84 protein-coding genes and 1 pseudogene (2 of these 85 running past the window's edge) are annotated in these 115,343 nt (G+C 72.4%); 41 read left to right on the forward strand and 44 right to left on the reverse strand.

From position 1 onward, the window contains the following. The 16 genes from ACFWGN_RS06870 to ACFWGN_RS06945 form a co-directional block, all read right to left on the reverse strand. Positions 1 to 352, reverse strand: the 5' end (the start) of a protein-coding gene (locus tag ACFWGN_RS06870) for an immunoglobulin-like domain-containing protein (RefSeq protein WP_377616224.1). It extends 2,441 nt beyond the left edge of the window; the window shows 352 of its 2,793 coding nt (coding positions 1-352); its start codon is at positions 350 to 352; its stop codon lies beyond the left edge, outside the window. 157 nt (positions 353 to 509) lie between these two features. Continuing rightward, positions 510 to 5,495 carry a family 43 glycosylhydrolase gene (locus ACFWGN_RS06875; protein ID WP_377616226.1) on the reverse strand — a complete coding sequence of 1,662 codons (4,986 nt, stop codon included), beginning with the start codon at positions 5,493 to 5,495 and terminating at the stop codon, positions 510 to 512. A 195-nt stretch (positions 5,496 to 5,690) separates the two neighbouring features. Further along, positions 5,691 to 9,587, reverse strand: coding sequence for an alpha-L-arabinofuranosidase C-terminal domain-containing protein (locus ACFWGN_RS06880; RefSeq protein ID WP_377616227.1), 3,897 nt, complete (start codon positions 9,585 to 9,587; stop codon positions 5,691 to 5,693). 261 nt (positions 9,588 to 9,848) lie between these two features. Beyond that, complete coding sequence (locus ACFWGN_RS06885) at positions 9,849 to 10,958, reverse strand: sugar ABC transporter permease YjfF (protein WP_318244568.1); 1,110 nt, start codon at positions 10,956 to 10,958, stop codon at positions 9,849 to 9,851. Further along, entirely contained in the window at positions 10,955 to 12,097 is a 1,143-nt protein-coding gene (locus ACFWGN_RS06890) for an ABC transporter permease (RefSeq protein WP_377616228.1), read from the reverse strand. Before ACFWGN_RS06890 ends, ACFWGN_RS06885 begins: the two co-directional genes overlap by 4 nt. Next, entirely contained in the window at positions 12,094 to 13,632 is a 1,539-nt protein-coding gene (locus ACFWGN_RS06895) for a sugar ABC transporter ATP-binding protein (protein ID WP_377616229.1), read from the reverse strand. The genes ACFWGN_RS06890 and ACFWGN_RS06895 overlap by 4 nt, the downstream gene beginning before the upstream one ends. A gap of 148 nt (positions 13,633 to 13,780) precedes the next feature. Beyond that, on the reverse strand, positions 13,781 to 14,770 hold the full coding sequence (locus tag ACFWGN_RS06900; RefSeq protein ID WP_191804503.1) for an ABC transporter substrate-binding protein: 990 nt from the start codon (positions 14,768 to 14,770) through the stop codon (positions 13,781 to 13,783). A gap of 545 nt (positions 14,771 to 15,315) precedes the next feature. Next, positions 15,316 to 16,824: an L-arabinose isomerase gene (gene araA, locus ACFWGN_RS06905; protein WP_191804501.1), complete on the reverse strand. Its 1,509-nt coding sequence runs from the start codon at positions 16,822 to 16,824 to the stop codon at positions 15,316 to 15,318. An 89-nt stretch (positions 16,825 to 16,913) separates the two neighbouring features. Then, positions 16,914 to 17,678 carry an L-ribulose-5-phosphate 4-epimerase gene (locus ACFWGN_RS06910; RefSeq protein WP_191804499.1) on the reverse strand — a complete coding sequence of 255 codons (765 nt, stop codon included), beginning with the start codon at positions 17,676 to 17,678 and terminating at the stop codon, positions 16,914 to 16,916. A 20-nt stretch (positions 17,679 to 17,698) separates the two neighbouring features. Beyond that, complete coding sequence (locus ACFWGN_RS06915) at positions 17,699 to 19,312, reverse strand: xylulokinase (protein ID WP_377616230.1); 1,614 nt, start codon at positions 19,310 to 19,312, stop codon at positions 17,699 to 17,701. 165 nt (positions 19,313 to 19,477) lie between these two features. Further along, complete coding sequence (locus ACFWGN_RS06920) at positions 19,478 to 20,548, reverse strand: LacI family DNA-binding transcriptional regulator (RefSeq protein WP_225220446.1); 1,071 nt, start codon at positions 20,546 to 20,548, stop codon at positions 19,478 to 19,480. After that, entirely contained in the window at positions 20,545 to 21,402 is an 858-nt protein-coding gene (gene proC, locus ACFWGN_RS06925) for a pyrroline-5-carboxylate reductase (protein ID WP_191804495.1), read from the reverse strand. Before proC ends, ACFWGN_RS06920 begins: the two co-directional genes overlap by 4 nt. Positions 21,403 to 21,526: 124 nt before the next feature. Beyond that, entirely contained in the window at positions 21,527 to 22,216 is a 690-nt protein-coding gene (locus tag ACFWGN_RS06930; RefSeq protein ID WP_191804493.1) for a hypothetical protein, read from the reverse strand. 126 nt (positions 22,217 to 22,342) lie between these two features. Then, complete coding sequence (locus ACFWGN_RS06935) at positions 22,343 to 25,588, reverse strand: OmpL47-type beta-barrel domain-containing protein (protein ID WP_377616231.1); 3,246 nt, start codon at positions 25,586 to 25,588, stop codon at positions 22,343 to 22,345. A gap of 192 nt (positions 25,589 to 25,780) precedes the next feature. Further along, on the reverse strand, positions 25,781 to 30,349 hold the full coding sequence (locus ACFWGN_RS06940; RefSeq protein ID WP_377616232.1) for an Ig-like domain-containing protein: 4,569 nt from the start codon (positions 30,347 to 30,349) through the stop codon (positions 25,781 to 25,783). Positions 30,350 to 30,592: 243 nt separating this feature from the next. Then, positions 30,593 to 31,156, reverse strand: coding sequence for a potassium channel family protein (locus tag ACFWGN_RS06945; RefSeq protein ID WP_191804491.1), 564 nt, complete (start codon positions 31,154 to 31,156; stop codon positions 30,593 to 30,595). A 151-nt stretch (positions 31,157 to 31,307) separates the two neighbouring features. Here ACFWGN_RS06945 and radA point away from each other — a divergent pair, with 151 nt between their 5' ends. After that, complete coding sequence (gene radA / locus ACFWGN_RS06950; RefSeq protein ID WP_191804489.1) at positions 31,308 to 32,804, forward strand: DNA repair protein RadA; 1,497 nt, start codon at positions 31,308 to 31,310, stop codon at positions 32,802 to 32,804. Between the two features lie 76 nt (positions 32,805 to 32,880). After that, positions 32,881 to 33,966: a DNA integrity scanning diadenylate cyclase DisA gene (gene disA, locus ACFWGN_RS06955; protein ID WP_191804487.1), complete on the forward strand. Its 1,086-nt coding sequence runs from the start codon at positions 32,881 to 32,883 to the stop codon at positions 33,964 to 33,966. A gap of 375 nt (positions 33,967 to 34,341) precedes the next feature. Here disA and ACFWGN_RS06960 read toward each other — a convergent pair whose 3' ends face one another. Then, entirely contained in the window at positions 34,342 to 35,190 is an 849-nt protein-coding gene (locus ACFWGN_RS06960) for a hypothetical protein (RefSeq protein WP_377616233.1), read from the reverse strand. 122 nt (positions 35,191 to 35,312) lie between these two features. Here ACFWGN_RS06960 and ACFWGN_RS06965 point away from each other — a divergent pair, with 122 nt between their 5' ends. Continuing rightward, the gene (locus ACFWGN_RS06965) at positions 35,313 to 36,269 is read left to right on the forward strand and encodes an A/G-specific adenine glycosylase (RefSeq protein ID WP_377616235.1); all 957 of its coding nucleotides are present in this window, start codon (positions 35,313 to 35,315) and stop codon (positions 36,267 to 36,269) included. 92 nt (positions 36,270 to 36,361) lie between these two features. Here the strand turns inward: ACFWGN_RS06965 and ACFWGN_RS06970 are convergent, their stop codons facing one another. Both ACFWGN_RS06970 and ACFWGN_RS06975 read right to left on the reverse strand, forming a co-directional pair. Next, positions 36,362 to 36,889 carry an amino-acid N-acetyltransferase gene (locus ACFWGN_RS06970; protein ID WP_377616236.1) on the reverse strand — a complete coding sequence of 176 codons (528 nt, stop codon included), beginning with the start codon at positions 36,887 to 36,889 and terminating at the stop codon, positions 36,362 to 36,364. Positions 36,890 to 36,926: 37 nt separating this feature from the next. After that, positions 36,927 to 37,931: a sugar-binding transcriptional regulator gene (locus ACFWGN_RS06975; RefSeq protein WP_377616237.1), complete on the reverse strand. Its 1,005-nt coding sequence runs from the start codon at positions 37,929 to 37,931 to the stop codon at positions 36,927 to 36,929. A gap of 240 nt (positions 37,932 to 38,171) precedes the next feature. On the opposite strand from ACFWGN_RS06975, the gene ACFWGN_RS06980 reads away from it, so the two are divergent. From ACFWGN_RS06980 to glpK, 3 genes are all read left to right on the forward strand, one after another. Continuing rightward, positions 38,172 to 39,920: an FAD-dependent oxidoreductase gene (locus ACFWGN_RS06980; RefSeq protein ID WP_377616238.1), complete on the forward strand. Its 1,749-nt coding sequence runs from the start codon at positions 38,172 to 38,174 to the stop codon at positions 39,918 to 39,920. Between the two features lie 212 nt (positions 39,921 to 40,132). After that, positions 40,133 to 40,894, forward strand: a complete 762-nt coding sequence (locus ACFWGN_RS06985) for an MIP/aquaporin family protein (RefSeq protein ID WP_377616240.1) — start codon at positions 40,133 to 40,135, stop codon at positions 40,892 to 40,894. 143 nt (positions 40,895 to 41,037) lie between these two features. Beyond that, positions 41,038 to 42,555: a glycerol kinase GlpK gene (gene glpK, locus ACFWGN_RS06990; RefSeq protein ID WP_377616241.1), complete on the forward strand. Its 1,518-nt coding sequence runs from the start codon at positions 41,038 to 41,040 to the stop codon at positions 42,553 to 42,555. Positions 42,556 to 42,639: 84 nt separating this feature from the next. On the opposite strand, the gene ACFWGN_RS06995 is transcribed toward glpK, so the two are convergent. Continuing rightward, complete coding sequence (locus ACFWGN_RS06995) at positions 42,640 to 43,032, reverse strand: hypothetical protein (RefSeq protein WP_377616242.1); 393 nt, start codon at positions 43,030 to 43,032, stop codon at positions 42,640 to 42,642. Between the two features lie 95 nt (positions 43,033 to 43,127). On the opposite strand from ACFWGN_RS06995, the gene ACFWGN_RS07000 reads away from it, so the two are divergent. Next, entirely contained in the window at positions 43,128 to 44,426 is a 1,299-nt protein-coding gene (locus ACFWGN_RS07000; RefSeq protein ID WP_377616244.1) for an alpha/beta fold hydrolase, read from the forward strand. 87 nt (positions 44,427 to 44,513) lie between these two features. Here the strand turns inward: ACFWGN_RS07000 and ACFWGN_RS07005 are convergent, their stop codons facing one another. Then, complete coding sequence (locus ACFWGN_RS07005) at positions 44,514 to 46,013, reverse strand: helix-turn-helix domain-containing protein (RefSeq protein WP_377616245.1); 1,500 nt, start codon at positions 46,011 to 46,013, stop codon at positions 44,514 to 44,516. A gap of 138 nt (positions 46,014 to 46,151) precedes the next feature. Between ACFWGN_RS07005 and ACFWGN_RS07010 the strand changes: the two genes are divergently transcribed. Then, a complete protein-coding gene (locus ACFWGN_RS07010) occupies positions 46,152 to 48,107 on the forward strand; it encodes a phosphoenolpyruvate carboxykinase (GTP) (RefSeq protein WP_377616246.1) in 1,956 nt (651 codons plus the stop codon). Between the two features lie 99 nt (positions 48,108 to 48,206). On the opposite strand, the gene trpS is transcribed toward ACFWGN_RS07010, so the two are convergent. After that, on the reverse strand, positions 48,207 to 49,343 hold the full coding sequence (trpS, locus tag ACFWGN_RS07015) for a tryptophan--tRNA ligase (RefSeq protein WP_377616247.1): 1,137 nt from the start codon (positions 49,341 to 49,343) through the stop codon (positions 48,207 to 48,209). 540 nt (positions 49,344 to 49,883) lie between these two features. On the opposite strand from trpS, the pseudogene ACFWGN_RS07020 reads away from it, so the two are divergent. Next, positions 49,884 to 50,159, forward strand: a pseudogene (locus tag ACFWGN_RS07020) (nitroreductase/quinone reductase family protein); the annotation flags it as partial. 262 nt (positions 50,160 to 50,421) lie between these two features. Further along, complete coding sequence (locus tag ACFWGN_RS07025; protein WP_377616248.1) at positions 50,422 to 51,291, forward strand: SMP-30/gluconolactonase/LRE family protein; 870 nt, start codon at positions 50,422 to 50,424, stop codon at positions 51,289 to 51,291. A gap of 110 nt (positions 51,292 to 51,401) precedes the next feature. On the opposite strand, the gene ACFWGN_RS07030 is transcribed toward ACFWGN_RS07025, so the two are convergent. Then, positions 51,402 to 52,259 carry a fumarylacetoacetate hydrolase family protein gene (locus ACFWGN_RS07030; RefSeq protein ID WP_377616322.1) on the reverse strand — a complete coding sequence of 286 codons (858 nt, stop codon included), beginning with the start codon at positions 52,257 to 52,259 and terminating at the stop codon, positions 51,402 to 51,404. A gap of 82 nt (positions 52,260 to 52,341) precedes the next feature. Continuing rightward, on the reverse strand, positions 52,342 to 53,346 hold the full coding sequence (locus ACFWGN_RS07035; RefSeq protein WP_377616249.1) for a C-terminal binding protein: 1,005 nt from the start codon (positions 53,344 to 53,346) through the stop codon (positions 52,342 to 52,344). A 91-nt stretch (positions 53,347 to 53,437) separates the two neighbouring features. Between ACFWGN_RS07035 and ACFWGN_RS07040 the strand changes: the two genes are divergently transcribed. The 5 genes from ACFWGN_RS07040 (at position 53,438) to ACFWGN_RS07060 (ending at position 57,345) form a co-directional block, all read left to right on the forward strand. Continuing rightward, complete coding sequence (locus ACFWGN_RS07040; protein ID WP_377616250.1) at positions 53,438 to 54,205, forward strand: SDR family NAD(P)-dependent oxidoreductase; 768 nt, start codon at positions 53,438 to 53,440, stop codon at positions 54,203 to 54,205. Between the two features lie 60 nt (positions 54,206 to 54,265). Beyond that, a complete protein-coding gene (locus ACFWGN_RS07045; protein ID WP_377616251.1) occupies positions 54,266 to 54,619 on the forward strand; it encodes a nuclear transport factor 2 family protein in 354 nt (117 codons plus the stop codon). Between the two features lie 200 nt (positions 54,620 to 54,819). After that, complete coding sequence (locus ACFWGN_RS07050) at positions 54,820 to 55,407, forward strand: hypothetical protein (RefSeq protein WP_377616252.1); 588 nt, start codon at positions 54,820 to 54,822, stop codon at positions 55,405 to 55,407. A 7-nt stretch (positions 55,408 to 55,414) separates the two neighbouring features. Further along, positions 55,415 to 56,680, forward strand: a complete 1,266-nt coding sequence (locus tag ACFWGN_RS07055; RefSeq protein ID WP_377616253.1) for a sensor histidine kinase — start codon at positions 55,415 to 55,417, stop codon at positions 56,678 to 56,680. Then, positions 56,677 to 57,345 (forward strand): response regulator, encoded by a 669-nt coding sequence (locus ACFWGN_RS07060; RefSeq protein WP_377616254.1) that lies wholly within the window; start codon positions 56,677 to 56,679, stop codon positions 57,343 to 57,345. The genes ACFWGN_RS07055 and ACFWGN_RS07060 overlap by 4 nt, the downstream gene beginning before the upstream one ends. 82 nt (positions 57,346 to 57,427) lie before the next feature. Here the strand turns inward: ACFWGN_RS07060 and ACFWGN_RS07065 are convergent, their stop codons facing one another. The 7 genes from ACFWGN_RS07065 to ACFWGN_RS07095 all read right to left on the reverse strand — a co-directional run bounded on the left by ACFWGN_RS07065 (position 57,428) and on the right by ACFWGN_RS07095 (position 64,010). Then, on the reverse strand, positions 57,428 to 57,925 hold the full coding sequence (locus ACFWGN_RS07065; protein WP_191804443.1) for a DUF1269 domain-containing protein: 498 nt from the start codon (positions 57,923 to 57,925) through the stop codon (positions 57,428 to 57,430). Positions 57,926 to 58,035: 110 nt separating this feature from the next. Beyond that, positions 58,036 to 58,809, reverse strand: coding sequence for a cation transporter (locus ACFWGN_RS07070; RefSeq protein ID WP_377616255.1), 774 nt, complete (start codon positions 58,807 to 58,809; stop codon positions 58,036 to 58,038). Beyond that, positions 58,806 to 59,138 (reverse strand): helix-turn-helix transcriptional regulator, encoded by a 333-nt coding sequence (locus tag ACFWGN_RS07075; protein WP_056649628.1) that lies wholly within the window; start codon positions 59,136 to 59,138, stop codon positions 58,806 to 58,808. Before ACFWGN_RS07075 ends, ACFWGN_RS07070 begins: the two co-directional genes overlap by 4 nt. Before the next feature lie 102 nt (positions 59,139 to 59,240). Further along, positions 59,241 to 60,164 carry an SDR family NAD(P)-dependent oxidoreductase gene (locus ACFWGN_RS07080; RefSeq protein ID WP_377616256.1) on the reverse strand — a complete coding sequence of 308 codons (924 nt, stop codon included), beginning with the start codon at positions 60,162 to 60,164 and terminating at the stop codon, positions 59,241 to 59,243. Next, positions 60,161 to 61,567: an enolase C-terminal domain-like protein gene (locus ACFWGN_RS07085; RefSeq protein WP_377616257.1), complete on the reverse strand. Its 1,407-nt coding sequence runs from the start codon at positions 61,565 to 61,567 to the stop codon at positions 60,161 to 60,163. The genes ACFWGN_RS07080 and ACFWGN_RS07085 overlap by 4 nt, the downstream gene beginning before the upstream one ends. Beyond that, complete coding sequence (locus ACFWGN_RS07090; protein ID WP_377616258.1) at positions 61,564 to 62,382, reverse strand: SDR family NAD(P)-dependent oxidoreductase; 819 nt, start codon at positions 62,380 to 62,382, stop codon at positions 61,564 to 61,566. Before ACFWGN_RS07090 ends, ACFWGN_RS07085 begins: the two co-directional genes overlap by 4 nt. After that, positions 62,379 to 64,010 (reverse strand): hypothetical protein, encoded by a 1,632-nt coding sequence (locus tag ACFWGN_RS07095; RefSeq protein WP_377616259.1) that lies wholly within the window; start codon positions 64,008 to 64,010, stop codon positions 62,379 to 62,381. The genes ACFWGN_RS07090 and ACFWGN_RS07095 overlap by 4 nt, the downstream gene beginning before the upstream one ends. A gap of 219 nt (positions 64,011 to 64,229) precedes the next feature. Between ACFWGN_RS07095 and ACFWGN_RS07100 the strand changes: the two genes are divergently transcribed. The 3 genes from ACFWGN_RS07100 (at position 64,230) to ACFWGN_RS07110 (ending at position 65,915) form a co-directional block, all read left to right on the forward strand. Further along, the gene (locus ACFWGN_RS07100) at positions 64,230 to 64,934 is read left to right on the forward strand and encodes a GntR family transcriptional regulator (protein ID WP_191804432.1); all 705 of its coding nucleotides are present in this window, start codon (positions 64,230 to 64,232) and stop codon (positions 64,932 to 64,934) included. A 212-nt stretch (positions 64,935 to 65,146) separates the two neighbouring features. Then, positions 65,147 to 65,701, forward strand: a complete 555-nt coding sequence (locus tag ACFWGN_RS07105) for a hypothetical protein (protein WP_377616260.1) — start codon at positions 65,147 to 65,149, stop codon at positions 65,699 to 65,701. Positions 65,702 to 65,741: 40 nt separating this feature from the next. Further along, a complete protein-coding gene (locus ACFWGN_RS07110; RefSeq protein ID WP_191804428.1) occupies positions 65,742 to 65,915 on the forward strand; it encodes a hypothetical protein in 174 nt (57 codons plus the stop codon). Here ACFWGN_RS07110 and ACFWGN_RS07115 read toward each other — a convergent pair. Then, on the reverse strand, positions 65,912 to 66,604 hold the full coding sequence (locus tag ACFWGN_RS07115) for an HAD family hydrolase (protein ID WP_377616262.1): 693 nt from the start codon (positions 66,602 to 66,604) through the stop codon (positions 65,912 to 65,914). The two genes, ACFWGN_RS07110 and ACFWGN_RS07115, sit on opposite strands and share 4 nt — an antisense overlap. Before the next feature lie 288 nt (positions 66,605 to 66,892). Here ACFWGN_RS07115 and ACFWGN_RS07120 point away from each other — a divergent pair, with 288 nt between their 5' ends. The 11 genes from ACFWGN_RS07120 to ACFWGN_RS07170 all read left to right on the forward strand — a co-directional run bounded on the left by ACFWGN_RS07120 (position 66,893) and on the right by ACFWGN_RS07170 (position 82,411). Next, entirely contained in the window at positions 66,893 to 67,972 is a 1,080-nt protein-coding gene (locus ACFWGN_RS07120) for a GNAT family N-acetyltransferase (RefSeq protein WP_377616263.1), read from the forward strand. 410 nt (positions 67,973 to 68,382) lie between these two features. Continuing rightward, positions 68,383 to 70,659 carry a peptidase C14 gene (locus ACFWGN_RS07125; RefSeq protein WP_377616264.1) on the forward strand — a complete coding sequence of 759 codons (2,277 nt, stop codon included), beginning with the start codon at positions 68,383 to 68,385 and terminating at the stop codon, positions 70,657 to 70,659. Between the two features lie 62 nt (positions 70,660 to 70,721). Beyond that, complete coding sequence (locus ACFWGN_RS07130) at positions 70,722 to 72,968, forward strand: peptidase C14 (protein ID WP_377616265.1); 2,247 nt, start codon at positions 70,722 to 70,724, stop codon at positions 72,966 to 72,968. A 729-nt stretch (positions 72,969 to 73,697) separates the two neighbouring features. Then, on the forward strand, positions 73,698 to 75,005 hold the full coding sequence (locus ACFWGN_RS07135; protein ID WP_377616266.1) for a Gfo/Idh/MocA family protein: 1,308 nt from the start codon (positions 73,698 to 73,700) through the stop codon (positions 75,003 to 75,005). Positions 75,006 to 75,162: 157 nt separating this feature from the next. Further along, a complete protein-coding gene (locus ACFWGN_RS07140) occupies positions 75,163 to 76,434 on the forward strand; it encodes a sugar ABC transporter substrate-binding protein (protein WP_354509394.1) in 1,272 nt (423 codons plus the stop codon). A gap of 78 nt (positions 76,435 to 76,512) precedes the next feature. Further along, positions 76,513 to 77,517 carry a carbohydrate ABC transporter permease gene (locus ACFWGN_RS07145; protein ID WP_225220737.1) on the forward strand — a complete coding sequence of 335 codons (1,005 nt, stop codon included), beginning with the start codon at positions 76,513 to 76,515 and terminating at the stop codon, positions 77,515 to 77,517. Then, positions 77,514 to 78,446, forward strand: coding sequence for a carbohydrate ABC transporter permease (locus ACFWGN_RS07150; protein ID WP_377616267.1), 933 nt, complete (start codon positions 77,514 to 77,516; stop codon positions 78,444 to 78,446). Before ACFWGN_RS07145 ends, ACFWGN_RS07150 begins: the two co-directional genes overlap by 4 nt. A gap of 5 nt (positions 78,447 to 78,451) precedes the next feature. After that, a complete protein-coding gene (locus ACFWGN_RS07155; protein ID WP_377616268.1) occupies positions 78,452 to 79,558 on the forward strand; it encodes an NAD-dependent epimerase/dehydratase family protein in 1,107 nt (368 codons plus the stop codon). Further along, positions 79,558 to 80,712, forward strand: a complete 1,155-nt coding sequence (locus ACFWGN_RS07160; protein WP_377616269.1) for a dihydrodipicolinate synthase family protein — start codon at positions 79,558 to 79,560, stop codon at positions 80,710 to 80,712. Before ACFWGN_RS07155 ends, ACFWGN_RS07160 begins: the two co-directional genes overlap by 1 nt. 7 nt (positions 80,713 to 80,719) lie before the next feature. Next, entirely contained in the window at positions 80,720 to 81,745 is a 1,026-nt protein-coding gene (locus tag ACFWGN_RS07165) for a hydroxyacid dehydrogenase (RefSeq protein WP_377616270.1), read from the forward strand. A gap of 90 nt (positions 81,746 to 81,835) precedes the next feature. Next, positions 81,836 to 82,411 (forward strand): tRNA (cytidine(34)-2'-O)-methyltransferase, encoded by a 576-nt coding sequence (locus tag ACFWGN_RS07170; protein WP_191806028.1) that lies wholly within the window; start codon positions 81,836 to 81,838, stop codon positions 82,409 to 82,411. Between the two features lie 46 nt (positions 82,412 to 82,457). Here ACFWGN_RS07170 and ACFWGN_RS07175 read toward each other — a convergent pair whose 3' ends face one another. Continuing rightward, positions 82,458 to 82,994, reverse strand: coding sequence for a hypothetical protein (locus ACFWGN_RS07175; protein ID WP_377616271.1), 537 nt, complete (start codon positions 82,992 to 82,994; stop codon positions 82,458 to 82,460). A gap of 237 nt (positions 82,995 to 83,231) precedes the next feature. On the opposite strand from ACFWGN_RS07175, the gene helR reads away from it, so the two are divergent. Next, positions 83,232 to 85,391 carry an RNA polymerase recycling motor ATPase HelR gene (helR, locus tag ACFWGN_RS07180; RefSeq protein WP_377616272.1) on the forward strand — a complete coding sequence of 720 codons (2,160 nt, stop codon included), beginning with the start codon at positions 83,232 to 83,234 and terminating at the stop codon, positions 85,389 to 85,391. 133 nt (positions 85,392 to 85,524) lie between these two features. Continuing rightward, positions 85,525 to 86,511, forward strand: coding sequence for an aldo/keto reductase (locus ACFWGN_RS07185; RefSeq protein ID WP_377616273.1), 987 nt, complete (start codon positions 85,525 to 85,527; stop codon positions 86,509 to 86,511). A 94-nt stretch (positions 86,512 to 86,605) separates the two neighbouring features. Here the strand turns inward: ACFWGN_RS07185 and ACFWGN_RS07190 are convergent, their stop codons facing one another. Both ACFWGN_RS07190 and xylA read right to left on the reverse strand, forming a co-directional pair. Next, positions 86,606 to 88,081, reverse strand: a complete 1,476-nt coding sequence (locus ACFWGN_RS07190) for a xylulokinase (RefSeq protein ID WP_377616274.1) — start codon at positions 88,079 to 88,081, stop codon at positions 86,606 to 86,608. Positions 88,082 to 88,127: 46 nt separating this feature from the next. Then, positions 88,128 to 89,309 (reverse strand): xylose isomerase, encoded by a 1,182-nt coding sequence (xylA, locus tag ACFWGN_RS07195; RefSeq protein WP_318244696.1) that lies wholly within the window; start codon positions 89,307 to 89,309, stop codon positions 88,128 to 88,130. A 97-nt stretch (positions 89,310 to 89,406) separates the two neighbouring features. Here xylA and ACFWGN_RS07200 point away from each other — a divergent pair, with 97 nt between their 5' ends. Next, positions 89,407 to 90,693: an ROK family protein gene (locus ACFWGN_RS07200; RefSeq protein ID WP_377616275.1), complete on the forward strand. Its 1,287-nt coding sequence runs from the start codon at positions 89,407 to 89,409 to the stop codon at positions 90,691 to 90,693. Between the two features lie 144 nt (positions 90,694 to 90,837). Beyond that, entirely contained in the window at positions 90,838 to 91,611 is a 774-nt protein-coding gene (locus ACFWGN_RS07205) for an ABC transporter ATP-binding protein (protein WP_377616276.1), read from the forward strand. 91 nt (positions 91,612 to 91,702) lie between these two features. Here the strand turns inward: ACFWGN_RS07205 and mgrA are convergent, their stop codons facing one another. Continuing rightward, positions 91,703 to 92,746 carry an L-glyceraldehyde 3-phosphate reductase gene (mgrA, locus tag ACFWGN_RS07210; protein WP_191806020.1) on the reverse strand — a complete coding sequence of 348 codons (1,044 nt, stop codon included), beginning with the start codon at positions 92,744 to 92,746 and terminating at the stop codon, positions 91,703 to 91,705. Between the two features lie 44 nt (positions 92,747 to 92,790). After that, positions 92,791 to 93,840, reverse strand: coding sequence for a LacI family DNA-binding transcriptional regulator (locus tag ACFWGN_RS07215; RefSeq protein WP_068623677.1), 1,050 nt, complete (start codon positions 93,838 to 93,840; stop codon positions 92,791 to 92,793). A 238-nt stretch (positions 93,841 to 94,078) separates the two neighbouring features. Between ACFWGN_RS07215 and ACFWGN_RS07220 the strand changes: the two genes are divergently transcribed. Continuing rightward, positions 94,079 to 97,081 (forward strand): discoidin domain-containing protein, encoded by a 3,003-nt coding sequence (locus ACFWGN_RS07220; RefSeq protein WP_377616277.1) that lies wholly within the window; start codon positions 94,079 to 94,081, stop codon positions 97,079 to 97,081. An 81-nt stretch (positions 97,082 to 97,162) separates the two neighbouring features. Here the strand turns inward: ACFWGN_RS07220 and ACFWGN_RS07225 are convergent, their stop codons facing one another. Next, positions 97,163 to 98,233: a LacI family DNA-binding transcriptional regulator gene (locus ACFWGN_RS07225; RefSeq protein ID WP_377616278.1), complete on the reverse strand. Its 1,071-nt coding sequence runs from the start codon at positions 98,231 to 98,233 to the stop codon at positions 97,163 to 97,165. Between the two features lie 295 nt (positions 98,234 to 98,528). On the opposite strand from ACFWGN_RS07225, the gene ACFWGN_RS07230 reads away from it, so the two are divergent. Next, positions 98,529 to 100,775: a discoidin domain-containing protein gene (locus ACFWGN_RS07230; protein ID WP_377616279.1), complete on the forward strand. Its 2,247-nt coding sequence runs from the start codon at positions 98,529 to 98,531 to the stop codon at positions 100,773 to 100,775. A 123-nt stretch (positions 100,776 to 100,898) separates the two neighbouring features. Continuing rightward, positions 100,899 to 102,329: a DUF1996 domain-containing protein gene (locus tag ACFWGN_RS07235; RefSeq protein WP_377616281.1), complete on the forward strand. Its 1,431-nt coding sequence runs from the start codon at positions 100,899 to 100,901 to the stop codon at positions 102,327 to 102,329. Positions 102,330 to 102,521: 192 nt separating this feature from the next. Here ACFWGN_RS07235 and ACFWGN_RS07240 read toward each other — a convergent pair whose 3' ends face one another. After that, on the reverse strand, positions 102,522 to 104,798 hold the full coding sequence (locus ACFWGN_RS07240) for an LLM class flavin-dependent oxidoreductase (protein WP_377616282.1): 2,277 nt from the start codon (positions 104,796 to 104,798) through the stop codon (positions 102,522 to 102,524). A gap of 116 nt (positions 104,799 to 104,914) precedes the next feature. Here ACFWGN_RS07240 and ACFWGN_RS07245 point away from each other — a divergent pair, with 116 nt between their 5' ends. Beyond that, positions 104,915 to 105,433: a MarR family winged helix-turn-helix transcriptional regulator gene (locus ACFWGN_RS07245; RefSeq protein WP_377616283.1), complete on the forward strand. Its 519-nt coding sequence runs from the start codon at positions 104,915 to 104,917 to the stop codon at positions 105,431 to 105,433. Between the two features lie 5 nt (positions 105,434 to 105,438). On the opposite strand, the gene ACFWGN_RS07250 is transcribed toward ACFWGN_RS07245, so the two are convergent. Both ACFWGN_RS07250 and ACFWGN_RS07255 read right to left on the reverse strand, forming a co-directional pair. Next, positions 105,439 to 106,089, reverse strand: a complete 651-nt coding sequence (locus ACFWGN_RS07250) for a hypothetical protein (RefSeq protein ID WP_377616284.1) — start codon at positions 106,087 to 106,089, stop codon at positions 105,439 to 105,441. A gap of 125 nt (positions 106,090 to 106,214) precedes the next feature. After that, positions 106,215 to 107,237, reverse strand: coding sequence for a beta-ketoacyl-ACP synthase III (locus ACFWGN_RS07255; RefSeq protein ID WP_377616286.1), 1,023 nt, complete (start codon positions 107,235 to 107,237; stop codon positions 106,215 to 106,217). A 250-nt stretch (positions 107,238 to 107,487) separates the two neighbouring features. Here ACFWGN_RS07255 and bsh point away from each other — a divergent pair, with 250 nt between their 5' ends. Then, complete coding sequence (gene bsh, locus ACFWGN_RS07260) at positions 107,488 to 108,435, forward strand: choloylglycine hydrolase (RefSeq protein WP_377616287.1); 948 nt, start codon at positions 107,488 to 107,490, stop codon at positions 108,433 to 108,435. A 109-nt stretch (positions 108,436 to 108,544) separates the two neighbouring features. Here bsh and ACFWGN_RS07265 read toward each other — a convergent pair whose 3' ends face one another. Continuing rightward, positions 108,545 to 109,441 carry an alpha/beta fold hydrolase gene (locus tag ACFWGN_RS07265; RefSeq protein ID WP_377616288.1) on the reverse strand — a complete coding sequence of 299 codons (897 nt, stop codon included), beginning with the start codon at positions 109,439 to 109,441 and terminating at the stop codon, positions 108,545 to 108,547. A gap of 38 nt (positions 109,442 to 109,479) precedes the next feature. After that, a complete protein-coding gene (locus tag ACFWGN_RS07270) occupies positions 109,480 to 110,949 on the reverse strand; it encodes a carboxylesterase/lipase family protein (protein WP_377616289.1) in 1,470 nt (489 codons plus the stop codon). A gap of 159 nt (positions 110,950 to 111,108) precedes the next feature. Here ACFWGN_RS07270 and ACFWGN_RS07275 point away from each other — a divergent pair, with 159 nt between their 5' ends. The 3 genes from ACFWGN_RS07275 to ACFWGN_RS07285 all read left to right on the forward strand — a co-directional run bounded on the left by ACFWGN_RS07275 (position 111,109) and on the right by ACFWGN_RS07285 (position 115,076). Beyond that, on the forward strand, positions 111,109 to 111,507 hold the full coding sequence (locus ACFWGN_RS07275; protein ID WP_377616290.1) for a hypothetical protein: 399 nt from the start codon (positions 111,109 to 111,111) through the stop codon (positions 111,505 to 111,507). Between the two features lie 205 nt (positions 111,508 to 111,712). Then, positions 111,713 to 113,305 carry a Na+/H+ antiporter gene (locus tag ACFWGN_RS07280; protein WP_377616291.1) on the forward strand — a complete coding sequence of 531 codons (1,593 nt, stop codon included), beginning with the start codon at positions 111,713 to 111,715 and terminating at the stop codon, positions 113,303 to 113,305. 136 nt (positions 113,306 to 113,441) lie between these two features. Then, positions 113,442 to 115,076 (forward strand): peptide chain release factor 3, encoded by a 1,635-nt coding sequence (locus ACFWGN_RS07285; protein ID WP_318244353.1) that lies wholly within the window; start codon positions 113,442 to 113,444, stop codon positions 115,074 to 115,076. Positions 115,077 to 115,177: 101 nt separating this feature from the next. Here the strand turns inward: ACFWGN_RS07285 and ACFWGN_RS07290 are convergent, their stop codons facing one another. Further along, positions 115,178 to 115,343, reverse strand: partial view of an MDR family MFS transporter gene (locus ACFWGN_RS07290; RefSeq protein ID WP_377616293.1) — the 3' end only. It continues 1,442 nt past the right edge of the window; 166 of the gene's 1,608 nt are visible here — the last part of the coding sequence; its start codon lies beyond the right edge, outside the window; the stop codon is at positions 115,178 to 115,180.

The raw sequence follows: 115,343 nt of genomic DNA on the forward strand, positions 1-115,343 counted from the left end.
CCCAGATGAAGTAGGGCGTGCCCTGGGCGGTGTCGACCAGGACGTCGAGGTCGACCGTGACCGAGGTCAGGTTCTTGAGCAGGCTGTCGGGGAGCCGGACGTAGTCGTCGGTCCCGTCGAGCGTGATGCCGCTCGCGCTGCGCGCGGCCCCGTTGACCGTGGCTGCCCCGAACGTCGAGCCCGGCGCCGAGTTCGCAGCCGACGTGCCGCTCGCCTCGTCGAGCTTGTACCAGGCGACGAGCCCGGCCTCGGGCAGGACCGGATCAGCGGCCGCCACGGCGGTGGTCGCCAGCCCGGTGCTCAGGGCGACGGCGACGCTCGCTGCAACGAGACGTCCCCTGGTTCTTCTCACGATGTGCTCCTTCGGTTCGTGGTGCGGGTGGTGCAGGGGGGTGCGGTGGTGCGGGCAGGACGGGCGCCGTCGGCACCCGGGCCTCGACGTGAGCAGATGCCCCAGATCGGCCCTCAGGAGGGGCATCTGCTCACGTCGAGGTGGCGGCCGGGCCGGGTCAGCCGCAGCTGGTCGCTGCGTAGGTGACGTCGTAGGCCGTGGTGACCGGTGCGCCGTCGAGCACGGCCTGAGCCGTGACCGTGACCTTCCCGGCCGCGAGCGTCACCGCACGGGCCGAGAACGTCTGGGACGCGAGCTTGCCCGGCGCGACCTGGAGGAAGGTCTTGGTCCCGAGCGGCGTGGCGACGACCACGTCGACGGGCACCTCCTCGGTGTTCCTCACGAGCACCGTGAGCGCGGCCTTCCCGGCCACGCACTTGGGCGCGACCGTGACGTCGACCTCGACCTGCGCGGGCTCGGTCACGTCGAGCGGCGGGACGCTCTCGAGGGTCGGGACGACCTTCTGGATGAGCCCGTCCTCACCGAACGTGAGGCGGTCGATGGTCGTCTCGCGGTGGTTCCCGTCACCGCCGGGGATCGCGAAGCGGTGGTAGGCGATGTACCACTCGTCGGTCCCGGGGACCTGGACGATCGAGCTGTGCCCGGTCCCGAGGATGCCCTGGGACACGTCCTTCTCGAGGATCACGCCGCGGTAGGTCCACGGTCCGTCGATGCTCGTCGACGTCGCGTACCCGACCCGGTAGTTCTCCGAGCCCGTGTCGTCGATCGAGTAGGTCAGGTGGTAGATCCCCTCGCGGTAGTTGAGGAACAGGCCCTCGCGGAAGTTCGTCAGACCACCGAACTTCGTGATGGTGTCCTGCTTGACCGAGACCATGTCGTCGTTCAGCTCGGCGTACAGCGGCGCGTTGCTGCCGTTGCCCCAGAACAGGTAGAACTTGCCGGTCTGCGGGTCCTCGAACGCCGCCGGGTCGATCGCCTGCCCCGTCGTGACGGCCTCCCCGTTGGTGATCATGGCCGTCGGCTGCGCGGTGAAGGGCCCCTCGGGGCTGTCTGCGACCGCGACACCGATCGTCTTGCGGTTGTAGGTCGGGTTGTGCCCCGAGAAGTAGAAGTAGTACTTCCCGTCGCGCTCGATGATGGTCGGCGCCCACGCGTTGCCCGTGGCCCACGGGACGTCGCCCGCTGCGCCGTCGAGCGTGAGGAACGGCTCGGCCGAGCGCTCCCAGCTCGCGAGGTCGGTCGACTTCCACACGTAGAAGTCCTTGCCGCCCCAGCCGGGGGTGCCGTCGGTGGTCGCGTAGATGTAGTACACGCCGTCGAAGACCGCGATGTTCGGGTCCGCGTACAGGCCCGGCAGGACCGGGCTGCGCATCTCCTTGGCCTGGACGGTCCACGTGCGCGCGACCCCGTCGGGGCCGGTCACGGTGTAGGTCACGGGCTGCGTGAGGTCCTGCACCGAGCCGTTGGCGGGCGTCACGGTCGCACGGTCGGACACGACCAGGCGAGGCGCGAGCGCGGAGCGGTCGGTGCCGGGCACCACGGGGAGCGTGACCGTGCTGGACCCGCCGTCGACGATCGCGGCGACCTTGAGCTCGGCGAGCTCGGCTCCCGTGACGGCCGAGTGGTCCTGACCGAGGTCCTTGACCTCGTCGGCGCTCAGGGCGTGGTCGTAGACGCGGAAGTCGCGGACGTCGCCCTTGAGGTACTTGTCGCCCGAGTAGAGCGACCGGCCGATGTAGTTCGCGACCGTGGTGCCGTTACCGATCGATCCGGGGGTCGTGGTCACGTTGGTGTTCCGCGCGACCTGGATCCCGTCCTCGTAGAGGGTGCCGGTGGTGCCCGACTGCGTGTACGTCAGGTGCTTCCACACGCCGCGGGCGAGGTTCGAGCCCTTGGTCGTGTTCTGCTCGGTCGTGTAGTTCCCCGAGGCGATGGCCGTGCGGTACGCGTCCCCCGTCGTGAAGAGGTAGCCGTTGCCGCTCGATCCGCTCGTGTTGCCCAGGCCGTAGATGAAGTAGGGCGTGGACTGGGCGGTGTCGATGCGCACGTCGAGCGAGACGGTGATCTCCGTCAGGCCCTTGAGCACGTCGTCGGGCAGCTTGACGTGGTCGTCGACCCCGTCGAGGCGCACGCCGTCCGTGCCGTTGCGGGCGGCCCCGCCCACGACGGTCGCGGGACCGACGGCGCTGCTCGGCGCCGAGTTCACGGCCTGCGTGCCGCTCGTCTCGTCCAGGCGGTACTGGACCACCAGGCCCGGGATCTCCTTCGTCACGTCGATCGCGACGGTCGCGGTGCGCGACCCGTCCGCGGTCGTGGCGGTCACGGTCGTGCTGCCCGCCGCGACGCCGCGCACGGTGCCTGCGGAGGGCCCGTTGGAGACGACGGTCGCGACCGACGGGTCGGCGCTCGTCCAGGTGATGGTGCGGGCCGTGGCGTTGGCGGGAGTCACGGTCGCGGTGAGCGAGCGTGCCGATCCGACCGTGACCTGCGTCGAGGTGGGCGAGACCACCAGGCCCGTGACGGGGACGTCGCCCTCGACCACGGTCACGACGGCCTTGGCGCGCACGCTCACGCCGGCGCCGAGCGAGCCCGTGACCTCGAAGGTCCCGGCCTGCGCGTAGCTCGCGGGGTCGATCGCGTCCCACGTGACCGCGGTCTGCGTGGTCGTGCCGGCTGCTGTGCGCGTGGCGACCGTGGCCGGCAGGACCGGTGCGTCACCGACGCTCACGACGGCCGTGACGTCCTCGGCCGACTCGACGAACGCGTCCGGCTGGTAGCCCTTGAGCAGCGCGTCGTACTCGGTCTGCGTCACGGGCAGGACCGTGCCGTGGCGCGGGCGCGAGGGCATCTCGTAGCCCGTCGACATCTTCCACTCGTCGGCGTTCAGGTCGGTCGTCTCGAAGGGCACGTAGCCGCGGCCGCCGAACTCGTCGATGAACAGGTACCACTTCTCCTCGGTGTTCGACTTGAAGATGGTCGGGCCCTCGCCCTGGTTGATGCCGCCGCCGAGCGAGTTGGCCTTGCCGATGCAGTCGGTGATGAAGTCGTAGCTCAGCGAGCGCAGCTCGTTCGCCTTCTCGCCCAGCACGAACTTGGAGCACGGCGTCGTGGACGTGTTGTTCCGCTCGTCCTTGGTGAAGCGGTAGAACTCGCCGTCGTGCTCGATCACGGTCGAGTCGATGACCGAGTAGCCCGGGTCGACCCACACCTGCGGCTCGGTGAACGTGTAGAAGTCGCGGGTCGTGGTGTACATCATGCGGTTGTACGTGTTGGCCGTGTGGCCCGGGTCGTCCTCCTCGTAGAGCTTGGAGGCCCAGAACACGACGTACGCGCCGATCGTCGCGTCGTAGTAGGCCTCGGGTGCCCAGGTGTTGCCCGCGGTCTCCGGGGAGACCTGGACGAGGCGCTGGTCGGTCCAGTTCACCAGGTCGGTCGACTCCCACACCATGATCGACTTGGAGCCCGTGCGCTGGGACGCGTCCCAGTTGCCGTTGCCGTGGATCTTGAGGTCGGTCGCGATCTGGTAGAACTTGTCGCCCTCGGGAGAACGGATGACGAACGGGTCGCGCAGGCCCGTCTCCCCCAGGCTCGACGTCAGCACGGGCTGGTTGTCGTTGAGGTTCCGGTACCTGAGCGGGTCGTTGCCCTTGCTCAGGCCGAAGTAGACCTGCTCGCCGGTCGCGTAGCCCTCACCGATGAAGTAGGAGAACAGGTAGCCCGCGTAGTCCTGCTGCTCGGGGAGCGCGGGGACCTTCGCGTCGAACGCGCGCGTGGCCGTGGACTGCCCCTTGCTCACGGTCGCGGTCAGCGTGACGGTCTGGTCGGCCTGGCCGTGCGCGGGTCGCGTGACCTCGCCCGACGGCGTGACGACCGTGGGTGCCGTGGTGGCCCACGTGACCGTGGTGCCCTCTGCTCCCGTGGTCGGCAGCGTGAGGTTGCCGCGCACGTCGTCGAGGTTCTTGACCTCGAGCGCGGCGGCAGCGGCGTCCACGACGCCCTGGTCGCCGGTGCCGGGGACCACGGTGACGTCGAACGTCCTGGTCGCGCTCTGGCCGCGCAGCGAGAGCGTCGCGGTCAGGGTCGCGGTGTGCGCCTGGCCGACGGGCTGGGTGATGACGCCCGACGACGTCACGACGCTCGCGTCCGACGTCGCCCAGGTGACGGTCGAGCCGCCCGTGCCCTTCCCGGGCAGCGTGAGGTTCTTGGCCACGGCGCTCGTGTCGCCGAGCGACAGGGCTCCGGCGTCGGCGGAGACCGACGCCGCCGCGTTCGCGGTGCTGACGTCCGCGACCTCGGCGGCCGTGAGCGCACGGTCGTAGAGCCGGAAGTCCTTGATGCGCCCCTTGAAGAGGTTGTCGGCCGCGTAGGCGGACTTGCCGAGGTAGTTGGCGGTCGTCTTCCCGTTGCCGATCGAGCCCGGCGTGTGGGTCACGGCCGTGTTGACCCCGACCTGCGCGCCGTCCTCGTAGAGGCGGCCGGTGCCGGCACCCTGCGTGTACGTCACGGTCTTCCAGACACCGCGCGCGAGGGCCGCGGAGGGCGACTTGGCCGTGTTCTGCTCGGCGCTCCACGCGGCGTTCGAGACCGACGCCCGGTAGTTCGCGTTGCCCGAGGAGAACAGGTAGCCGTTGCCGCTCTGGGGCGAGCCGACCGCGGTGTTGCCCAGGTTGTAGAAGAAGTAGTTGCCGCTCAGGGTCGTGTCGACCCACACGTCGGCGCTGACCGTCACGGCCGAGTACCCCGCGAGGAGGTCGTCGGGCAGGTCGACGTAGCTCGAGCCGCCGAACGTCAGGCCCTGCCCGTCGGTCCAGTCGCCGCCGCCGACGAGCGTGCCGTCGTGGCCCGAGCCCGAGGCGTCGTGGGCGACCGTGCCGCTCAGCTCGTCGAGCTTGTACCAGAGCTTCAGGCCGTCGGTCGTGGGGGTGGGGATCGCTGCGGCAGTCGTCTGCGTGGCGGCCGACGCCGCCGGGGCGAGCGCCGTCGGGCGTGCGGGCGCCGAGGTCAGGGCCGCTGCCGGGCCCGCCAGCGCCATCGGGGCGAGCAGAGCGACGCTCAGCGCTCCCCCGAGGGCGGCGCGAGCCCCGCGTGGGGCCCTCCGTCGGGCCGTGGGCGCGGTCTGCGCCGGGTCGTGTCGGGTGGTCATGTGGTTCGTGGCCTCCGCCGTCTCGTCGTTGAGCGCCCCCTGCTGGGGACCGTCGGGCTGGTCGTGCCGGCCCGCCGGTCCCCCGCGTCCTTGTGGTGCTGGTCGTGCTGGTCCTGTCACCGGCCCGTCTGGACCGGAGGGTTCACGCCGGGGCCGCGAGAGGACCTCGCGACCCCGGCGGAGCTGGTGCGGTCGTCAGCCGCAGGTCGTGGCCGGGTACTCGACGTCGAACGTCGTCGAGCGGGCCCCGGCCCCCGTGCCGATCGTGCCCACGACCGTCGCGGTCCCCGCGGGGACCGCAGCCGCACGGCTGTTGAACGACTTCGACGCGCTCTTGCCCGGCGCCACCGACGCGAACGTCTTGGTGCCGAACGGCGTCGTGAGCGCCACGCTCACGGCCACGTCCTCACCGTTGACCGCACGCACCGTGAGGTTCGCCCGCCCCGCGACGCACTGCGCCCTGGCCGTGACCGCGAGATCCACGGGCTCGACACCGGCACCGGCCGTCTGCAGGCGCAGGAACGTGACCGAGTAGGCCGGGAACGTGTAGTCGAACGCGTTGGACGCCCCGTCCCAGGTCCGCTCGACGGGCACGATCGCCCGCGGGTTCGCCTTGGTGTTGGTGTCCGTGGGCGCGCCGACCATCTCGGTGATCGTGGCCTGGGCCGCGATCTCCTGGCCTGCGACCGTCACGGCCGTGTCGGCCGCGGTCGCGGTCGGGTTGACGACCTTGACCACGAGGTCGCCCGACTCCTCGTCGCGCGTGACGACCTGGTAGAGCGACTTCGCGGAGGGCTGCTCGTACGAGATCTGGAGCTGGCCGTCCAGGTAGAGCTGGATCGTGCTGCCCTGGACGACGACCTTGACCTTGTAGCCCTGGCCCGTCTCGACGCGCTTGTTCTCGACCGCGGCGACCTCGGCGGCACTGCCGCCGTCGGCCCGCTGGAGGACCGAGCGGGTGTTGTTCCAGCCGCCGATGTTCCACCAGTAGTAGTCGTTCGGTCCGCCCGCGGCGAAGCCCACGAGGAAGCCCTCGGACCCGGCGATCTTGCGGGCGTCGAGCTCGAGCGTGTAGTTCTTCCAGTCCTTGGCGTACGCACCCGTGACGATCGAGCGCGCGTCGGTCACGGACGTCGAGGACTGCGTGTACACGCCGTCCTGCGCGGCCCACGTCCCGGTCACGGGCGACCACTGCGTGGCGTCGTCGAACCCGTCCTGGAACAGGACGTCGCCGCTCGCGTTGTCGGTGACCTTGACGTTGTCGTACGACGCGCTGGTCGACCACGTGGACAGGAAGACGCCTCCGTCCAACGCGGGCTCTGCGGAGGCGTCGGCACCGTGCACGGACGGGACGACCTCGTCGCCCACGTTGTTCGCGAACAGCTCCTGGACGTAGTAGTTGGGCGTGCCCCACGACTCGTCGTTGTCGAACCAGATCGCGTCGGGCGACCACTGCACGTACGACTCGTTGGAGAGCAGCGGCGCGTAGGACGCGAGCTCGACGACGTCGGAGTTGCGCTCGAGGCCCGTCATGAAGGCGGCCTCGGACAGCGCGTTGAAGAACGTGTTGCCGCGCGACGCGTACTCGCCGAGGAAGACGTGCGGGCCCTCGCGGTCGTAGTCGTCGTAGCGGTCGGCGTTCTCGAGGAACCAGCTCGGGTCGTTGTAGTAGTGCTCGTCGACCAGGTCGACCTCCTGCGCACGGTTGAACTCCCAGAGCTCGTCGAACCGCTGGCCCGTGTCGTCCGGACCCGAGTTCGAGATGATCTGGACGTCCGGGTACGCGGCGCGCACTGCGTCCTTGAACTTCGGGAAGTTCGCCTCGAACGTCTTGGTGTTCTCCTCGTTGCCGAGGCCCAGGTACTTCAGGCCGAACGGCTCGGGGTGGCCGAGCTCGGCGCGCATCGCGCCCCACTCGGTCGTGACGTCACCGTTGGCGAACTCGATGAGGTCGAGCGTGTCCTGGACCCAGCGCTGGATCCGGACGTCGTCCTTCATCTCGGGGATGGTGCTGCCGCAGCCGTTGGCCCCGACGGACAGGACGGGCAGAGGCGTCGCGCCGAGGTCCTCGGCGAACGTGAAGTACTCGTAGTACCCGATCCCGTACGACTGGTTGTAGCCCCAGAAGTTCCAGTTCGTGGCCCGCTCCTCGACCGGCCCGATGGTCTCCTTCCACTGGTACGTGCGCCGGCGGTCGGTGCCGTTGCTCTCGAGGTAGGTGTCGAACGTGCCCGCGTTGGTCACGCAGCCGCCCGGGAACCGCAGGAACTGCGGGTTCATGGCGTCGATCTTCTCGGCGAGGTCCGTGCGCAGGTGGGTCTTGCCGTTGACCGGCCCGACCCACGTGTCCTGCGGCATGAGCGAGACCATGTCGAGGCGCACGGTGCCCGCGGCGCCCGCGAGGACGGCGAGGCGCCCGGCCGAGGTCGTCTCGGTCGCGGTGAGGGTCACCGAGTACTTCTTCCAGGTGTCGGTGCCGGCGACGCTCACCTTCCCGGTCGCGTAGGTGGTGCCCGCCGCGGCGTTCTCGACCTGCACGGTCAGGTCCTGCCCGACGGCGGAGCGCGCCCACACCGAGAAGTCGTACTTCTGGCCCTTCTCGAGGAAGAGACCCGTGTTGAAGCCCGCGTTGCGCAGACCCGCGCCGGCCGCCGTCGCGTCGAGCTTGAGGTAGTAGCGGTTGCTGTCGTTGAGGCGCTGCGCGTCGGTCACGACCGTCGTGGTCGCGGTACCGCCGTCGCGGTTGACCCGCTCCCAGGCCGTGAGCCCCGTGAACGAGGAGTTGTCCGACGAGTTGAACTCGAACGAGCGGTTGCGCACGAGCTCGGCGTACAGCCCGCCGTCCGCGGCGTAGTTGATGTCCTCGTAGAAGATCCCGTACAGGTCGTCGCTCATCTCGACGGTCTCGCCCGCCGCGTCGATCGCGAGCGTGTGCTCGGCCGACGACAGCGCGGTGAGCGTGAGCTTGACGGCTGCGTCCTCGGCACCGAGCACCAGGGCTCCGTCCGCGGCACGCACTCCCGCGAACTCCCCGGCAGCGGCACCCGGCACGCGCAGCGCGAGCTTGCCGCCGCCCACGTCGGTCAGCCGGACCTGGGCCGGGGTCGCGTCCGCGGCCCCGAGCGTGAGGCGACCGTCGCCCGCGACGACCACCGGCAGACCGGTGCCCGCCTGCGCGAGGGTCGCGGCGCCGTCGGGCCCGCCTGCCACCGCCGTGGCCACCAGGCCCAGCGGCGACGCCGGACGCTGCGCGACGAACGACAGACCCGTGTCCGTCAGGACCAGGTGCTTGCTCTCCGCCGGGCCGACGAGCGAGAACGTACCCGTCGGGACGACGTCCTGGCCCTCGGCCGCGTCGACCGCGACGTAGTCGAACGTCGCGGTGTGCGTCGAGCCGTCCTGGGCCGCGAGGGCGTACAGGCCGACCTGCGTGACGTCGAACGTGACGGTCGTCGAGCCTGCGGGCTTCCAGTCGCCCGCAGCCGCGTCCCAGTAGGACACAGCGAGCGTGTCACCCGTGCGCTGCATGCGCAGCGTCTCGCCCGTCGAGCCCGCACGGTCGGTGAACGACGCGGCCGTGAACTTCCCGCCCGTCTCGTTGTCGAGCTCGATCGCGCGCGCCGAGGGCGACAGGCTGCCCACGTACGTCAGACCGGCGCGGACGTAGTTGTCCATGTCCTTCCACGCGATGAGGCCCGCGCCCTGGTAGACCTTGCCGACCGGGGCCGACACCTTGGTCACGACCGTGAAGTCGCCCACGGGGACGTCCACCATGAAGACGTTCTTCGCGGTGTTCGCCTCCTGGTAGGTGTCGCCCGTCTGGGACGTCAGGGTCAACGACCCGGGCGTCGTCGCGAGCGACCACGCCGACGGGACGGGGTTGACGACGTCCCACGCGGAGCCGAGCCGGCCCGAGTCGAACTGGTCGACCCAGGCACCCTCCGGAAGGACCGGCTCGGTGGCCGCGAAGGCCGCCGGGGTGACCGCGAGGGCGGTCGTCGCCGCCAGCGCGAGGACCGCGACGGAGGCCGCCCACGGTCGTGCCGTCCTGCCGCGGGATGTACCGCGGGCAGGGGAATCAGAGATGATCACAGTGCTCCAACCTTGCTGCAACGAGGAAAGGAGCGATGCCGGGTGCAGCCCGTGCGCTCCATTGCTGTACGGGTCAACCCGGCGGGTGCGCCCTCCCGGTCGTCCGAGCCGGCCCCGGGTACCAGCCGGGACCGGCTCGACCGGGAGGGTGCCACCTCCGGGCCGTTCTCGGTCCGTCTGCCTCGACGGACCGGGCTGTGGTGCCTCGCACGGGACCGGCTCCAGGGCCGACCCGCGCGAGGCAGTGGTGCTGGACGGGCGCTAGGTGGCGCTTCCGCGCCCCTGGCGGAACGTCATGGCCCGCTGCAGCAGGACGAACGCGAGCAGGACCACGCCGATGAAGACCTTGGTCCACCAGGAGTCCAGGCCCTCGCGGGCGATGAGCACCTGGATCAGGCCGTAGACGAGCACGCCCGCGACCGAGCCCAGGACGAACCCGCCGCCGCCGGTCAGGAGCGCGCCGCCGATCACGACCGCCGCGATCGCGTCGAGCTCCATGCCGATGCCCGTGAGGTTGAAGCCCGACTTGGTGTAGAAGGCGAACAGGATGCCTGCGATCCCGGCGCACGTGCCGCTGATCACGTAGACCCACACCTTGGTCGAGCTGCCCTTGAGGCCCATGAGGTTCACGGCCGCGCCGTTGTCGCCCGTGCCCAGCCCGTAGACCGTGCGGCCGAAGCGCGTGTAGTGGAGCAGGTAGATCGCGATCAGCAGGACCACGAACGCGATGACCATGCTGAGGTTGATGCTCCAGGCCTCACGGCCCTCGCCGAACTTGATCTTCCACGAGGCCAGGGCCGCGAAGCCCTCGTCCTTGATCGCGAGCGACTGGACGCTCACGACGTTGGCCAGGCCGCGCGCGAGGAACATCGCGGCGAGCGACGCGATGAAGGGTTGTATGTCGAAGTACTGGACCATCACGCCGATCAGCAGGCCGAACGTCGTGCCGATCAGCACGCCCAGGATCAGGACCACCGGCAGCGGTGCCCCGGCGATCAGGAGCTTGGCCACGACCAGGCCCACGAGCGCCACCACGGCGCCGACCGACAGGTCGATCCCGCCCGTGATGATCACGAAGGTCATGCCGATCGCGAGGACGATCAGGTACGAGTTGTCGACCAGCAGGTTGGAGAACAGCCGCATGCTCAGGAAGTCGCGGCGGTCGGTGCTGTAGCGCGCCTGGCCCACGATCAGGATGACCGCGAGGGCCACGAGCGTGCCCGTGACCGGCAGGAGCCGGCGGTCCGAGAGCTTGCGGACCACGGGGTTGGTCATGAGGCGCGCGACGAAGCCCGTGTCGTGACCGCCGCGCGGCGTCTTGCCCTGCTGGGAGCTCTTGGACGCACGGGGCGTCGTCTGGACGGTGCTCACGCTGCTGCCCCCTTCGCGGTCGTCGCCGCCGTGCCCGCGCCCAGGGTGGGGCGCTTCCTCGGTAGTCGCGACGCCAGGAGCGAGCGCAGGCGCTCGGAGGCCGCGATGCACACGACGATCAGCACGAGCGCCTTGAACAGCGGCGTGATCTGCGAGCTGATGTGGAAGATGACCACGGCCCGCTCGAGCGTCGAGAGCAGCAGGGCGCCGACGACGACGCCCGCGAGGCTGAACTTGCCGCCGTCGAGCTTGGTGCCGCCCAGGACGACGACCATGATCGCGTCGAGCTCCTTCATGAGGCCGATGTTGTTCGCGTCGGCCGCCATGGTCGGGGCTCCGTAGACGATGCCCGCGAGCCCGGCGAGCAGGCCGCAGAGCAGGTAGACGAACCACGTGATGTTGCGCGACTGGACGCCCGCGAGACGGCTGGCCTCGCGGTTGATGCCGATCGACTCGACCAGCATGCCGAGCGCGGTGCGCCGCACCAGCAGCGCGACCAGGGCGAACACGACCGCGGCGATGACCACGGGGGTCGGGATGCCCAGGATGAAGCCCGAGCCGATCGACTTGAAGGGCGGGCTCGTGGTCGTGGTGATCTGGCCCTTGGTGATGAGCATCGCGATACCGCGCCCCGCGACCATGAGGATCATGGTCGCGATGAACGGCTGGATGCCCAGGACCGTGACGAGGAAGCCGTTGAAGGCTCCGATCACCGCGGCGACCAGCAGGCCGATCGCGACCGCGGCGAGCGCCGTGCTGAGCGTGCCCCCCGTGCCGCTCGCGTCGATGTAGGTCAGCGACACCGCGAGCGAGATCGCCATGACCGCACCGACCGAGAGGTCGATCCCGCCCGTCGCGATCACGAGGCACATGCCGATGCCGAGCAGGAGCGGGGTCGCGCTCGCCCGCATGATGTCGATGATCTGGCCGAACAGGTGGCCGTCCATGATCGTCACGTCGAGGAAGCCGGGGCTGCGCAGCCCGCACGCGAGGAGCATGACGACGAGGGCGACCACGGGCCAGAACAGGTGGTGGTGCGTGATGCGGCGCAGCACGCCCTGGGCACCCCGCGGTGCGGGGCTGCCGGACACCGGCGGCGTCGCCGGCGGTGTCGTCGGAGTCGTGGTGGTCGTGCTCATGATGCGCTCCCGCTCGCTGCGATCGTCTCGAGGATCGTGGTGGACGTGACGTCGGGCCCGTTGGTGATCTCGCCGATCTTCTGGCGGTCACGCATCACGACGACGCGCTGGCTCAGGCGCAGCACCTCGTCGAGCTCCGACGAGATGAAGACGACGCCCATCCCGTCCGAGGCCAGCTCGGCGACGAGCCGCTGGATCTCGGCCTTGGCACCCACGTCGATGCCGCGCGTGGGCTCGTCGAGGATGATCAGGCGCGGCGCGGTCGCGAGCCAGCGGGCCAGGAGGACCTTCTGCTGGTTGCCGCCCGACAGGTTCTTGATGAGCATGTTCGGGTTCGCCGGGTAGACGTTGAGCGCCTTCATGTAGCGGTCGACGACCGCGTCCAGCTCCTTGGCCGGGATGGGACGCCACGGGCCGCGGCTCGCCTGCATCGCGAGGGCGATGTTCTCGCGGACCGTGAGGTCCCCGATGATGCCCTCCTTCTTGCGGTCCTCCGAGGAGAACGCGACGCCTCGCTTGATCGAGGTCAGGGGGGCTGCGCCGCGCGTCGTGCCGTCGAACGTCAGCTTGCCGCTGCCCGCCTTGTCGGCGCCGTAGAGGAGGCGGGCGACCTCGGTGCGGCCCGAGCCGAGCAGGCCCGCCACACCGACGATCTCGCCCGCGTACACGTCGAGGTCGAACGGCTCGACCGACCCGTCGCGGCCCAGGCCCACCGCCTGGAGCAGAGGGGCCTCGTCGTGCTCGGACGCGACGCGGTGCGCACGCGCCTCGACGTCGGCGAGGGCTTCGCTCGACCGGCCGATCATCGCGGAGATGAGCTCCATCCGGCCGAGCTCCTTGGTCAGGTGCTCGGAGATGAGGCGGCCGTTGCGCAGGATGGTCAGGCGGTCGGTGATCTCGTAGATCTGGTCGAGGAAGTGCGACACGAAGAGGATCGCGACGCCCTTGTCCCGCAGCGAGCGGATCACGTCGAAGAGCTCTGCGACCTCGGCCTTGTCGAGGCTCGAGGTGGGCTCGTCGAGGATCAAGACCTTCGCGTCGACGACCATGGCTCGGGCGATCGCGCAGAGCTGCTGCACGGCGATCGAGTGGGAGGACAGGGCCGACGAGGGGTCGATGTCCAGGTTGAGGAGGGCGAGGTACTCGCGGGCCTTGCGGCGCGTCGCGGGCCAGTTGATGAAGGGGCCGAACCGGATCTCGTGCCCGAGCATGATGTTCTCGGCGACCGACAGGTTCGAGCAGAGGTTGACCTCCTGGTACACGGTGCTGATGCCCGCGTCCTGGGAGTCGCGGGTCCGCGTGAACCGGTGCTCGGCACCGGCGACCACGATGCGGCCCGAGTCGATCTGGTAGACCCCCGTGAGGGCCTTGATGAGGGTGGACTTGCCGGCGCCGTTCTCGCCCATCAGGGCATGGACCTCACCGGGGCGGAGGGTGAGATCGACGCCGTCGAGGGCCTTGACGCCTGGGAACTCGATGGTGATCCCGGTCATCTCCACCACGGGCGCCGCGGTGGCGGCGGTCGTCGTTGACATGGTTGTTCTTCCGTCCTGGGGAAGGTGCTGGAGCTCAGGCACCGGCCGGCAGGGACGTGGTGCACGTCCCCGCGCGCGGTGTGTGCGGCCCGCCCGGTCACCGCGCCGCGTGGGGGCGGCGACCGGGCGGGCCGTCAGGTGCTGCTCGTCAGAACGAGCGGGCGTCGATGATCTCCTGCGTGATGGTCTGGTCGAACGCCTGGTCGACCACGATGGTCTCCTTCTCGACGTCCTCACCCGCTGCGACCTGCTTGATGAGCTCGAGGAGCTGGTCGCCGAAGGCCGGGTTGCACTCGACCACGAAGTTGAACTTGCCCTCGAGGAGAGCGGTCAGGCCGTCGTGCACGCCGTCGACCGTGACGATCTGGATGTCCTTGCCCGGGACCTTGCCCGCGGCCTCGATGGCCTCGATGGCGCCGAGGCCCATGTCGTCGTTGTGGGCGAAGATGAGGTTCAGGTCGGGGTAGGCCTGCAGGGCTGCCTCGGTGGCCGCCTTGCCCTCGGCGCGCGTGAAGTTACCGGTCGCCTGGCCGACGATCTGGTCCTCGACGACCGAGCGGAAGCCCTCCTGGCGGTTCGTCTGCGCGCCCGAGCCCATGGTGCCCTGGAGCTCGAAGATCTTGGCGTCGGGAGCGTTCTCCGCGACCCACTCGCCGGCCGTGACGCCCTCGGCGGTGAAGTCCGCGCCGATCCAGGTCACGAAGGGGTCCTCGACCGTGGTGTCGACCGTGCGGTCGACGAGGACGACGGGGATCTCGGCGTCCTTGATCTCCTGGAGGACCTCGTCCCAGCCGGTCTCGATGACCGGCGAGAACGCGATGACGTCGACGTCCTGGTCGATGAAGTCGCGCAGGGCCTTGATCTGGTTCTCCTGCTTCTGCTGCGCGTCGACGAACGTGAGGTCGATGCCGTTCTCGGCCGTCAGGTTGGCCTTGACCGACTCGGTGTTGGCCGTGCGCCAGCCGCTCTCTGCCCCGAGCTGGGAGAACCCGACACGGATGTTCTCGCTGCCGCCGCCTGCGCCGTCGGTGCTGTCGGCTGAGTCGGTCCCGCCGCCGCTGCACGCTGCGAGGGCGAGGACTGCTGCACCGGCCAGGATGCCCGTGAGACGGACGCGTGCCGTGGACTTGTTGAACATGGTTCTCCTCCTTGAGATGCGGTCCTCGGCGCCGTGCCGGGACCACGTCGGCCCGTCGTTGGGCTGTTGGTTCGTGGTCGTGCGTCTTGAGTTGTCGAGCTGCTCCGCTCACGTTCAGATGTGATCGCTCACACCCCCTGGGAAGAGATGTTAGCGCTCACACGCAGAAGTTGGAAGCCCTGCGGGTCACGTTTCAGTCACGAGAGGTGACGCCGGTCTCGAAAGTGCGCGAAGACCTGGACCTTTGCTCCGCCGTCTGATCCCCTCCGCCGTCGTACGCCGCGGACACCCAGCACCACGGGAGCCCCCGCAGGTGCCCCAGGGTGCCGACGGCGTCCTCGGGAGCGCGCGAGGGTGGACGGCCGGGAGAGCCGTCCGCGCGGAGGCCCACCGTCGGCCGGCGCGCCGACCCGCACCCCCCAGGGGCAGGACGGCACGCCGGCCGCGGAGCTCGCGGCGGCGGCCCGGAGCGAGCCGTCGCGCTCGCCCCGGGCCCCTCGCGACCGTCGGGCCACGCAGGCCCGGCGGCCGGGCCGTGGGGGCGCTCAGAGCCCCTGGGCGACCCGGAAGTAGACCTGGTTCCAGCGCACCTGGTCGCGGAAGCCTCGTCGCGTCGTGCTCTCGTCGATCACGAGCAGCTCGGTGCGGGCGATCTCGGCGAAGACCTCGAACGCGTCGAGGCCCGCTGCGGTCGAGAGCACCGTGTGGTGCGCACCGCCCGCGGTGAGCCACGCCTCGGCGGACGTCGCGAAGTCGGGGCGCGGCTCCCACACGGCGCGCGCGACGGGAAGGTTCGGCAGCGGCTCGCTCGCCGGGACGACGTCGACCACGTTGGCCGTGAGGCGGAAGCGATCGCGCATGTCGGCGAGCGAGACGACGACGCCCACGCCGGGGTCGGCGTCGAACACCATGCGGACCGGGTCCTCCTTGCCGCCGATCCCGAGCGGGTGGATCTCCACGCGCGGGGTCGACGCCGTCAGGGAGGGGCAGACCTCGAGCATGTGCGCGCCCAGGATCTTCTCGCTGCCGGGCGTGAGGTCGTACGTGTAGTCCTCCATGAGCGAGGCCCCGCCGGGCAGCCCCTCGCCCATGACCTTGGCGGCCCGGACGAGCACGGCCGTCTTCCAGTCGCCCTCGGCGCCGAACCCGTAGCCCTTCGACATGAGCCGCTGGACCGCGATGCCGGGGAGCTGGCGCAGGTCACCCAGGTCCTCGAAGTTGGTCGTGAACGCCTTGGCACCGACCGACTCGAGGAACGTCTCGAGCGCGATCTCCTGGCGGGCCGCGTAGCGCAGCGACTCGTGCCGGTCGCCGTCCTTGCGCAGCTCGGGGGCCACGTCGTAGAGGTTCTCGTACTCGGCCACGACGGCGTCGACGTCGGCGTCGGACACCGCGTCGACGGCCTCGACGAGGTCGTTGACGCCCCACGTGTTCACGCTCACACCGAAGCGCAGCTCGGCCTCGGTCTTGTCCCCCTCGGTCACCGCGACGTTGCGCATGTTGTCGCCGAAGCGGACCAGGCGCAGCTCGTGCGTCGCGGCCCAGCCCGCGGCGCCGCGCACCCAGGAGCCCACGCGTGCCGTGACGGCCGGGTTGGAGACGTGCCCCACGACGGTCGTGCGCGCCACCCCGAGCCGCGTCGCCATGTACGCGTACTCGCGGTCGCCGTGCGCGGCCTGGTTGAGGTTCATGAAGTCCATGTCGATCGAGTCCCAGGGGAGCTCGACGTTCGCCTGCGTGTGCAGGTGCAGCAGCGGCTTGCGCAGCGCGTCGAGACCGCCGATCCACATCTTGGCGGGGCTGAACGTGTGCATCCACGTCACGACGCCGAGCACGCGGTCGTCCGCGTTGGCGTCGAGCATCGCGCGCCGGATCGAGGCCGAGTCCTTGAGGACGGGCTTCCAGACGACGTTCGCGGGGACGTCGGACGACGCGTCGAGGGCACGCGCGACCTCCTGCGACTGCTCGGCGACCTGACGCAGGGTCTCGTCGCCGTACAGGTCCTGGCTACCGGTCAGGAACCAGATCTCGCGGTCCGCGTAGGGCTTGCTCATAGGTCCACATCTTTCGTGTCGGTGGGAGCGGACTCCGCGTCGGTGCGGAGCCGCCGTGCTGCTGGTCGTGCAGGGTGCGCCGGTGCTCGTCAGTGCGCCGGCTGCTGCCCGTAGACGTGCTGGTAGCGCGCGTACAGCGAGTCGACGTCGGGCTGGCCGATACGGGTCGGCTCGCCGAGCTGTCGGCTGACGTGCACGGTCCGGGCGACCTCCTCGCACATGACGGCCGCCTTGACGGCCGCGCGGGCGTCCTTGCCGATCGTGAACGGGCCGTGGTTGCGCATGAGCACCGCGGGGCTGCGCGAGTCGCGCAGCGTCTCGACGATGCCGCGCCCGATCGAGTCGTCCCCGATGAGCGCGAACGGGCCGACCGGGATGTCGCCGCCGAACTCGTCGGCCATCATCGTCAGGACGCACGGCACGGGCTCGGCGCGCGCGGCCCAGGCCGTGGCGTACGTCGAGTGCGTGTGCACGACCCCGCCGACCTCGGGCATGTGGCGGTAGACGTAGGCGTGGGCCGCGGTGTCCGACGACGGCGCCCGGTCCCCCTCCACGAGGTTCCCGTCGAGGTCGCACACGACCATCGACTCGGGCGTGATGTCGTCGTACGACAGACCGGACGGCTTGATGACGAGCAGGTCCTCGGCGCCGTCCGCGCTCTCGGTGCCCGCGCGCACGCGCTCGGAGACGTTGCCCGCGGTCCACACCACGAGCTCCCAGCGCGGGAGCTCGGCGTGCAGCGCGGCGACGCGTTCCTTGGCGGCGTCGACCGCGGCGCGCAGGTGGGCGGGGACCGAGCGGCCGGGACCACCGGTCGTCGCGGCGGTCTCGGTCGTCACAGGAAGGGTGCTCATGGGGTTCTCCTTCGTCGGGGTCAGAGCGCGTCGACGGCTGCGCGCTCGACCGCGAGCCCGGCGTCGTAGCGGTCGAGGTAGGCCGCGAAGCCCGCGGCGTCGTCCGGGTCGGGCGCGACGGTGTCGAGCTCGGCCGTGGCGAACACGTGCTCGCGGAGGTAGGTGTCGAGGTCCTTCTCGTCGCCGTCGGCCACGGCGCGGGCATAGGCCGCGAGCAGCGCGATGCCCCAGGCCCCGCCCTCCCCCGCGGTCCGCCCCACGGTCACGGGGGCGCCGATCGCCGCGGCGAGGAGACGCTGGGCCACGCCCTCGGTCCGGAAGATCCCGCCGTGCGCGAACATGGCGTCGAGCGCGACCCCCTCGCCGGCGAGCACGCGCATGCCCAGGGCGAGGGTGCCGAACGCGCTGTAGACCTGCGCCCGCATGAAGTTGGCGAGTGTCAGCCGGCTGCCGGGCGTGCGGACGAACAGGGGCCGCCCCTCCTCGAGGCCCGTGATGGGCTCGCCCGAGAGGTAGTTGTACGCGAGGAGCCCGCCGCCGTCGGCCTCGCCGTCGAGCGCTGCGCGGAACAGCGCACCGAACACGTCGTCGGCCGCGGCCGGCGTCCCGAGCGCGGCCGTGAGCTCGCCGAAGAGGTCGGCCCAGGCCGCGAGCTCGCTGGCCCCGTTGTTGCAGTGGACCATCGCGACGAGGTCGCCCGCGGGGGTCGTGACCAGGTCGAGCTCGTGGTGGCGGTTCGCGAGCGCGTGCTCGAGCACGACCATCGCGAAGATGCTCGTGCCGGCGCTGACGTTGCCCGTGCGCGGTGCGACCGAGCTCGTCGCGACCATGCCCGTGCCGGCGTCCCCCTCGGGCGGGCACAGCGGCACGCCCGGCAGCAGCGCGCCGCTGGGGTCGAGCCAGGCCGCGCCCGCTGCCGTCAGGCTCCCGGCGTCCTGCCCCGCGACGAGGACCTCGGGCAGCAGGGACTCGACCACGAGCCCGGGGCGTCGCACCCCGACGAGCTCGTCGAGCTGTGCGAGCATGCGACGGTCGTAGGTCCGCGTCGTCGGGTCGACGGGGAACATGCCCGACGCGTCGCCCACGCCGAGCACCGAGCGCCCGGTCAGGACCTGGTGGACGTAGCCTGCGAGGGTCGTGAGCGAGGCCACCTGCGCGACGTGCGGCTCGTCGTCGAGGATCGCCTGGTACAGGTGGGCGACCGACCAGCGCAGCGGGATGTTGTGGTCGAAGAGCTCGGAGAGCTCCGTGGCCGCCTTGCCCGTCGTCGTGTTCCGCCAGGTGCGGAACGGGACGAGCAGCTCGCCCTGCGCGTCGAACGCGAGGTAGCCGTGCATCATGGCCGAGACGCCGATCGCTCCGAACGTCGTGGGGCGCACCCCGTAGCGGCGCTCGACGTCGGCGACCAGCTCGGCGTAGCAGTGCTGCATGCCCTCGCGCACGGCCTCGAGCGAGTAGGTCCACGTGCGGTCGACGTACTCGTTCTCCCACTCGTGGCTGCCGCTCGCGAGGGGCGTCCCGTCCGGGCCGACGAGGCACGCCTTGATCCGGGTCGAGCCGAGCTCGATCCCGAGCGCGGTGTTCCCGGTGGCGACCGCCTCGCGGAGGTCGTCCACCCTGTCCTGCTGCACCATTGCTGTCTTCTCCTCGTCGCGTCGTCGCGCCTGGCTACGCCCTGCTTCTGAATGTTAGCGCTCACACGGAGTGGTGGCCAACCCCTCGGTGCAACCTCGTGGGGCGGACGGGGTCCGCGTGGCGGCGCAGGACGGAACCACCTGCCGGTGGGCCCCGCGCCTGCCTCAGGCGCTCGGCGGTCCCGAGCTCGCCCGGACCACCAGGTCCGGCGGGATCTGCGTGGACTCGCGCGTTGAACCGGCGAACGCGTCGAGCAGCAGCGCCATGCACCGCCGACCCAGCTCGGCGAAGGGCTGGCGGACCGTCGTGAGCGGCGGGATGAAGTGGGCCGAGCCCTCGACGTCGTCGAACCCGACGACGGACACGTCGCGCGGGACCACGACGCCGGCCTCCCAGAACGCCTGGAGCACGCCGAGCGCGAGGTGGTCGTTGCCCGCGAAGACCGCGGTCGGCCCGTTCCCCGCCGACACCCGGCGTGCGAGGTCACGACCGACCTCGTAGCCCGCGTCGGACGACCACGAGCAACGGATCATCTCGCGGTCGATCTCCGGCACCCCCCGGGCGGCGAGCGCGTCGTTCCAGCCCTTGGCCCGCTCGCGCGCGTCGAACCAGTCGAGCGGGCCCGCGAGGTGGATCACCGAGCGGTGCCCCAGGTCGAGCAGGTGCTCGGTCGCGACGCGCGCGCCGAGCCGCTGGTCGACCGCGATGGGCAGGATGCTCGCGGCCCCCGTCCCGGGCGCCCCCGCGTGCACCTCGTCCGGCTCCCGGGCCGCGATGAGGATGATCGGGACGGGCGCCCGGAACGAGTCGACCGCGGCCGCGACGTCCGTCTGGGGCGCGATGACCACGATGCCCTCGACCGCCTGGGCCATGAAGTGCTCGAGGACCGTGTGCATGGTCTCGGCGTCGTAGCGGCGGATCGTCGCGACCGAGACGAAGTACCCCTCCTCGCGTGCTGCACCCTCGACCGCGATGAGGGTGCTCGTCGGCCCGTACAGCGCCGAGCCCGTCGTGACCACGCCGATGGTCCCCGACCGCGCCGTCACGAGCGCGCGCGCCGCGCTGTTGCGCCGGTACCCGAGCGTCGCGATCGCGTCGAGCACCCGCTCCCGGGTCTGCGGGCGCACGCTCGGGTGATCGTTGAGGACCCGCGAGACGGTCTGATGCGAGACGCCCGCGAGCTCCGCGACGTCCGACATCGCGGGAGGTCGGGTGCGCCCGACGTCGGCGCTCATGCCTGCGCCTCCAAGGCTGCGGCGAGCTCCTCCGAGCGGTCACGAGCGGCCTCGAGCGCCGTGAGGAACGCTGCCCTGACGCCGCCGTCGTCGAGCGCTCGCAGCGCCGCGACCGTGGTGCCGCCGGGCGAGGAGACCTTCTCGCGCAGGATGACCGGGTGCTCGCCCGTCTCGTCGAGCATGCGGGCCGAGCCCAGCACGGTAGCGGTCGCGAGCTCGAGCGCCACGGCGCGGGTCAGGCCCAGCAGGACCCCGGCCTCGGCGAGCGCGTCGACGACGTAGAAGACGTAGGCGGGCCCGGAGCCCGAGAGCGCGGCCACCGCGTTCTGGTCCTTCTCCGCGACCCGGACCACGAGCCCGGTCCGGCTCAGGAGCCGCTCGACGAGGGTCACGTCGTCGTCGCTCGCCGCGGCTCCGCCGCTGACAGCGCTGACACCCGAGCCGATGACCGAGGGCGTGTTCGGCATGACGCGCACCACGGCCGTCCCGGCCGGGAGGCGGTCCTCGTAGAAGCGCGTCGAGAGCCCGACGACGACGCTCACCACCACAGTCCCCTCACCCAGGTGGGGCGACACCTCCGCGAGCAGCCCCGCGACGTCCTTGGGCTTGACGGCGACCACGACCAGACCCGCGTCGCGCACCGCGGTGGTGTTGTCCGTCGTCGTGGTGACGCCGTGGCGCTCCTCGAGCTCCCGCCCCCGCTCGGCGCGACGCACGGTCGCGACCGCGTCGGTGGGCAGCCACCCCGCGCGGAGGGCCCCCGCGAGCACGGTCTCACCCATCACACCGGTCCCGAGGACGGCGAGCCGGGTGTGGCTGCTGGGGCTGTCGACCTGGTGGGTCGTCGTGGACATCGTTGTTCCTGCTTCCTCGTCGTGCGTCCCGGCCCGTCGGGCCTGCCCTGCTGCGGCCCCGGCGAGCGACGCGCGCCGCGCCTGACCGTCGGTCGGACCGTCCGGCGCGGCGGCCTCTCGGCGGCTACAGCGGGAACGCTGTGTAGAACTTCTCGATCTGGTCGACGGGTCCCGTCGCCTGCAGCACGGCCGTGCCGTTGCGCCAGGTGACGGTCGCCGTCCCGGCGGCCGCGGCGACCGGTGTGACGGCATAGGTTCCCACGGGCTTGCCGTCGACCTCGACGTCGCCCGTGGTCGTGGGTTCTCCCCCCGCGGCCACCGCGGCCTCGAGCAGCTCGGAATAGGCCACCTCTGCCTCGTCGTCGCTCCCCCATTGTCCCGCGAGCACGGCCACGGTGCTCGCCGCGTCGCCCTCGCCGTCCGCGTAGGCCAGCTCGTGCCCCTCGATCGCCCCTGCGTCGCCGTACGCGTCGGTCGGCGCCTCCGACCGGAGCGCGAACTGGAGCACGGTGTCCGGGAGCGCCTGGGCGAACTCGGTCGAGGCGGACCGCTCGACCGGTTCGATCGTGGGCGTCGGCGGCGCCTCGGTGACCGTGACCTCCGCGGGCACCTCGGCCTCGCCCGCCCGGGCGAACCCTGGCCACACGAGCGCCGCGAAGCCCACCACGCCCGCGAGCAGCGCAAGGAGCACGACCAGGGCGACCAGGCGGCGTCGGGCGTACACGGCCGACGAGGGCGCACGACCGTGCCTGCTGTCACGCAGCCCGGAGGCGTCCCGCGACGTCGGGCGCGGCCGACCCGTCTGCTGGCTCATGGCGCTCCCCTCGATCCGACCTCTGCTCGCGTCAGCCTATTGCGTACCACCGCGGTGTCCGTGCAGGCCGCGCGGACGAGCCCGGCCGGCGGTGGTCCGGACGCGACGCGCCCGGACCACCACCCGTCAGCCGCAGGCCACGGCCCCGTACGGCGCCTCGAAGGTGCTCGCCGCGTCCTGGCCGCCGACCTGCCCGGTCGCGACCACCGTGACGACGCCCGCCTCGGCCCCGGCGGACCGGGCCGAGAAGGTCTGCGCGGCGGACTTGCCGGGCGCCACCCCGACGAACGACTTGGTGCCGAACGGCGTCCGGACCTGCACCGAGACCGGTGCGGGCTCGGCGTTGACGACACGCACGGCGATCTGCGCGGTCCCGCCCACGCACTTCGCGGTGACCGTCACGGTCACGGCGACCTCGGGGTCCTCCGGCGTACCGACCCCGGGGTCGTCCGCCATGACCCGCAGCTCGGAGACGGCGACGGCCGAGTAGCTCGTCCCGTCGGAGTCCGCGTGGATCACGGCGCGCAGCCGGGACGTCGTGACCCGGTCGAACGTCACGGCGTTGAGGGCCGTGGTGCTCGTGCCGTACCCCGAGGGGTTCGCGACGTCCTTCCACGACCCCGGTCCCGAGGCGTCCCAGTACTGCAGGGACCACGACGCAGGCTGGGCGACACCGTTGCCCGTCCCCTGGGGCGAGTCCTGCCAGAACTGGATCTCGGCTCCCGTGAGCACGATGGGCCGGGCCCAGTCGTACTGGAGCCACTGGCTCTCGGGCCGCTCACCCGACCAGGTGCCCCACAGCTGCCCCTGGCTCGGGCTGCTCGGCACCAGGCCGTCGTTGACGGCGCCCAGCGAGTTCCAGCCCGCGGTGTAGGACGCGCTCGGCGTCGCGATGGGCGCGACGTTGCCGGTCAACGGGCCCGAGACGTCGGCCGCGATCGTGAGGCGCTGGGCCGTCCCGGCGTTGCCCGCCGCGTCGATCGCCCGGAACGACACGTCGTGCTTGTTCGAGTCCGGTGCGGCGACGGGACCGGTGTACTCGGTCCATGCGCCGGTCCCGACCATGTACTCGACGCGGGCCACGCCCGACGTCGCGTCGGTCGCGGTGACCGTGACCGTGCGAGCGGTCTCGTCGAGCACCCCCGTGCTCACGGGGGCCGTGCGGTCGATCGAGACGCTCTGCGTGCTCTCGGCCGAGGTGTTCCCCGCGTTGTCCGTGGCCCGCGCCGCCACGACGTGCCGGCCGTCGCCGCTCACCGCGACGTCGACGAACCGGACGCTCGGCGTGCTCGACCACGAGCCGTCGTCGACCCGCGTGCCGAGCGTGACCCGGCCCCCGCCGTCGTCGGTGCCCGTGACCCGGACCGTGACGTCGGAGCGGTACCACCCGTTCGTGCCCACCGAGCCGCTGACCGAGAACGCGACCTCCGGGGCGGTGTCGTCCCCCTCGGTGTCGGCCGGGTCCACGACGGTCACGGTGCCCGTGACCCGCCCGGCGGCGTAGCCGAGCACCGAGCCCTCGACCGTGAAGGTCCCCGCCTGCGCGACCGACGACGGGTCGACCGCGTCCCAGAACACGGGGAGCGCGAGCGTCTCGGCAGGGTCACCGGGGTAGGTCGCCGCGACCGTGCCCGGCAGCTCCGTCTCGCCGATCTCGACGGTCAGGGCCGGCCGGTCGATCGCAGCGGGCTGGGCCGCGAGCACCTTCCACTCCTCGACCGCGACGCCCGAGAACGTGCTGCCGTTGGTCGAGGCGTCCAGGACGGCGCGGAGCTGGGTCGTGGTCACCGCGTCGAACGTCGTGCTCTGGAAACCGTTGGTCGAGGTCCCGTAGCCGCTCGGGTTCCGGACGTCGACCCACGCGCCCGCGGTCGCGTCCCAGTACTGGATGCGCCACGCAGCCGGAGCCGCGACGCCCACGCCCGTGCCCTGCGGCTGGTCGTTCCAGAAGTCGATCTGCGAGCCGTCCACCCGCACGGGCGTGGCCCACGTGTACTGGACCCACTGCTGAGCCGGGTTGTTCCCCGTCCAGGTGCCCCACATGTCCGGGGGCAGGGGGTTCGGGCGCACGATCTCGTCGTTGAGCGCCTTGATCCAGTACTGCGTGGGGACGGGGTCGTTCGACACCGTGACCCGAGCCTCCTGCGCGACGTTCGCGCGCGGGGTCCGGTCGGCCGTGCGGGCCGGTGTCGGCACGACCTTCTCGATCCGGGCCGGCGTCTGGTTGTCGTCGAAGCGCAGCGTGTCGACCGCGACCGATCGGCGGAAGTGGTTCCCGCCCACGGCGTCGGCCGTGTGGTAAACCAAGCGCCACTCGCCGTCGTACTCGACGATCCCCGGGTGGCTCGTGGTCGAGGAGACGGGGTCGAGGATCGTCCCGCGGTACGTCCACGGGCCCGCGGGCGAGGCGGCCGTCGCGTACCCGATGCACGCGTGGTAGTTCGCCGGGGTGCACGACGACGTCGCACCGGCGTTGTTCCCCGCGTACGCCATGTAGTAGGTCCCGTCGCGCTCGAAGGCCCACGCACCCTCGAAGAAGCCCGTCAGGCCGCTCACGGTCCGGACCGAGCCCACCGGGGTCTTCATGTCCTGGCCGAGCTCGAGCATGCGGAGGTTGCCGAAGCTCCCCCAGTAGACGTAGACCTTCTGCGCCGCGCCCTCGCCGTCCACGAGGATCGTGGGGTCGATGTTGTGGATCGTGTTCGCGGTGGGCACCTTCTGCGAGATGATCGGCGCGCCCACGTGGTCCGTCCAGGGGCCGGTCGGCGAGTCGGAGACCGCGACACCGATCCCGAACTTGTCCTCCGCGGTGCTCGCGGCCTCGTGCACCGGCACGTACCAGTAGTAGCGACCGTCGATCCCGGGCACGACCTGGCCCGCGTACGCCCGTCCGGGCGTAGCCCACGCGAAGACCTGCTCGGGACGCATGAGCGACGGGTAGTGCGTCCACTCGCCCGTCGACCCCGAGGCCAGGACGTCGTCGGTCACGAACGCGCCCCACTCGTTCATGATGAAGTCGTTGGTCGTGGGGCCCGCCTCGTCGTGGCCCGTGTACACGTAGAGCTGGTCGGACGCCGAGTCGTTGCCGGGCGCCCCTGCGGGGACGACGAGCGGCGCGGGGTCGGCCGAGTAGTACGAGCCATCTCCCAGGATCGGGTTGTGGGGGCTCGTGAAGGTGTACGACGCGGGAGCCGCGACGACCTGCGGGGCGGGCTCTGCGCCGTCGGGCAGCGTGCCGGCGACGGCCTGGCCCGCGCCGAGCGCGAACGTCGTCGAGGCGACGACCGCGACGACGGCCGCTGCCGCCGTGACGGACGGGCCGCTGCGCGCGGTCCGGCGTGGTGGTTCGAGGAACGGTCTGGTGGGACTCACTGTGCTCTCCGGTCTGCTCGACCTGCTCCGGCCGGGCGACAGGAGGAGCACGTCGGCGTGTCCTGCGTGGCCGCCGCCCGGACGGGCAGGAGCTGAGGGGCGCGCACCCCGAGGGTTCCCTCTCCCCCGGGGTGCGCGGTCTGGCACCACGGGGGCGACGTTTGCAGCCGCCGCCCCCGCGGTCGTTCGGGTCTAGCCGCAGCTGACGGCGTCGTACGCCTGCTCGACCTCGGTCGTGACCGCGGTGCCGTCGACCGTCGCGGTCGCGACGACGCTCACGGTCCCCGCCTCGATCGCGTCCTTGCGGGCGCTGAAGGTCTGGCTGGCCGACTTGCCGGGCGCGACGCCGGCGAAGGTCTTGGTGCCGAACGGCGTCGTGACCTTGACGTCCACCGGGACCTCCTCGTCGTTCACGACACGGACCGAGAGCCCCGCGACCTTGCCGACGCACTGCGACCTCGCGGTCACGGTGACCGCGACGTCCGGCTCGGGCTGGCCCTCACCGGTGCCGACCGTCACGGTCGCCCTGGCCCGCTTGTCGGTACCCTCGACCGCTCCCGTGACCTCGAACGTGCCGTCCGCGGCGTACTGCGCGGGCTCGACCACGTCCCAGGTCACGGCGATCCCGCTCTGCTGGGAACCGTCGTTGTACTGGACCGTGACCGTGGCCGGGAGGACCGGTGCGGCACCGACCGAGGTCGAGACCGCGGTGTCGCCGATCGTGTTGATCTGGACGGCGTCCGGACCGCGCACCCAGACGGTCGCCTGGGCCACGAGCGTGGTGCCGGCGACGAATCCCTGGACCGGGAAGTCACCGATCTGCTCGACCTGCGCCTGTTCGACCGCACCCCAGGCGACGCCGTTCTCGACGACCGAGCCGTCCGCGTAGGTCACCGCGACGGTGGCCGGCAGCGTGGGCAGGGTCCCGACGGCGGTCCGCACGTGCACGTCGGCGGCCGAGACCGCGGGAGCCGCGAAGACACGCCACTCGGACACGCCCACGGCAGAGTTGCTCGTGCCCCCGGCGTTGGGCAGGGCCGTGAAGACGGCGCGCAGCCTGCTCGTCGTGACCGCGTCGAACGTCACCTCGTTGGTCTTGAGGCGCTCGGTGCCGTACGTCGACGGGTTCGTCACGTCCTTCCAGGAGCCCGCTCCGGCCGCATCCCAGTACTGGAGCTTCCACGCCTTGGGCACGGCCACGCCGTCACCCCCCGTGGTCGTGTCGGTCCAGAAGTCGATCGACGCCTTGTCCACCCGGACCGGGGCCTCGAAGTCGTACTGCAGCCACCGGCTCGCCGGGCGAGAGCCCGACCAGGTGCCCCACAGGTCCGTGCCGGCGCCTCCCGTGAAGAACGACGGCTTGCCGTCGTTGACGGCGTTCACGTTGTTCCAGCCCGCGGTGTAGTCCGCGGTGGGCGTGGCCGTCGAGGCGACGTTGATCTCGCCGTCCGAGAGCGCCGTCGCCTGGACGACGACGTCCTTGGTCGAGGTGAGCTCGCCGTCCGACACCGTCAGGCGCAGCGTGTAGGCACCGGACTTCGTGAAGCGCACGACCGAGGTCGTGGCCTTCGGGTTGTCGAACACGGCGCTGCCGCCCTCGGGCGCGGACTCGACCGACCAGCCCGACGTGATCTGACCGTTCGGCAGACCGTCGTCCTGGGCCGTGCCCAGCAGCCGGGCCGAGCCGGCCTGGTTGTAGGTCGAGTCCGTCCACGCGTCGGCCTTGGGCGCCTGGTTGGTCGAGGCAGGGGCCTCGACCCCGGTCGAGAAGGCCTGGACCTCCTTGATGCCGGTCTTGGCGCCCGCCGCGTGCGTCACGGTCACGCGCAGCTTCGAGGTCGTGACCTCGGGGAACTGCACGTGGTTGAAGTTGCCCTGCGGGAACAGGGGGGCGCGCGACTGCGCCGGGACGGGCTTCCACTGCGTCCCGTCGAGGTACTCGACCGTGTAGAGCGCCGGGGCCGAGTAGCCCGAGACGGTCCCGGTCGAGGACGAACGGTAGAAGTAGACGCGCACGTCGTCGACCTTCTGGGCCGAGCCCAGGTCGACCTCGAGCGAGTCCTTGGCGTTCGGCGAGCCCACGGTGCCCCAGAAGGGCTCGTTGACCGTGGTGCCGTCGACGGCACCCGCCGGACCCCGGCCGTTCGCGGAGAACGAGGCCGTGACGGGCCTGCCCTGCGCGAGGTTCGTCGAGCCGGCCGAGGCCGGGGAGACGTCGGCGCCCGCCTTGGCCATCATGTCCACGACGCGGGCGTCCGCGGCGAACACGACGTCCTGCGGAGCCTGGACCTGACGCTCCTCGGCCGTGGTCACGGTGACGCCCGCGGGGGCGTCGACCGTGCCCGTGGACGGGTCGTAGGTCACGTGCGCGAGCTCGTCGACCGTGAACGCGAGCTCACCGTCGAGGAAGACCGAGTACCCCTCGGGGACGTCGGCCCCGTAGTGCTTCTCGCCGCCGGGGGCGTCCCACGTGATCGTGAGGTCCTTGTCGCGGTAGCGGATGTTGTTGACCGTGAAGTGGTCCCAGTCGATGTCGATCGGGGCGAGCTCGATCTTGTCGTCCGAGCGTGGGCGCAGGCCCATCGCGTCCTCGATCATCGTGAAGTTCGTCGTGCCGAGGATCGTGTGGTGGATCCACGAGCGGTAGCCGATGTTCTGCGGGTCGGCCGTGCCGTTCGACCAGAACTCGTTCTGGTCCGGGTACCTGTTGTCGCCGTTGTTCTGGTAGTGCGACCACGCGTTCCAGTAGAGGAGCTTCTTGTAGAGCTCGGCGTCCACGTAGTCGTTCGGGTAGTCGCGCAGGACGCTCGAGAGCATCCGGAACGACACGGTCGAGTTGATGACCGAGAAGTTGTTGCTGCCCGGCCCGCCGTAGGCCGCCTGGTCCGCCTGGTTGGCCGTGAAGAACGGGAAGACGGGGTACTGCTCGTCGTCGGCGAACAGGCGCAGCGCCTCGACGTACGGCTGGTCGTAGTCCGCGTCGCCCGGCTTGGGCATGAGGCCCACGCTGAACGGGTAGTAGTTGTTGATCTCCTTCCACGGCACCAGCGCGTCGGTCGCGACGTGACGGTGCTTGAGGAGGTTGCCCTTCAGGCCCACCTCGTCGGGCGTCTCGCGCGCCGGCTCCCAGAGGTACTCGAGGACGGCCGCCTTGATCTGCTCGGCGAAGGCGTCCATCTCGACCGCCTTGGCCTCGTTGCCCGCGGTCCGGTACGCCGCGGCCGACGCCTTGGCGTTGGAGTAGAGGTAGGCGTTCTCGGTGCGGTCCATGTTGCCCGCGCGCCAGTGGAACGACACCGCGTCGGCGTCGTTGCCCGTCATGGCGCCCCAGTTGTACTCGATGAGGCCGTTGCCGTCGTTGTCGAACGACGCCTGCAGGTCCTTGACGTCCCGCTCGGCGTACTGCGCGAGGTTCTGGGCGATCACCGTCGGTCCGCCGTGCAGCTGGTACGAGCGCCACGCGGCCTCGGAGATGTACTGCGTGTAGCTGTTGGACCAGTTCGCGGGATCGCCCGGGTTGTCGACGTACTTGCCGCTCTTGGCGACCTCGCCCGCAGAGACCCAGGGACCGTAGGAGTAGACGGGGTCGCGGAAGTACTTGAGGTCGTCGATGAACATGCCCGTGGTCAGGACGATGTTGTTGTTGTAGCCCAGCACGCCCTCCATCGAGGTGGGGAACTGGAAGTCGTTGCCCGGGATGTTCGCGTCGAGGAAGTTGAAGCGCATCAGCCACCAGCGGTAGAAGAGCGTCTTGTCGATGTTGTCCTCGGGCGTGTCCAGGTAGGGCACGTTGTCGGCCCACCACCGGTTGTAGGCGCTGACGTGCTCGGTGTAGGCCGCAGCAGGCGTCGCCGCGCGGAACGCGTCGTAGTCGGTGCGCGACTCAGGGATCTCCTCGGTGACGAACCCGAGCTGGACCTTGGTGCTGGCCGAACCCGTCGCCGGGACGTCCAGGGTGCGGGTGATCGCACCGTCGGCCGGGGAGAAGCCGTCGCCGGAGAGCCGCGGGAAGACCGTGGTCAGCTTGTTGAACGCCTGCACCGAGCCCGTGAGCTCGTCGCCCTCGGGGGTCTTGGCGAACGACGACGCGGCCGAGACCTTGACCTGCTTGGCCGTGCCGTTCGTGCTCGAGACCGTGAGGTTCGTGACGGCGACGTTGGCGTCGGTGATGAACTTGGTCTGCACCACGCGCAGGCCCTGCGCCGTGTTGACGAACGTGCTGCGCCAGTAGCTGGGGGTCTGCTTCCGGGCTGCCGCGTCCTCCGTCAGCGTGACGTTCGCACCGTTGACGTTCAGGGTGATCGTGTACGCGCCCTGCCCGCCCGCGAGCGACTCCCAGTACGCCACCTCGCCGCCGAACCCGAGCGTGGCGGGCTGGTGGGTCTTCATGAAGACCGCGCGGCCACGGCTGAACAGCCACTGGTTCGCGTCGCCGTTGGAACCGCCCGGTGCATTGCCCGTGCGCGCGAGCATCTTGTCGATCCAGAAGTCCTTGTCGGTCCCGCTCCCGGCACCTGCCGCGACGTCCGCGTCGTAGATCGCCTGGAGCTGGTTGCGCACGTGGTAGCCGGTCCCTTCCGCGGGGACGGGCTTCGCGTCGCCGCTGAAGACGGGGTAGCCCACGTCCGCGTTGGGAGCGGCCTGGGCCAACGAGGGGACGACGAGTCCCGTCGTGGCCACGGCAAGGGTCAACGTGCTCGCGATCGTCAGCCGGGCTCTGCCGCCCGGGACGTGCTGGGGTCTGGTCGCTCGCTTCTTCACGGGCGTACACCTCTCCTCGTCGAGATGGTTCGGTCCCCGGAAAGATGGCACACAGAAACGCAGAACGCAATGGTTTTCGGTGATTGGTCCGGTTCTGACCGCTTCGTATGAGCGTTCACATATGAGTGCGCCTGCGGGTTGACCTGCGATGATGTCGCGATCACGCTCTGCACGAGCCGTCTCAGGGCGCCCAGCACCGAAAGTTCCTCAGGGCGATCTTTCGGTGGGCGCCGAGCCGCTGGGTCAGCGCTCGTGAGGTCCGGACGCAGGCCCGTCGTCCTCGTCCGGCTCACCGTGCTCCTCGCGCCACCGCGCGCGCGACTCGAGCCGTTGTGTGGCGACCGCGACGAGGATGCCGATGACCGCGAGGTCGAAGAGGATCTGGACCATCGTCACGACCCGCGCCGCCTGCCCCACGGGGTGGATGTCGCCGAACCCGACGGTCCCCAGCGTCACGACCGTGAAGTAGAGGGCGTCGGTGCGGGTCTCGATGCCCACGAACTCGGCCTCGCTGTGGACGGCCAGGAGGTAGTAGGCGATCGCGAAGAAGATGATGATCGGCGACAGGAGCCCGACGACGGACTGGACCCGCACGCTCGGCTCTCGGCCGGCACGGAGCTGGCGGCGCACCTGGAACGTGACGAGGTAGCAGAGTCCGACGAACCCGATCACGAAGAAGAGGATCTGCTCCCACTCTCGCCCACCGTCACCGAGCGGCACGCCGTAGAAGAGGAGCAGGCAGGCCGCGAGCGAGCCGAGCGTGGTGATGACCGTCCACCACGGGCTGTCCTTCCGGAGCCGTCGCATGGCTTCATGATGGACAAGGGCCCACCGGCGCGCGAGCGGGACCGGTCCGACCGGAGGGAGGGAGCACCGTGCCGGCACGGGCGCGCCGGCCTGTGGGCACGGGCGCGCCGGGCCGCGGCACGTGTGGGTGCCTGTCGCTAGCGTGGCGCCCGTGACCACATCGACCTCCGCGGCCTCCCGCGCCACGAGCAAGCGCCCGGCCCGTCCCGCCTACCGCTGCGGCGAGTGCGGCTGGACCACCGCCAAGTGGGTCGGCCGCTGCGGCGAGTGCCAGGAGTGGGGCACCGTCACGGAGGAGGCCGCCGCGTCGGCAGGACCGCGCACCGCGGCCGTCGCGCCCACACGCTCCCCTGCGCGCCCCATCGGCGAGATCGACGTGGAGACCGCACGGGCCACCCCCACGGGGGTCGCGGAGTTCGACCGCGTGCTGGGTGGCGGGATCGTCCCGGGGGCCGTGGTGCTGCTCGCCGGGGAGCCGGGCGTCGGCAAGTCGACGCTCCTGCTCAAGGTCGCGAGCAACGTCGCGGCCGGGGTGAGCGACAAGGTCGCTTCCCCCGAGGACGCTCCCCGTCCCGCACCGCGGCCCCGCACTGTCCTGTACGTCACCGGCGAGGAGTCCGCCGGGCAGGTCAGGCTGCGCGCCGAGCGTGTGGGAGCGCTGGCCCCCGGCCTGCTGCTCGCTGCCGAGACGGACCTCGCGACGGTCCTGGGGCACATCGAGGCCACGAACCCGGACCTCCTGGTCGTGGACTCGGTGCAGACCATCGCCTCGGCTCAGGTCGACGGGGCCCCGGGGGGTGTCAGCCAGGTCCGCGAGGTCGCCGCGGCGCTCATCGCCGCGGCCAAGGAGCGCGACCTGCCCGTGATCCTCGTCGGGCACGTGACCAAGGACGGCTCGGTCGCCGGGCCCCGCACGCTCGAGCACCTGGTCGACGTGGTGTGCCAGTTCGAGGGTGACCGTCACTCGCGCCTGCGCCTCGTGCGCGCGATCAAGAACCGCTACGGCCCCACCGACGAGGTGGGTTGCTTCGACCTCTCGGAGACGGGGATCGTGGGGCTCGCGGACCCCAGCGGGCTGTTCCTGTCGCACTCGGGGGCGGGCGTCCCCGGCACGTGCATCACGGTGACCCTCGAGGGCCGCAGGCCGCTCGCCCTCGAGATCCAGTCGCTCGTGGTCCCCAGCTCGTTGGCCAACCCGCGGCGCACCACGAGCGGGATCGACTCGAGCCGGCTCGCGATGATCCTCGCGGTCATGCACCGGCACGCCGGGGTCCGCCTCGTCGACCAGGACGTGTACGTCTCGACGATCGGCGGGGCGCGGGTCAGCGAGCCTGCGGCAGACCTGTCCATCGCGCTGGCCACGTTCTCGGCCCGCGAGGACCAGGTCATGCCCCCGGGGACCATCGCGATCGGGGAGGTGGGGCTCGCCGGGGACATCCGCCCGGTCGCCGGGCTGGACCGGCGGCTCGCCGAGGCCGCCCGTCTCGGCTTCACGCGGGCCGTGGTGCCGCACGGGTCGTCACCCAAGCCGCCTGCGGGCATGACGGTCCTGCCTGCGCAGCACCTGGGCGAGGCCGTCGAGCTCGCCCGCGGCGGCCACCTGCCCCCGCAGCAGGAACGCACCCGGTTCGACGTCGGTCAACCGTGATCCCATCGTGACCTCCAGTTGTCCGCGGACGGCGTTTTCCTGCCCCTGAGACAACCTGGCAGCGTAAGATGCCCACGTGGCCAACTCCCCTGTGCATCCTGACGACCTGCTCCGGGAGACCCTCGCCGCAGTGGCCCCCGGTACCGAGCTCCGCGACGGGCTCGAGCGCATCCTTCGAGGTCGCACGGGTGCACTGATCGTGCTGGGCCTGGACAAGGTCGTCGAGACCATGTGCTCGGGAGGGTTCGTGCTGGACGTCGGCTTCTCGGCGACGCGGCTGCGCGAGCTCTCCAAGATGGACGGCGCCGTGGTCCTGGACCGCGACGCGAACCGGATCCTGCGCGCGGCGGTCCAGCTCCTCCCGGACCCCACGATCGAGACCACCGAGTCCGGCACGCGTCACCGCACCGCCGAGCGCGTCGCCAAGCAGAGCGGCTTCCCGGTCATCTCGGTGAGCCAGTCCATGCGGATCGTCGCGCTCTACGTCGGCGGCCTGCGCTACGTGCTCGAGGACTCGGACACCATCCTGTCGCGCGCCAACCAGGCTCTCGCGACGCTCGAGCGCTACCGCGCCCGCCTCGACGAGGTCAGCGGCACGCTGTCCGCGCTCGAGATCGAGGACCTCGTCACGGTCCGCGACGTGTGCGCGGTCGTCCAGCGCCTCGAGATGGTGGGGCGCATCTCCGAGGAGATCGCCGGCTACGTCGTCGAGCTCGGCACGGACGGTCGCCTCCTCGCGCTCCAGCTCGACGAGCTGATCGGCGGGATCGGCTCGGACCGCGAGTCCGTGATCCGCGACTACGTCGAGCTCAGCCGCAAGGAACGCTCGCTCGCGGACGTCAAGAACGCGCTCGCCGCCCTCGACCAGACCCAGCTGCTCGATCTCACGATCATCGGCCGAGTCCTCGAGCTCCCCGGAGGCGGCGAGGCGCTCGACGCCGCGGTCGCACCGCACGGGTACCGGCTGCTCTCCAAGGTCCCCCGCCTGCCGGGCGCCATCATCGACCGCCTGGTCACGCACTTCGGCGGGCTGCAGAAGCTCCTCGCAGCCAGCATCGACGACCTCATGGCAGTCGACGGCGTGGGCGAGCAGCGAGCCCGCGCGGTCCGTGAGGGGCTCTCACGGCTCGCGGAGTCCAGCATCCTCGAGCGGTACGTCTAGGACCGAGCGGTACGCCGCGACCTGGGCGGTACGTGACGGCTGAGCTGAGACCTTCTGCCCACCTGCCCTTCCGACGGTGGCCCACCGCCCGATCAGTTGTCAGAAGCGAGCCGGGTTATACCCCGGCCCAGCTCTGACAACTCCCCCGGGCCCGACGAGCTGGCGGGCACCCGACCCGACCACCCGATCAGTTGTCAGAAGCGGGCCGGGTTATACCCCGGCCCAGTTCTGACAACCAAGCATCGACGGCCGCGCGCGCCACGTGCCGTGGGCACGGCGTACAGCGCACACCTCGCGGGCCGGGCGCGTCGCACGGGGCCCGGGCAGTCCCGGCGTGGGCGTGGGTGCGGGCGCGGGTGCGGGAGCTGCCCAGCGCTACGGAGCAGTCCCGTCAGCGGGAGGAACCGCCCCGTCGGCCGGAGCCGCCCCATCAGCGGGGGCCGTCTCCCCGGTCGCAGCCGGGTCGCCGTCCACCGGGGGCACCGTCCCGTCCACCGGGGGCACCGTCCCGTCGGCCGGCGTCTCGGTCGCGGGTGGCGTCTCGACGGGCGGTGGCGGCGGAGCCTGGAGCGTGAACGCCACGGGTGCGCTCGTCAGACCGCTCACCTCGGTCGACGTCACGACCGCGCTGTAGTCGCCCGCCCCGGGTGCGGGCAGGTCTGCGGGGCACTCCGCGGCAGATCGTGCACGCGCCCAGTCCACGGTCTGGGGGTACGCGTCGCCGGGGGCCATGAGGAGCACCTTCTTGGCGGGCGGGCAGTCGACCGACGACCAGATGCGGTCCTGTCCCGAGGTCACGACGAGCTCGAGCGAGGCAGGGGACGAGTCGACGAAGCAGGGCCGCCGGCCGACGTGCGTGAGCGTCAGCGAGAAGGACGGGTTCTCGCCGTCGGCGTACGAGGCCTTCGACACCGTGAGCCCGAGCGTGAGGTCCTTGACCTCGCACTTCTTGTAGCCACCGGTCGCGACGGCCTGCGGCGGGGGTGGGGCGACCTTGCCCTGGGGGTCGTCGGCGAGCAGTCCGGTGCCGAACGCGATCGCGGCCTTGACGAGCATCACGACGCCGACGACGATCACCGCGAGCAGGACGAGCGCGACGACGCGCCGCACCCGCAGGGTCCGGGAGGTGGGCCTGCCCGACGGCGTCCCGCCCGCCCCGTCGGCCGGGCGCGCCTGGACCGGGGTCGCCCCGGTCGGTGGCCGGGTGCCTCGCGGCGTGCTCACGTGCGGCTCCGTTCGACGGTCGGCGCGGGGCGTTCCCGCGCTGGGGCAACGGTACGTCCCGCGCGGGACGGTTCGGTCACTGCCACACCGCGCCCTCGCGCATCGGCGAGAATGGTCGGACCATGCCGCTCTCCTCCACCACGCTCGACGCCACCGCTCCCCGCTCCGGGACCCGTTCTGCCCTGGCGAGCCTCCCCGCCCCGGACCCGCACGCGGACCTGCGCGACGCCGTCGGGCAGTGGTTCGCCCAGACTGCCCGCGACCTGCCGTGGCGACACGACGACTGCTCGCCCTGGGGTGTCCTGGTCAGCGAGGTCATGCTCCAGCAGACGCCCGTGGTGCGGGTCGAGCCCGCGTGGCGCGCCTGGATGGACCGCTGGCCCGAGCCCGCGGACCTGGCCGCCGCCTCGACGGCCGACGTGCTGCGCGCCTGGGGGCGCCTCGGCTACCCGCGCCGGGCGCTGCGCCTGCAGGACTGTGCGCGGGCCGTCGTCGAACGGCACGGGGGCCTCGTCCCCACGGACGCGGACGAGCTGCTCGCGCTGCCGGGCGTCGGCGAGTACACGGCCGCGGCGGTGACGGCGTTCGCGCACGGTCGGCGGGCCGTCGTCGTCGACACGAACGTGCGTCGCGTCCTGGCGCGCGCGGTGTCGGGGACGGCGCTGCCTGCGCCGTCGTACACCGCGGCCGAGCGTCGGCTCGCGACCCTGGTCGCGCCGGCCGAGGACGACGACGCGGCCCTGTGGGCCGCCGGCTCGATGGAGCTGGGCGCGCTCGTGTGCACGGCGCGCTCGCCGCGCTGCGACGAGTGCCCGGTGGCGGACCTGTGCGCGTGGCTGGCGGCGGGCAGCCCACCGGACGAGCACGCTGCCCGACGGCGGACCCAGGCCTGGGAGGGCACCGACCGGCAGGCGCGGGGCCGGGTCATGGGCGCGCTGCGCGCGGCGGACGGTCCTGTGCACCGCGACGCGGTCGCGGGACTGTGGCCCGACGCTGCCCAGCTCGGGAGGTGCGTCGCGAGCCTCGTCGAGGACGGGCTGCTCGAGCAGGACGGCGACGTCTACCGTCTCCCGGCCTGAGCATCGCGAGCCCGTCGGTCGCTGGACGTCGGGCGTCGGCGCCCGGAGCGCCTCAGAGCGCCTCAGAGCGCCTCAGAGCGCCTCAGAGCGCCTCAGAGCGTGATGAGCATGCGCGTGTTGCCGAGCGTGTTGGGCTTCACGCGGGCGAGGTCGAGGAACTCGGCCACGCCGTCGTCGTGCGAGCGCAGGAGCTCGGCGTAGACGTCGGGCGACACGGGGGTCCCGTCGATCGCCTCGAACCCGTGCGCGCGGAAGAAGTCGACCTCGAACGTCAGGCAGAAGACCCGCTGGAGGCCCAGGGCGCGGGCGCGTTCGAGAAGCTCGACCACGAGCTGGTGCCCTACCCGGTGGCCGCGCCAGGCCTGGTCGACCGCGAGCGTGCGGATCTCGGCGAGGTCGTCCCACATGACGTGCAGCGCGCCGCACCCGACGACCTCGGGAGCGCCCGGCTCCCCCACGTCCGCGACGACGAACTCCTGCACGGCCTCGTAGTAGCCGACCATCTCCTTGGCCAGGAGGATGCGGGCCTGCGCGTAGGGCTCGACGAGCCCGCGGATGGCCCGCACGTCCGCCGGGAGGGCAGGGCGGAGCGTCAGGGTGGGGGTGGAGGTGCTCGTCACGCGCCCAATCTACGCCGCGATGCGGCCCGATGCGTAATCATGCACCCGAATGCATACTCTCATTGCGTGTGCGCGCGACCGCGATCCGCCCCGTCTCCTGCTCGATCAGGTGCGACGCCGTGATCTCGTCGACCACCAGGTGCGTGACGACCCCGGCGCGCAGGGCCGCGCGCAGCGGCGCGACCTTGTTGTCCCCCGCGACCGCGCAGATGCGCTGCGGGATCCGCCGGAGCTCGTCGGGGCCCGGGCCCGTGGCGCGCTCGTTGAGCGCGATGTCGCGGTACGTGCCGTCGGCCCGCAGGAACACAGTGCACACGTCGCCCACGACCCCCTCGGCGTCGAGCACCGCGATGTCCTCGGGCTCGAGGTAGCCGGCCGAGTAGACGTGGCTCGGGACGCCGCCCGAGACGGCGCCCACGGAGAACAGCGCGACGTCGGCCCGCCGCTGGACGTCCAGCACGCGACGGACCGACCGTTCGCGCCACATCGCCTGCTTGGTCTCGGCGTAGTCGAAGAACGTGGGGACTGGGAAATGGTGCACGTGCGCGTCGAACGCCTCGCCGAACCCGGCGATCAGGTCGCCCGCGTAGTGCACCCCGGAGGTGCGGGTGTTCGCGGCCCCGCTGAGCTGCACGACGGCGGACCCTCGGGTCGGCTTGCGGCTCAGGTGCCGGGAGATCGCCGCGAGCGTCGTGCCCCACGCGATGCCGAGGATCATGTCGGAGTCGAACCACGAGCCGAGCAGCCGTGCGGTCGTCAGCGCGACCTGGTCGAGCCGGTCGACCTGCTGCGTCGAGTCCGGGACGGGCACGACGTAGGCGTCGATGCCGTACGTGGCCGAGATGTGCGCGCCCAGCCCCGGCGCCCGACTCTGCGTTGGCCGGAGCGTGATCTCCACCAGACCTGTCTCACGGGCCTTCTTGACCAGCCGCGAGACCGTCGACCGCGAGGTCCTCAGGTGCTTCGCGATCGCCTCCATCTTCATGTCCTGGAGGTAGTACATCGAGGCCGCCCGCAGGACGTCCTGCTCCCGATCCGCCATCTGCCGGTCTCCCACCACTGTTGCACGTTTGTGCACTGCGCTTGCGCGAACGTTCCTGACATGTTGACGTTAATACGTGCAGCGGCATTTCGACAGCGCTGTGCCACGGAACGGTGCCCGCACGGGGACCGGGTCGTACCGCTAGCGCGGGACGCACACCCGTGGGAACGTCACAGTGAGACGTAGTTCCCGCTGTGTCCCTCGGGATGCACCAGTTCGACGACGAGAGAAGGCCATCGGATGACTTCCAGCAGACTCACCGCAGAGTCTCGCCAGCGGGCGCTGTCAGCGCTCGAGGCGAGCACCAGCGCGGACCAGGAGCTCGACGTCCTCGTGATCGGCGGAGGCGTGACCGGAGCGGGCATCGCCCTCGACTCCGTGACCCGTGGCCTCTCGACCGCGATCGTCGAGGCCCAGGACTGGGCCTCCGGGACGTCGAGCCGGTCGAGCAAGCTGGTCCACGGCGGGTTGCGCTACCTGCAGATGCTCGACTTCCACCTGGTCCACGAGGCACTGACCGAGCGCGACCTGCTCATCAAGGACCTCGCCCCGCACCTCGTGCGCCCGGTCCCGTTCCTGTACCCGCTCGAGCACCGCGTGTGGGAGCGTGCCTACGTCGGCGCCGGGATCGCGCTGTACGACACGCTCGCGAGCATGGCCCCCGGCAAGCGCGCACTGCCCCTGCACCGCCACCTGTCGCGCAAGCAGATGGAGCGCAAGTTCCCCGACCTCGCGCACGACGCCGCGATCGGCGCCGTCCAGTACTGGGACGCCTCGGTCGACGACGCACGCCTGGTCTCCACCCTGATCCGCACCGCGGCCTCCTACGGGGCCCACGCCGCGTCCCGCACCCAGGTCGTCGAGCTGACCAAGGGGTCGACCGGAGCCGTCAACGGCGCGATCCTCGAGGACCTCGAGACGGGCAAGCGCATCACGGTCCGCGCCCGCGCCGTCATCAACGCGACGGGCGTGTGGACCGAGGACACCGAGGCCCTCGCGGGCACCGACGGCGGGCTGCGCGTCCTGGCGTCGAAGGGCGTCCACATCGTCGTCCCGCGCGAGCGCATCAAGGGCCAGGTCGGCCTGATCCTGCAGACCGAGAAGTCGGTCCTCTTCATCATCCCCTGGTCCCGCTACTGGGTGATCGGCACGACCGACACCCCGTGGGAGCAGGAGCTCACGCACCCGGTCGCGACCTCGGCGGACATCGAGTACATCCTCGAGCACGCCAACGCGGTCCTCGCCCAGCCCCTGACGCGCGACGACATCATCGGGACCTACGCAGGCCTGCGTCCGCTGCTCCAGCCCGGCACCAAGGAGGGCACCAGCTCGGCCAAGGTCTCGCGCGAGCACACCACGGCGTCGCCCACGCCGGGCCTCACGGTCATCGCGGGCGGCAAGCTCACGACGTACCGGGTCATGGCCAAGGACGCGGTCGACTTCGCGATCGGTCAGCGCGCCGCGGCCCTCCCCTCGATCACGGACAAGATCCCGCTGCTCGGCGCCGTCGGTCTCGACGCCGTGCGGCGCCAGGCCCGGCCGTGGGCCTCGAAGTTCGGGTGGACCCCGCAGATGGTCGACCACCTGCTGCACCGCTACGGCTCGAACCTGCGCGACATCGTCGCGCTGTGCCAGTCCGACCCCTCGCTCGCCAAGCCGCTCGAGCACGCGCCCGCCTACCTGCGGGCCGAGATCAGCTACGGCGTGACCCACGAGGGTGCCCTCCACCTGGAGGACCTCCTGCTGCACCGCACGCGGCTCAACTACGAGGTGCTCGACCGCGGGCTCGGCGCCCTCCCCGAGATCGCCGACATCGCCGCCCCGCTCCTCGGCTGGACCGACGAGCAGAAGGCCGCTGAGATCGCGTCCTACACGGCACGCGCCGGAGCCGAGGAGGCCGCCGAGCAGGAGCCCGACGACGCCACGGCCGAGCGCACGCGCCTCGCAGCAGACGACGTCGCACCGCTCAAGCCGCTCGACGCCTCCTGACGAACCTGCCCTCCTGACCGCCGGAGCCCCGGGCTCCCCGAGAACAACTTCATCCGCCGGTCCCCGGCCCGCTCGGCTCGCGCCGGGCGACGTCGGGGCCGGCACACCCCCAACCTCACGGGTGCGCACCTCGCGGCGCACACCGGGGCCCCGCCGCACGGATGCGCCGGGGTGGTTGCGACAACGAAGTCCACCAAGAAAGAGAGAAGCTGATGGACACACTCCTCCTCAACGCCTTCTGGTCCGAGATACTCGGCACCGCGACCCTGATCCTGATGGGCGCCGGCGTCGTAGCCAACGTGATCCTCCCCAAGACCAAGGGCTTCAACGGCGGTTGGCTCCTCATCAACTTCGGATGGGGCCTTGCCGTCTTCACCGGTGTCTACGTCGCCTTCAAGTCCGGCGCACACCTCAACCCCGCGGTGACGATCGGTCTGTACACCGCGCAGGAGCCCTTCTTCTCGGTCACCGGGCCCGAGGGCCTGGTCACCGCGACGATCGAGCCGACCGTGGGCAACATGTTCATGTACTTCGGCGCACAGATGATCGGCGCGATCCTCGGTGCCGTGCTCGCGTTCATCGCCTACAAGAAGCACTTCGACGAGGACGCTCCCGCAGCAACCAAGCTCGCGGTCTTCTCGACCGGCCCCGAGCTCCGCTCCTACGGCTGGAACTTCATCACCGAGGTCATCGCGACCTTCGTCCTCGTGTTCTTCGTCGTGGCGTCGGGACGGACCCCCTCGGGGCTCGGACCGCTCGCGGTCGCGCTCGTCGTGGTCGGTATCGGTGCGTCCCTCGGTGGTCCCACCGGGTACGCGATCAACCCTGCACGTGACCTCGGCCCGCGCATCGCCCACGCCCTCCTGCCCATCAAGGGCAAGGGGTCGAGCGACTGGGCCTACTCGTGGGTCCCGGTCGCGGGCCCGCTCGTCGGCGGCGTGCTCGCCGGTCTCGTCGGAGGGGCCTGGGCCTGACCTCGCCCTTCCCGCGTGACCGGGACGGGGCGACCCGCCCCGGTCACGCGACCACCCGCCGTCGGGCACGGCGACCCTTCGTGAACTCCCGCCGCGCAGCGCGGCACCCGCTCAACCACACCGACGTGAAGGACTGACACACCATGGCCGACTACGTTCTCGCCATCGACCAGGGAACCACCAGCTCCCGGGCCATCGTCTTCAACCACGCCGGGGAGATCGTCTCCTCCGGCCAGCTCGAGCACGACCAGATCTTCCCGCGGGCCGGCTGGGTCGAGCACAACCCCGAGCAGATCTGGAACAACGTGCGCGAGGCCGTGGGTCTCGCGCTGACCCGCGCGAACGTGACCTACACCGACATCGCCGCGGTCGGCATCACCAACCAGCGCGAGACCGCGGTCGTGTGGAACCGCAAGACGGGCAAGCCCGTCTACAACGCGATCGTCTGGCAGGACACCCGGACGCAGAAGATCGTCGACGAGCTCGGCGGCGAGGCGGGCCCCGAGAAGTACAAGGCGATCGTCGGCCTGCCCCTCGCGACCTACTTCTCCGGTCCCAAGGTCAAGTGGATCCTCGACAACGTCGAGGGCGCCCGCGAGGCGGCCGACGCCGGCGACCTCGTGTTCGGCAACACCGACACCTGGGTCCTGTGGAACATGACGGGCGGCGTCGACGGCGGCGTGCACGTCACCGACGTGACCAACGCGTCGCGCACCATGCTCATGGACCTCGACACCCTGAGCTGGCGCGAGGACATCGCGGCCGACATGGGCATCCCCCTCTCGATGCTCCCGGAGATCAAGTCGTCCTCCGAGGTCTACGGGAAGGGCCGCCCCGGCGGGCTCCTCCCCGGTGTCCCGATCGCGGGCATCCTGGGCGACCAGCAGGCCGCGACGTTCGGCCAGGCGTGCTTCGAGGTCGGGCAGGCCAAGAACACGTACGGCACGGGCAACTTCATGCTGCTCAACACGGGCACCGAGAAGGTCATGAGCGAGAACGGCCTGCTGACCACGGTCTGCTACAAGATCGGCGACCAGCCCGCCCGCTACGCGCTCGAGGGCTCGATCGCCGTCACGGGCTCGCTCATCCAGTGGCTGCGCGACAACCTCGGCATGTTCTCGGACGCGCCCGACGTCGAGTGGCTCGCCCGCAAGGTCGACGACAACGGTGGCGCGTACTTCGTGCCCGCGTTCTCGGGTCTGTTCGCGCCGCACTGGCGGTCCGACGCCCGTGGCGCGCTCGTAGGCCTCACGCGCTACGTCAACAAGAACCACATCGCGCGCGCCGCGCTCGAGGCCGTCGCGTTCCAGACCCGCGAGGTCCTGGACGCCATGAACGCGGACTCGGGCGTCGACCTCACCGAGCTGCGCGTCGACGGCGGCATGGTGCAGAACGAGCTGCTCATGCAGTTCCAGGCGGACCAGCTCGGCGTGGACGTCGTGCGGCCCAAGGTCGCAGAGACGACGGCGCTCGGCGCCGCGTACGCCGCGGGCATCGCGGTCGGGTTCTGGCAGGGCGAGCAGGACGTCATCGCCAACTGGGCCGAGGACAAGCGCTGGAGCCCGTCGATGGACGAGGGCGAGCGCGAGCGCCTCTACCGCAACTGGAAGAAGGCCGTCAGCAAGACCCTCGACTGGGTCGACGAGGACGTCGAGAAGTAGTCCTTCTCGCAGCCTCGCCGGAGCCGGCGTGACCTCCGGGTCACGCCGGCTCCGGCGTGTCAGGAACCGACCGGCTCCGGCGTGTCAGGAACCGACCGGCTCCGGCGTGTCGCCCGGTCGGACGATCCGCCCGTCGTCGCTCACGAGGCCGACCGCGACCCCGGTCGTCGCAGCGATGCGCAGGCACGCCGCCTGCGCCGCGCGTGCCTGGGACCAGCCGAACGCGACGTAGAGCAGCTCGCGCCCGATCGAGTAGTCGGCCAGGCGGGGATCGTCGACGTCCTCGTCGGCGTCCGGCCCGTTCATCGGCGGGAACTCCTGGGCCAGCGCGTCGTAGAACGTCCGGAGGGCGACGGACGTGACCGCGGGGTCCGTGTAGTCGTGGTCCTCACCCCACTCGGCCTGCTCCTCGAACCATGCCTCGAACCCGTCGTCGTCCACGGTCTCCGTGGCGAACACGGCGATGTCGTAGCTCATGCCTGCCTCCTTCTCGATCCTGCGGTCGCACGCTACGGACCGCCTCCGACACACCCGGCCTCCCGGACCGGCACGCGCTCGATAGGCTCGTCGTCATGACCTCCGTGAGCTACACCGTCCCTGGGATGCACGTCACCGACCACGAGGTCGAGGTCCCGCTCGACTGGTTCGACGAGACCGACTCCCGCCGGATCACGGTCTTCGTGCGCGAGCTGGTCGACCCGGTCCGACGGCATGACGACCTCCCGCTGCTCGTGTTCCTCCAGGGCGGCCCGGGCGGCAAGGGCCCGCGCCCCACGGGGCCGGACGGCTGGGTCGGCACCATGCTCGCGACGCACCGCGTGATCCTGCTCGACCAGCGCGGCACGGGCCGCAGCTCAGCCGTGCGCGGGCGCCACCTGGCAGCGCTCGGCGACGCCGCCGCGCAGGCCGAGCACCTCTCGCACTTCCGCGCGGACTCGATCGTGGCCGACGCCGAGCACGTGCGCCGCACGTTGTTCGGCGGTCGCCGCTGGGAGTCGCTCGGGCAGAGCTACGGCGGCTTCCTCACGCTCACGTACCTCTCGCGCGCCCCCGAGGGCCTCTCGGCCTGCTACGTCACGGGCGGGCTCGCGGGCCTCGAGGCCGACGCGACCGAGGTCTACCGCCGCACCTACCCGCGCACCGCGGCCAAGAACGCTCGCTTCGCGTCGCGCTTCCCCGACGACGTCGCACGCCTCGCGCGCATCGCGGACAGGATCGCGGTGGGTGACGTCACGCTGCCCGACGGCGACGTTCTCTCGGTGCGACGCCTCCAGACCCTCGGCATGGACTTCGGCATGAAGCCGGGCTTCGAACGCGTCCACTGGCTCCTCGACGAGGCGTTCGACCACGGCGACGAGGACCTGAGCGACACGTTCCTCAGCGAGGTCCGGGACCTGACCTCGCTCCGGACGAACCCGCTGTACGCGGTGCTGCACGAGTCGATCTACGCCTCGGGCCACGGGGCCACGGGCTGGGCCGCCGAGCGGGTCCGCGCCGAGCACCCGGAGTTCTCCCCCGAGGCCCGACCGCTGCTCTTCACGGGCGAGATGATCTACCCCTGGATGTTCGAGGAGATCGCGGGCCTGCGAGACTTCCGGGGCGCCGCCGAGGAGCTGGCCCGCCGCGAGGACTGGACCACGCTGTACGACCTGGACGTGCTCGCGGCCAACGAGGTCCCGGTCGCCGCAGCCGTCTACTACGACGACATGTTCGTCGACGCCCACCTGTCGCTCGACACGGCCTCGCGCGTCGGGAACGTGCAGGCGCTCGTCACGAACGAGTTCGAGCACGACGGGCTGCGCACGGGTGACGTGCTGGAGCGGCTGCTGCCGCTCGTCGACCAGCAGGGAGGGCCGCTGCGCGACGCGTGACGGTCCTCGCCGGGACGGATCGGGCTCAGGCCCGCCGGGCGGGTCCGGGCAGGTCAGGTCGCGCAGGGCGGACCGGCACGTCCCTGCTCACTCCGCGCCGGGCGACGGCGCGTGCTTCTCGAGGAACGCGTAGACCTCCGAGGCGTCCACCCCGGGGAACGACCCCGAGGGCAGGGCCGACAGCACGTGCTGGTGCATGCGCGCGCTGGGCCACGCGACCTCCTCCCAACGGCGCGCGAGCTGGGCCTGGGGTCGGCGGCAGCACGCCTCGTCGGGGCAGGTCGAGGCGCGCCGCACGGTCGTCTCGCGTCCTCGGAACCACTTGGCCGAGGCGAACGGGACCCCGACCGTGATCGAGAACTCGCCCGTCGTCGTCGTGCCCGTCTGGGTGCTGCACCAGAACGTGCCCGCCGGGGTGTCCGTGTACTGGTAGGACTCGGTCGCCCGGTCGCGGCGCGCGAAGGCCTCTCGTGCCGCCCACCGGCGGCAGACGAGCTGCCCCTCGATGGCCCCCGTGACGTCGGCCGGGAACGGCAGACCGTCGTTCGCGTAGCCGCGGTAGAGCGCGCCGTCGTCGCCCACGCGCATGAAGTGCACGGGGATGCCCAGGCGCGAGGTCGCGAGGTTCGTGAAGCGCTGCGACGCGGCCTCGTGCGAGACGCCGAACGCGTCGCGGAAGTCCTCGACCGCGAGGTCCTTCTCCTTCTTGCGCTGCTCGAGGAACTCGACCGCTGCGGACTGCGGCATGAGGCAGCACGCCGCGAAGTAGGTGATCTCGACGCGCTGGCGCAGGAAGTGCGCGTACGACGTGGGCCGCTGGTGCCCGAGCACGCGGTGCGCGATGGCCTGCAGACCGAGCGAGCGCAGGCCGTGGCTCCCGGGGATCGAGGCCGGCGGCAGGTAGATGCGGCCGTTGCGCAGGTCCGTGACCGTGCGGGTCGAGTGCGGCAGGTCGTCGACGTGGAGGAGCGTGAAGCCGAGCTGCTCGGCCATGCGGGCGACCGTGCGGTGCGTGAGCGCGCCCACCCGGTAGCCGGCCCGGCGCGTCATCTCCTCGGCGAGGTCCTCGAGCTCGGGGATGTAGTTGTTGCGCGACTGGCGCTCGAGGCGCAGCTCGGTGTTGGCGCGGCGCGCCTCCTCGGGCGTCGCGATGGCCTCCGACGCGCGCCGCGCGAGCTCGCCGTGCAGCCCCACGAGGTTCTCCAGGACCGGCAGGGGCAGCTTCTGGGAGGCCTTGACCGACGGCAGGCCCAGGGTCGCGAAGAGGGGGCCGCGCTGGGCCCGGTCGAGCTCGATCTCGAGCGCGGCACGGCGCGACGGCGGCTCGTCCGCGAGCAGGTCCGTCACCGCGACGTCGAGCGCCCCGGCGAGCGCCTGGAGCAGCGACAGGCGAGGTTCGCGCTTGCCGTTCTCGATGAGCGACAGGAGGCTCGCGGTGGTCCCGACCTGCGCGCCGAGGGCGTCGAGGGTGAGATCCCGACCGGTGCGGAACCACCGGATTCGACGGCCCAGCGTGATGAGGTCGGTGGTCGCAGGGGCGGGGACCTCGGGGGTCGTGGGGATCTTGCGGTCTTCGTCGACGGCCATTCCTTGACTCTATGTCAAGAACCGCGATTCTTGACAGGGATCTGAGTGGAAAACTGCGTCGTTCCGGGTCGAAGGTGGAAACAGCAGAACAGACGCCCACCGGGCGGACGACACCCGCCCAGGACCGGAGACCCGATCATGACCGTGACCGCCAACCCTCGCCGCACCCGCCACGCCGCCCTCACCGAGGACCTGCCCGACACGCTCGCCGCGACCACGGCCGGAGCGGCGTTCGGCCCCGGTACCCGCTCCGCCGTCGGCGCGGCCCGCGACCCGCGCGCCTGGGTCCGCGAGATCGCGGACCTGACCGAACCCGACGCGGTCGTGTGGTGCGACGGGTCCGCGGCCGAGAAGCAGCGGCTGATCGATCTCATGGTCGACGCGGGCACGCTCCGCCCGCTCGACCCCGGGCTGCGCCCCGGCAGCTACCTCGCCCGCTCGGACCCGAGCGACGTGGCCCGTGTCGAGTCCCGCACGTTCATCTGCTCGCAGGACGAGGCCGACGCGGGCCCCACCAACAACTGGCGCGAGCCCGACGTCATGCGCGCCGAGCTGCGCGGGGTGTTCGACGGCTCGATGCGCGGCCGCACCATGTACGTGGTGCCGTTCTCGATGGGACCCGTCGGCGGGCCCCTCTCGCAGGCAGGCATCCAGGTCACCGACTCCCCGTACGTCGTCGTGAGCATGGGAGTCATGACCCGGGTCGGCAGCGACGTCCTGGCCCTGATCGACGCCGGTGCGCCGTTCGTGCCCGCCGTCCACTCGGTCGGAGCCCCGCTCGTGGTCGATCTCCCGGACGGTTCGGTCGACCTCCACGAGGACGTCGCGTGGCCCTGCAACGACACCAAGTACATCGCCCACTTCCCCGAGACCCGCGAGATCTGGTCGTACGGCTCCGGGTACGGCGGCAACGCCCTGCTCGGCAAGAAGTGCTTCGCCCTGCGCATCGCCTCGGCCATGGCCCGCGACGAGGGCTGGCTCGCCGAGCACATGCTGCTCGTCCGGGCCACCTCGCCCGAGGGGCGCGCCTATCACCTCGCCGCGGCCTTCCCCTCGGCGTGCGGCAAGACGAACCTCGCGATGCTCCAGCCCACCGTGCCGGGGTGGAAGGTCGAGACCATCGGCGACGACATCGCGTGGCTGCGTCGCGGCCCCGACGGGACGCTGCGCGCGATCAACCCCGAGGCGGGGTTCTTCGGCGTCGCCCCCGGCACGGGCATCGACACCAACCCCGTCGCGGTCGCGACGTTCGACCGCGACACCATCTTCACCAACGTCGCACTGACCGACGACGGCGACGTCTGGTGGGAGGGGCTCACGCCCGAGGCCCCCGAGCACCTGATCGACTGGCGCGGCAACGACTGGACGCCGGCCGACGGGGCCGCGGGCACGCCCGCCGCGCACCCCAACTCCCGGTTCACGGTCGCCGCCGCGCAGTGCCCCACGATCGCCGACACCTGGGAGGACCCTGCGGGCGTCCCGATCGACGCGATCATCTTCGGCGGGCGCCGCGCGACCAACGTGCCGCTCGTCGCCCAGGCCTACAGCTGGGAGCACGGCGTGTTCATGGGGGCGACGATCTCGTCGGAGCGCACCGCAGCAGCCGAGGGCGCGCTGGGCGAGCTGCGCCGCGACCCCTTCGCGATGCTGCCGTTCTGCGGCTACAACATGGCCGACCACTGGGCGCACTGGCTGAGCGTCGGCGCGGGGCTCGACCCGGCCAAGCGGCCCAAGATCTTCCAGGTCAACTGGTTCCGCAAGGGAACCGACGGCTCGTTCCTGTGGCCGGGGTTCGGGGAGAACTCGCGCGTCGTCGCGTGGATCGCCCAGCAGGTCGACCGGTCGCGCGGCCTGCGGACCGACGCAGGGGCGGTCACGAGCGCCGTCGGGCTGCTGCCCGCCCCGGGCGCGCTGGACGTCGACGGGCTGGACCTCCCGGAAGGCGCCCTCGACGCGCTGTTCGAGGTGGACGCCGCGTCGTGGCTCACCGAGACCGAGCTCACGAGCGAGTTCTTCGACACGTTCGGCAACCGGGTGCCGGACCAGCTCTGGGCACAGCTCGCGCGGCTGCGGTCGCGGCTCGGGGCCGAGTGAGTCGACGCCCTCCTCGCCGAGGGTGGCGCAGCGCCCGCTGCGGGAGACCATCGGTCTCCCGCAGCGGGCGCTCACGCGTGTGCCCCCGGTCCGGACCCGTCAGCGGTAGACCATGCCCATGAGCTCGCGCACGTCGGCGAGCGTCCGGTCCGCGATCTCGTTCGCCCGCGCGTTGCCGCGCGCGAGGATCTCGAGCACGTCCGGCCCGTCGCCTGCCGCGAGCGCCGCGCGCCGGGCTCGGAGGGGTCGCAGGTGCTCGACGAGCGCCTCGGTCACGAGCGCCTTGAGCCGTCCCGCTCCCGCGTCACCCACCTCGTCCGCGATCTCCTCGGGCGTGCGCCCCGTGCACAGCGACGCGATCGTCAGGAGGTTCGCGACCTCGGGCCTGGCCTCGGGCTCGTAGGTGATGGCCCGCTGGGCGTCGGTCTTGGCCCGCTTGACCCAACGGGCCGTCTCGTCCTCGCTCGCCCCGAGCGGCAGCGTGTTCCCCCGGCTCTTGCTCATCTTGGTGCCGTCGGTCCCGAGGATCGTGGGCGAAGGAGCGAGCAGCGCGTCGGGCTCGGGGAAGTAGGGGTTGGCGGCGGAGTACCGCTGGTTGAAGCGCCGCGCGACCGTGCGCGTCATCTCGAGGTGCGGCAGCTGGTCCTGTCCCACGGGCACGAGGTTGCCGTGGCAGAAGAGGATGTCGGCGGCCTGGTGCACGGGGTAGGTCAGCATGAGCCCGCTCATCGCCCGGCCGCCGGTTGCCGCGGTCTCGGCCTTGACGGTCGGGTTGCGATCGAGCTCGGCGACGCTCACGAGGCTCAGGAACGGCAGCAGGAGCTGGTTGAGCGCGGGGACCGCGCTGTGCGTGAAGACCGTGGTCCGATCGGGGTCGATCCCCGCGGCCAGGTAGTCGAGCAGGATCTCGCGCACGGTCGCGCGCAGGTCGCCCGCCTCGTCGCGGTCGGTGATGACCTGGTAGTCGGCGAGGATCAGAAAGACCTCGACGCCCGCCTGCTGGAGCCGCACGCGGTTCGCGATGGTCCCGAAGTAGTGACCGATGTGCAGCGCGCCCGTCGGGCGCTCGCCCGTCAGGACGCGGAAGTCCGCGGGGTCCGCGGCGATCCGTGCCTCGACCTCGAGGCTGCGGGCCCGGGCTGCGTCGAGGGTCCCGACGGCGGAGCCCGCCTCGGGCGGACGAGTCCCCCGGGCAGGGGTGGCTGCAGCGGCGGTTGCTGCGGTGGTGAGGGTCATGGGTGCTCCTTGGATCAGGAGCCGCCCTCGCTCGCCGGAGGCGACGGAGGGCCGACCCGGGCTGCACAGAGGGCAGCTCGGGGGACACGACTGGTCACGGCTGCGAGGGCAGCCACCACCAGTTGCGCGTTGTCATGGGTCCTAGGCTACGCCTGCCGTCGCCCCGGGCACGCAGCCGCGGGCCGCCGAGCAGGCCGTCCGCCTCGCCCCCTGCACGCCGGACCCGTTGCCCTCCCCTGCCCCGAGGGCCTAGGGTCGAGGCCGTGACTACCGGGTCGGCCTTGGGCCACGAGCGAGCAGGTTACCCGGCCGCTGAGTGACCGCGGGGCGGCCTCGCGGGCCCCCGCACCGGCGCGTGCCGCAGGTCCGCGCCTCCTCGACGCCGTCGCCTCTCGGAGACGCCTCGAACCGGCCCTGTCCGCTCGCCCTCGAGCCACGGGCCCCTCCCCCGCACGACACCTGACCCGAGCCCGGCCGCGCCGGCGGCTTGCCGCGCGTCCGCACGCCTCGGGTCGACCACACCTGGAGATCACACCGCGCATGCCCCTTTCCTTCAACGACCAGATCATCGACGAGTTCCGCACCAACGCCGGCCGTGTCGGCGGCTACTTCGAGGGAGCGCGCCTGCTCCTGCTGACCACGACGGGCGCCCGCACCGGGGCACGGCACACCGTGCCCCTGGGCGCCCTGCCCGACGGCGACCGCCGCGTGCTCATCATCGCCTCTGCGGGCGGCGCACCCCAGCACCCCGCCTGGTTCCACAACCTCGTCGCGCACCCGCTGGTGACGGTCGAGGACGGACTGCGCACGTACGAGGCGCTGGCACGGTCCTGGAGGGGACGGAGCGCGACACGCTCTTCGCCCGGGCCGCCGCGTCGGAACCGGGCTGGGACGCGTACCAGGCCACGGCGCGACGCACCCTGCCGGTCGTCGCCCTCGAGGCGCCGGCGCCCGCCTCGTCGGCCGGGTCGACGTCCGACGAGGCCCCGCGCTCGGTCGACAGCATCGCCTGACGGGTCCGGCACGGGGGTCGGTGCGCACGTCCCGCACCGGCTCCCTGGTCCGGGAGAATGGCTCCATGCGCGCCGAGAACATCACCGGTCCCGTTGCCCACCACGGCGAGGGGCCGGTCTGGTCCCCCACCTGGGGCGGCCTGCGGTTCGTCGACATGATGGCCGGCGACCTGCTGACCCTGGGGCCCGACGCGTCCGTGACCCGACGCCACGTGGGCGACTACGCGACCATGGTGCGTCCGCGCTCGCGGGGCGGCTACGTCGTCGGGCTGGAGCGTGGGCTCGCGCTCGTCGACGACGAGGACCCCGCCTCCCCCGTGCGCCCGTTCCCCGAGCTGTGGAGCGACCCGACGGTCCGCCTCAACGACGGCTCGACGACGCCCGACGGCGCGTTCTACGCGGGGTCCATGCCGTTCGACGACCGGGCGGGCGCGGGCGCCCTGTTCCGCATCGAGCCCGACGGCGCCGCTCGCCTCGTGCTGTCGGGCGTCACGTGCTCGAATGGGCTGGGCTTCTCGCCCGACGGGACGCTCGCGTACTACGTGGACACGCTCACGTGCCGGGTCGACGTGTTCGACTACGACGCGGGCGCGGCCGAGCCGCTCGCGAACCGTCGGGCCCTGGTCGAGATCCCGCGCGAGGACGGGCTGCCCGACGGGCTCACGGTCGACGCCGAGGGCGGGGTATGGGTCGCGCTGTGGGGCGGCAGCGCGGTGCGCCGCTACGCCCCGGACGGCTCGTTGTCCGAGGTCGTCGAGCTGCCCGCCTCGCACGTCACGGCGTGCACGTTCGGTGGCGCGGACCTCGACGAGCTGTACATCACCACCTCGCGGCTCATGATCGGCGAGCCGTTCGAGCCCGAGACCGACGCGGGGTCGGTGTTCCGCGTGACGCCCGGCGTGACGGGGCTGCCGGTCCTGCCGTTCGCGGGCTGACGCACGCGAGACGGGAGAGGCGCCGGGAATCCCGGCGCCTCTCCCGTCTCACGTTCACCGGGCGCACCCGGCACCGGCCCTCCGACGACCGCCGGCTGTACCTCGGCGCGTCACACGACCGCGTCGCGGACCTTCTGCTCGCACCGGCCCAGGCCCTCGATCTCGACGGCCATGACGTCGCCATCGACCAGGTAGGGGAAGCGCCCCGAGAGCGCGACCCCCTGCGGCGTCCCGGTGTTGATGACGTCGCCCGGCTCGAGCACCATGTACTGCGACAGGTGCCACACGAGGAAGTCGACGTCGAAGATCATGTCGGCCGTCGAGGAGTCCTGGCGGACCTCCCCGTTGACCCACGAGCGCAGGCGCAGGTTCGTGGCGTCGATCTGGTCGGCCGGGACGAGCGCGGGCCCCATCGGGTTGAACGTCTCGCAGCTCTTGCCCTTGGACCACTGACCGCCCGAGACCGCCATCTGGTAGTCGCGCTCGGACACGTCGTTGGACACCGTGTACCCGGCGACGTGCGCCGCGGAGTCCGCGGGGGACGCGAGGTAGCGGGCCTTCTTCCCGATGACGATCGCGAGCTCGACCTCCCAGTCGACCTTCTGGGCGCCCGGGGGCAGCAGCACGTCGTCGTCGGGCCCGACCACGGTGTTGGAGTGCTTCCAGAAGATGATCGGGACGGTCGGCGGCTCGGAGCCGGACTCGGCGGCGTGCGCGGCGTAGTTCATCCCGATGCACACCACGGCCGTGGGCCGGGCCACCGGGGGCCCGACCCGCAGCGCGTCGGCGTCCACGACCACGGGCAGCTCGCCCGCGTCGAGGGCGGCCCGGGTACGTGCGACGCCGTCGGCCGCGAGGAACTCGCCGTCGATGTCACGGGTCAAGGAGTCGAGCGAGTAGGTGGTGCCGTCCGCGGTGCGGACGACGGGGCGTTCGTGGCCGGGGAGGCCGAGGCGCATGAGCTGCACGTGCTGCACGGTGGTGCTCCAGGAGGGTCGGGTCCGACGGTGGGCGCGGAGCACTCACCGTCGGACAGGGGTGGACGGAAGGTCAGCGTGCCAGGGCGCGGGCGTAGTCCGGGTTGACGATCGACCCGACGGGACGACCCGCGAGGAACTCGATCGCGTTCTGCGCGGTGTGCACGGGCAGGTCGGCCATGGCCTCGGGCGAGAACCAGGCGGCGTGGGGGCTCAGGAGCACCTGGTCGAGCGTCCGCAGGCGCGAGTCGGCGGGGAGCGGCTCGTGCGAGAAGACGTCGAGGGCCGCGGCCCCCAGGTGCCCGGCCTCGAGCGCGTCGGCCATGGCGTCCTCGTCGATCAGCGGGCCGCGGCACGTGTTGACGACGACCGCGCCGGGCTTCATGGTCGCGATCGACGTCGCGTCGAGCAGGTGCCTCGTGGCCTCGCTGAGCGGGGCGTGCAGGCTCAGCGCGTCGGCCTCGGCGATGGCCTGCTCGCGCGAGACGGGCAGGTAGCCGGCCGCGGCGACGTCGGCGTCGGGCACGAACGGGTCGTGGACCAGGACGCGGTAGCCGAGCGCCGCGCAGCTGCGCGCCACGAGCGAGCCGATGCGGCCGTAGCCGATGACCGAGACCGTGGTCGCGGACAGCCGCGCGGCCATGGGGCGCGGGGCGGTCGCGGCCCAGACGCCGTCGCGCACGGCGCGGTCGTAGCCGACCAGACCTCGGCTGAGCCCCAGGACCATCGCGACCGTGTGGGACGCGACCTCCTCGATGCAGTAGGTCGGGGTGTTGGCGACGGCGATCCCGCGCTCGGTCGCGGCGACGACGTCGACCATGTCGTAGCCGATGCCCATGCGGCTGATGAAGCGGACGCCCTCGATCTCGTCGAGGACACGTGCGGTGAGGGGCGCCCACTGGACGACCAGGGCGGACGGGGTGGCGCCTGCGGCCGCGGCGTCGCGGACGAGGGCGATGACGTCGTCCTCCGTACGGGCCGCCCCGCGCACGACACCGAGGCCGGCGGCCGTGACGGTGTCTTCGCAGGCGGTGCCCGGGAGGTCGCAGTCGGTGATGACGACGGTGTCGGGGTTCATGAGCCCAAATGCTATAGCATCTAGCAACCCACGGCCAGCGTGCATGGACGCGATGCTTGCGATCCGCACGATTTGCTATAGCGTTTGGGCCATGGCTCGACGACTTGCGCTGATCACGGGCGCCAGCTCCGGGATCGGTTCCGCGACCGCCCTCCAGCTCGCCCGTGACGGATACGACCTCTGGCTCACCTACGCCCACGACGAGCTCGGGGCGCGCACGACCGCGGACCTCGCGACCGAGCTCGGCGCGACGTGCCACGTCTCGCGCCTCGACCTGCGCGACGTCACGTCGGTCGAGAAGCTCGTCGCGGACGTCACCCGGCACTGGGGCGCGCTCCACGTCCTGGTCAACAACGGCGGCATGTGCCCCTACCGCGCGCTCGACGACATCGAGCTCGACGAGTGGGACGCCGTCATGGAGACCAACGCGCGCGGCACGTTCGTCCTCTCGCGCGCCGCGCTCCCCCTCCTGCGGGCCGCCGCGGCCCCCGAGGGCGAAGAGCCCGTCGACCGCAGCATCGTCAACGTCGCCTCGATCGCGGGCCAGCAGGGCGCGCTCAAGACCGGGGTCCACTACGCCGCGAGCAAGGGCGCGCTCCTCGCGATCACGCGCAGCTTCGCGCGCCTCCTGGCCGCCGAGGGCATCCGCGCCAACGCGGTCACGCCGGGTCCCGTCACGAGCAACATCACGAACCAGCTCGACGACACGGGCCGCGCGGCCCTGACGTCCGCCATCCCGCTGGGCAGGTTCGGCACGCCCGACGACGTCGCGTGGGTCATCGCGTCGCTCGCCTCCCCGCGGGCAGGGTTCGTCACGGGGGCCACGTACGACATCAACGGCGGCGTCCGGATCGACTGACGCGGTCGGACCGACCAGCGCGCAACCACCCACCTGACGACCGACGAGACGAGCAGACGCATGACCGAGCGCACCGCACCCCCGAGCGAGACGGCCCACGCCGTGGTCACCGAGCAGGTCGCCGCGTTCAACGCGCACGACCTGGAGCGGTTCCTCGCGACCTACGCGCAGGACACCGTGGTCGTGGGAGTGACGCCCGAGCCGATCGTCGGCAAGGACGCGCTGCGCGCGTTCTACGGCCCCCGCCTCGCAGGCGGCGATGTGCACTGCACGATCGACGCCTCGGTGGCGTACGGTGAACGATGGGTGGTCGCACGCGAGATCGTGACGACCTCGAACGGGTCCGGCGAGACCGTCGCCACCTTCGAGGTCCTCGACGGCGTCATCGCCCGGGCGAGCATGCTCAAGGCCTGACGCCCCCACGAACGCGAAGCCCGGTCGGTCACCCCCCTTGATCGATCGGGCTTCGCCCTGCCCGGACCCGTCGGGGGCGAGCAGGGCCTCCACCCCGTTGCCAGGATCTCCACCCGGATCTCCACCCGCGGACCGTGGGCACGGGGGCTCGGGCCGAGCAGGCTGAGGACGTCATCCCGCCTCGCCCTCTGGAGCCCTCCGTGAACCCCGAGAACCTCGAACCCGCACTGATCGCCGTCGCCGTCCTCTGCTGGCTCGGCTACCGGCAGACGACCTGGCGGGCCGTCTCGGCGCGCATGTGGACGCTGCCCGCGATCCTGGGGGCGGTCGGCCTGCTGTCCCTCTCGTCGGCCCTCACGACCCGGCCCACCGGGCTCGACCTGGTCGTCGTCGCGAGCGAGCTCGTGGTGTCGGTCGGTGTGGGTGCGCTCATCGGCGCGATGACCTCGTTCCGTGCGATCGACCCGGCCGCCGCCCCAGCGCCGGGACGGGCACAGCGTCGTCGGGACCGTGCGGTCGCGGCCGGCGCGACGCTCGAGGCGCGAGCCGGGTGGGTCGCACTCACCCTGTGGGTCGCGCTGATCGTCGCACGCCTCGTGACCGGCGCGCTCGCAGGCGCCGCCGGAGCGCACCTCGCCGCCTCGGCGGGCGTGATCCTGCTGCTGCTCGCAGCCAACCGGGGGGCTCGCGTCCTGGTCGTGACCGCCCGCGCGGGTCGCCTCGCCCGCGACGACGCCGCGTCCGAGAACCGGGGGGCGAGCCAGCGTGCGACCGCGCAGGTCGCATGATGGTCCCGTGAGCACCCCCGCCCCCTCCCAGGGCACCCGTCCCCCGTCCCACGACGAGTCCGGCGACGCCCGGCCCGCCGCTCCGCCCGCGGGCGGGCCTCCCCCACCCGGGGACGCGCTGCGGCGCCAGGTCCTCGCAGCCGACACCGGGCACAGCCGGACGGGCCAGATCCTCAACCTCGCCGGGGCCGCCGTGGTCGCCTTCGTGCTCGCGAACCAGCTCGTGACCTCGCCCGCACCCAGCCTCCTGACGCTCGTCACGTGGCTGGGCCTGGTCGCCGTCGCCGCCTGGGTCGTCCGCGTGTTCGTACCGCTCCAGCGGGTCGGCCTGGTCACGGCCGCCGAGGTCGTGATGACGGTCTGCGGCGCACTCGTCGTCGTCCCCACGGGCGGCCTCACGATCGCCCCGGTCTTCGCCGCCATCGTCATGGCGATCGGCCGGCCCGCTCGCCCCCTGGGCTACGGGATCGGGCTCGCGGCGACGGCCGTCGCGCTCCAGGGCGTCTTCCTCGTCGTCCGGGGGGACTTCCCCGCGGTGCTCGTCCTCGGGATGGTCGCGGTGTTCGTGCTCGCAGCGACCCTGGGCTTCAGCCGGCGGCAGTCCCGGCTCGCGACCGCCGGCACCCAGCTCCTCGCGGCCGAGCGGCTCGTCGCCGCGCACGACCGCGTCCGCTCCGCAGCCTTCGAGGAGCGGGCCCGGATCGCGCGGGACATCCACGACGTGCTGGCCCACAGCCTGGGCGGGCTCGTCGTCCAGCTCGACGCGATCGAGGCCCTGCTCGAGGCGGGGGACGTCGACGGGGCCGCGTCGCGGGTCGCGGCCGGACGGCGCCTGGCCGCCTCGGGCCTGCGCGAGGCGCGATCGGTCGTCAGCACCCTTGCCGTGCCCGACGACGACCTGGCCTCCCTCCTCGCCGACCACCGTGAGCTGGGGGGCACGGTGAGCCTGGTCGAGTCCGGGGATCCTCGTCCCCTCGGTCGCGAGCAGTCGACGGCTCTCCACCGGGCGGTGCAGGAAGGTCTGAGCAACGCCCGCAAGCACGCGCCCGGGATGCCCGTGCGAGCGACGATCGTCTGGGACGATGCTCGCGTGCTCCTCACGCTCACCACTCCCCGGTCCCCCGGCCCGCGCTCGCCCCTCGCTGCGACAGGAGCGGGCCACGGGCTGACCGGGATGCGCGCCCGGATCTCCGCCCTCCCGCTCGGCGGCGAGGTCCGGGTCGGCGACGACGCCGAGGCGTTCACCGTCGCGGTCGCGGTGGCCCTGCGATGAACGACGAGAGCATCCGCCTCCTGGTCGTCGACGACCAGGCGATCGTCCGAGACGGCCTCGTCACGGTCCTCTCGCTCGTCCCCGACTTCGAGGTGGTCGGCGAGGCCTCCGACGGCGGGGAGGCCGTCCGGCTCGCCGCGACCCTGCACCCCGACGTGATCCTCATGGACCTGCGCATGCCGGGGGTCGACGGCGTCGCCGCCACCGAGCAGATCCTGGCCGCGCACCCGGCCACGGCCGTCCTCGTCCTGACCACCCATGCCGACGACGCGTCGATCCTCGGCGCCCTGCGGGCGGGAGCCCGCGGCTACCTCACCAAGGACGCCGGACGGGTCGAGGTCGCGAACGCGATCCGCACGGTGGCGCTCGGCCAGACGCTCCTGGCTCCCGCGGTCAGCGACGTGCTGGTCGGGTCGCTCACCGGGCGGGGCCCCGCCGTGACCGTCTCGGCCCCGACCTCCTCGCTCCCGCTGTCGCGCCGGTTCCCCGCCCTGACGGCCCGGGAACGCGAGGTCCTGGAGCTGGTGGGACAGGGGCTCAGCAACTCGGAGATCTCCGAGCGCCTCTTCGTCGGCATGACGACCGTCAAGACCCACATCAACGCGATCTTCGCGAAGCTCGAGGTCCGCGACCGGGCGCAGGCGATCACGCTCGTGCGCTCGTAGCGCAGGCGCCTCCCTCCCGGAGGCGGCACGACGACGGCCCCGGTCCGTGCGGACCGGGGCAGTCGTCGTTCCTTGCCTGCGGTCAGACCGCGTCGTCGAAGGCCGCGCGGAGCTTGGCCTCCTCGTCGGTCGACAGGTTGGTCTGGATGAGCTCACCGTGGATGCCCTGCGCCTTGAGCGCCTCGTGGACACGGTCCATGACGGCCCCGGACGTGAGGACGAACAGCGCCGACGTGCCGGGCGTGACCTTGGACCGCACGGTGTCGATGAAGTCGTCGTCGATCCCGACGTCGGTCAGCGAGCCCGCGAGCGCCCCGGCGGCCGCGCCGATCGCGACGCCGATGATCGGGATGAAGAAGATGATCCCGAACAGCAGGCCCCAGAACGCACCCCCCAGCGCGCCGATGCCCGTCGTGTTGTTGGACTGGCGCGTCTTGGGCTTCTTCTTGCCCTCTTCCCACGACACGATCGCCGCGTCCTGCACCTGGATCAGCTCCTGCTTCTGCAGCCCGAGCAGCGCGTCCTCCGCCTGCTGCGCACCTTCAGGAGTCTCGAACTTCCACACGGTCAGCGTTGCCACCACATGCCTCGTTCCGTCGTCGTCGGTTCTCGGGAGGACGCCGTCCCGGTCCGGGCGCGGGTCCTCCTCGACCGTAGGTGCGGTTGCCCGGCGCCGCCATCGGAGGCCGGTCAGCCGGCACAGCAAGAGCAGCCGTCGCCGTCGGGCGTCTCGCCACCCGTGGCACGCACGGCCGGGTCCGACGGCGCGCCCTCCTCGCCGTCGGACGCCGTGGTCGAGCGGCTCAGCCCGGCGACCGGGGTGCAGCACGCGTCGCCGCGCCAGGCCTCGACGCCCTCCTTGATCGCGACGGCCGCGATGACGAGCGCCGCGATCGGGTCGGCCCACGTCCAGCCCAGGGTCGTGTTGAGCAGCAGGCCCACGAGCAGCACGGCCGAGAGGTACGTGCACAGGAGGGTCTGGCGCGAGTCGGCCACGGCCGAGGCCGAGCCGAGCTCGCGCCCCGTGCGGCGCTCGAACCAGGACAGGAACGGCATGACGGCGAGGCTCACGGCCGCGAGCACGATCCCGACGGTCGAGTGGTCGGGCTCCGAGGCCCCGAGCAGGGTCCGGACGGCGTCGACGCTCACGAACAGCGCGAGGCCGAAGAACGACACCGCGATGAGGCGCATGGCCGTGCGCTCACGGCGGTGCGGGTCGGGGGCCGCGAACTGCCACGCGACGGCCGCGGCCGACAGCACCTCGACGACCGAGTCGAGGCCGAAGCCCACGAGCGCCGCCGAGGACGCGATGCGCCCGGCCGTGATCGCGACGACCGCCTCGACCACGTTGTAGGCGATGGTCGCGGTGACGATCCAGCGCACGCGGCGCTCCAGGAGGGTCCGACGGGCGGGCGCGAGGTCCTGCCCGCGCACCTCGCGGGCGGAGGTCGTCGTGCCGGTCATGAGCAGGTGCACCCGTCGGGCGAGCAGCACGTGGGGTCGACCGTGACGACGAGCCGCAGCAGGTCGTCGAGGGCGGGCGCGAGGTGGCTGTCGGCGAGCCGGTACCAGGTGCGTCGGCCGTCGGGGATCGCCTCGACGAGCCCGCACCCGCGCAGGCACGCGAGCTGGTTGGACATGACCTGGCGCGAGACGCCCAGGGCGTCGGCCAGGTCCGAGGGGTACGCGGGCGCTTCACGCAGCGTCAGCAGGATGCGCGTGCGCGTCTCGTCGGACAGCGCGTGCCCGAGCCGCGCGAGCGCCGCGGTGTGCGTGAGGGTGACGGTCTCCATGGACTGGACAGTACACGGGATCGTGAATCCAGAAAAGGCTGTACCAGTCGGCGGTGCGGGGCGACGGGGCCGCCGGCTCGTGCGAGCGACGGCCACCGCCCCTCACCCCAACCCGTACCGCGCGTCGAGCTCGGCGTCGTGCGGCAGCGTGCCGAACGACGCGGTCCATGCGCCGTCGGCCGCGATCGACTGCCCGGACACGTACGACGACTCGTCCGACAGCAGGAACGCGACGACGGCCGCGATCTCCGACGACTCGGCGATGCGTCCCAGCGGCGGGCCCTCGGCGAGCCCGCGCTCCTCGGCCGCAGGGTCGGCGGCGTTCGCGATCTGCGCGTCGAGGTGCGGCGTGCGGACCCCGCCCGGAGCGACCGTGTTGGCCCGGATGCCGTAGCGCCCGTACGTGACCGCGACGCTGCGCGCGAGGGCATCGATGCCGCCCTTGGTCAGCTCGTAGGCCGCGTGGTCGACGAACGAGGACCGCCCGTGGATGGACCCGACGTTGACGATCGACCCGCCGCTCACCTGGTCGGTGAACGCCTCGACCGCCGCCGCGGCGCCCCAGAGGTAGCCCAGGCCGTTGATCTCGACGACGTCGCGCGCCGTGCGCTCGATCGCCTCGGCCCGCGCCGGGTCGCCCAGCGCGTGCAGCGGCGTGGTCTGGGTGATGCCCGCGTTGTTGACCCAGCCGGCGAGCGGCGCGAGGGTCCTCGCGACGCGCGCGGCTTCGCGGTGCGCCTCGCGGTCGCGTGAGTCGGCGAGCACGACGGCCGCGCAGATCCCCTCCTCGACCGTCCCCGAACCAGGGCTCCGCTCGAGCCCGACCACGGCCCACCCGTCGGCGGTCAGCCGCGCTGCGATCGCGCGGCCGATGCCCTTGCCGCTCCCGGTCACCACGACGCTGCGGGCCGCGGCGGGTCCTGGCACGGAGCCTTGTCCGGCCGGGTTCTGGGCGGCAACCGATCCTCGCTCGTCGTCGTGCCCGACGGCGGAGCTCGCCCTGGGCGTGCCGGTCGGGTCGGTCATCGGTCCTCCTGGTCGCCGAGCATGCGGTTGTCGTCGGTCGAGCATGCGGTGGTCGTCGTTCCGGGGCCCGTTTCGGACGCCCACCGCATGCTCGGCAGCGAGGGCTCGGCCTCGAACGTGAAGTACGTCGGCGAGAGCGTGAAGCCCAGGCCGGGGGCCTCGGGCGGCAGCGCGGTGCCGCCCGAGAAGTCGGGTCCGCCCTCGACGAGCAGCGGCGCCGGGTCGTAGGGGTTGCCCTGGACGGAACGCTCGAACGTCTCGACCCCGATCCCCGCCGCGCCTCCCAGGTGCACGCTGACCTCGGGGTACACGTGGCTCGACGTCACCAGGCCCGCGGCCTGCCACGACCGGACCAACGGGTCGGCCGCGGTGATGCCGCCGATCCCGACCACGTCCACACGAGCAACGTCGAGCGCGCCGAGCGCAGCGAGCCGCGCGAAGACCTCGGGGTCCGTGACCTCGTCGCCGATCGCGAGCGGCAGCCCCGTGACCTCGCGGACGCGGGCGGCACCCGCGGCGTCCTCGGGGAGGACCGGGTCCTCGAGCCAGGCGAGCGCGGGCGGTTCTCCCGCCCCCGCCCGCGCACCGATCCCCCACGCGTCGAGGTCCGCGAGCGCGTCGTCCGCGTCGCGCCAGCCGAAGCCGACGTCGACCACGACACCGCTGCGCCCGGCCTCGGTCGGGCGCCCCGTGACCCCGGGCAGCTCGGCGCGCAGGATCGCGAGCAGGTCGCGCATGAGGTCGCGGTCGGGCGAACGGGAGATCTTGAGCAGCGGCCAGCCCTCGCGGGCACGGTCGAGCACCTCGTCGGCGACGTCGCGCGCCGTGCGACCGGGGGTCGGGTAAGCCGCGACGAGGATCGCCGGGCGGGCCGCGGGTGCGATCGCGCCGGGAGCGGCCGGCGCCCCGGCCGCCCCGTGCTCACCGTGAGCCGGCGACCCGAGCCGAGCGCCGCCGTCGGGCAGGGACCGCTCCAGGAGGCGCCACACCGGGACCCCCGCGACCTTGCCCGCGACGTCCCACAGCGCGACGTCGACCAGGCCGATCGCCCGGCGCACCAGGCCCACGCGCCCCACGATCGCCGAGCCCCGCAGCGCGGCGTCCCACGCCGCGCGCACCCCCACGGCCGGGTCCTCGACCGGGAGCCCGCGGCCCACGACGTGCGGCGCGACGAGGCGCTCGACGATCTCGGCCATGGGCGCCTCGCGCGTCAGGGCGTAGGAGACGCCCGTGACCTCGGTGCCGTCGGGCAGGACCGCCCGCACCTGGACACCCACGTACTCCCGGCGCGCGACCGTCATGGCCCCGAGCTGCAGAGGCTGCGGCAGGGGCACGACGGTCGTCGAGGTGCGGACGCCCGTGATGCGGACGGCGCCGGCGGTGCCCGCGGTCCGGCCCGTCATTCCGGCTTCTTCGCGAGCGGGACGCCGTAGTCGATGATGAACCCGCCGTCGACGTAGATGGTCTGGCCGATCACGTACTGCGACTGGACGGACACGAGCCAGCTCACGGCGTTCGCGATCTCCGAGGCGTCGGCGAGGCGGCCCGCAGGGATGCGCGCGAGGATCGTCTCCTCCTTGAGCGTTCCCGCCGCGACCCCCTGGCGGAACACACCCGTGTCGATGTACCCGGGCGCGACCGCGTTGACCCGCACCCCGCGCGCAGCCCACTCGGCGCCCGCGGTCGAGGTCAGGCCGATCACGGCCGCCTTGGTCGTCGAGTAGGGGGCGCGACCGGCGGAACCGCGCGCCGAGACCGACGAGATGTTGACGATCGCGCCGCGACCGGCGTCGAGCATGTGACGACCTGCGGCCTGCAGGCAGTTGAAGACGCCGTGCAGGTTGACGTCGACCACGGCCTTCCACTCGTCCCAGCTCAGGTCCTCGATGCCCCGGTGGCGCTGGATCCCGGCGTTGTTGACCAGGACGTCGATCCCCCCCGTCGCCGCGGCGACCGCGTCGAACGCCGCCCCCACGGCCGCGTGGTCCGTCACGTCGAGCGCGGTCCAGACCAGGCCGGGCTCGGCGGGCAGGGCTCCGAGGTCGAGCGCCGGCAGGTCGTGCTGGACGACGTCCGCGCAGACCACGCGGTAGCCGTCGGACGCGAGCCGCTCGGCGATCTGTCGGCCGATGCCGGCCGCGCCGCCCGTGACGATCGCGGTGCGGAGCGGGGTGCCGGCCGGGGTGCCGGTCGTGGTCGTGGTGCTGGGGATGCTCACTGGTCCTCCGTGGAAGTCTGCGCTGGTACGGGCGTCGTCGCCGCCAGGGTGTCGATGAGGTGGTTCGCGTGCTGCTCGAGCCGCGCGAGCGACCCGGGCGCGAGCGGCGACTGCCACGCCTGGTAGGCGCCGCGCTCGTGGGCCTGGTCGGTCGGCAGGTACACGAACCCCGGGCCGTTGGTCAGGTTCGCGACCACCACGGGGTGGTCGCCCGCGTGCTCGCGGACCGTGCGCTGGAAGCGCGAGTACGCCTCGCCCGGGTGCGCGACGAGGAACCCGTCGCCGATCTGCCACACCCACGTGGGGTGCTCGACGGTCGGGCCGGTCACGTAGCCGTCGCGCAGGTTGCGCGCGCGGCGCAGCCGCTCGTCGCGGCTGCGCGGGTCGATGTCGGCCCACTCGGCCTCCATCTGCGCGAGGGTCGGCAGGTCGCGCAGGTCCAGCCCGACGACGTCGCTCACCGCGCGCAGGACGCGCGAGCCCTCGACGGGGCGCGGCTCCCACATGCCCAGCGGCGCTCCGGACTGCACGACGTGCGTGAGCGCGAGGGCCGTGCCGGGGGGCGGCAGCTCGGCGAGCGCCGCGAGGACCGCGTGCCCGAGCGAGGTGCCGTGCCGGTCGGCGACCGCGAGGTCGCCCGTGTACTGCTCGCGGGGGGCCAGCTCGCCCGAGGCGCCCTGGAAGAACGCGACGGGCGCGCCGGTCGACTCCTCGACGAGGTCACGCATCGCACCCACGTAGTCCGGGGAGACCAGGGTGTTCTGCCACGCGAGCGTCGTGGGGTGGCACGCGTAGTTGACGATCGTCGCGAGGGGCGTCGCGGCCCGCCCGGTGACGACCCTGCTGAGGCGGCCGATCACGACCGTGTCGTCGGTCGCCGCCTGCGGGACCGCCGGGTTGAAGCCGATCACGGGGGTGCTGAGAGCCTCGGTGGCGCCCTGCGTGGCGTCGGCAGTGGCGTCGGACGTGGCCGTCGCCGACGTGCCGCGCGTCGTCGCGACGGGCTCGCCGTGCGACCCGCCGCCACCGAGGACCAGCTCGCGGTCCGCTGCGAGCGAGCAGCGCCCCGTGGTCCACTCGAGCGTCGCGGGCGCGAGCGAGGCCACGGCCTCGCGGCCCGCGTCGACGGCCTGCGCCGCGAGGTGCTCCAGGTAGGCGGGGATGAGCTCACCCCCCTCGAGGTCGACGTCGTGGCTGCACAGGACCGGACCCGCGTGCGTGTGGGACAGCGAGATGAGCAGCCGCTCGGGCGGCAGCCCGAGGCCCGCGAGGACCGCGTCCCGCACGCCGCGCTCGTCGTCGACGCGGCGCCACCACGTGGCGTCCACGGTGATCATCACGAGGGGTTCGTCGGTCCGCCCGGGGTGAGCGACGCCGTCGGGCACGCTTCCTGATGCGGGGCGGGCTGCGCCGTCGGGCGTGCGGTGCGAGGGCGAGGCGCCGGACGCCTCCTGTGCGAGCGCGATCGCGGTGAGGGTCATCGCACGGTGCGACCCCTCCGAGGCGTTCCAGTCGGCCGGGCCCCAGTTGCGGGCGCGGATGCCCACCGGAGGCGTCACGTCCCGGCGGGCGACGCCCGCCAGACCGTGGAAACCAGGCACCTTCACCTGGTCGTGCAGGGACACCATGGATCCTCCTCGAGCCTGTGCGTGAACCCTCGAATGCTATAGCATGTAGTGAGGGGGCAAGCCGTCCGGTGGCCCTTCGCTTCGATGGTGGCACGACGACGCGCCCCGCGCAGACCACGCCCCGGCACGCCCCACGGGCGAGGAGCCGGGCAGAGGTCGCCGACCGCTATCCTTCGGGGCACCCTCCCGGATCGGACCGCAGAACACTACGGAGAAGCCATGGCGCTCAAGAGCGTGCCCGACCTGAACGTCGCCGACCGCGTGACCGTCGAGCTGCGAGAGGCGATCTTCAGCGGCGACCTCGCGCCGGGGTCACGACTCGTCGAGCGCAAGCTCGCCGAACGGCTCGGCACGAGCCACATCCCCGTCCGCGAGGCACTCACCCGGCTGACCGAGGAGGGGCTGGTCGAGCGTCTCCCCCACCGCGGGGCACGCGTCGCCGCGCTCACGAGCCGCGACCTCGAGGAGATCTCGAGCCTGCGCACCCTCCTGGAGCAGTTCGTCGTCGTGCGCGTGCAGGCCGAGTGGGACGCCAAGACGGAGGCGCGCCTGCGCAAGACCGTGCAGCAGATGGTCGACGCAGCCGAGCGCGGGAGCTCGGCGCGCGTGTTCGAGCTCGACCGTCGCTTCCACGAACAGCTCTGGGAGCTCGCCGACCACCGCATGCTCATGACCATCACCTCGCAGCTCCGTTCGCGGATCACGGGCTTCCTGCGCGCCGCGAACGTGGCGCTGGACCCCGAGGCCCGCGTCGCGCACGCCGAGACGCACAACCTCATCATCGACGCGATCGCGAGCGGCGACCCCGAGCGAGCGCGCGCCGTGATGGCCGAGCACATCGGCGAAGCCGCGGCGCGGCTCGAGAGCCACACCGAGGACGGCGACGTCGCCGACGCGCCCGCGGTGGAGGCCGGGGGTTCCTGACGCACGGTCCTCGTCGTCGGGCGGGCCGTTCGGGTGGTCGCGAGACAGGTCCTGGCAGCCCGGACTCACGCTCGGCGCGTCCTCGAAGGCGCGTCCCGGGAGGCGCTTCGAGGAGCGCGCCGAGCGCCTCGACCATCGAGCCGTAGCGACGCGGGGCGTCCCCCTCGTCCGCCCTCGTTGACGGGGGGTGCCCGTCACGCCACAGTGCTCCCATGACGACCACCGTCGACGCCACCTCCCTCCTCGCAGCGACCGAGGCCAGGCGTCGCGCCCAGCGACGCGCCACGTCCCTCCCGCTCACGGGGACGGCCGCGGGGCTCGCCGTCCTCGCCGTGTCCCTCTGGGTCGACCCCTGGGGGTTCTACCCGGGGGTGCTCGTCCCGTCCTTCGTGTACCTCGCGATGTGGCTCGTCGCCGCGCGTCGCAGGAGGCCCGGGCCCGCGTGGACGACCGAGGGCAAGGACCGGTACGGCGTGGTCCTGCTCGTGCTCGTCCTGCTGGCGTACTTTCCGGGTGCCCTGCTGCTGACCCGGTTCGCCGGTCCTGCCTTCGCGCTCGGCATCGGTCTGCTCCTGCTCGCCCGTCGTGCGGAGGACCCGCTGCTCCGGGGCCCGGGGATCGTGCTGGTCGTGACGAGCCCCCTCATCGCGCTCGTCCTGTCCCCTGTGCTGACGGGCCCCTTGCTCCTGGCGCTCGCGATCGGGTGCGGCGCGCTCGCCCTCGTCGCGCACCGGCGAGAGGCCGCGATGCTGGCGGATCTGGGGTGACCGTGGGGCCCGTCGGCCGCGACGGGTTCAGGAGGAGGGCGTGAACGAGCTCGGCATCAGCACCGCCATGGAGGCGACGGGGCCGGGGGCAGTGGCGTACCGCGACGAGTGGACCGTCGACGGCACGGCAGGCGGACCCGTCGGTCGAGCGCGCCGTTCGAGCTGTCGCGAGACAGGTCCCGGCAGCCCGGACGTCACGCTCGGCGCGTCCTAGGAGTCGCTTCGAGGAGTCGCTTCGAGAAGCGCGCCGAGCACCTCGACGGTCGAGCCGCGGGCGACGTCCGGCGACCAGTCCTCGGCCCAGGCTCGGCCGTGCGCGACCCACCCGGTCCGCAGGCCCGCGTCCCGTCCCCCACGCACGTCCGCGACCGGGTGGTCACCGACCATCCACGCGGAACCCGGCCCGGCTGAACACGCCGACCCGATCACTGCGGATGCCGCAGCGAAGATCCGTCGATCAGGCTTCGCGACGCCCACCTCCTCGGAGATCACGACCCCCGACACGAGGTCCACCAGCCCGGTCCGGTCGAGCTTGGCCCACTGCTGGCCCGCCGTCCCGTTCGTCACGACGACGACGGGGATCCCCGCGGAACGGAAGGCCTCGACGCACGCAGTCACGCCCGGGTACGGAGCGATCCACGCGAGATGCTCGAACAGGAGGCGGTCCACCAGGTGGGCGACGTCGTCGGGCAGGTGGAATCGCGCGCGCATCTGCTCGGCGAGCGCGGCCCGCGGCGTGTAGCCGTCACCGTCGGCCGCGGCGAGCCACCGGGCGGCGTCGGCGCCGAGTCCGCGGTCGCTCGTGAACGCCGAGGCCCAGGCCGCGAAGGCCCCGGCCCGGTCGACGAGGGTGTTGTCGAGGTCGACGAAGAGCGCCCGGACGGGCGCAGCGGTGTCGAGCATGTGGTTGGCGCTCCTCGAACATGCGGTGGGCGTCGGAATCCAGGCGATTCACGACCGTAACCACATGTTCGGCAGCGAGGGGAGGACGGTCGAGGTCTGAACACTTCGTGCGAGGTCCAGCCCGACCTCGCACGCGCTTCGTTGCCGTGCATCGTTCACTCGAGAACGTGGTTGCGAGACTATTCTTGCTATAGCAAAGCGTCAAGCCGACGGCGGTGGGCCCGCACCGACCGCCACGCGCACCCGCCCCCACCTGCGACGACACCCGCAGGCCCACCGAGGAGACCCATGGAATTCCGCACCGCGACGCCCGCCGACGTCCCGTCGCTGTACAAGCTGTGGGCCGCGGCGTTCGACGCCCCGCTCATGGTCCCGGTCTACGAGACCGACGCGCGCCGGCTCGACCGCACGATCGTCGCGGTCCTCCCAGGGGCGGGTACCGTCCCGGACCGCGTCGTCGCCTCGGTCTGCTGGAGCCCGCGCACGCTCGTGGGCCTTCCCGGGCCCGGCGGAGCAGCCACCACGCTCACCGTGGGCGGTGTCGCGAACGTCGCCTCGGCCCCTGACCTGCGCGGGCGCGGCCTGGTCCGCCTCGCGCTCGCCGAGGCCGTCACGCACATGGAGGCCGCGGGCATGGACGCCTCGCTGCTGTTCACGGGCACCCCTGGTGTGTACCGCCCGAGCGGCTGGGAGACCTTCGAGGTCCCCGTCGTCACGGGCCCCCTCCGGCCCGACGACGCCGCTCGCCCTGCGCGGTCGGGCCAGGCCGGGCTGCAGGGCCAGGCCGGGCTGCCAGGCCAGGCCGGGGTCGCCGTCCGCCACGAACCGGCGGCGCGCGCAGCCCTGGCCGGCCCCACCACGTTCCCCGCCTGGAGCGCCGACCTCCCGTGGCAGGACCTCGCCGCCCTCCACGACGCGTTCCACGCCGCCCCCGTGACGACGCGCCGCACGGCAGCGCACTGGCAGCGCCGGATCCCCCTCTGGTACTCGGCGGCCGAGCTCCTCACGGCCCGACGCCCCGACGGCGCGATCGCGGGCTACCTGGTCGTGGAGACCGAGGGCGAGACGCTGCGCGTGCGGGAGCTCGCCGTCGGGCCGGACGACACGTCGACGCTCGAGGCGCTCGCGAAGGCAGCCCACGCCCTGGGCCGCGAGCGCGGAGCGACCCGCGCCGAGGTGCGTCTGCCGCGCATCCCGGCGACGGCGATCCTGGCCGACGCGCTCCTGGCCACCGAGGGCCGCGAGACGACGTCGGACGCGACGGGCATGCTGCGTCCGGTCCTTCGGGAAGCGGCGGAGATCGACGCCCTGCGCGCGGCGACCAGCGGCCCGGCCGCCGGCTTCCACTGGCCCGGCGACTACCTGTGACGTGAGCGGGCGCCCGACGGGGACGCGCGCCGAGATGCGCCCAAGGGGGCAGCGGAGCCCCCGCCGAACCCCCGTCGGACGCATCTCGGCGCAGCGGGCACCCCGCCGGCAGCGTCCCGCCCCACCCCGCCCCGGAAAGGCCCGACGGACCTGGCGGCTCGTCACCAACCTCTTGACATTGCTATAGCACCGGCCTAACCTCCGGGAAATGCCCGATTCATCCGGACGCAACGAAGCGCATCCATCCTGCTGTCACGGCCTGCCGCACACAGCCTGAACCATCCTCTCGCACTCCCGTCCCCGGTCACCGCAGCCCCGGCCCGCCGGACTCCACCCGCACTCCCCCGTTGCCGTACGTCGGCCACGCCTGAACGGACCCGTCTCATCGACCCGTCCGAAGGGTGACCCACGTGAAGACCCCCCTGACTGCCCGCGAGAGCGCCGCAGCACCAGACCTCTCTCTCGACCCCGACCCCACCGCCCCCTCGCGCCGCGGCCTGCTGCGCGTCGCGGGCATGGGCGCGCTGGCCGCTACCGCGTTCGCGCTCTCCACGGGCACGGCACCCGCGGCCCTCGCCGCGCCGCTGGGCCTGAGCAAGGACAGCGAGCCCGACGACGAGCTCGCCGTCGCGACGTCCGTCGCCCAGCTCGTCGGCTGGCGTGCCAAGAAGATCGAGCACGGCACCGTGGTCCAGCTCCTGGGCCACGCGACCCCCGGCGACGGCGCGGCCCGCCTGGTCCGCTACGACGCGAAGAGCACCGCGGCCCCCGACGGAGGCACCGTGCTGGCGCCCGAGGACCTCGGGTCCGGGCTGGGCCCCGGACGGTGGCACACGCTCCACACCGGCACGGCCGACTTCCGCTGGTTCGGGATCTTCGGCGACGACGCCCCCACGGGCAGCGCCGACGACGCGCTCGACACGCTCGTGAACGACCCGACCGTGAGCCGCATCGAGGCGCACACGGACCTCAACTTCGTGCGCCGGCACACCTACGCGCGCTCCGACCTCGAGCTCGACTTCGGTGGCCGGACCGTCACGACCGAGGGCATCGAGCGCAACGCGCACGACAACCCCTTCGGCGCCGTGCTGTTCTTCCAGGGCACCGTCACGGACGTGACCCAGCAGCGCACGCTCGCCGAGACCATGCCCGACCAGCGCGACGTCTTCGAGGTCGCCGACTCGACCGCGTTCGCGGTCGGCGACTGGTGGACCGTGCAGGTCGACCCCCGGCCCGGCGGCGGACGCGACGAGCGCGAGCTCCAGCGGCTCGTGCAGGTCACCGAGGTCGTGGACGGGCAGCACGTGCGCGTCGACTACCGCAACGGCTGGGAGCTCGCCCCGGGCCGCGTGCTCGAGTGGCGCAAGGTCGTGCCGGTCGAGCAGGTCCACGTGCGGAACATGACGTTCATCGGCGCCGGACCCTACGACGGCCCCCTCAACGGCGAGCTCCCCGACGACCGAGAGTACAGCGGGTCGCACCCCGTCGCGTACGAGTTCGCGGTGCGGTGCGACGTCACGGACGTGCACGGCTCCAAGACGTGGTGGCCCGTCATCATGCGCCGCTGGAACACGTTCTTCGCGACCGAGCGCTGCTCGGTCGCCAACCCGCCCACGGTCTTCTACGGCGGCGCGGGCTACCTCACGCAGCAGATCTACTGCCTCTACGGACGCGTCGCGGACTGCCGCTCGCACAACGCGCGCCACCTCAACGACCTCACGGCCTCGGCCTACTGCATCGTCGAGAACTGCCACGGCGACGGCGACGACCAGGGCGGCAACCCGTTCACGACGCACGGTCAGTACGAGCACGACCTGGTGTTCCAGGGCAACAGCGGCCTCATGGACATCGCCAACTCGGGGGCGCAGTGGGGCATCAGCGCCAAGCGCATCACGGTCAAGCAGCACGTGGCCTCGTGGTTCACGGTCAGCACCAAGATCACGGACCTGACGCTGGAGGACGTGCACGTGGTCGCGCGCTCGACGTTCGACCAGCAGGGCAGCCTCACGGTCAACGCCGACGGCGTGCAGATGCGCGGCTGCACCGCGTCGTTCTTCGCGGTCGCCCAGCGTTCGAACCTCTCGAAGCGGCCCAACGTCATCGAGGACTGCCACTTCTCGCTGCCCGTCGGCAGCGTGCTGCACCAGACCCCCGTCGCGAACCCGGTCCACTTCGTCCGCACGAGCTTCACGGGCTTCGACGGCACGATCATGCGCGGCGCAGGGCCGGTGACCTTCACCGACTGCACGTTCGTCGGTTCGACCGACGAGGCCACCCCTGCAGCCCCCGCGCTCGTCGGGTCGGCCGACGTCACGATCAGCGGCGGCACCCTGACCGGGACGGGCATCCAGCTCAGCGCGGTCCGCGACCAGAGGCTCACGGTCCACGGCACGCGGATCTCCGGCACGACGACGGCGGGCGCCCTGGTCTCGCGGGCTGCGGGCCCGGGCACGGTCCAGGTGGACCTGCGCGGCGCGACGCTCGCCGCGAGCGGGGCCACCGCGCACGTCGCGCTGACCTCGGGCACCGACGCGCTGACCGCGGTCGGTGCGCGCTTCACGGGCGGCCGGTACGACCTGGCCCCGACCACGCGCGTGCTCCAGTCCGGCTGCGTCGAGCAGGGCGTCGACCGCACCGGCTTCCCCGAGGGCGAGCGCGTCCTCGTCACCGACTCGCTCGCGCTGTGAACCGCACGAGCGTCCCCCTCCCCCGCCACTCCGCAAGCACCCCCGATGAAAGGCACCTGCAGATGACGAACCTCCTCACGTCCGGACGGACCCCCGGCGAGCCGGCGACGACGCCGAGCTCTGCTCCCGCGGTCGAGGCCCCCTCGCGCCGCAACCTGCTGCGCGTCGCCGGGATCGGCGGCCTCGTGGCCGCGGGCGCCCTGATGGGCACGCACCCAGCCGCAGCCGCCACGCCCGCCGCCGCCGCGCCGTCGGGCGTGCTGCCCATGAAGAAGGACGAGCCCGACGACGAGGTCCTGGTCGCGGCGTCCGTCGCCCAGCTCGTGGGCTGGAAGGCCAAGAAGATCGACGACGGGACCGTCGTCCAGCTCCTCGGCCACGCGACGCCGGGCGACGGCGCCGCGCGCCTGGTGCGGTACGACGCCAAGAGCGACGTCGCGGCCAACGGCGGCACGGTGCTGGCGCCCCAGGACACCAAGGGGAAGGGAAGGTGGCACACGCTCCACACGGGCACCGCCGACTTCCGCTGGTTCGGGCTGTTCGGGAAGGACACCCCCGCCGACGACGCCCTCGACGCGCTCGTGAACGACCCGACCGTGAGCCGCATCGAGGCGCACACGGACCTCAACTTCGTGCGCCGCCACCGGTTCACGCGCTCGCACCTCGAGCTCGACTTCGGTGGGCGCACCATGACGACCGAGGGCATCGAGAAGGCCGGGCAGGACGACCCGTTCGCGGCCGTCCTGTTCTTCCGCGGCACCGTGACCGAGGACGTCCGCACCCACAAGCTCACTGCCGTGATGCCCGAGCTGCGCGACGACTTCGAGGTCGCCGACTCCTCGAAGTTCGCCGTGGGCGAGTGGTACGCGCTCGAGGTCGACGCGCTCGCGGGCAGGTGGGAGCGCGAGCTGCAGCTCCAGGTCCAGGTCACGCAGATCGTCGACGCGACGCACGTGCGCGTCAACTACCTCAACGGCTGGGAGCTCGCCGCCGGCCGCACCCTCACGTGGACCAAGGTCGAGCCCGTGCAGCAGGTGCACGTGCGCAACCTGTCGTTCGTGGGCGTCGCGGGCGGCGACCAGTACACGGGCTCGCACCCGCTCGCGTTCGAGTACGCGGTGAGCTGCGACGTCGAGAACGTGCACGGCGTCGCGACGTTCTGGCCCCTGGTCATGCGCCGCTGGTCGACGTTCTTCACGACGTCGCGCTGCTCGCTCGCCAACCCGGCCTCGATCACGTGGGGCGGCGCGGGCTACCTGACGCAGCAGATCTACTGCCTGTACGGGCACGTGTCCGACTGTCACACCTCGAACTGCCGCCACCTCAACGACTGGACGGCCTCGGCGTACGGCCTCGTGGAGAACTGCCACGGCGACGGCGACGACCAGGGACCGTTCGTCACGCACGGCCAGTACGAGCACGACCTGACGTACGTCGGGAACTCGGGGCTCATGACGTTCGCGAACTCGGGTGCGGCGTGGGGCTCGTCGGCCAAGCGCATCACGGTCAGCAAGCACGTGTGCTCGTGGTTCGTGGCGCGCGTCAAGGTCACCGACCTGACGCTCGAGGACGTCCAGGTCATCCGCAAGGAGGGCCTCGCGGGCTCGGGCATGCTGTGGGTCAACGCCGACGGCGTCCAGCTGCGCGGCTGCCAGGCCGACGACACGCTGATCATCTCGCAGGCGTCGAGCCGCTCGAAGCGCCCCAACGTGATCGAGGGCTCGCGCTTCAAGGTGCTGCCCGGAACGCCCGTGACGCAGGCCAACGTCACCAACCCCGTCCACCTGGTCCGCACGACGCTGAACGGGCTGGAGGGTGCGTCGTTCGCGGGCTCGGGTCCCGTGGTCCTCGACCAGTGCACGCTCGAGGCCGCCGAGGGCAAGGGCACCGTGACGGCGTCGGGCGACCTGACCGTCCGGGGCGGCGTGCTCCGCAACGTCGCGGTCGTCGCGGCGGGGACCGCGGAGCAGACCGTCCGGGTCGGCGACGGGGCCCGGCTCGAGGGCTCGCCCGCAGGCGGCACGTTCCTGAGCAGGGCGACGGCGGACAAGCCGGTCACCTGGAACCTGGACGGTGCACGATCCACCGCCCCGACGGGTGACACTGGTCACGTGAAGCTAGACGCAGGTATCAATCGATGGTCGGCCGTGGGCTCCACCTTCACGGGTGGTCGCCTCCAGCTCGCCGACGGCGCGTTCGGTGCGGGGTCCTACCTCCTGCACACGGGCAACGTGGAGAGCGGCGTGCAGCGCGTCGCGATGCCCGCGGACGGCCCGACGGTCTCCACGACGGGGACGCTCATGGTCTGACGCCCGACCGGGCCGGCGCCGGGCGCCTCGACGCCTCGGTGCCTCGACGCCGAACACGAGGTTGCGGTCGTTATCAGCGAGATAGCGACCGCAACCTCGTGCTCGGCACCGAGAGGTCGGCCGGTCGCGTGCTGCGGCCGTCGGTCTCGGCCCGGTCGTCGAGCATGCGGTTTCCGCCCGTCGACCATGCGGTTGTCGTCCCAGATCGCACGGATCGCGACGCCCACCGCATGCTCGGCGCCGGTGCCGGGCCTGCGCGACCAGCCCCGGCACCGGCGCCGAGAACGAGGTTCTGCCACCTCGACCACGAGGTTGCGGTCGTTGTCAGCGAGATAGCGACCGCAACCTCGTGCTCGGCACCGAGAGGAGGGCCCCGCCCGCTGACCCGCACGACCGACCCGCGGCCACACCCCGGTCGGCCACCGCCCGGCCGCATCCACCCCGGCGGTCGGCCTCACCCCGTCGGCCCACCCCGGGCCAGGGCCCCCACCCCGGCCCAGCGCCGCCCTCGCCCCGGCCCCACCCCGGCCGCCCCCGATCGGGCCGCCCGAAAGATAACGACTCGGTCGCAAGTTGACCTGACGGGCTGTCAGGGCGCAGGATCATCTGTCATAGTTGCTATAGCAAATAGCAAAAGAAGCCGTACTCGCCCGGCCCCTCACCGCACCACCCGCTCGCTCCGCACCACCCGTTCGCCCCGCAGCCCCCGCAACGAAGCAAGGACCGCTCGTGACCCGCAATGATGCACCCGTGACCGTCGCCCTCGTGGGCGCCGGCAACCGTGGTCAGACCTACGCACGCTGGATCGCCGCGCACCCCGACCGTGCCCGCCTGGTCGCGGTCGCCGACCCGCGCCCCTTCCAGCGCTCGCTCGTGGCGTCCGGCTCGGCGGCGGCGAACCCCGACGCCGCCCCCGTCGCGGAGTTCGCCGACCGGGAGTCGCTGGTCGCAGCGGGCGACGGGACGACGGGCGCCCCCGCCCGCCTCGCCGACATGGTCATCGTCGCGACCCAGGACCGTGAGCACCGCGACCCGGTCGTCGCCCTCGCCGCCCAGGGCTACGCGATCCTGGTCGAGAAGCCGCTCGCCCCGAGCCCCGAGGAGTGCCGCGACGTGGTCGACGCGGTCGAGGCCTCGGGCGTCCTGTTCGGCGTGTGCCACGTGATGCGCTACATGCCGTACACGGACCTCATGAAGTCGGTCGTCGACTCGGGCGTCCTGGGCGAGGTCGTCAACGTGCAGCACCTCGAACCGGTCGGCTGGTGGCACGACGCGCACTCGTACGTGCGCGGCCCGTGGCGCTCGGAGAAGACGTCGAGCCCCATGCTGCTCGCGAAGTCGAGCCACGACCTGGACTGGATCCGCTACGTCACGGGCAAGCGGATCACGACGGTCGCGAGCTTCGGCTCGCTCAAGCACTTCCGGCCCGAGGAGCGTCCCGAGGGCGCGGCGGACCGCTGCCTGGACTGCCCGCTCGAGCCGACCTGCCCGTACTCCGCGCCGCGCCTGTACCTGGGCACGCTGCGCGAGAAGGGCGCCATCTGGCCCGTCACGGTCGTCACCGACGGCACCGACGAGGCCTCGGTGATCGAGGCGCTGCGCACGGGCGACTACGGGCGGTGCGTCTACGCGTCGGACAACGACGTCGTGGACCACCAGGTCGTCGCGATGGAGCTCGAGGGCGGTGGAGCGGCGACGTTCACCATGACGGCCTTCTCGGAGCAGGACCACCGCAAGACGCAGATCTTCGGGACCCACGGATGCCTCGACGGCGACGGCGAGAAGATCCGGGTCACCGACTTCCGGGACGGCTCGGTCACGGTCCACGACTCGGGTCACCACGGTGCGACCAACGCGGCCGACGACCACGGCGGCGGCGACTCGGGGGTCATGGACGCGTTCGTGCGTGCGGTCGCGACGGGCGACGCGTCGCACGTCCGCTCGGGCGCCGTCGAGTCCCTCCAGAGCCACCTCGCCGTGTTCGCGGCCGAGGAGTCACGGCACTCACGCACCGTCGTGGAGGTCCCGGCCCGCTAGCAGCACGTCCCGTCCGGACGGGTACCCCCCGCCCGGGCACCGAAGCAGCACCTCGCAGGGAGCAGCGAAGCACCCGAGAGCACCACCGCACGACCCCCGAAACATCCAGCAAGCATCCAGCACGGTAGTCATCGTTCGACGTCAAAGGAGCACGAAAATGACCATGCCGAAGAAGCACGTGGTGACCGCGATCGCCGCGATCGCCAGCCTCGGCGCCCTCACCGCGTGCAGCGGTGGCGGCACGACCGGCAGCTCGACCCCCGTCCCCTCGGACGGCGCGGCCTCGGGCTCGGTGACCATGTGGACCTACCCCGTCATCGCCGACGAGGCGGCCCACAAGAAGTTCTGGGACGAGCAGATCGCCGAGTTCACGGCCGAGAACCCCGACGTCGACGTCAAGGTCGAGATCTACCCGTGGGCCGGCCGCGACGAGACGCTCGCGACGGGCATCGCGGGCGGCAAGGGCCCCGACGTCGTCTACCTCATCCCGGACCAGCTCCCCAAGTACGCGAAGTCCCTCGCGGCGGTCGACAACTACATCACCGACAACACGGGCGACCTGCGCGAGAACGCGGCCAAGTCGGTGAGCATCGACGGGGCCATGATGGGTGCGCCGCTGATCATGAACTCGAAGCCGCTCGTGTGCAACGCCGCGGCGTTCGACGCGATCGGCGAGTCGGGCAACTACCCGGCCACGTGGGACGACCTCATGGCGCTGGCCCCGAAGTTCAAGGACGCCGGCTACGACGTCACGAACTACTGGGGTGCGGTCGACGCGACGCTCAACGAGTCGTTCTACCCGCTGCTGTGGCAGGCGGGCGGCTCGGTGTTCTCCGAGGACGGCACCGAGGTCGCGTTCGACTCCCCCGAGGGCATCGAGGCGCTCCAGTTCGTCACCGACCTGGCCGAGGGCGGGTTCGTCGAGAAGGACCTGCTGACGACGATCCCGGCGTTCGAGCAGACCCGTACCGCGCAGGGCAAGATCGCCTGCACGTGGCAGCAGGGCCCCGGCGACGTCGCGAGCTTCTGGGGCGAGGAGAACACGGTCGTGCTCCCCTCCCTCAAGGAGGCCGAGTCGATCGGCTACGGCACGGTCGGATCGCTGGCCCTCATGAAGAAGGCCGAGAACCTGGACGCTGCGGGCAAGTGGCTCGCGTTCGCCACGCGCCCCGAGGCGTCGGCCGAGTACGCGAAGGCCGCGGGCTGGTTCACGCCGTACACCTCGCAGACCGGCCTGTACGGCGACGACGCGACCATGGCGGCCCTCGAGGCCACGCTCGACGCCACCACCTCCGGCGACCTCAACGAGAAGTCCCGTGAGGTCATGGGCATCCTCGCCCCGGAGATCCAGGCCGCGCTCATCGGTCAGAAGACCCCCGAGCAGGCCATGAAGGACGCGGCCGCCGCCGCGAACCCGCTCCTCGGCTGATCTCGCACCACACCCACCGGGCCGGGAGGCCGCCGCTGACGCGGCCCCCGGCCCGGTGAGGCGAAGGAGAAGAACCTCATGACAGCAACCACCCCGTCCGGAGACGTCCTCGGGACAGGCGTCCAGGGCTCGCTGCCCGACGGCGCCACGCCCGTCGCGCGGAGCGCGTCCGGTGGGCCCTCGGGCCCGTCGGGCAGCAAGGCCCCCTCGACGTTCCGCCGCACCATGGCCCGCCGCGAGGCCCGTATCGGCCTGCTCTTCGCGCTCCCGGCCTTCCTGCTCTTCCTGGCCTTCCGGTTCGGACCGGCGATCGCCGGCGTGGGGCTGAGCTTCTTCGACTACACCATCGGGGACACGGCCACGTGGACCGGCCTCGACAACTTCGAACGCATGGTCAACGACCCGATCTTCTGGTCCGCGATGCGCGTGACCCTGATCCTCAGCGTCCTGATCGTGCCGCTGTCGCTCGCGATCTCGACGTTCATGGCGCTCCTGGTCCGCCGCTCGTTCCGCGGGTCGGGCTTCTACCGCTCGGTGTTCTTCCTGCCCGTGGTCACGAGCCTCGTGCTCGCCGCGACCGTGTTCACCTGGGTCTTCTCGACCGGGGGCCCGTGGTCGCAGCTCATGGGCCTGATCGGCCTGTCGACCGACTCGTGGCTCGGCAGCACGACCCTGGTCCTGCCCGCGCTGGCCCTGGTCTCGATCTGGTCGCGCTTCGGGTACGGGATGCTCATCCTCCTGGCCCGCATGCAGGACCTGCCGCGCGAGCTCGAGGAGGCCGCGGCGCTCGACGGCGCGAACGCCTGGCACCGGTTCTGGCACATCATCATGCCGCAGCTCAAGCCCACGCTCTTCTTCCTGGCGGTCATCGAGACCACGGCGTCGTTCCAGATCTTCGACCTGGTCTACACCATGACGGGCGGCGGGCCCGCCCGCGCGAGCTACAGCCTCGTCTACCAGATCTACGACCAGGGCTTCAAGTACTTCGACCTCGGCTACGCGAGCACGCTCGGCGTCGCCCTGTTCATCATCACCATCGTCGTTGCGTTGGTGCAGCGTCGCCTCATCGGGAGGGACAAGTGACCACGCTCACCACCCCCGGCAACCCGGGGCACCCCGGGACCGCTGCCGGTACCACCAGCCCGACCGACCTCACGCCCAAGGTGCGCCGCAAGCGCAGCAAGAACTCGGGCATGGACCTGACGCTGCGCGGCAAGATCGTGCGGTACGTCGTGCTGAGCCTCGCCGCGGTCGTCACGATCTTCCCGTTCTACGCGATGGTCGTGCTCTCGCTCAAGCCTGCGGCGGCGATCCAGTTCCCGCAGAGCCTCATCCCCACGAACCTGGGCTTCGCGGCCTACGAGCGCGTGCTCGGTGCCGGGAACATCTGGACCTGGTTCGGGAACACGCTCATCTACTCGGTCGTCTCGGTGGTCCTGGTCCTCGCGTTCTCCGCGATGGCGGGCTATGCGTTCGCCAAGAAGAAGTTCCCGGGCCGTGAGGCCATGTTCTGGTCGTTCCTCGCGATGGTCATGGTCCCGTACCACGTGACCCTAATCCCGACCTTCATCCTCATGGCGCAGGTCGGCGGCCTGGACACCTACTGGGGCCTGATCCTGCCGACGCTCGCGAACGCGCAGGCCGTGTTCCTCATGCGGCAGTTCATCATGGACATGCCCGACGAGCTCTTCGAGGCCGCCAAGCTCGACGGCGCGTCCGAGTGGCGCATCTTCACGCGCATCGTGCTGCCCCTGTGCAAGCCGATCCTCGCGACGCTCGGCACGTTCGTCTTCCTGTGGCACTGGAACGACTTCCTGTGGCCGCTCATCATGGGCCAGGGCACCGACCACTGGACCCTCACCGTGGGTATCGCGTCGCTGCAGCAGCAGGACGTGCCGCTCAACATGATCCTCGCCGGCGCGACCATCTCCTTCGTGCCGATCTTCGCCGCCTACCTCGTGGCCCAGCGCTACTTCCAGGAGGGCGTCACCATGTCCGGAATCAAGGGATAGCACTCGTGTCTTCGACCTCACCCAGCCCTCTGCCCGCTGCCGCCGTCGCTCCTGCCGGCGACTCCGCCGTCGGGCGCCCCGTCGGCCCCTCCTCGCTCGCCGAGCTCGAGGACCTGCTCACCACGCCCTCGCCCGCGCTCGTCGCGGACATGGCCGCACGCTCGGGCGACCTGGTCGTCCTGGGCGCGGGCGGCAAGATGGGCCCGAGCCTCACGGTCCTCGCCCGACGCGCGCTCGACGCCGCGGGCCGCACGGGCGACGCCGTCCACGCGGTCTCGCGCTGGTCGGACCCGGCCCAGGCCGACCACCTGCGCGACGCGGGCGTGAACGTCGTGACGGCCGACCTCATGACGGGCGACCCCGCGGTCCTGGGCGGCCTGCCCGACGGCGCGGACGTCGTCTACATGGTCGGTGCCAAGTTCGGCACGTCGTCGGCTCCCTCGCTCGCGTGGGCCGCGAACGCCGCGCTCGTGAGCGACGTCGCGCGCCGCTACGCGGACTCGACCATCGCCGCGTTCTCGACCGGGAACGTGTACCCGCTCGTCCCGGTCTCCTCGGGCGGCTGCTCCGAGGACGACCCGACCGGGCCCGTCGGCGAGTACGCCATGAGCTGCCTGGGGCGCGAGCGACTGTTCCAGCACGCGGCCCTCACGCGCGGCACCAAGGTCGCGAACATCCGCCTCAACTACGCGGTCGACCTACGCTACGGCGTGCTGTGCGACGTCGCCGCGCCGATCCTCGCGGGCGAGCCCGTCGACCTGACCACGAGCCACGTCAACGTCGTGTGGCAGGGGTACGCGAACGAGGTCGCGCTGCGTGCGCTCGGCCACGCGTCCTCCCCGGCCTTCACGGTCAACCTCACGGGCCCCGAGACCGCGTCAGTGCGCCGCCTCGCGGGGCTGCTCGGCGCGGGGCTGGGCCGCGAGGTCTCGTTCCAGGGCGAGGAGGCCGGGACGGCCCTGCTCAACGACGCGAGCCTGTGCCACGAGCTGTTCGGGTACCCCGACGTCTCGCTGCGCACGCTCGTCGACTGGCAGGCGCAGTGGCTCGCCGCGGGCCTGCCCACGAGCGGCAAGGCCACCAAGTTCACCGTCCGCGACGGGAAGTTCTGATGGCCTCGGTCCTCGACGCCATGGAGCCCGCGTCGCTCGCGCTCCTGCGCGCGGGCACGGTCATCCCGGCCCAGCCGCTCGCGCTGACCGCCGACCGCCGGTTCGACGAGCGCCGCCAGCGCGCCCTCACGCGGTACTACCACGCGGCCGGGGCCGGCGGCGTGGCCGTGGGCGTGCACACGACGCAGTTCGAGATCCGCGACGTCGGTCTCTACCGGCCCGTGCTCGAGCTCGCGGCCGAGGTGTCGCGCGAGACGCTGGGCGGGAACGCGCCCGCAGGTTCCGCGACCACGGGGCCGCGTCCGCTCGTCCAGGTCGCCGGAGCCTCGGGACCCACGGCCCAGGCCGTGGCCGAGGCCCAGGTCGCGGCCGAGCTCGGCTACGACGCGGTGCTCCTCGCGCCGCGCGTGGCCGGGCTGAGCGGCACGCGCGAGGAGGTCGAGCGCTACCTGCTCGACCGTACGCGGGCCGTGGGCGAGGTCCTGCCCGTGATCGGCTTCTACCTCCAGGAGGCGATCGGCGGGCCCCGCCTCTCGGTCGACTTCTGGCGCGAGTTCGCCGCGATCGAGGCCGTCGTGGCCGTCAAGGCTGCCCCGTTCAACCGGTACCGGACCATCGACGTCCTGCGCGGCGTGGCCGAGTCCGGCCGTGCGGACCAGATCTCGCTCTACACGGGCAACGACGACGCGATCATCGCCGACCTGGTCTCCGAGGTCGACGTCCCGGTCACGGGGAGCGCGAGCCCGTACACCGCGCGCTTCGTGGGCGGCCTGCTCGGCCAGTGGGCCGTGTGGACGCGCGGCGCGGTCGAGACCCTGCGCCTCGCCCAGGCCGCGCGCGGCGTCACGGCCGACGGCACGCTCACGGTGCCCGACGACGCGGCCCTGCGCCTCCTGGTCGCCCGTCAGACCGGGCTCACCGACGCCAACGCCGCGGTGTTCGACTCCACGAACGACTTCGCGGGGGTCATCGCCGGGGTGCACGAGGTCCTGCGCCGCCAGGGGCTGCTCGAGGGCATCTGGTGCCTCGACCCCGCCGAGACGCTGTCGCCCGGGCAGGCCGACGAGCTCACGCGCGTCACGGCCGCGTACCCGTGGCTCGGCGCGTCGGACGACGCGTTCGTCGCGGAGCACCTCGACGCGTGGCTGGCATGATTCCCCGATGAGCCGCACCCCGAGCGTCGTCAACGTCTCCCCCGCGCTGCGGGCCGAGTTCTTCACGCCCGCGGCGTGGGAGACGCTGACCGCGCTGACCGACGTGGTGCTCGTCGACGACCCGGCCACGCTGGGTGCGACGCTCGACGCCCGGGCGGGCGCTGCGTCGTCGGGCCTCTCGCACGCACAGGTGCTCGTCATCTCGTGGGGGACGCCGCGCCTCGACGCCGCGCTGCTCGACCGCCTGCCGGACCTGCGCCTGGTCGCGCACACGGGCGCGAGCGTCAAACCGTTCGTCACGCCCGAGCTGTTCGCGCGCGGCGTGCGCGTGACCCAGGCCGGGCAGGGCATGGCGCAGTCGGTCGGCGAGGTGTCGGTCGTGTTCGCGATGGCCCTCCTGCACCAGCTCCCGCGCTTCCACCACGGTCTCGCGTCGGGTGCCTCGTGGGAGGACGCCGAGGCCGCGCCGCCGCGGTACGAGATCGCGGGCACGCGCGTCGGCGTGATCGGCGCCTCCCGGACCGGGCGGGCGGCGATCACCATGCTGCGCGCGCTCGGGGCCGAGGTAGTGGTCGCGGACCCGACCCTGTCGGCCGCGGACGCCCAGGCCCTGGGCGTCGCGCTCGTGAGCCTCGACGACCTGCTCGCGACGAGCCGCATCAGCATGGTCCACGCGCCCACGCTGCCCGAGACGCACCACCTGGTCGGGGCGCGCGAGCTCGCGCTCATGCCCGACGGCGCCGGTCTCGTCAACACCGCCCGGTCGTGGCTGACCGACGAGGACGCGCTGCTGCGCGAGGTCGCGAGCGGACGGATCGACGCGGCGCTCGACGTGTTCGACGCCGAACCGCTGCCCGTCGACCACCCGCTGCGGACCCTGCCGAACGTGCTCCTCACGCCGCACCACGCGGCCGCGACGGTCCAGGGTCGGCTGCGGCAGGGGTCGATCGTGGTCGAGGAGATCGGCCGCTTCCTCGTGGGCGAGCCGCTGCAGCACGAGGTCGACGCGGCCGCGCTCACGCGGATGGGCTGAACCCTCCGAGCGGGCCGCGGGACGGGCAGGGTCTGGAGGTCACGCCCGTCCCGGCCCGTCGGGCGGCGCCACGGTGGGAGAATCGAGACCATGCCCGACGACGCACCCACCACGTCCGTGCCCGCACCTTCGCCCGGGGTCACCGGTGCCGAGGACTGGCGCCCGCACCTCGGCACCGACGCCGAGCGCCCGGCCCCGACGCTCCCCCACCTCGTGTTCTTCGAGCCCCGCATCCCCGGCAACACGGGCAACGCGATCCGCCTCGCGGCCGTGACGGGCGCCCGCCTGCACCTGGTCGAGCCGCTGGGCTTCGACCTCGACGAGCCCAAGCTCCGCCGCGCCGGGCTCGACTACCACGACCTCGCCGCGATGGAGGTGCACGCCGACCTCGAGGCGGCCCTCGCCTCGATGCCCGAGGCGCGCGTCTTCGCGTTCACGACCAAGGCCACCACGCGGCACACCGACGTCGAGTACCGCCCGGGCGACGTGCTGCTGTTCGGCCCCGAGCCCACGGGCCTGCCCGACGACGTCCTGGCGCACGCGCGCATCACCGACCAGGTCAAGATCCCCATGCTGCCCGGACGCCGGTCGCTCAACCTGACGAACAGCGCGTCGATCGCGATCTACGAGGCGTGGCGCCAGACGGGGTTCGCCGGCGGGGTCTGACCTCGCGAGCCGTGGCCGGGCCGGGGGGCGGGAACGCCTCGAAGGATCAGCCGCCGACGATCGAGAGCTGACCGGACGGGACGTCCTGGACGATCACCTGACCCGGCGCGCCGACCTGGGGGAACGCGAGGGCGACGACGACCGCCACCGCGACGACGCAGGCCGCCACGACGACGAGCCACCGAGATCCCGTCCGCCGGTCGGGTGCGAAGTCGTCGGACCGCCCCAGGGAGTCCAGGACGCGCGCTGCGCGGAGCACCGCCACGGTCAGCATCACGGCTCCCCCGGCGGCGGCCAGGGCGTGCGCCGTGGCCGCACCGTTGGCGGCGGCGTACTGCCACGTCGAGAGGTCGAGGTTGTCGAACCTGTCGACCGCGTACGCCTGGAACACCTGGGTCAGGAGCCTCAGCACGTACGAGACCCCGACCAGCAGGATCCCGACCGCCAGGAGGGGGAAGACCCGGCGACCGCGGGGCGTCGGGGGCGCGGGCTCAGCCGTCTCCGCGGCCGGGGAGTCCTCGTCCGGCTCGAGGTCGTCGAAGGTCTCTGCGTCGACGGGGACCAGCTCGATGGGATGCACCATCCGTGCATCCTGGCAGAAGCGACGCCCTGCGGGCCGGAGGTGCTGGGAACGGGGAGTGCTCACCCCTTCCACTCTCAAGATATAGCGCACAGGGGGCCTTGCGGCAAGGCCCCCGTCCTCCCGCAGAATGGTCGATCTCAGCCGCGAGCAGTGGGATGGAGAACCTCGGTCATGCGCGCCTCCTCGTCAGCGTTCCGGTCACCCCGCACCCGCACGAACCCGATCGGAGCCTCTCGCGTGCCCCCTCAGGACGACAGCCCGTTCGACCTTCCCGAGCGCCTCGCCGCGAAGGCGGACCCGGCCCTGATCGCCGCCGACGAGCGACACCTCGCCGCGGTCGCCGCGACCCTCGAGCACTCGGTCGCCGACCTGTCCGCGCGACTCGACGCCGCGCGCCGAGCCCCCGGCGGGTCCGGCACCGAAGCGCTCGAACGCGACCAGGAGATCCACCGGCTCAGCTCCCGGTTGCGTCTCCTGCAGAGGTACGGGATCGACCTGTGCCTGGGACGCCTGGTGCCGGCCGACGGGTCCGAGCCCGTGTACGTCGGGCGGCTCGGCCTGACCGACGCCGCCGGCCGACGCCTGCTGGTCGACTGGCGTTCGCAGCCCGCCGAACCGTACTTCGCGGCGACGCGTGCGCACCCCCTGGGTCTTGCGAGCCGTCGCCGGTACCGCTGGACGGGCGGGCGGATCAGCGACTACTGGGACGAGTCGTTCACCGCGGACGGTCACGACGACAGCGCCGCGCTCGACGACGAGTCGGCCTTCATCGCGAGCCTCGGCACCAGCAGGTCTCCCCGCATGCGGGACGTGCTGGGCACCATCCAGTCCGACCAGGACGCGATCGTGCGTGCCGACTCCCGCGGCGCCCTGGTCGTCGACGGCGGCCCCGGCACGGGCAAGACGGTCGTCGCGCTGCACCGCGCGGCCTTCCTCCTCTACTCCGACCCGCGTCTGGGGCACCACCACGGCGGAGTGCTCTTCGTCGGACCGCACGAGCCGTACCTCGCCTACGTCGCCGACGTCCTGCCGAGCCTCGGTGAGGAGGGCGTGCAGACGTGCACGCTGCGCGACCTCGTCCCCGAGGGGGCCGCGGCGACGCCGGAGACCGACCCCGAGGTGGCTCGTCTCAAGGCGTCGGCGAGCATGGTCGCGGCGATCGAGCCCGCGGTGCGGTTCTCCGAACGGCCGCCGACCGAGGGCATGGAGGTCGGCACCCCGTGGGCCGACGTCTGGCTCAGCACGGCCGACTGGGCAGAGGCGTTCGCGTCGCCCGACCCCGGCACCCCGCACAACGAGGCGCGCGACGAGGTCTGGGAGGCGCTGCTGACGATCCTCGTCGACAAGCACACCGACGAGACCGAGGACGTGCCCGAGGACCAGGTCCGCCGGTCGCTCCGTCAGAACAGGGACCTGGGCAAGGCCTTCAACCGGGCGTGGCCGCTCATCGAGGCGACCGACCTCGTCGCGGACCTGTGGTCGGTACCCGCCTACCTGCGGATGTGCGCCCCCTGGCTCACGCCCGCGGAGGCCCAGGCCCTGCAGCGCGACGACGCCCAGGCCTGGACCGTCGCCGACCTGCCTCTCCTCGACGCGGCGCACCAGCGCCTGGGCGACCCCGAGGAGTCGCGCCGACGACGCCGGAACCAGGCCGCCGCCGCGGCCGAGAGCGCGCGCATGGCCGACGTCGTCGACCACCTGATCGCGACCGACGACTCCGAGCTGCAGGTCATGTCGATGCTGCGCGGGCAGGACCTCCAGGGCGCGCTGGTCGACCCGTCCTCGCTCGAGACCGCGACCCCGGACCTGCTCGCGGGACCGTTCGCGCACGTCGTGGTGGACGAGGCGCAGGAGCTGACGGACGCCGAGTGGCAGATGCTGCTCCTGCGCTGCCCGTCGGGGAGCCTCACGATCGTGGGCGACCGGGCGCAGGCCAGGCACGGGTTCACCGAGTCGTGGGACGAACGGCTCGCCCGGGTCGGGCTCGACCGGGTCCGCTCCGCCTCGCTGAGCATCAACTACCGGACCCCGGAGGAGGTCATGACCGAGGCCGAGCCGGTCATCCGGGCCGCGCTCCCCGACGCCAACGTGCCGACGTCGGTCCGGCGCTCCGGGGTCCCCGTGGTGCACGGCGGCACGGCCGACCTGGACGCGATCCTGGCGACCTGGCTCGCGACGCACGACGACGGCACCGCGTGCGTGATCGGCTCCCCCTCGTTCGCGGGCACGCCGCGCGTGCGGTCGCTGACCCCGGTGCTCGCCAAGGGGCTCGAGTTCGACCTGGTGGTCCTGGTCGACCCGGAGTCGTTCGGCGAGGGGATCGAGGGAGCGGTCGACCGCTACGTCGCGATGACGCGCGCGACCCAGCAGCTCGTGGTCCTCGCTGACGGTCGCTGAGCCCGGGGCACCCCGGCGGCGGGACACCGGACACCGCAGCGCCGAGGGAGGTACCGCCAGGAACTCCCTGCCTCCTGCCGACGCCCGTAGCGTCGAGGTGAACCGATCGTCAGCACGACCTCAGGAGGACCGCATGGAGAAGCGAACGCTGGGCCAGGGGCTCGAGGTGTCCACGCTCGGGCTCGGCTGCATGGGCATGAGCCAGAGCTACGGACCCAACCCCGGTGACCGGGACGAGATGATCGCGGTGCTGCGTGGCGCCGTCGAGCGGGGCGTGACGTTCTTCGACACGGCCGAGGTGTACGGCCCGTACGTCAACGAGGAGCTCGTGGGCGAGGCCCTCGAGCCGCTGCGCGACCAGGTGGTCCTCGCGACCAAGTTCGGCTTCGACATCCGCGACGGGCGGTCCGTCGGGGTCGACAGCCGCCCCGAGCAGATCCGCCGCGTCGCGGACGCGTCGCTCGCGCGCCTGCGCACCGACCGGATCGACCTGTTCTACCAGCACCGCGTGGACCCCGCGGTGCCCGTCGAGGACGTCGCGGGCACGGTCGCCGAGCTCGTGGCCGAGGGCAAGGTGGCGCACTTCGGGCTCTCGGAGGCCGGCGCCGGCACCATCCGCCGTGCCCACGCGGTGCACCCCGTGACCGCGCTGCAGAGCGAGTACTCGCTGTGGACCCGGGAGATCGAGGCCGAGATCCTGCCGACGCTCGACGAGCTCGGCATCTCGCTCGTCCCGTTCAGCCCGCTCGGCAAGGGCTTCCTCACGGGCACCGTGGACACCTCGACCGAGTTCACCCCGGGGGACGTCCGCACCCTCATCCCGCGCTTCAGCGAGGAGAACCGCGCCGCGAACCAGGCGCTGGTCGACCTCGTCAAGGAGGTCGCCGCGGCCCACCGAGCGACCCCGGCCCAGGTCGCGCTGGCGTGGCTGCTGGCCCAGCGGCCGGACATCGTCCCCATCCCGGGCACGCGTCGGCTGTCGCGCATCGAGGAGAACCTGGGCGCGGTCACGCTCGACCTTCCCGCGGCCGACCTCACGGCGCTGGGCGAGGCCGCCGAGCGCCTGGGCGTCGCCGGGGCGCGCTACAACGAGGCCATGCAGAAGATGACCGGCCTGTAGTCGGCGCAGACCGGCTCGCAGACGCTGAGTGCGGAGCTCTTGTGCGACACGCCAGGCGTGTCGCACAAGAGCTCCGCACTCAGCGGCGACCTTCTCAGGTCAGGTCGCGCACCGCCGCGTACCGCGCACGGATCCCGGGCTCGGGGGCCGCGTCGTAGCCGCTGCTCGACGACGTCTCCCACCTCGGGGCCTCCGCCGCACCCGACAGCACCCAGGCTGCCTGGCGAGCGGCGCCGTCGGCCACGTACTCGCCCGGCTCGGGGACCGCGACGGGCAGGCCGAAGACCTGCGGCGCGATGCGCCGGACCGCCTCGGACTGCGCGCCGCCGCCGATCAGCAGCAGCCGCTCGACCCGGACCCCCTGCTCGCGCAGGGCGTCGAGACCGTCGGCCAGGCCGCACAGCATGCCTTCGACCGACGCCCGCGCGAGGTGCTCGGGCGTCATGGTGGACAACCGCATGCCGTGCAGCGTGCCGCTCGCGTCGGGCCGGTTGGGCGTGCGCTCGCCCTCGAGGAACGGGACGAGCACGAGCCCGTCCGCCCCCGCGGGCGCCTGGAGCGCGAGCCGGGACAGGCCCGCGTGGTCCACGCCCAGCACCCGCGCGGTCGCGTCGAGGACGCGGCTCGCGTTGAGGGTCACCCCGAGCAGCAGGAAGTTGCCCGTGGCGTCGGCGAAGCCGTTGACGAGCCCGCTCGCGTCGGCCGTGGCCGACGTGGCGATCGCCGAGACGACTCCCGAGGTCCCGATCGAGACCGCGACGTCGCCCGCGCCCATGCCGAGCCCCAGGGCCGCGGCCGCGTTGTCCCCGGCACCGGGGCCGATCAGGGCCCCACCGGTCACCGCGGCACCGGCCACGGCGGCCGAGGCCATCCCGCCGTCCTCGCCCGGGCCGAGGACCCGGGGCAGCAGGACGTCCGAGCGCCCGAGCGCGAGCTCGAGCAGGTCGGTGCGGTACGCACCGCGCCCGCCCTCGGCCGAGGCGTCGAAGTACCCCGTGCCCGAGGCGTCGGAACGGTCGGTCACGAGCGCGCCGAGGTCGGGCTCGAGGCCCTCGCTCCGCGGGCCGTAGCCGGCGATCCGCCACGTCAGCCAGTCGTGCGGGAGCGCGACGGCCGCGACGCGCGCCGCGTTCTCGGGCTCCGCGTCGCGCAGCCAGCGCAGCTTGGTGACCGTGAGCGACGCGACGGGCACCGAGCCGACGGCCTCGGCCCACGCCTTGGCGCCGGCACCGGGGTCCCCGTCACCGAGCTCGCGGATCAGGTCGACCGCGGCACCGGCCGAACGGGTGTCGTTCCACAGGAGCGCGGGACGGATCACCTCGCCGTCGGCGTCGAGGACGACCATGCCGTGCTGCTGCCCGCCCACGGCCAGGGCCGCGACGTCGTCGAGCCCGCCCGCGACCTGGACCGCGCTGCGGAACGCCGTCCACCAGGCGTCGGGCGAGACCTCGGTGCCGTCGGGGTGCGACGCCGAGCCGGAGCGCACGAGCGCCCCGGTCACGGCGTCACGGACGACGACCTTGCAGGACTGCGTCGACGAGTCGACCCCCGCGACGAGACCGCCGGTCATGCCGCACCCCCGCGCGTGGCCGCGGCCGACACGATTGCGCCCCTCATCAGCCGATCAGGTGCTTGAGCGCGAGCTGGTTGAGGCGCACGAAGCCGAAGTCGCGCTCGGCGGCGGCCTCGACGTCGAACTCCTCGTAGGCCGAGCGGTCCGCGAGCAGGTCGGCGACGGACTCGCCCGCGCCCAGCGTGGTCTCACCGAGCTCGAACACGCCCGAGTGCTTGAACGCGGCCTGGACCTCGGGGTCGGCCCGGTACTCGGCGGACTTGCGCGCGAGCATCGAGTAGGTCTCCATGTTGGCCTTGGCCGAGTCCCAGACGCCGACCTCGTTCTCGGTGCGCGAGGGCTTGTAGTCGAAGTGGCGGGGGCCCTCGTAGCGGGGCCCGCCGTTCGGGAAGCCGTTCTCGACGAGGTCGACCGTGAAGAACGCGGAGAGCAGGTCGCCGTGGCCGAACACGAGGTCCTGGTCGAACTTGATGGACCGCTGGCCGTTGAGGTCGATGTGGAAGAGCTTGCCGGCCCACAGCGCCTGCGCGAGGCCGTGCGTGTAGTTCAGGCCCGCCATCTGCTCGTGGCCCGTCTCCGGGTTGAGACCCACGATGTCGCCGTGCTCGAGCTTCGCGATGAGCGCGAGCGCGTGCCCGATGGTCGGGAGGAAGATGTCGCCGCGGGGCTCGTTGGGCTTGGGCTCGAGCGCGATCTTGATGTCGTAGCCCTGGTCCTTGATGTACGCGGCCGTGAGGTCGAGACCCTCGGCGTAGCGCTCGTGCGCGGAGTGGAGGTCCTTGGCGCCGTCGTACTCGGTGCCCTCGCGGCCGCCCCACATGACGAACGTCTTGGCGCCGAGCGACGCCGTGAGGTCGACGTTGCGCAGCACCTTGCGCAGCGCGTAGCGGCGCACGCCGCGGTCGTTCGAGGTCAGGCCGCCGTCCTTGAAGACGGGGTGGCTGAACAGGTTGGTCGTGACCATCTCGATGGTCAGGCCGGTCTCGTCGGCGGCCTTCTTGACCTCGCCGAGGAGCTGCTCGCGGGTCGCGTCGTCGGAGCCGAAGGGCACGACGTCGTCGTCGTGGAACGTGAAGCCCCACGCGCCGAGGTCCGCGAGCTTGCGGACGGACTCGGCCGGGTCGAGGTGGGGGCGGCTGGCTCCGCCGAACTGGTCCTGACCGGTCCACCCCACGGTCCACAGGCCGAAGGAAAAGTTGATGTTCTGGTCGATCGCGTCAGCCACGACAGTCTCCTCGTCGAGATGGGCCGGCTCCTCGGTCGAGCAGGCCACCATTTGTTGTATGGATGAACTTATGCGGTCCTGTCGGTAAGGTCAAGACGTGAACCGCGACGAGTCCTCGACCAGCGTCAGGACGCCCACCCGGGGGCGCTCCACGGCCGCCCGCCAGCACACCCTGCGCGAGTACAACCTCGCCCTGGTCTCGCAGGCGATCTTCGACGCCACGACCCCCCGCTCGCGCGCGGACATCGCCGGGACCACGGGCCTGACCCGCGCCACCGTGTCGGTGCTGGTCGACCAGCTCATCGAGGCGCGGCTCGTGCGCGAGCTCCCGCCCGCGACACCGTTGCGCGCGGGCCGCCCCGCCGTCCCGCTCACGCCCGCCGAGCGGACCGTGGTCGGCCTGGGGCTCGAGGTCAACGTCGACTACCTGGGCGGCACGGTCCTCGACCTCACCGGACAGGTCGTCGCGCAGGAGGTCGTCCCGGGCGACCTGCACGGCAGCGACCCCGCCGAGGTCCTCGGACGCCTGGGCGCGCTGGCCCGCCGTCTCGTCGAGGAGGTCGAGTCCCAGGACATGCAGGTCGCGGGCGCTCGGCTCGCCCTGCCCGGCCTGGTCGACGCGCGTGCGGGCCGCCTCCAGGTCGCACCCAACCTCGGCTGGTCCTCGTTCCTGCCCGTCCCGCTGCTCGGCCTGCCCGAGCGCCTGCCGGTCGAGATCGCCAACGAGGCCAACCTCGCGGGGCTCGCACAGCTCGTGGCCCCGGTCCCGCCGGGCGAGGGTGAGCCTCGCGCACCGCTCCCCGGGCCCGACGGCGCCGCTCCCCCCGTGCCGTCGTCGTTCCTGTACGTCTCGGGCGAGGTGGGCATCGGCTCCGCGATCGTGATCGACCGCGAGCTCTTCCTGGGCAACCGGGGCTGGAGCGGCGAGATCGGGCACGTCGTGGTCGACCCGCACGGGCCCCGGTGCCTGTGCGGGGCCACGGGCTGCCTCGAGCAGTACGCGGGCAAGGACGCGATGCTGCGCGCGGCCGGCATCCCCCTCGACGCCCCCGTCGAGAGGTTCCTCGACGCGCTCGAGGAGGGCACGCCGTCGGCCCTCGACGCCGCATCGTCGGCCGGGACCGCGCTGGGGCGCGCGCTCGCGAACTTCGTGAACCTCATCGACATCGAGACCGTGCTGCTCGGCGGGATCTACACCGACCTGCTCCCCCACCTGCGCGAGGCCCTGACGACCGAGCTCACGACACGCGTCCTCGCGTCGCCGTGGACCGAGCTCGACCTGCGGCCCGCGCTCGTGGCCGGGCACGCGGCCATGATCGGCGGCGCGCGCACGGTGCTGCGGGACGTGGTCGCGGCACCCTCGGCGTGGACGACGAGCGACTGAGCCCGCCCCACGACGGCCCCGGTGCGGCGCCGGTGTGACCTGCGCCGCACCGCCGACCGGGAGAACGCGGGTACCGTCGTTCGTTGGACCATCGAGGGCATCCACGCCCCCGCACCGGTTGACCCACCCTCGGAAGGACCGCGCATGACGACGACCCACACCCTCCAGGCGCGCGACCTCTGGGCCGGGCACGGCGGCGGCGACGTCCTGCGCGGCGTCTCGATCGAGCTCTCGGCGGGCCAGGAGCCCGTGGGGATCGTGGGACCGTCGGGCGTCGGGAAGTCGACCTTCATCAGCGCGCTGCTCGGCGAGATCAAGCCGTCGAGCGGGACCGTGACGTGGGGCGGACGCACGGTGACCCGCCTGGGCCGACGCGACAAGAAGACGTTCAAGGCCGCCGTGCGGCGCGTGTCGCAGGACGGCCTGCCCGGGATCGATCCCGCGAGCAAGGTGACGCACGTGCTCAAGTCCGGGCTGACCGATGCCCGCAAGGGCGGGCGCCCCTCGGGACAGTCGATCGAGGACCTGCTGGACCTCGTCGCGCTCGAGCACCGCTACGCCGACCGTCCCCTGCGCACGTTGTCGGGGGGCGAGCGCCAGCGCGTGGCCCTGGCCCGGGCCCTCGCGACGCGTCCCGACATCCTGCTGCTCGACGAGCCCCTCACAGCGCTCGACCCGACCATGCGCGGCGAGATCGCCGGTCGCGTCAAGGACGCCGCAGCCCAGCTCGGGACGGGCGTGCTCCTGGTGTCGCACGACCTCGAGCTGGTCCACCGCATGACGACGTCGGCACACCTGCTGGTGGACGGCGAGTTCGTCGAGTCCGGCCCGCTCCAGCAGGTGCTCGCCGAGAGCGAGCACCCCGTGGTCCGTGAGCTGGCCGAGGCGGCACCGCTCGCGGTCCAGCGCTGGAGCTGAGCGCAGCGACCCGGTCCGGCCCCCACGGGAGCCGGACCCCCGGCCGGTCGGACGGCTCGACGCCGCCCGACCTGCCGTCAGGCCGGCGGGCTCAGCGCGTCGTGCCGTCGACCGCGAACGGCTCGATCGCCGCGATCTCCTCGGCCGTGAGAGCGGGCGCGTCGAGCGCCGCGACGTTGTTCTCGAGCTGGGCGACGCTGCTCGCGCCCACGAGCGCCGAGGTGATGCGCTCGTCGCGCAGGACCCAGCTCAGCGCGAGCTGCGCGAGCGACTGGCCGCGTCCGGCAGCGATCTCGTTCAGCGCACGGGCACGCTCGAGGTACGTCTCGGAGATCGCGGTGGGCTTGAGGAAGTGCCCGACGGCGGCGCGCGAGTCCGCGGGCACCTCGCCCGAGAGGTAGCGGTCCGTCAGCAGACCCTGCTGGAGCGGCGAGAAGACGATCGTGCCGACGCCGAGGTCCTCGACGACGTCCAGCAGGTTCTCGCCGTCGTCGTGCCCCGCCTCGGGCAGCTCGACGTGCCGGTTGAACATCGAGTAGCTGGGCTGGTGGATGAGCAGCGGCGTGCCGAGGTCCGCGAGGATCTGCGCGGCCTCGCGCGTCTGCGACGGCGAGTAGTTGGAGACGCCGACGTACAGCGCACGCCCGCTCACCACGGCCGTGTGGAGCGCGCCCATGGTCTCGGCGAGCGGGACCGTGGGGTCGAACCGGTGCGAGTAGAAGATGTCGACGTAGTCGAGGCCCATGCGGGCGAGCGACTGGTCGAGCGAGGACAGCAGGTACTTGCGCGAGCCGCCGTCGCCGTAGGGGCCGGGCCACATGTCGTAGCCGGCCTTGCTCGAGATCACGAGCTCGTCGCGGTAGGGGCGCAGGTCGCGCGCGAGGTGGCGCCCGAAGTTCTCCTCGGCCGAGCCGTAGGGCGGGCCGTAGTTGTTCGCGAGGTCGAAGTGCGTGATCCCCAGGTCGAACGCGCGGCGCAGGATCGCGCGCTGGTTGTCGAACGGGTTGACGTCACCGAAGTTGTGCCAGAGGCCCAGCGACAGTGCGGGGAGGGCGAGGCCGCTGCGACCGGAGCGCCGGTACGTCATGGACTCGTAGCGGTCGTCGGCAGCGAGGTAGCGGGGTGCAAGAGGCATGCTGCCATTCTGCACCCCGGGTCAGGTCGGGGTCTCGGGCTTTCTCAGGCCGAGTCGCGCACCACGAGGGTCGGGTCGAACACGACCGAGCGCACCTGGCGGTCGCCCTCGGCGATCTGCCCGATGAGGAGCCGGGCCATCTCGGCCGCCATCTCCTCGACGGGCTGGCGCACGCTCGTCAGCGCCGGGCGGCACAGGGGCGCGATCGAGCTGTCGTCGAACCCGACCACGGCGACGTCCTCGGGGACGCGCAGGCCGCGGGCCTGGATCGCATGCACGGCGCCCTGGGCCATGTAGTCGTTCGCCGCGAACACGCCGTCGAGCCCGGGGACCGTGTCGAGGAGACGTTCCATCGCGGCCTCCCCGCCCTCGAGCGTGAACTCGCCCGAGACCTCGGGGACGTATGCGCGACCGTGCCGGGAGACCTCGTCACGGAAGCCCGCGAGGCGCTCCTCGGCCGCGTAGAGGCCCGAGGGGCCCGAGATGACCGCGAGCTCGTCGCAGCCGCGCTCGATGAGGTGCTTGGCCGCGAGCCGCGCGCCGTCGCGGTTGGCGACGTCGACGAAGCTGATGGGCAGCGCGGGCTCGGGCCGCGCGAACAGGACCGCGCGCTGGCCGGCCTCGACGAGCATGCCGGGCAGCGGGTCGTCGGCCTGGGCGGCCACGAGGAGCGCGCCGTCGGCGTTGCCCTGGCGCAGGTAGGTCATGACCTGGGCGCGCGCGTCGTCGGTCTCGGCGAGCATGAGCACGGGGTGCAGGTCGTGGGGGCGCAGGGCGCGCACGAACGCCGCGACGATCCGGCCGAAGAACGGGTCCGCGAAGACCTGCCCGGTCATCTGGTTGCCCTCGATCTCCGGGTCGACGCCCGAGATCACGACCGCGACCGTGCCCGTCCTGCCCGTGACGAGCGAACGGGCCGCGCGGTTGGGCACGTAGCCCGTCTCGACGATCGCCTTCTCGACGACCGCCTTGAGGTCGGGCGCGACCTGGCGCTTCTGGTTGATCACCCGGGACACCGTGGCGCGCGAGACTCCCGCCACCCGGGCGACGTCCTCGAGCGTCGGGGGCGTCGAGACTCGGCCGTCCTCACGCATGGGGCGAGGCTAGCAGCGCGGAGCGCGCTCCTGGGACAGCCACGGGCCCGACGGCGGAGCGCCGCCCCGCGCGTCGGGTCGCGTCCAGCGGCCGCGAAGAACGCGGGAGAGCGCTCTCTTGACGCCGGACCCCCTCACCTGAATACTGGCCGACATCGTGAGAGAGCGCTCTCTCACGACGTGCGTCCTGCTCGGCGTAGAGCCTGGACGCGGTCGACGACGACCTAGGAGAGAACCGATGCCCTTCTCGCCCCTTCCCACCGTGCCGCCCGCGGCACCCGTCCCGCAGCGCCGGAGACGCCCGTCCCGCCGAGGAGCCGGAGCGGCCCTCGCCCTGGCGGTCGCCGCGGCGGGCCTCGCGGTCCCGCTCGTCCCCGCGGCAGCGGCCGACGGCCCCACCCTCCTGTCCCAGGGCAAGCCCGCGACGGCGTCCTCGACGCAGTCGCCCGACGGCTACCAGGCCGGCGAGGCGTTCGACGGCGACGGCGGCAGCCGTTGGTCGAGCCTGGCCGCCGACCCGCAGTGGATCCAGGTGGACCTGGGTCAGCGGGCCACGATCGACCGGGTCGAGCTCGACTGGGAGGGCGCCTACGGCAAGGGGTACCGGATCCAGACCTCCGACGACGGCACGACCTGGACCACCCTGAGCACCGTGACGAACGGCGACGGCGGGGCGGACGTGCTCGACGTCGACGGCGCCGGCCGCTACGTCCGCCTCCTCGGCGACGTCCGCGGCACGGGGTACGGCTACTCGCTGTGGGAGTTCCGCGTGTTCGGCGAGCCCGCAGGCGGGCCGGTCGACCCCGTGGACCCCGTGGACCCCGTGGACCCCACCAACCCCACGGCCTGCCTGACCGACGTGACCGCAGGCGCGACCGCGACGGCCTCGTCGCAGCAGGGCGACTCGACCCCGGCCAAGGCCGTCGACCAGAACACCAGCACCCGCTGGGGCTCGGTGCTCGACACGACCACGTGGACGGGCCAGGACGACGAGTGGCTCCAGGTGGACCTGGGCGAGGCCGACGAGGTCTGCGGCGTGAGCATCCTCTGGGAGGGCGCGTACGGCAAGGACTACGACATCGAGCTCTCGACCGACGGCTCCACGTGGACCACTGCTGCCCAGGCGCGCAACCAGGACGGCGGGACCGACGTCGTCACGTTCGACACGACCTCGGCGCGCTACGTGCGCTGGCAGGGCGTCGCGCGGGGCACCACGTTCGGGTACTCGATGTACGAGCTCCGCGTCCTGACCCCCGGCGCCTCGATCGACCCGACGACCGACCTGTTCGGCCCGAACGTCTTCGTGTTCGACCCCTCGATGCCGGACTCCGCGATCCAGCACCAGATCGACACCGTGTTCGCCCAGCAGGAGCAGGACCAGTTCGGCCCCGGCCGGTACCAGTTCCTCTTCACGCCCGGTGAGTACGAGGTCGACGCTCGCATCGGCTTCTACACCTCGCTCTCGGGCGTCGGCCAGGACCCGACCGACGTGACCGTGAAGGGCGGCGACTGGGTCGACGCGCAGTGGTTCGGCGGCAACGCGACCCAGAACTTCTGGCGCTCGGCCGAGAACCTGTCGATCACGCCCGACGACGGCATGGCCCGCTGGGCCACGTCCCAGGCGGCACCGTTCCGCCGCATCCAGGTCAACGGCGGCCTCCAGCTCGACTCGTCGGCCTACGGCTGGTCGTCGGGCGGCTACATCGCCGACACCCACGTGACCGGGGTCGTCGAGTCCTGGACGCAGCAGCAGTGGTACGCCCGCGACAGCTCGGTCGGCGAGTGGAAGGGCGGCGTCTGGAACATGGTCTACTCGGGCGTCGAGGGCACGCTGCCCACGGCCGCGACGTGGCCCAAGCCCCCCGTGACCCGGCTCGACACCACGGGCACCGTCCGCGAGAAGCCCTACCTCTACCTCGACGGCGACGAGTGGGCCGTGTTCGTCCCCGAGCTGCGCGAGGGCACGACCGGCACCACCTGGAAGAACAGCCACACGGCCGGCACGTCGGTCCCGCTCGACGACTTCTTCGTGGCCAAGGAGGGCGACACCGCGGCCGAGATCAACGCGGCCCTGGCCGCGGGCAAGAACCTGCTCATGACCCCGGGCGTCTACCGCGTCGACCAGACGATCCAGGTCGACAGGCCCGGCACGGTCGTCCTGGGCCTGGGCTACGCGACGATCATCCCCGAGCACGGGGGCGTCGGCATGCACGTGGCCGACGAGGACGGCATCACGGTCGCGGGCATCCTGTTCGACGCCGCGGTCACCGAGTCCCCGGCGCTGTTCGTCGTCGGCGACGAGGGCGTCCACACCGACCACTCGGACGACCCGATCGTCCTGCACGACGTGTTCATGCGCGTGGGCGGTGCTGTCGCGGGCAAGGTCGACGCGGCCATGATCATCAACGCCGACGACACCATCGTCGACCACGTGTGGTCGTGGCGCGGCGACCACGGCGAGGGCATCGGCTGGGACCTCAACACGTCCGACTACGGGTTCGTGGTCAACGGGGACGACGTCTCGGCCTACGGCCTGTTCGTCGAGCACTACCAGAAGTACAACACCCTGTGGAACGGCGAGCGGGGCAAGACCGTGTTCTACCAGAACGAGCTGCCGTACGACGTCCCGGACCAGGCAACCTGGCAGAACGGTGATACCCGCGGGTGGGCGGCCTACAAGGTCGCGGACGGTGTGAAGAACCACGAGGCCTGGGGCCTGGGCTCCTACTCGAACTTCACGTCCGACACCGAGGAGACCGAGATCGTCGTCGACGGCGGCTTCGAGGTCCCCCAGGTGGCCGGCGTCAAGATGCACAACATGCTCGTCGTCTCCCTGGGCGGCGAGGGCATCTTCGAGGCCGTCATCAACGGGGTCGGCCCGCGCGCCGACGGACCGGACACCATCCCGAGCTACGTCGCCTTCTACGGCGGCGTCGACGTGACGCCCGCGCCGACGCTCGACGTGCAGGCCACGGCCGTCACGCGCTGCGTGGCCGGCAAGGTCCAGCTCGCGGTCACGGCGACCAACAAGGAGGGCGCGCCGGTCGACGTCGCGCTCGCCACGCCGTACGGCACCAAGAGGTTCTCCCAGGTGGCGGGGGGCAGGCTCGCGGCACAGAGCTTCAACGCCCGGGCGGCCTCGGTCTCGGCCGGCAGCACCTCGGTGACCGCGACGGGCACGGTCGACGGGGCGGCCGTCACGACGGTCGTGCCCGCGACGTTCGACGGGAGGACCTGCTGACCTCCTGACCGGGCGACCAGCCGGCCTGCCCGGGTCCGCGACACGACGTCGCGGCCCCGGGCGGGCCGTCGGTCTGGAACCTCAGGCCGAGCCGCGCACCACGAGCGTGGGCTCGAACAGCACGGAGCGCACGGCGAGCGTCGGGTCCTCGATGCGCTCGAGCAGGAGCCGGACCATCTCGCCCGCCATCTCCTCGACCGGTTGGCGCACGGTCGTCAGGGCGGGCCGGGCCCGCTGGGCGAGGGCGGTGTCGTCGAAGCCGACGACCGCGACGTCCTCGGGCACGCGCCGCCCGCTCTCGTGCAGCACGTCGATCGCCCCCTGGGCCATGAGGTCGTTCCCCGCGAAGACCGCGTCGACCCCGGGCACCTGCTCGAGCAGCGCCCGCATCGCGGCGTCGCCGCTCTCGATCGTGAAGTTCCCCTCGACCGACGGCACGTAGGCATGGCCCCGTCGCGCGAGGGCGTCCCGGAACCCGGCGAGCCGGTCGCTCGCCGCGAGCACACCCAGCGGTCCCGAGATCGCGGCCGGCGCCGTCCTGCCGTCGGCCACGAAGTGCTCCGCGGCGAGCGCTCCCCCGTCCCGGTTGGCCAGGTCGACGAAGCTGATCGGGAGCGGCACCGACGGGCGCGCGAACAGCACCGCGGGGCGCCCGACCTCGACCAGGAGCGCGGGCAGCGGGTCGTCGGCGCGGGTCGAGACGTGCAGGACGCCGTCGGCGTTGCCCTGGCGGACGTAGGAGACGACCTGCGCCCGGGCCACGTCGTCCTCGGCGAGCATGAGGACCGGGTGCACGTCGTGCGGGCGCAGGGCCCGGACGATCCCCGCGACGATGCGCCCGAAGAACGGGTCGTCGAACACGTGGCCCGCGTAGCGGCTACCGCCCGAGCCGGGGTCGGTCACGGGGTCCGTCTCGGGATCCGTCCCGGAGATCACGAGCGCGACGCTCCCGGTGCGTCGCGTGACGAGCGTGCGGGCCGCCCGGTGCGGGGAGTAGCCCGTCGCGGCGACCGCGCTCTGCACGAGCTCCTGGAGAGCGGGCGCGACCTTGCGCTTGCCGTTGATGACGCGCGACGCGGTCGCGCGCGAGACACCGGCGACGCGCGCGACGTCGTCGAGCGTCGGGCCGGCGGAGGGACGAGGTGCTGTCACAGGGGTGACGCTAGCATTCTCGGGATAGCGCTTTCCCGCCGAGGTGCAGCGCGCCAACGCGACGAACCGGCAGCATTCCGCCGTTCGTCCGTCCTGGTCGCCGCCCGTTCTGCCTTCTCGAAGTTCACCCCGCTGCACACTTTCGGGAACCGTTCCCTTGACAGCCCTCCTGAACGTCGGAATACTCCGAATTCGGATGAGAGCGCTCTCCCGGATGGATCCAGCTCGACGAAGAACTGATTCCCGGAGCCTGCCGACGACGGCCAGGACTCCTGTCTCCCCCGAGAGGTAGAACATGAGACCCCCGCACACCCCTGCCAGACCGCGGCGCAGCAGGCGGCGCAGCCTGACCGCGCTCGCCCTGTCGCTGCTCGTCGCGTCCGCGACCCTGGTACCCGTCGGAGCCGCCGAGGCGGCCCCGACCCTGCTGTCCCAGGGCAAGCCGGCCACGGCGTCGTCGGTCGAGAACCCCGACTACACGCCCGCCTCGGCGGCCGTGGACGGCAACCCGGGCACGCGCTGGGCCAGCGCCTGGTCCGATCCCCAGTGGATCCAGGTCGATCTCCAGCAGCGCTCCACGATCGAGCGCGTCGAGCTCCAGTGGGAGTCGGCGCACGCCAAGGCGTTCCAGATCCAGGTCTCCGACGACGCCACGACCTGGACCGACGTCTACTCGACGCAGAGCTCGGCCGGCGGCGACCAGACGCTCGCCGTCACCGGTACCGGCCGCTACGTCCGGCTCCTCGCGACGCAGCGGGCCACGGGCTACGGGAGCTCCCTGTGGGAGCTCAAGGTCTTCGGCACACCGGGCGCCGGCCCGGTCGACCCTGTCGATCCCGTCGACCCGACCGACCCCGACTACGTGAACCCGGGCCACCCGAACGTGCCCGTGCCGGACTCGGTTCCGAGCACCGTGAAGGTCGTGGGCAGCAGCGGCGACTGGGACCTCCAGGTCGACGGCAAGCCCTACACGGTCAAGGGCTTCACCTGGGGACCGTCGTTCGCCTCGGCCGACCACTACATGGGTCCGCTCGTCGCCATGGGCGCCAACACGGTCCGCACGTGGGGCACGGGAGCCGACACCAAGCAGCTGCTCGACTCCGCGGCCGCTCACGACGTCCGCGTGGTCATGGGCTTCTGGCTGCTGCCGGGCGGCGGGCCGGGCTCGGGCGGGTGCATCAGCTACACGACCGACACGAGCTACAAGGCGACGACCAAGGCCGACATCCTCCAGTGGGTCGAGACCTACAAGAACCACCCGGGCGTCCTGATGTGGAACATCGGCAACGAGGCGATCCTGGGCCTGCAGAACTGCTTCTCGGGCACGGTCCTCGAGGCCGAGCGCAACGCGTACGCCGCGTTCGTCAACGAGGTCAGCGTCGCGATCCACCGGATCGACCCGAACCACCCCACGACCAACACCGACGCCTGGGCCGGCGCCTGGCCGTACCTCAAGGCCAACGCCCCGGACCTCGACCTGCTCTCGATCAACGCCTACGGCGACGTGTGCAACATCCGGGAGAACTGGGAGGCCGGCGGCTACGACAAGCCCTACCTGCTGACCGAGGGCGGCGCGGCCGGCGAGTGGGAGGTGCCGGACGACGTCAACGGCGTGCCCGACGAGCCGACCGACATCGAGAAGGGCGCGGCGTACGTCTCGTCCTGGAAGTGCCTCATGGAGCACGAGGGCAAGGCGCTCGGCGCGACGTTCTTCCACTACGGCACCGAGGGCAACTTCGGCGGTGTCTGGTTCAACGTGATCCCGGGCGACAACAAGCGCCTCGGCTACTACTCGATCGCCAAGGCCTGGGGCGTCGACACGTCCGCCATGAACACCCCGCCCCGCATCCAGAGCATGGACGTACCGGGCTCGACGAGCGTCGTCGCCGGGTCCTCGGTGAACCTGAACCTGACCGCGACCGACCCCGACGGCGACCCGATCAACTACGTCGCCTTCTTCAACAGCAAGTACATCGACGGGGCGGGCGGGCTCGCCTGGACCGCGCTCACGCAGACCGCTCCCGGGAAGTTCACGGTCACCGCGCCCGAGCGACTCGGCGTGTGGAAGGTCTACGTGTTCGCCGAGGACGGCCAGGGCAACGTGGGCGTCGAGACCAGGTCGCTGCGCGTGGTCCCGCCCGCGGTCCAGGGCACCAACCTCGCGCTGGGCAAGCCCGCCGCCGCGTCGAGCTTCGACCCGTGGAACGGCGACTACTCGGCCGCCCGCGCGGTCGACGGCGACCTGGGCACGCGCTGGGCGAGCCAGTGGGGCCCGACGGCCTGGTTCCAGGTCGACCTGGGCTCGGTCCGGTCCTTCGACCACCTCCAGCTCGTGTGGGAGGCGGCCTACGGGAAGTCGTACGAGGTCCAGACCTCGGACGACGGCTCGACGTGGTCGACCGTCACGACCGTCACGGGCGGCAACGGCGGCGTCGACGACCTCGACGTCGCGGGGTCCGGGCGCTACGTGCGCCTGAACCTCACGGAGCGCGGCACCGAGTGGGGCTACTCGCTCTTCGAGCTCGGCGTCTACGCGCGCTGACGAGACCCCGGGTGGGAGCGGCGCCCCCGCTCCCACCCGGACCCGCGCCCGGGGGCCACCGCACGGTGGTGGGCGCGTCGCGCTCCGGCGCGACCTCCCGACGACGACGTCACAGGAGGAAGCATGCACCGCACCACTCTCACGTCCCACCGCGCGCCCGGGGACTCCCCGCAGCGCCACGGCGGGCCCCGTGCCCGACGACGGACCCGCGCCCTGGTGGGTTCGCTCTCGGTCGCCGCGTTGGTCACCTCGTCCGCGATCGCGATCGGCGCGGCCGGAGCGGCGAGCGCCGCACCGGGCACCCTGCTCTCGCAGGGGGCGCTGACCGAGGCGTCGAGCTCGGAGTCCGGCGGGCTCGGCCCGCGCTTCGCGGTCGACGGCGACCGGTCCACCCGGTGGGCCAGCTCCCCGGGCGACGACCAGTGGTTCCGCGTGGACCTGGGCGACTCGTTCGCGCTCGACACGGTCGTCCTCGACTGGGAGGCCGCGTACGGCAGGGCGTTCACGATCCAGGTGTCGGACGACGCCGCGACCTGGACCACCGCGGCGACCGTCACGGCCGGCACGGGCGGGGTCCAGACGCTCGACGTCGACGCGACGGGGCGCTACGTCCAACTCGTCGGGACCCAGCGCGCCACGGGCTACGGCTACTCGCTGTACGAGCTCCAGGTCTTCGGGGACGGCACGCCCGTCGAGGTGCCCGAGACCCCGGGGTTCGACGACGAGGTCACGCACCACGAGTTCCAGGCGAACTGCTCGTTCTCGCACTTCGAGAAGGACGACCCGATCGTCTTCCCGGGCCAGCCCGGCGCCTCGCACCTGCACACGTTCGTCGGCAACCGGTCGACCGACGCCTTCACGACGCCCGAGTCGCTCTTCGCGAGCACGGACTCGACGTGCACCGTGCCGCAGGACCACTCGTCGTACTGGTTCCCTGCGCTCTACCGCGGGGACACCCCGATCGCGCCGGACATCCCCATGACGATCTACTACAAGTCCGGGATCGACGACTACACCAAGGTCGTCCCGTTCCCCGCGGGCCTGGAGTTCGTGGCGGGCGACATGATGGCGACCGTCGACTCGTTCCGCACGGCCCCGGGAGCGGTCGAGGGCTGGGAGTGCGGCGAGATCTCCAAGAGCTGGTCGATCCCGGACAGCTGTGCCCCCGGCAGCCAGCTCAACCTGCGCTACCAGTCGCCGAGCTGCTGGGACGGCAAGCACCTGACGCCTGGTGCGGCCTCGCACATGGGGCACGGCACGCACATGGCCTACCCCGTCGCGGGGCAGTGCCCCCTGAGCCACCCGGTCGCCGTGCCCATGCTCGAGTTCAAGATCGCCTGGCCCGTGAGCGGTGACATGTCGGACGTGCGGCTGGCCAGCGGCTCGGACCAGTCGTGGCACTACGACTTCATCAACGCCTGGGAGCCGGACGTCCTGGCTGCGCTCGTCAAGCAGTGCATCAACGGCGGCCTGCAGTGCAACCCGCGCGGCTACGACCTCTACAAGCCGCACCGCGGGACGGTCCTCGACGAGGACTTCAACCTGGTCGGCTGACCGGGCTCGACCCCGCGGCCGCCCACCCGGTCGGGGCGGGGCCGGGGCCATCGGCCGACGACGAAGGGCCCCGAGCCGTCAGGGGGCGACTCGGGGCCCTGCGTCGTCCGTCGTCGGGCCCGGTCGGGCAGGACCGGTCGGGCAGGACCGGTCCGTCGGGCACCGACCTAAGGGGCGGCTCGGACCGTCCGGTCAGGCGTCGGCCGGCGGGATCGGGAAGTTGGCCGAGAACAGGTTGGTCGGGTCGACCTCGCGCTTGACCTGTCGCAGACGCGTCAGCGTGGGCTCGGGGAACGCCTCGAGCAGCCGCTCGGGGCGCGAGTCGGTCTCGAACGACAGGTAGAGCCCGTCGGTGTGCGGATGCACCAGGTCGTCCCACACGCCGTCGATCCCCGCCGGGCCTCCCCGCGACCCGAACGCCGCGACCGAGAAGTTCTGGGTGCGGTGGGCGTAGGCCGTCGCGTCGGCCGCGACGTCGTTGACCGCACCGCCGACCGCCCGGAGCTGGAGCAGCTGCGCCGCGCCGCTCCCGAGGAAGCGGGCGAGGTCGCGGGCCGTGGCCTGGTCGACGTGCTCGACGAGGCCCGAGCGCGAGCCCGGCTCCCCGCCCCCCGAGTGCTGGGCGTCGGCCCGGCGCACGATCCCCGAGTAGGGGGTCAGCACCGCCTGGTGGTCGAGCAGCGGCGCCGAGTCGGCGAGGCTCTCGAGCGCGCGGATCGCGGCGTCGGTGTCATCGTCGGCCCACACGGTCATGAGCTGGGCCATGGGCCCGCGTCCGCCCCGGCCCGCGCTCATGTGCAGGAAGCTCGTGAGCTCGCGCGGCGCGGCCTCGACCGTCGCTGCCCAGCGCTCGAGCAGCCCCGCGGTGTCCGAGGCGTCGAGCACCATGATCGAGTAGACGAGGTCCGTCACGGGAGCGGCCTCGACGTCGACCCAGGTCACGACCCCCATGTTGCCGCCCGCTCCGCGCAGCGCCCAGAAGAGCTCGGGTTCCTCCCGGGCGTCCACGACACGCACCCGCCCGTCGGCCGTGACGACCTCCGCCGCGACGACGTTGTCGATCGTCAGACCGTGCTTGCGGCCCATGAGACCGATCCCGCCCGTCGTGGCCAGTCCACCGACGCCCACGCCTCCGGAGTCGCCCGAGCTGATCGCGAGCCCGTGGGGCGAGAGGACCTCGGCGACCTGCCCCCAGGTCCCACCGGCCCCCAGCCGCACGCGGCGCGAGCCGTCCTCGGGCACGACGACCTGGTCCAGGGCACCGACGTCGAGCAGCACCCCTCCGTCGTTGGTCGAGCGCCCGCTGATGCCGTGGCCGGCCGACCGCACCGCGAGCGGCACGTCCTGCTCCCGGGCCCAGACGACGGCCTCGGCGACCTCGTCCGCGGTGCGCGGGCGGAGCACGATGCCGGGCGCCCCCGAGCGCATGTAGGTGTGCCGCACCGCGTCGTACGCACGGTCCCCCGGCTCGACCGCGTGCTCGCTCAGGGTCGCGGGGAGCGAGCCGTAGTCGATGCCCTCGCGGCGGGCCGCGAGGGCCGAGGCCCCGCGACGGTGAGCGGCGGGCGCCGTCCCGGCGGACCGCCGCTCGGCCGCGACGAGCTCGCGCAGCGCGGGGGCGACCTCCTCGCCGAAGACCTGGATCTCGCGCGGGTCGTCGGTCGCGAGGACGAACCCCGAGACGCCGTCCTCGAGCGCGAGCGCACCGAGCTCCTCGACCCACTGCGCGGGCGGTCCCTGGAGGTAGCCGAGCCGGCTCGTGGAGAACTTGCCGTTGACGTTGAGCATGCGGCGCACCGCGCTCGGGTCACGGCCCGCGGCGAGCGCGGCCTCGTCGATCACGGCGTTGCCCTTGGCCAGGTCGCCGGGCTGGAGGTAGGACAGCGAGGGCAGCCAGCCGTCACCCTTGCGGCCGATGAGCCGCTGCATGCGGGGCTTGACCGCCCCGATCCACAGCGGGACGTCGTGCGCCGGGGCGGGGCCGCGCTTGGCGCCCTCGACCTGGTGGTGCGTGCCGTGCACACGCAGGGGCGTCCGGTCGCTCGTGTCCCAGATGCCTCGGATGATGTCGATGGCCTCCTCGAGCGCGGTGACGGCCTCGCCCGGCGCGAGGCGAGGCGTGCCCATGGCCTCGATCGCGTCCCAGAACGCGCCGGCGCCCAGGCCCATGGCGAACCGGCCGCCCGAGAGCAGGTCGAGGCTCGCCCCGGCACGGGCCAGCACGGCGGGCGGGCGCAGCGGGAGGTTGAGGACGTTCCCCGCGACCTGCACCCGCTCGGTCGACGCCGCGACCCACGTCAGGAGGGTCCAGGCGTCGAGGAACGCCGGCTGGTAGGGGTGGTCCTGGAAGGTCACGAGGTCCAGGCCCGCGGTCTCGGCGAGCTGCGCGAGGCGCACGGGCGCCTGCGGGTCGCGGTTCTGCGGGGTGTGGAAGGTGCCGAGGATCAGGTCGTGGCCGTAGTCCGTCATGCGTGCGCGCTCCGTGTGCCGCGGGGAGCGGCGGTCGTGTCGAGATCGTCTGAACTGCAGACGATATCATCAGCAACTCATCTTCCGTCTAGATCATTCCGTTGTATCCTGAGGTCGTGACCCTCGCCACGCCTGACACCTCCCGCTCCCCCAGCCCCCTCGGCTGGTCTCTCACCGCGCTCCTGCGCGAGTGGAGCGCTCGCGTCGACGCGCTCGCCGAGGACCTGCCCGACGGGACGCGCGGCTACCAGGTGCTCTCCGCCGTCGTGCACGACACCCCGCCCAGCCAGGCCGCGCTCGCGGCGCGGCTCGGGATCGACCGGACCGTCATGACCTACCTGATCGACAAGTACGTCGGCTGCGACCTCGTCGAGCGCCAGGCGGACCCCACGGACCGCCGGACCCGGCGCATCGTCGCGACCGCCAAGGGGCGCGCCGTCCTCGCCGACCTCGACGCACGCGTCGCCGCGGCCGAGGAGGACCTGCTCGCGGGGCTCGACCCCGCGGACCGCGCAACCCTGCGGCGCCTCCTGGAGCGCGCCGCCGACCGCGCGGCGCACGACGAGGACCGGTGCGCCGTCGTCGCGCAGGGCATGGGCGCTGTGAGCGCACCGCGCGAGCGCACCCCGCGGTAGCCGGCTCACGACGCGGCGGGCGCCAGCTCCTCGCCGATCGTGCGTCGCGACAGCAGCGCAGCGACCAGGAAGCACACCGCCCCCAGCAGCGTGCCGAGGTTGGCCCAGAACGCGCTCACGAGCGAGTCCGTCTGCGGCACCACGTACGCCCCCACGGCCGACGCGCCGAACGCGACCGAACCCACCAGGTTGAGCCACGTGCCGTGCCACGTGCGCGCGTCCGCGTCCCACAGGTGACCGCGGTCCCGGGTCGCGACGACCGCGAACGCGCTCGACACGAGGAACGCGACCGACCCGTAGGCGTCGGGCCGCCAGCCCGCGCCCAGGCGCGTGGGGTCGGCGATCGCCGCACCCAGCGCGGCCGCGGTGCTGATGTTGAAGAAGAGGGTCCCGGCGAGCTGGACGGCCGCGGCCCACCAGTCCCAGCGGTCGGCCGGGAGGGTCCCCCTGCGGGGCACGCGGCGTCCGCTCAGGCTCAGCTGGATCGCCGCGGCGAGCGTGAAGAAGACCGAGCCGACGCAGAACGTCACGCCCACCCAGACGGGTCCTACGGCCTGGGCGTAGAACGGCACCGCGCCGACCAGGAAGCACGCCGACCCGACGACGAACCCCCACGCCTCGCGGCGCAGGCGGCGGACGCGCACGTCACGAGCCATGCGCCCAGCGTGGCACGCTGCCGCCCGGCCGTCTCGGCGGGACCGGTCGACGGACCCGCCGGGTGGACGGTCGGCCGGCCCGCCCTGCAGGAGCAGACGCAGCGGGCAGCCGCCGCGGCCGTGGATCAGCGCGTGGGCGTCTCCACGACCTGGCCCGCCCAGGCGAAGCCGCCGCCGAACCCGATGAGCAGCGCGGGCACGCCCGCGGGGATCTTGCCCGAGTGCCACCACTTCGACAGGCCCAGCGGGATGCTCGCGGCCGAGGTGTTGCCCGACTCCGTGATGTCGGTGACGACGACCTTATCCTCGAGGCCCAGCGCCTTGGCGAGCGGCTCGATGATGCGCAGGTTGGCCTGGTGCGCGACGAGCACCTCGATGTCGTCGAGCGTCAGGCCCGACTTCTCGACCGCGGCGCGCGCCCGGTCCGCCGCACGCGTGATGGCCCAGCGGAAGACCGCGCGCCCGTCCTGGACGAACTTCTCGTTCGGGGTCTCGATGAGCACGGCTGGGGTCAGCTCGGGCTCCGAGCCCCACGCGACCGGCCCGATCCCCGGGGTGTCCGTGCCCTGCACCACGAACGCCCCCGCGCCGTCGGCCGTGAGGATGCACGTCACGCGGTCGGTCCAGTCGGTGAAGTCGGTCAGCTTCTCGGCGCCGATCACGAGCGCCGTGGTCGCGGCTCCGGTGCGGATCGCCTGGTCCGCGAGACCCAGGGCGTGCGCGAAGCCGGAGCACGCGACGTTGACGTCCAGGATCACGGGCCCGACGACGCCGCGCAGGTCGGGTGCGTCCTCCTCCTCGGGCGTGGACTGGCCGGGCATGACGCCCGTGCGCAGGTTGTACGCCACGCGACCGGCGGTGTTGGGCGAGCGGTCGCGCGCCGTGGCCGTCGCGACGATGATCATGTCGACCTCGCTCGCCGCGACGCCGGCGTCCTCGAGCGCGTGGCGCGCCGCCGCGGTCGCCATGTCGGCCACGGTCTCGTCCTCGGCCGCGACGTGACGCGTCACGATCCCGGTGCGGGAACGGATCCACTCGTCGTTGGTCTCGACCAGCTGAGCGATGTCGTCGTTGGTGAGCGTCCGCTCGGGCTGGTGGTGGCCGATCCCGACGATGCGCGAGCCGGCGGCTCCGGTGAGGGTGAGCATGGGTCGATCATTCCCCCGGGTGGGCGGATCGTCCAAGTCGCCGGTCCGAGCACCGGACCTCCTCCGGACCCGGACGACCTCGCCGACCGGGCGCGCGCGGACGCGGCCCCGGCCCTGGAGCGCTCGGTGCTCGCGGTCTCGCTGAGCACGATCGTCGATCAGAGACGACCATGGGAGGACGGGGGCACGACGCGGGGCATGGCGAACCGCGTCCGCCTCACCTTGCATCGACGACGACAGGGGCATCGCTATGTGCACGGGCATCAGGTTCTCGGACGGCCAGGACAACCTCTACCTCGCACGGAACCTCGACTGGACGAGCGGGTACGGGGAACAGGTGGTGATCACGCCCACGGGGTACGCACCGAGGTCGCCGTTCGGCGCGGTGCCCAGCATCCAGCACGCGACCATCGGCATGGGCATCGTGGAGGAGGACACCCCGCTCTACTTCGACGCCGGCAACGACGCGGGCCTGGCCGTCGCAGGGCTCAACTTCCCGGGGTACGCGGCCTATGCCACTGCCCCCGTCGAGGGCCACGTCAACGTCGCCGCGTACGAGTTCCCGCTGTGGGTGTGCTCGCAGTTCGCGAGCGTCGACGAGGTCGAGGCGGCGCTCCAGCACGTCACGATCGTCGACAAGCCGATCAACGACAAGTACCCCAGCTCGCTGCTCCACTGGATCATCGCCGGCGCGGAGCGCGCGATCGTCGTGGAGCACACGAGCGAGGGCATGCAGGTCTTCGACGACGACGTCGACGTCCTGACGAACCAGCCCGGGTTCGCGTGGCACCACGAGAACCTGCGCAACTACCTCAACACCTCGCCCGAGTTCCCGCCGGAGACCGAGCTGGGCAGGGCCCACCTCACCCCGTTCGGCTCGGGCTCGCACATGAGGGGGATCCCCGGGGACTACTACTCGCCCTCCCGGTTCGTCCGCGCCGCCTACGTCAACGCCCACTACCCGACCAAGAGCAGCGAGGAGGAGAACGTCAGCCGGGCGTTCCACACGCTGCAGCAGGTCGCGATGGTCGACGGGTGCGCAGCGATGGGGTCGGGCGAGTTCGAGATCACGATCTACACCGGGCTCTTCTCCTCCCGGACCACGACCTACTACTGGAACACCTACGAGGACCCGGCGGTCCGCAGCGTCGCCCTCGCCGACCACCCGACGGACGGCGACAAGCTCGTCCTCGCGTAGACGACCGTCGGCCGCGTCGGCGCGGGACCGGGCTCCGGAGGGTGTGCGGGGCCCGGTCGGTGCGGGCCGGACGGGCACCCGAGCGACCGAGGTCCTGCTCACCCCCTGGTCATCGGGCCTCGACCTCGGCCAGCAGCCCGTCGACCAGCCCCAGGAAGGTCGCGAGGTCGTCGCGCCGCACGCAGTGCCCCGCCCCGGCGACCCGCACGACCCGGCCCCTGCCCGCGAGGACCTGCTCGGCTCGGTGCGCGCCGTCGTCGGACACGAGCGAGTAGCTCGACGCCTCGCCCGCCGCGACCACGACCGGCACGCGCGCCTCGAACGCGACGGGCCAGTCGCGCGCGGTCCACTCGTGCGGGACCTCCAGCAGGCGCGGCGAGACCGCTCGCTGGGCGCGGGCCCACGGCTCCGACTCCTCGGGCGACCACTGCGGGAAGCGCGCGCGGAAGTCGGCCGCGAGCTCCGCCGTCGGGCGCCCGCGGGTCGCCTCGATGCCCGGCGCGAGGAACAGCGGCCGCCCGCCCTCGTCGTGCTCGGTGTCGCTGACGCCCCACGCCGGGTCCTCCAGGACCAGGCCCAGGACCAGGTCGGGGTGGCGCAGCGCGAGCTCCTGCGCCGTGAGGCCGCCCATCGAGTGCCCGACGACGACCGCCGGGCGTCCGAGCACGTCCCGGACCGCGCGGGCCGCGTCGTCCGCGAGCGCCGCGAGCGTGAAGGGTTCGTCGGGCAGCTCGGAGCCTCCGTGGCCACGGGCGTCGAGCGTCAGGACGTCGCGCGAGCGGACGAGGTGGCGGACCGTGCCGGGCCAGCACTCGCCCGAGTCGGTCACGCCGTGCAGGAGCAGGACGGGAGGGCGCTGCGGACCGTCAGGGGCCGCGGTCCGGTACAGCCTCCAGGCGTTGGGTCCGGTCCGGCCGGTGAGCGGGTCCGCGGGGGCAGACGGTCGCGCGGGCGGTACGCAGGACGAGGTGTCGAGGACGTCGGTGTCGGGGCGGCTGCTGTGCACGGATAGATCTTCACCCCGCACGACCTCTCCCGAAAATCTCAGGGCGCGTCGAGCGCCGCCCGCTCGTCGTCGCGCGGTGCGAGGACCACGGGGTCTCCCTCGCCGTCGAAGACCCGCACGGGTCGCGTCTCGTCCCAGCGTTGCCAGCCCGGGTCGCCCGAGGTCGCGAACGCCACCCAGGCGCCGTGCATCGCGGTCGCGAGCGACTGGGGGGCCTCGGGGCCCGCGAGTGCGGTCGAGTCGGGCGTCGCGAGCCCGTCGAACACGAACCCGAGCTCGACGGCGTGCGCGGCGCCGAGGTCCTGCACCGGGCTGCGCCACGCGAACTCGTAGACGAACGTCTCGGCGTCCGCGGACCGGCGCGAGTCGGCGACCTGCTGGAGCGGGACGCGCAGCAGGACGTCGGTCGCGAGCGCGCCCAGGAGCTCCCCCGCGGACGCCCCGGGGCGGTTGCGCCGGAACAGGCGGACGGCCCGCGCGGAGATCCCGACCTTGCGCCGTGCCACGGCCAGGTGCCACCACCTGAACCTGCTCAGCAGCCCCGTGGGCACGAACCAGAGGCGGTACTCCTCGGTCGTGGCCCCGATCAGCAGCGGGATCGTGCTCCCGGCCCCCGCGGCGAGCGCGTCGTGAGGCTCGCGGGGCACCAGGTCGTCGTCGAGCACGAGCGCGAACCCCGGCCCACCCGTGAGTGGTGTGGCTCCCGCGGTCACGCGGTCCTGCGAGGCGACCAGGGCCTCGGGCAGGACGGTCGCGAAGCCCGCGCGCGTCGTCGGGACACCCAGGTCCTTGCCCATGGCGCGCGTGATGCGCCCCGCCCGGGCGGCCGGCTGGGCGGACAGGGGGCCGCTCTGGACGATCGCCCGGGCGACCAGGTCCGGCGCCGAGGGGTGCGCGAGGATCGCCGAGACTGTGTTCCCACCGGCGGACTGGCCCGCGAGCGTCACCCGGCGCGGGTCGCCACCGAACGCCGCGACCTCGTCCTGGACCCAGCGCAGCGCGGCGAGCTGGTCGGCCAGGCCGAGGTTGCGCGGAGCGCCGTCGAGCACCGAGAAGCCCTCCGCCCCGAGCCGGTAGTTGACGCCCACGAACACGACGCCGTCCTGCGCGAACCGCGTGCCGTCGTAGCCCGCGAGCGCGTTGGACCCGTGCGCGAGCGACCCGCCGTGCACCCACACGATCACGGGGAGCAGGTCCGTGCCCCGGTCGGCCGGCGTGAAGACGTTGACGTGCAGGACGTCGTCGCCCGGGACCGTCACGGTCGGCAGCAGGGCAGCGAGCGCCCCGGGGTAGGGCGACTGCGGCGCGGTGGCTCCGTAGCGCGTCGCGTCCCGCACCCCGTCCCACGGCTCGACGGGACGAGGGGGCGCGAAGCGGCGCGCACCGAACGGCGAGGCCGCGTACGGGACGCCGAGGAACCGTTCGACGCCGTGGGCGACGGTCCCCTCGACCGCGCCCTGGCTCGTCACGACCTGCACCCGACCGACGGTCTCGCTCTGCGCGCTCATCGGTCCATCGTCTCCCCGGGAACCTCCGAGCCGGAGCGGCGCGCCGGTGAGCGCGCTGCGAGACGGAGCCGGTCGCAGGTCGTCCCGGGGACCGGGCCCGGCAGGCTCGCTGGGCCGGCGGGGCTGGCGGGAGGGCGCGACAGTTGCCAGACTGCTGCGATGCCCGGCGACGAGGTCACGACGAGCCCGCACGAGACGCGGCGTCGACGGGCCCGGCCCCACCCGGTCCGGCGCGCCGTCGTGGTGGCCGTCGCCGCACTCGCGCTGCTCGCGTGGAGCGCGACGCTCGAGGTCGCGTGCGCCCTGGGCGGGCTCGCGCCCGCGGACCCCGTGAACGTCGTCGTACCGCCCTGCCCCTCCCAGAGCGTCCGGACGAGCGCTGCCGCCGTGGGGGCGGGCGTGGTCCTCCTCGGCCTCGGCGTGCTGCTGATCCTGCGGCGCCGGACGTGGGTCCGGCCGGCACGGGCGGAACGAGCCCTGTTCGTGACCTTCGTGGTCCTGGCGGTCGTGGCCGTCGTCAGGGCGATGGGCGCGACGGGGTTCGTGGCGGCGATCTAGGTGTACCCGGTCCTGGCGGGCTCGTCGTCGGGCGGTCCCCCTCCCGGCGCGCCGGACCGGAGGACGCACGCGCCGCCGTCGGGCCGGACGTTCCCCGGGGACCCCGCGGAACCCGTGCACCTGCTTCGCCCGTGCCGGATGATCGGTGCCAGGCACGGGCCGCCGGTGTCCGGGCCCAGCACCCGAGATCCCCGAGGAGGCAGCCATGATCGGTCTCGAGCTCGTCGTCGTCCTCGGCGTGGTCATCGTGGTGTGCGGGGTGCTCGCTCGCCGTACCCGGGTCGCGGACCCGATCCTGCTGCTCGTCGCGGGGATCGTGCTGGGGTTCGTGCCCGCCCTGCGGCAGGTGCACCTGCCTCCCGAGCTCATGCTCCTCGTGTTCCTCCCGGCGCTCCTCTACTGGGAGGCCATCACGACGTCGTTGCGGGAGATCCGGGCGACCCTGCGCGGGATCGTCCTGACGAGCACGCTGCTCGTGGTCGCGACGGCGGCCGCGGTCGCGACCGCGGCCCACGCCCTGGGCATGCCCTGGGGTCCCGCGTGGGTGCTGGGCGCGGCGGTCGCGCCGACCGACGCGACCGCCGTCGGCGTCCTCGCGCGGGCCCTGCCCCGGCGGACCGTGACGGTGCTGCGCGCCGAGAGCCTCGTCAACGACGGCACCGCGCTCGTGCTCTACGGCGTCGCGGTGGGGGTGACCGTGGGCGAGGAGACGCTGGGCGCGGGGCACGTGACGTGGTTGTTCGTGCTCGCGTACGGCGGCGGGATCGCGGTGGGGCTGCTCGTCGCACGCCTCGCGGTCCTCGTCAGGCCTCGCATCGACGACCCGATGCTGGGCAACGTCGTCATCCTGCTCCTCCCGTTCGTGGCCTTCCTGGTGGCCGAGCTCATCGAGGCCTCCGGGGTGCTGGCCGTGGTCGTGTGCGGGCTCGTCATGAGCCAGGTCGGGCCCAGGATCGGGCGCGCCGCGACACGGCAGCAGACCGTCGCGTTCTGGTCGGTCTCGACCTACCTCATCAACGCGTCGCTGTTCGTGCTCGTGGGCCTCGAGGCGCAGTCCGCGGTGCGCAACCTGGTCTCCGAGGACCTCGTCACGGCGATCGTCGGCGTCGCGGTCGTGTGCGTGGTCATCCTCGTGGTGCGGTTCGCATTCCTCGTGCTCTCGGCCTACACGATCCGGCTCGTCGACCGGCGTCCGTCCCAGCGCGGGCGGCGCGTCACGAACCGGGCGCGAGCGGTCAGCACGGTCGCGGGCTTCCGGGGCGCCGTGTCGTTGGCGGCGGCGCTCGCGGTGCCCACGCACCTGAGCTCGGGCGCGCCCTTCCCCGACCGCGACCTCATCGTCTTCATCACGTGCGGCGTGGTCGCGACGACGCTCGTGGTCCAGGGGCTCCTGCTGGCCCCGACGATCCGGTGGGCGCACCTGCCCGACGACGACGGGCTGGCTCGCGAACGTCGGCTCGCCGACGAGACGGCCGCCCAGGAGGCCCTCGACGCGCTCCCCGACGTCGCGGCGGCGCTCGGGACGGACTCCTCGGTCGTCGACCGGCTGCGCGGGGAGTACGAGGAGCACCTGACCCTGCTCCGGGCACGCGACGGCGGGGCCGACGACCCGGACCCCGCGGTGCTCCTCGACGACGAGTACACCGAGCTGCGCCTCGCGCTGCTGGCCCGCAAGCGCGCGACGGTCGTGCGCCTGCGCGACCAGCGCGAGATCGACGACACCGTGCTGCGCCAGGTGCAGGCCCGGCTCGACCTCGAGGAGATCCGGCTGAGCCGCGGCGACCCCGCCCCGGAGTGAGCGGTCGCCGACGTGGTCACGGCCGGTTCGATCTCGCGGGAGAATGGAGAGCTGGGTGCTGCGTCCCGCGCGGATGCGCCCCGCCCCCTTTGCCCTCGATCGCGCAGGAAACTGCAGGAAGCCACAGGACGTTCCAGTGCCCTCAGCGGACCAGCCCACCACGCCCAGCACCACCCCCCAGGCCTCCCCGGCGAAGGAGCAGGCGACCGTCCTCGCGGAGGCCTCGCGCCGCCGCTCGTTCGCGGTCATCAGCCACCCGGACGCCGGCAAGTCGACGCTCACCGAGGCGCTCGCGCTGCACGCCAACGCGATCCGCGAAGCGGGCCGCGCCGACGGCAAGGCGGGCCGTCGCACGGTGTCCGACTGGATGGACATGGAGCAGGACCGCGGCATCTCGATCACCTCGGCGGCCCTCCAGTTCACGTACCGCGACGCCATGATCAACCTGGTCGACACCCCGGGGCACGCGGACTTCTCGGAGGACACGTACCGCGTGCTGTCCGCGGTCGACGCGGCGGTCATGCTGGTCGACGCGGCCAAGGGCCTCGAGGTCCAGACCATGAAGCTCTTCGCGGTCTGCAAGCACCGCGGCATCCCGCTCATCACGGTCATCAACAAGTGGGACCGTCCGGGCAAGGACGCACTCGAGCTCATGGACGAGATCCAGGAGCGCACGGGCCTGGTCCCCACTCCCCTCACCTGGCCCGTGGGCGTCGGGGGCGACTTCCGTGGCGTGCTGGACCGCCGCACGGGGCAGTACGTGCACTACACGCGCACCGCGGGCGGCACCACGATCGCCCCCGAGGAGGTCATGGACCCCGACGCGGCCCTGGACCGTGAGGGCGACGCCTGGACCACCGCCGTGGAGGAGGCCGAGCTGCTCGCCGACACCAACGGCGACCACGACCAGGAGAGCTTCCTGGCCGGGCAGACGACGCCCGTCCTGTTCGGGTCCGCGGTGCAGAACTTCGGTGTCCACGCGCTGCTCGACGTCCTGGTCGACGTCGCGCCCTCGCCGTCGCCGCGCGTCACGGTCACCGAGGACACGCGCCCGGTCGAGGCGCCCTTCAGCGCGTTCGTCTTCAAGATGCAGGCCGGCATGGACACCGCGCACCGCGACCGGCTCGCGTTCGCGCGCATCTGCTCGGGCGTGTTCGAGCGCGGCATGGTCGTCAGCTCGGCCCGCACGGGCAAGCCGTTCGCGACCAAGTACGCGCAGCAGGTCTTCGGCCGCGAGCGCACGATCGTCGACACCGCCTACCCGGGCGACGTCGTGGGTCTCGTCAACGCGGCGGGCCTGCGCGTGGGCGACACGCTCTACCTGGACAAGAAGGTCGAGTTCCCGCCCCTGCCGACGTTCGCCCCCGAGCACTTCGCGGTCATGCGCGCCAAGGACGTCTCGCGCTACAAGCAGTTCCAGCGCGGCGTCATGCAGCTCGGCGCCGAGGGCGTGGTCCAGGTCCTGCGCTCCGACCTGCGCGGTGACCAGGCCCCGGTCCTGGCCGTGGTGGGCCCCATGCAGTTCGAGGTCGCCGAGCACCGCATGGCGACCGAGTTCAACGCGCCCGTGTCGCTCGACCGCCTGGGCTACTCCATGGCGCTGCGGACCACGAAGGACTGGGTCGTGCAGCTCAACGCGCAGCCCGGCGTCGAGGTCCTCCAGCGCGAGGACGGCGAGTACCTGGCGCTCTTCCCCGACCGCTGGCGCGTGACGTCGGTGCGCAACCGCCTCGAGGGCGTGGTTTTGCTCGAGGACGAGATCTTCGGCTGACCCTCCTGCCCTGATGCCCAACGGCGGAGCGCACCCACGTACCTGGGCGCGCTCCGCCGTCGGGCATCAGGGGGCAGGGGCGGGCCGCCGGCCCGCCTGCCTCACCGCTCGACCGCAGCTCCCTGCTCGACCGCGGCGCCCCGCGCGACCAGACCGGCCTGGTCGGAGAGCTTGAGCTCCTTCATGAAGAACGCGATGACGAAGCCCAGCGCGCCGAGCGGGACGAGGTACCAGAACGCGGGCGCGAGAGCGTCGGTGTAGGCGTTG

Source organism: Oerskovia sp. NPDC060338 (assembly GCF_042726295.1).
In the GTDB taxonomy this organism is placed as follows: Bacteria; Actinomycetota; Actinomycetes; order Actinomycetales; family Cellulomonadaceae; genus Oerskovia; species Oerskovia merdavium.

Excerpts from the sequence above, each read along its gene's own strand:
- ACFWGN_RS07075 (WP_056649628.1), bottom strand. The coding sequence starts at position 59,138 with ATGGAGACCGTCACCCTCACGCACACCGCGGCGCTCGCGCGGCTCGGG.
- ACFWGN_RS06895 (WP_377616229.1), bottom strand. The coding sequence starts at position 13,632 with ATGTCAACGACGACCGCCGCCACCGCGGCGCCCGTGGTGGAGATGACC.
- proC (WP_191804495.1), bottom strand. The coding sequence starts at position 21,402 with ATGTCCACGACGACCCACCAGGTCGACAGCCCCAGCAGCCACACCCGG.
- ACFWGN_RS07130 (WP_377616265.1), top strand. The coding sequence starts at position 70,722 with ATGACGAACCTCCTCACGTCCGGACGGACCCCCGGCGAGCCGGCGACG.
- ACFWGN_RS07105 (WP_377616260.1), top strand. The coding sequence starts at position 65,147 with ATGACGACCACCGTCGACGCCACCTCCCTCCTCGCAGCGACCGAGGCC.
- trpS (WP_377616247.1), bottom strand. The coding sequence starts at position 49,343 with ATGACCCTCACCACCGCAGCAACCGCCGCTGCAGCCACCCCTGCCCGG.
- ACFWGN_RS07160 (WP_377616269.1), top strand. The coding sequence starts at position 79,558 with ATGGCCTCGGTCCTCGACGCCATGGAGCCCGCGTCGCTCGCGCTCCTG.
- ACFWGN_RS07240 (WP_377616282.1), bottom strand. The coding sequence starts at position 104,798 with ATGACGGACTACGGCCACGACCTGATCCTCGGCACCTTCCACACCCCG.
- ACFWGN_RS06875 (WP_377616226.1), bottom strand. The coding sequence starts at position 5,495 with ATGACCACCCGACACGACCCGGCGCAGACCGCGCCCACGGCCCGACGG.
- ACFWGN_RS07005 (WP_377616245.1), bottom strand. The coding sequence starts at position 46,013 with ATGGCCGTCGACGAAGACCGCAAGATCCCCACGACCCCCGAGGTCCCC.
- ACFWGN_RS06920 (WP_225220446.1), bottom strand. The coding sequence starts at position 20,548 with ATGAGCGCCGACGTCGGGCGCACCCGACCTCCCGCGATGTCGGACGTC.
- ACFWGN_RS06930 (WP_191804493.1), bottom strand. The coding sequence starts at position 22,216 with ATGAGCCAGCAGACGGGTCGGCCGCGCCCGACGTCGCGGGACGCCTCC.
- ACFWGN_RS06900 (WP_191804503.1), bottom strand. The coding sequence starts at position 14,770 with ATGTTCAACAAGTCCACGGCACGCGTCCGTCTCACGGGCATCCTGGCC.
- ACFWGN_RS07145 (WP_225220737.1), top strand. The coding sequence starts at position 76,513 with ATGACAGCAACCACCCCGTCCGGAGACGTCCTCGGGACAGGCGTCCAG.
- ACFWGN_RS06980 (WP_377616238.1), top strand. The coding sequence starts at position 38,172 with ATGACTTCCAGCAGACTCACCGCAGAGTCTCGCCAGCGGGCGCTGTCA.
- bsh (WP_377616287.1), top strand. The coding sequence starts at position 107,488 with ATGTGCACGGGCATCAGGTTCTCGGACGGCCAGGACAACCTCTACCTC.
- ACFWGN_RS06995 (WP_377616242.1), bottom strand. The coding sequence starts at position 43,032 with ATGAGCTACGACATCGCCGTGTTCGCCACGGAGACCGTGGACGACGAC.
- ACFWGN_RS06975 (WP_377616237.1), bottom strand. The coding sequence starts at position 37,931 with ATGGCGGATCGGGAGCAGGACGTCCTGCGGGCGGCCTCGATGTACTAC.
- ACFWGN_RS07270 (WP_377616289.1), bottom strand. The coding sequence starts at position 110,949 with ATGAGCGCGCAGAGCGAGACCGTCGGTCGGGTGCAGGTCGTGACGAGC.
- ACFWGN_RS06965 (WP_377616235.1), top strand. The coding sequence starts at position 35,313 with ATGCCGCTCTCCTCCACCACGCTCGACGCCACCGCTCCCCGCTCCGGG.
- ACFWGN_RS07035 (WP_377616249.1), bottom strand. The coding sequence starts at position 53,346 with ATGAACCCCGACACCGTCGTCATCACCGACTGCGACCTCCCGGGCACC.
- ACFWGN_RS07185 (WP_377616273.1), top strand. The coding sequence starts at position 85,525 with ATGGAGAAGCGAACGCTGGGCCAGGGGCTCGAGGTGTCCACGCTCGGG.
- ACFWGN_RS06915 (WP_377616230.1), bottom strand. The coding sequence starts at position 19,312 with ATGGTGCAGCAGGACAGGGTGGACGACCTCCGCGAGGCGGTCGCCACC.
- ACFWGN_RS07120 (WP_377616263.1), top strand. The coding sequence starts at position 66,893 with ATGGAATTCCGCACCGCGACGCCCGCCGACGTCCCGTCGCTGTACAAG.
- ACFWGN_RS06985 (WP_377616240.1), top strand. The coding sequence starts at position 40,133 with ATGGACACACTCCTCCTCAACGCCTTCTGGTCCGAGATACTCGGCACC.
- ACFWGN_RS06945 (WP_191804491.1), bottom strand. The coding sequence starts at position 31,156 with ATGCGACGGCTCCGGAAGGACAGCCCGTGGTGGACGGTCATCACCACG.
- ACFWGN_RS07205 (WP_377616276.1), top strand. The coding sequence starts at position 90,838 with ATGACGACGACCCACACCCTCCAGGCGCGCGACCTCTGGGCCGGGCAC.
- ACFWGN_RS07235 (WP_377616281.1), top strand. The coding sequence starts at position 100,899 with ATGCACCGCACCACTCTCACGTCCCACCGCGCGCCCGGGGACTCCCCG.
- ACFWGN_RS07230 (WP_377616279.1), top strand. The coding sequence starts at position 98,529 with ATGAGACCCCCGCACACCCCTGCCAGACCGCGGCGCAGCAGGCGGCGC.
- ACFWGN_RS07220 (WP_377616277.1), top strand. The coding sequence starts at position 94,079 with ATGCCCTTCTCGCCCCTTCCCACCGTGCCGCCCGCGGCACCCGTCCCG.
- mgrA (WP_191806020.1), bottom strand. The coding sequence starts at position 92,746 with ATGCCTCTTGCACCCCGCTACCTCGCTGCCGACGACCGCTACGAGTCC.
- ACFWGN_RS07060 (WP_377616254.1), top strand. The coding sequence starts at position 56,677 with ATGAACGACGAGAGCATCCGCCTCCTGGTCGTCGACGACCAGGCGATC.
- ACFWGN_RS07190 (WP_377616274.1), bottom strand. The coding sequence starts at position 88,081 with ATGACCGGCGGTCTCGTCGCGGGGGTCGACTCGTCGACGCAGTCCTGC.
- ACFWGN_RS07140 (WP_354509394.1), top strand. The coding sequence starts at position 75,163 with ATGACCATGCCGAAGAAGCACGTGGTGACCGCGATCGCCGCGATCGCC.
- ACFWGN_RS07165 (WP_377616270.1), top strand. The coding sequence starts at position 80,720 with ATGAGCCGCACCCCGAGCGTCGTCAACGTCTCCCCCGCGCTGCGGGCC.
- ACFWGN_RS07045 (WP_377616251.1), top strand. The coding sequence starts at position 54,266 with ATGACCGAGCGCACCGCACCCCCGAGCGAGACGGCCCACGCCGTGGTC.
- ACFWGN_RS07280 (WP_377616291.1), top strand. The coding sequence starts at position 111,713 with ATGATCGGTCTCGAGCTCGTCGTCGTCCTCGGCGTGGTCATCGTGGTG.
- ACFWGN_RS07175 (WP_377616271.1), bottom strand. The coding sequence starts at position 82,994 with ATGGTGCATCCCATCGAGCTGGTCCCCGTCGACGCAGAGACCTTCGAC.
- ACFWGN_RS07100 (WP_191804432.1), top strand. The coding sequence starts at position 64,230 with ATGGCGCTCAAGAGCGTGCCCGACCTGAACGTCGCCGACCGCGTGACC.
- ACFWGN_RS07255 (WP_377616286.1), bottom strand. The coding sequence starts at position 107,237 with ATGCTCACCCTCACCGGAGCCGCCGGCTCGCGCATCGTCGGGATCGGC.
- araA (WP_191804501.1), bottom strand. The coding sequence starts at position 16,824 with ATGAGCAAGCCCTACGCGGACCGCGAGATCTGGTTCCTGACCGGTAGC.
- ACFWGN_RS06910 (WP_191804499.1), bottom strand. The coding sequence starts at position 17,678 with ATGAGCACCCTTCCTGTGACGACCGAGACCGCCGCGACGACCGGTGGT.
- ACFWGN_RS07115 (WP_377616262.1), bottom strand. The coding sequence starts at position 66,604 with ATGCTCGACACCGCTGCGCCCGTCCGGGCGCTCTTCGTCGACCTCGAC.
- ACFWGN_RS07095 (WP_377616259.1), bottom strand. The coding sequence starts at position 64,010 with ATGGTGTCCCTGCACGACCAGGTGAAGGTGCCTGGTTTCCACGGTCTG.
- ACFWGN_RS07070 (WP_377616255.1), bottom strand. The coding sequence starts at position 58,809 with ATGACCGGCACGACGACCTCCGCCCGCGAGGTGCGCGGGCAGGACCTC.
- ACFWGN_RS07170 (WP_191806028.1), top strand. The coding sequence starts at position 81,836 with ATGCCCGACGACGCACCCACCACGTCCGTGCCCGCACCTTCGCCCGGG.
- ACFWGN_RS07040 (WP_377616250.1), top strand. The coding sequence starts at position 53,438 with ATGGCTCGACGACTTGCGCTGATCACGGGCGCCAGCTCCGGGATCGGT.
- ACFWGN_RS07085 (WP_377616257.1), bottom strand. The coding sequence starts at position 61,567 with ATGACGGGCCGGACCGCGGGCACCGCCGGCGCCGTCCGCATCACGGGC.
- ACFWGN_RS07250 (WP_377616284.1), bottom strand. The coding sequence starts at position 106,089 with ATGGCTCGTGACGTGCGCGTCCGCCGCCTGCGCCGCGAGGCGTGGGGG.
- glpK (WP_377616241.1), top strand. The coding sequence starts at position 41,038 with ATGGCCGACTACGTTCTCGCCATCGACCAGGGAACCACCAGCTCCCGG.
- ACFWGN_RS06890 (WP_377616228.1), bottom strand. The coding sequence starts at position 12,097 with ATGAGCACGACCACCACGACTCCGACGACACCGCCGGCGACGCCGCCG.
- ACFWGN_RS07000 (WP_377616244.1), top strand. The coding sequence starts at position 43,128 with ATGACCTCCGTGAGCTACACCGTCCCTGGGATGCACGTCACCGACCAC.
- ACFWGN_RS07215 (WP_068623677.1), bottom strand. The coding sequence starts at position 93,840 with ATGCGTGAGGACGGCCGAGTCTCGACGCCCCCGACGCTCGAGGACGTC.
- ACFWGN_RS07275 (WP_377616290.1), top strand. The coding sequence starts at position 111,109 with ATGCCCGGCGACGAGGTCACGACGAGCCCGCACGAGACGCGGCGTCGA.
- ACFWGN_RS07080 (WP_377616256.1), bottom strand. The coding sequence starts at position 60,164 with ATGACCGACCCGACCGGCACGCCCAGGGCGAGCTCCGCCGTCGGGCAC.
- ACFWGN_RS07025 (WP_377616248.1), top strand. The coding sequence starts at position 50,422 with ATGCGCGCCGAGAACATCACCGGTCCCGTTGCCCACCACGGCGAGGGG.
- ACFWGN_RS07010 (WP_377616246.1), top strand. The coding sequence starts at position 46,152 with ATGACCGTGACCGCCAACCCTCGCCGCACCCGCCACGCCGCCCTCACC.